Annotated in this window: 124 protein-coding genes and 1 pseudogene (1 of these 125 cut by a window edge); 46 read left to right on the top strand and 79 right to left on the bottom strand. The window is 61.4% G+C overall.

Features of this window, described 5'->3' with window-relative positions; all coding sequences use genetic code 11:
* Positions 1-366 precede the first annotated feature (366 nt).
* The 4 genes from LHU53_RS15190 to apbC form a co-directional block, all read right to left on the bottom strand.
* Positions 367-2,886, bottom strand: coding sequence for an ABC transporter permease (locus tag LHU53_RS15190; protein ID WP_227333503.1), 2,520 nt, complete (start codon positions 2,884-2,886; stop codon positions 367-369).
* Between the two features lie 85 nt (positions 2,887-2,971).
* Entirely contained in the window at positions 2,972-4,879 is a 1,908-nt protein-coding gene (locus LHU53_RS15195) for a diguanylate cyclase domain-containing protein (protein WP_227333504.1), read from the bottom strand.
* Positions 4,879-5,706 (bottom strand): ABC transporter substrate-binding protein, encoded by an 828-nt coding sequence (locus LHU53_RS15200; RefSeq protein WP_227333505.1) that lies wholly within the window; start codon positions 5,704-5,706, stop codon positions 4,879-4,881. Before LHU53_RS15200 ends, LHU53_RS15195 begins: the two co-directional genes overlap by 1 nt.
* 102 nt (positions 5,707-5,808) lie before the next feature.
* Positions 5,809-6,900: an iron-sulfur cluster carrier protein ApbC gene (gene apbC, locus LHU53_RS15205; protein WP_227333506.1), complete on the bottom strand. Its 1,092-nt coding sequence runs from the start codon at positions 6,898-6,900 to the stop codon at positions 5,809-5,811.
* 145 nt (positions 6,901-7,045) lie between these two features.
* On the opposite strand from apbC, the gene LHU53_RS15210 reads away from it, so the two are divergent.
* The 5 genes from LHU53_RS15210 (at position 7,046) to LHU53_RS15230 (ending at position 13,082) form a co-directional block, all read left to right on the top strand.
* Positions 7,046-8,362 (top strand): patatin-like phospholipase family protein, encoded by a 1,317-nt coding sequence (locus LHU53_RS15210; protein WP_227333507.1) that lies wholly within the window; start codon positions 7,046-7,048, stop codon positions 8,360-8,362.
* A 549-nt stretch (positions 8,363-8,911) separates the two neighbouring features.
* Positions 8,912-11,026, top strand: a complete 2,115-nt coding sequence (metG, locus tag LHU53_RS15215) for a methionine--tRNA ligase (RefSeq protein ID WP_227333508.1) — start codon at positions 8,912-8,914, stop codon at positions 11,024-11,026.
* A 15-nt stretch (positions 11,027-11,041) separates the two neighbouring features.
* Entirely contained in the window at positions 11,042-11,785 is a 744-nt protein-coding gene (locus tag LHU53_RS15220) for a YoaK family protein (protein ID WP_227333509.1), read from the top strand.
* Between the two features lie 167 nt (positions 11,786-11,952).
* The gene (locus tag LHU53_RS15225; RefSeq protein ID WP_227333510.1) at positions 11,953-12,408 is read left to right on the top strand and encodes a fasciclin domain-containing protein; all 456 of its coding nucleotides are present in this window, start codon (positions 11,953-11,955) and stop codon (positions 12,406-12,408) included.
* A gap of 11 nt (positions 12,409-12,419) precedes the next feature.
* Positions 12,420-13,082 carry a heme-binding protein gene (locus tag LHU53_RS15230; protein WP_227333511.1) on the top strand — a complete coding sequence of 221 codons (663 nt, stop codon included), beginning with the start codon at positions 12,420-12,422 and terminating at the stop codon, positions 13,080-13,082.
* A gap of 11 nt (positions 13,083-13,093) precedes the next feature.
* Here the strand turns inward: LHU53_RS15230 and LHU53_RS15235 are convergent, their stop codons facing one another.
* From LHU53_RS15235 to LHU53_RS15250, 4 genes are all read right to left on the bottom strand, one after another.
* Entirely contained in the window at positions 13,094-14,197 is a 1,104-nt protein-coding gene (locus tag LHU53_RS15235; protein ID WP_227333512.1) for a Tat pathway signal protein, read from the bottom strand.
* Positions 14,198-14,312: 115 nt separating this feature from the next.
* Complete coding sequence (locus LHU53_RS15240) at positions 14,313-15,020, bottom strand: DUF3800 domain-containing protein (RefSeq protein ID WP_227333513.1); 708 nt, start codon at positions 15,018-15,020, stop codon at positions 14,313-14,315.
* A gap of 7 nt (positions 15,021-15,027) precedes the next feature.
* On the bottom strand, positions 15,028-15,987 hold the full coding sequence (locus tag LHU53_RS15245) for a restriction endonuclease (protein ID WP_227333514.1): 960 nt from the start codon (positions 15,985-15,987) through the stop codon (positions 15,028-15,030).
* Positions 15,988-16,432: 445 nt separating this feature from the next.
* Positions 16,433-17,338 (bottom strand): LysR family transcriptional regulator, encoded by a 906-nt coding sequence (locus LHU53_RS15250; RefSeq protein ID WP_227333515.1) that lies wholly within the window; start codon positions 17,336-17,338, stop codon positions 16,433-16,435.
* A 122-nt stretch (positions 17,339-17,460) separates the two neighbouring features.
* On the opposite strand from LHU53_RS15250, the gene LHU53_RS15255 reads away from it, so the two are divergent.
* Positions 17,461-18,894: an MFS transporter gene (locus tag LHU53_RS15255; protein ID WP_227333516.1), complete on the top strand. Its 1,434-nt coding sequence runs from the start codon at positions 17,461-17,463 to the stop codon at positions 18,892-18,894.
* A 35-nt stretch (positions 18,895-18,929) separates the two neighbouring features.
* Here LHU53_RS15255 and LHU53_RS15260 read toward each other — a convergent pair whose 3' ends face one another.
* Genes LHU53_RS15260 through hyfB form a run of 7 tightly spaced genes read right to left on the bottom strand, consistent with a single transcriptional unit; the run spans position 18,930 to position 26,530 of the window.
* Positions 18,930-19,274 (bottom strand): nucleotide pyrophosphohydrolase, encoded by a 345-nt coding sequence (locus LHU53_RS15260; RefSeq protein WP_227333517.1) that lies wholly within the window; start codon positions 19,272-19,274, stop codon positions 18,930-18,932.
* A 47-nt stretch (positions 19,275-19,321) separates the two neighbouring features.
* On the bottom strand, positions 19,322-19,840 hold the full coding sequence (locus LHU53_RS15265) for an NADH-quinone oxidoreductase subunit B family protein (protein WP_255632056.1): 519 nt from the start codon (positions 19,838-19,840) through the stop codon (positions 19,322-19,324).
* Positions 19,841-19,850: 10 nt separating this feature from the next.
* Positions 19,851-21,437, bottom strand: coding sequence for an NADH-quinone oxidoreductase subunit C (locus LHU53_RS15270; RefSeq protein WP_227333518.1), 1,587 nt, complete (start codon positions 21,435-21,437; stop codon positions 19,851-19,853).
* 5 nt (positions 21,438-21,442) lie between these two features.
* Complete coding sequence (locus LHU53_RS15275; RefSeq protein ID WP_227333519.1) at positions 21,443-22,900, bottom strand: hydrogenase 4 subunit F; 1,458 nt, start codon at positions 22,898-22,900, stop codon at positions 21,443-21,445.
* Positions 22,901-22,902: 2 nt separating this feature from the next.
* Complete coding sequence (locus LHU53_RS15280; protein ID WP_227333520.1) at positions 22,903-23,562, bottom strand: formate hydrogenlyase; 660 nt, start codon at positions 23,560-23,562, stop codon at positions 22,903-22,905.
* Complete coding sequence (locus LHU53_RS15285) at positions 23,559-24,509, bottom strand: respiratory chain complex I subunit 1 family protein (protein ID WP_227333521.1); 951 nt, start codon at positions 24,507-24,509, stop codon at positions 23,559-23,561. Before LHU53_RS15285 ends, LHU53_RS15280 begins: the two co-directional genes overlap by 4 nt.
* Positions 24,506-26,530: a hydrogenase 4 subunit B gene (hyfB, locus tag LHU53_RS15290; RefSeq protein ID WP_227333522.1), complete on the bottom strand. Its 2,025-nt coding sequence runs from the start codon at positions 26,528-26,530 to the stop codon at positions 24,506-24,508. The genes LHU53_RS15285 and hyfB overlap by 4 nt, the downstream gene beginning before the upstream one ends.
* A gap of 129 nt (positions 26,531-26,659) precedes the next feature.
* On the opposite strand from hyfB, the gene LHU53_RS15295 reads away from it, so the two are divergent.
* The 5 genes from LHU53_RS15295 (at position 26,660) to panC (ending at position 31,331) form a co-directional block, all read left to right on the top strand.
* Positions 26,660-26,866, top strand: a complete 207-nt coding sequence (locus LHU53_RS15295; protein ID WP_227333523.1) for a DUF3460 family protein — start codon at positions 26,660-26,662, stop codon at positions 26,864-26,866.
* A gap of 74 nt (positions 26,867-26,940) precedes the next feature.
* Positions 26,941-27,789 (top strand): ScpA family protein, encoded by an 849-nt coding sequence (locus tag LHU53_RS15300; protein ID WP_370632331.1) that lies wholly within the window; start codon positions 26,941-26,943, stop codon positions 27,787-27,789.
* An 18-nt stretch (positions 27,790-27,807) separates the two neighbouring features.
* Positions 27,808-29,415, top strand: a complete 1,608-nt coding sequence (gene nadB / locus LHU53_RS15305) for an L-aspartate oxidase (protein ID WP_227333525.1) — start codon at positions 27,808-27,810, stop codon at positions 29,413-29,415.
* A 57-nt stretch (positions 29,416-29,472) separates the two neighbouring features.
* On the top strand, positions 29,473-30,372 hold the full coding sequence (gene panB, locus LHU53_RS15310; RefSeq protein WP_227333527.1) for a 3-methyl-2-oxobutanoate hydroxymethyltransferase: 900 nt from the start codon (positions 29,473-29,475) through the stop codon (positions 30,370-30,372).
* Between the two features lie 110 nt (positions 30,373-30,482).
* Positions 30,483-31,331 (top strand): pantoate--beta-alanine ligase, encoded by an 849-nt coding sequence (gene panC, locus LHU53_RS15315; RefSeq protein WP_227333528.1) that lies wholly within the window; start codon positions 30,483-30,485, stop codon positions 31,329-31,331.
* Here panC and LHU53_RS15320 read toward each other — a convergent pair whose 3' ends face one another.
* The 7 genes from LHU53_RS15320 to LHU53_RS15350 form a co-directional block, all read right to left on the bottom strand.
* Positions 31,332-31,580, bottom strand: coding sequence for a DUF3297 family protein (locus LHU53_RS15320; protein WP_227333529.1), 249 nt, complete (start codon positions 31,578-31,580; stop codon positions 31,332-31,334).
* 47 nt (positions 31,581-31,627) lie between these two features.
* Positions 31,628-32,773 (bottom strand): quinolinate synthase NadA, encoded by a 1,146-nt coding sequence (gene nadA / locus LHU53_RS15325; RefSeq protein WP_227333530.1) that lies wholly within the window; start codon positions 32,771-32,773, stop codon positions 31,628-31,630.
* A 42-nt stretch (positions 32,774-32,815) separates the two neighbouring features.
* Positions 32,816-33,694 carry a carboxylating nicotinate-nucleotide diphosphorylase gene (nadC, locus tag LHU53_RS15330; RefSeq protein ID WP_227333531.1) on the bottom strand — a complete coding sequence of 293 codons (879 nt, stop codon included), beginning with the start codon at positions 33,692-33,694 and terminating at the stop codon, positions 32,816-32,818.
* Positions 33,695-33,714: 20 nt separating this feature from the next.
* Positions 33,715-34,737: an NAD(P)H-dependent glycerol-3-phosphate dehydrogenase gene (locus tag LHU53_RS15335; RefSeq protein WP_227333533.1), complete on the bottom strand. Its 1,023-nt coding sequence runs from the start codon at positions 34,735-34,737 to the stop codon at positions 33,715-33,717.
* Positions 34,738-34,787: 50 nt separating this feature from the next.
* Positions 34,788-35,243: a protein-export chaperone SecB gene (gene secB / locus LHU53_RS15340; RefSeq protein ID WP_227333534.1), complete on the bottom strand. Its 456-nt coding sequence runs from the start codon at positions 35,241-35,243 to the stop codon at positions 34,788-34,790.
* A gap of 76 nt (positions 35,244-35,319) precedes the next feature.
* The gene (gene grxC, locus LHU53_RS15345) at positions 35,320-35,580 is read right to left on the bottom strand and encodes a glutaredoxin 3 (RefSeq protein WP_227333535.1); all 261 of its coding nucleotides are present in this window, start codon (positions 35,578-35,580) and stop codon (positions 35,320-35,322) included.
* Between the two features lie 24 nt (positions 35,581-35,604).
* Positions 35,605-36,012: a rhodanese-like domain-containing protein gene (locus tag LHU53_RS15350; RefSeq protein ID WP_227333536.1), complete on the bottom strand. Its 408-nt coding sequence runs from the start codon at positions 36,010-36,012 to the stop codon at positions 35,605-35,607.
* A gap of 267 nt (positions 36,013-36,279) precedes the next feature.
* Here LHU53_RS15350 and LHU53_RS15355 point away from each other — a divergent pair, with 267 nt between their 5' ends.
* Both LHU53_RS15355 and LHU53_RS15360 read left to right on the top strand, forming a co-directional pair.
* Complete coding sequence (locus LHU53_RS15355) at positions 36,280-37,749, top strand: S41 family peptidase (protein WP_227333537.1); 1,470 nt, start codon at positions 36,280-36,282, stop codon at positions 37,747-37,749.
* Positions 37,750-37,764: 15 nt separating this feature from the next.
* Positions 37,765-38,523: a HesA/MoeB/ThiF family protein gene (locus tag LHU53_RS15360; protein ID WP_227333538.1), complete on the top strand. Its 759-nt coding sequence runs from the start codon at positions 37,765-37,767 to the stop codon at positions 38,521-38,523.
* On the opposite strand, the gene LHU53_RS15365 is transcribed toward LHU53_RS15360, so the two are convergent.
* Positions 38,510-38,998 carry a thermonuclease family protein gene (locus LHU53_RS15365; protein ID WP_227333539.1) on the bottom strand — a complete coding sequence of 163 codons (489 nt, stop codon included), beginning with the start codon at positions 38,996-38,998 and terminating at the stop codon, positions 38,510-38,512. The two genes, LHU53_RS15360 and LHU53_RS15365, sit on opposite strands and share 14 nt — an antisense overlap.
* A gap of 199 nt (positions 38,999-39,197) precedes the next feature.
* Between LHU53_RS15365 and LHU53_RS15370 the strand changes: the two genes are divergently transcribed.
* Positions 39,198-39,989: a GGDEF domain-containing protein gene (locus LHU53_RS15370; protein WP_227333541.1), complete on the top strand. Its 792-nt coding sequence runs from the start codon at positions 39,198-39,200 to the stop codon at positions 39,987-39,989.
* 1 nt (position 39,990) lies between these two features.
* Positions 39,991-40,827 carry a MinD/ParA family protein gene (locus tag LHU53_RS15375; protein WP_227333542.1) on the top strand — a complete coding sequence of 279 codons (837 nt, stop codon included), beginning with the start codon at positions 39,991-39,993 and terminating at the stop codon, positions 40,825-40,827.
* A gap of 10 nt (positions 40,828-40,837) precedes the next feature.
* Here LHU53_RS15375 and LHU53_RS15380 read toward each other — a convergent pair whose 3' ends face one another.
* From LHU53_RS15380 to LHU53_RS15450, 15 genes are all read right to left on the bottom strand, one after another.
* Positions 40,838-41,710 (bottom strand): DUF429 domain-containing protein, encoded by an 873-nt coding sequence (locus LHU53_RS15380; protein ID WP_227333544.1) that lies wholly within the window; start codon positions 41,708-41,710, stop codon positions 40,838-40,840.
* Between the two features lie 19 nt (positions 41,711-41,729).
* A complete protein-coding gene (locus tag LHU53_RS15385) occupies positions 41,730-42,152 on the bottom strand; it encodes a BLUF domain-containing protein (RefSeq protein WP_227333546.1) in 423 nt (140 codons plus the stop codon).
* 2 nt (positions 42,153-42,154) lie between these two features.
* Complete coding sequence (gene folE / locus LHU53_RS15390) at positions 42,155-42,856, bottom strand: GTP cyclohydrolase I (RefSeq protein ID WP_227333547.1); 702 nt, start codon at positions 42,854-42,856, stop codon at positions 42,155-42,157.
* 104 nt (positions 42,857-42,960) lie between these two features.
* Positions 42,961-44,160 carry a cardiolipin synthase ClsB gene (clsB, locus tag LHU53_RS15395; protein WP_227333549.1) on the bottom strand — a complete coding sequence of 400 codons (1,200 nt, stop codon included), beginning with the start codon at positions 44,158-44,160 and terminating at the stop codon, positions 42,961-42,963.
* Positions 44,161-44,172: 12 nt separating this feature from the next.
* Positions 44,173-44,916 (bottom strand): endonuclease/exonuclease/phosphatase family protein, encoded by a 744-nt coding sequence (locus tag LHU53_RS15400; protein WP_227333550.1) that lies wholly within the window; start codon positions 44,914-44,916, stop codon positions 44,173-44,175.
* Positions 44,913-45,389: a dihydroneopterin triphosphate diphosphatase gene (gene nudB, locus LHU53_RS15405; protein ID WP_227333552.1), complete on the bottom strand. Its 477-nt coding sequence runs from the start codon at positions 45,387-45,389 to the stop codon at positions 44,913-44,915. The genes LHU53_RS15400 and nudB overlap by 4 nt, the downstream gene beginning before the upstream one ends.
* Before the next feature lie 69 nt (positions 45,390-45,458).
* Positions 45,459-47,273, bottom strand: a complete 1,815-nt coding sequence (aspS, locus tag LHU53_RS15410; protein WP_227333554.1) for an aspartate--tRNA ligase — start codon at positions 47,271-47,273, stop codon at positions 45,459-45,461.
* Between the two features lie 48 nt (positions 47,274-47,321).
* Positions 47,322-47,963 (bottom strand): DUF502 domain-containing protein, encoded by a 642-nt coding sequence (locus tag LHU53_RS15415; RefSeq protein ID WP_227333555.1) that lies wholly within the window; start codon positions 47,961-47,963, stop codon positions 47,322-47,324.
* A 19-nt stretch (positions 47,964-47,982) separates the two neighbouring features.
* A complete protein-coding gene (locus tag LHU53_RS15420) occupies positions 47,983-48,312 on the bottom strand; it encodes an FmdB family zinc ribbon protein (protein ID WP_227333557.1) in 330 nt (109 codons plus the stop codon).
* Between the two features lie 56 nt (positions 48,313-48,368).
* Positions 48,369-49,934, bottom strand: a complete 1,566-nt coding sequence (gene ubiB, locus LHU53_RS15425; RefSeq protein WP_227333558.1) for a ubiquinone biosynthesis regulatory protein kinase UbiB — start codon at positions 49,932-49,934, stop codon at positions 48,369-48,371.
* Complete coding sequence (locus LHU53_RS15430) at positions 49,931-50,482, bottom strand: hypothetical protein (protein ID WP_227333560.1); 552 nt, start codon at positions 50,480-50,482, stop codon at positions 49,931-49,933. Before LHU53_RS15430 ends, ubiB begins: the two co-directional genes overlap by 4 nt.
* A gap of 35 nt (positions 50,483-50,517) precedes the next feature.
* Positions 50,518-51,510 carry a Tim44 domain-containing protein gene (locus LHU53_RS15435; RefSeq protein WP_227333562.1) on the bottom strand — a complete coding sequence of 331 codons (993 nt, stop codon included), beginning with the start codon at positions 51,508-51,510 and terminating at the stop codon, positions 50,518-50,520.
* 40 nt (positions 51,511-51,550) lie between these two features.
* A complete protein-coding gene (gene ubiE, locus LHU53_RS15440) occupies positions 51,551-52,282 on the bottom strand; it encodes a bifunctional demethylmenaquinone methyltransferase/2-methoxy-6-polyprenyl-1,4-benzoquinol methylase UbiE (RefSeq protein ID WP_227333564.1) in 732 nt (243 codons plus the stop codon).
* 122 nt (positions 52,283-52,404) lie between these two features.
* Positions 52,405-53,148 (bottom strand): LytTR family DNA-binding domain-containing protein, encoded by a 744-nt coding sequence (locus LHU53_RS15445; RefSeq protein WP_227333565.1) that lies wholly within the window; start codon positions 53,146-53,148, stop codon positions 52,405-52,407.
* Positions 53,149-53,167: 19 nt separating this feature from the next.
* The gene (locus LHU53_RS15450; RefSeq protein WP_227333566.1) at positions 53,168-54,223 is read right to left on the bottom strand and encodes a histidine kinase; all 1,056 of its coding nucleotides are present in this window, start codon (positions 54,221-54,223) and stop codon (positions 53,168-53,170) included.
* Positions 54,224-54,319: 96 nt separating this feature from the next.
* Here LHU53_RS15450 and argH point away from each other — a divergent pair, with 96 nt between their 5' ends.
* The 4 genes from argH to LHU53_RS15470 all read left to right on the top strand — a co-directional run bounded on the left by argH (position 54,320) and on the right by LHU53_RS15470 (position 57,920).
* Positions 54,320-55,771: an argininosuccinate lyase gene (gene argH, locus LHU53_RS15455; RefSeq protein WP_227333568.1), complete on the top strand. Its 1,452-nt coding sequence runs from the start codon at positions 54,320-54,322 to the stop codon at positions 55,769-55,771.
* A gap of 115 nt (positions 55,772-55,886) precedes the next feature.
* Positions 55,887-56,411, top strand: coding sequence for an anti-sigma factor domain-containing protein (locus tag LHU53_RS15460; RefSeq protein ID WP_227333570.1), 525 nt, complete (start codon positions 55,887-55,889; stop codon positions 56,409-56,411).
* An 85-nt stretch (positions 56,412-56,496) separates the two neighbouring features.
* Positions 56,497-57,210: a YebC/PmpR family DNA-binding transcriptional regulator gene (locus tag LHU53_RS15465; RefSeq protein ID WP_227333571.1), complete on the top strand. Its 714-nt coding sequence runs from the start codon at positions 56,497-56,499 to the stop codon at positions 57,208-57,210.
* A gap of 2 nt (positions 57,211-57,212) precedes the next feature.
* Positions 57,213-57,920 carry a VOC family protein gene (locus LHU53_RS15470; protein ID WP_227333573.1) on the top strand — a complete coding sequence of 236 codons (708 nt, stop codon included), beginning with the start codon at positions 57,213-57,215 and terminating at the stop codon, positions 57,918-57,920.
* Between the two features lie 7 nt (positions 57,921-57,927).
* Here LHU53_RS15470 and LHU53_RS19895 read toward each other — a convergent pair.
* Positions 57,928-58,035 (bottom strand): annotated as a pseudogene (locus LHU53_RS19895) (IS110 family transposase); the annotation flags it as partial.
* 139 nt (positions 58,036-58,174) lie between these two features.
* Here LHU53_RS19895 and LHU53_RS15475 point away from each other — a divergent pair.
* Positions 58,175-58,960 (top strand): HNH endonuclease, encoded by a 786-nt coding sequence (locus tag LHU53_RS15475; protein WP_227333574.1) that lies wholly within the window; start codon positions 58,175-58,177, stop codon positions 58,958-58,960.
* A gap of 203 nt (positions 58,961-59,163) precedes the next feature.
* On the opposite strand, the gene LHU53_RS15480 is transcribed toward LHU53_RS15475, so the two are convergent.
* The gene (locus LHU53_RS15480; RefSeq protein WP_227333576.1) at positions 59,164-60,303 is read right to left on the bottom strand and encodes an FAD-binding oxidoreductase; all 1,140 of its coding nucleotides are present in this window, start codon (positions 60,301-60,303) and stop codon (positions 59,164-59,166) included.
* Between the two features lie 124 nt (positions 60,304-60,427).
* Here LHU53_RS15480 and LHU53_RS15485 point away from each other — a divergent pair, with 124 nt between their 5' ends.
* Complete coding sequence (locus LHU53_RS15485; RefSeq protein ID WP_227333577.1) at positions 60,428-61,582, top strand: alpha-hydroxy acid oxidase; 1,155 nt, start codon at positions 60,428-60,430, stop codon at positions 61,580-61,582.
* Between the two features lie 172 nt (positions 61,583-61,754).
* On the opposite strand, the gene glpK is transcribed toward LHU53_RS15485, so the two are convergent.
* Both glpK and LHU53_RS15495 read right to left on the bottom strand, forming a co-directional pair.
* Positions 61,755-63,242, bottom strand: coding sequence for a glycerol kinase GlpK (gene glpK / locus LHU53_RS15490; protein WP_227333579.1), 1,488 nt, complete (start codon positions 63,240-63,242; stop codon positions 61,755-61,757).
* Between the two features lie 40 nt (positions 63,243-63,282).
* Positions 63,283-64,050 carry a DeoR/GlpR family DNA-binding transcription regulator gene (locus tag LHU53_RS15495; RefSeq protein ID WP_227333580.1) on the bottom strand — a complete coding sequence of 256 codons (768 nt, stop codon included), beginning with the start codon at positions 64,048-64,050 and terminating at the stop codon, positions 63,283-63,285.
* 161 nt (positions 64,051-64,211) lie between these two features.
* Here LHU53_RS15495 and LHU53_RS15500 point away from each other — a divergent pair, with 161 nt between their 5' ends.
* The 7 genes from LHU53_RS15500 to LHU53_RS15530 all read left to right on the top strand — a co-directional run bounded on the left by LHU53_RS15500 (position 64,212) and on the right by LHU53_RS15530 (position 71,921).
* Positions 64,212-65,285, top strand: a complete 1,074-nt coding sequence (locus tag LHU53_RS15500; protein WP_227333582.1) for an ABC transporter ATP-binding protein — start codon at positions 64,212-64,214, stop codon at positions 65,283-65,285.
* 1 nt (position 65,286) lies between these two features.
* Positions 65,287-66,363 carry an ABC transporter ATP-binding protein gene (locus tag LHU53_RS15505; RefSeq protein WP_227333584.1) on the top strand — a complete coding sequence of 359 codons (1,077 nt, stop codon included), beginning with the start codon at positions 65,287-65,289 and terminating at the stop codon, positions 66,361-66,363.
* Entirely contained in the window at positions 66,360-67,253 is an 894-nt protein-coding gene (locus tag LHU53_RS15510) for a carbohydrate ABC transporter permease (protein ID WP_227333585.1), read from the top strand. Before LHU53_RS15505 ends, LHU53_RS15510 begins: the two co-directional genes overlap by 4 nt.
* Positions 67,246-68,058, top strand: a complete 813-nt coding sequence (locus LHU53_RS15515; protein WP_227333587.1) for a carbohydrate ABC transporter permease — start codon at positions 67,246-67,248, stop codon at positions 68,056-68,058. Before LHU53_RS15510 ends, LHU53_RS15515 begins: the two co-directional genes overlap by 8 nt.
* A 12-nt stretch (positions 68,059-68,070) precedes the next feature.
* On the top strand, positions 68,071-68,379 hold the full coding sequence (locus tag LHU53_RS15520; protein WP_227333588.1) for a DUF2160 domain-containing protein: 309 nt from the start codon (positions 68,071-68,073) through the stop codon (positions 68,377-68,379).
* 83 nt (positions 68,380-68,462) lie between these two features.
* Positions 68,463-70,193, top strand: a complete 1,731-nt coding sequence (locus LHU53_RS15525; RefSeq protein ID WP_227333590.1) for an ABC transporter substrate-binding protein — start codon at positions 68,463-68,465, stop codon at positions 70,191-70,193.
* 120 nt (positions 70,194-70,313) lie between these two features.
* Entirely contained in the window at positions 70,314-71,921 is a 1,608-nt protein-coding gene (locus LHU53_RS15530; protein ID WP_227333592.1) for a glycerol-3-phosphate dehydrogenase/oxidase, read from the top strand.
* A gap of 231 nt (positions 71,922-72,152) precedes the next feature.
* Here LHU53_RS15530 and LHU53_RS15535 read toward each other — a convergent pair whose 3' ends face one another.
* From LHU53_RS15535 to LHU53_RS15690, 32 genes are all read right to left on the bottom strand, one after another.
* Positions 72,153-72,644 (bottom strand): hypothetical protein, encoded by a 492-nt coding sequence (locus tag LHU53_RS15535; RefSeq protein WP_227333593.1) that lies wholly within the window; start codon positions 72,642-72,644, stop codon positions 72,153-72,155.
* Between the two features lie 3 nt (positions 72,645-72,647).
* The gene (locus LHU53_RS15540) at positions 72,648-72,872 is read right to left on the bottom strand and encodes a hypothetical protein (RefSeq protein WP_227333595.1); all 225 of its coding nucleotides are present in this window, start codon (positions 72,870-72,872) and stop codon (positions 72,648-72,650) included.
* A 9-nt stretch (positions 72,873-72,881) separates the two neighbouring features.
* Positions 72,882-74,492 carry a hypothetical protein gene (locus LHU53_RS15545; RefSeq protein ID WP_227333596.1) on the bottom strand — a complete coding sequence of 537 codons (1,611 nt, stop codon included), beginning with the start codon at positions 74,490-74,492 and terminating at the stop codon, positions 72,882-72,884.
* A gap of 10 nt (positions 74,493-74,502) precedes the next feature.
* A complete protein-coding gene (locus LHU53_RS15550) occupies positions 74,503-75,387 on the bottom strand; it encodes a hypothetical protein (RefSeq protein ID WP_227333598.1) in 885 nt (294 codons plus the stop codon).
* Complete coding sequence (locus LHU53_RS15555; RefSeq protein ID WP_227333599.1) at positions 75,384-80,222, bottom strand: tape measure protein; 4,839 nt, start codon at positions 80,220-80,222, stop codon at positions 75,384-75,386. Before LHU53_RS15555 ends, LHU53_RS15550 begins: the two co-directional genes overlap by 4 nt.
* A gap of 3 nt (positions 80,223-80,225) precedes the next feature.
* Positions 80,226-80,537 (bottom strand): DUF1799 domain-containing protein, encoded by a 312-nt coding sequence (locus LHU53_RS15560; RefSeq protein WP_227333600.1) that lies wholly within the window; start codon positions 80,535-80,537, stop codon positions 80,226-80,228.
* Positions 80,538-80,614: 77 nt separating this feature from the next.
* A complete protein-coding gene (locus tag LHU53_RS15565) occupies positions 80,615-80,950 on the bottom strand; it encodes a hypothetical protein (protein ID WP_227333602.1) in 336 nt (111 codons plus the stop codon).
* Between the two features lie 27 nt (positions 80,951-80,977).
* On the bottom strand, positions 80,978-81,943 hold the full coding sequence (locus LHU53_RS15570) for a hypothetical protein (protein WP_227333603.1): 966 nt from the start codon (positions 81,941-81,943) through the stop codon (positions 80,978-80,980).
* Between the two features lie 3 nt (positions 81,944-81,946).
* On the bottom strand, positions 81,947-82,144 hold the full coding sequence (locus LHU53_RS15575) for a hypothetical protein (protein WP_227333604.1): 198 nt from the start codon (positions 82,142-82,144) through the stop codon (positions 81,947-81,949).
* A 1-nt stretch (position 82,145) separates the two neighbouring features.
* Complete coding sequence (locus LHU53_RS15580; RefSeq protein ID WP_227333606.1) at positions 82,146-82,574, bottom strand: hypothetical protein; 429 nt, start codon at positions 82,572-82,574, stop codon at positions 82,146-82,148.
* Positions 82,574-82,993: a gp436 family protein gene (locus LHU53_RS15585; protein ID WP_227333607.1), complete on the bottom strand. Its 420-nt coding sequence runs from the start codon at positions 82,991-82,993 to the stop codon at positions 82,574-82,576. The genes LHU53_RS15580 and LHU53_RS15585 overlap by 1 nt, the downstream gene beginning before the upstream one ends.
* A gap of 21 nt (positions 82,994-83,014) precedes the next feature.
* Positions 83,015-83,395, bottom strand: a complete 381-nt coding sequence (locus LHU53_RS15590; protein WP_227333608.1) for a DUF2190 domain-containing protein — start codon at positions 83,393-83,395, stop codon at positions 83,015-83,017.
* A 22-nt stretch (positions 83,396-83,417) separates the two neighbouring features.
* Positions 83,418-83,705: a hypothetical protein gene (locus LHU53_RS15595; RefSeq protein ID WP_227333610.1), complete on the bottom strand. Its 288-nt coding sequence runs from the start codon at positions 83,703-83,705 to the stop codon at positions 83,418-83,420.
* Positions 83,706-83,774: 69 nt separating this feature from the next.
* Entirely contained in the window at positions 83,775-84,734 is a 960-nt protein-coding gene (locus LHU53_RS15600) for a hypothetical protein (RefSeq protein ID WP_227333611.1), read from the bottom strand.
* Between the two features lie 33 nt (positions 84,735-84,767).
* On the bottom strand, positions 84,768-85,757 hold the full coding sequence (locus tag LHU53_RS15605; protein ID WP_227333613.1) for a hypothetical protein: 990 nt from the start codon (positions 85,755-85,757) through the stop codon (positions 84,768-84,770).
* 53 nt (positions 85,758-85,810) lie between these two features.
* Complete coding sequence (locus tag LHU53_RS19900; RefSeq protein WP_227333614.1) at positions 85,811-86,239, bottom strand: Mor transcription activator family protein; 429 nt, start codon at positions 86,237-86,239, stop codon at positions 85,811-85,813.
* Entirely contained in the window at positions 86,236-86,706 is a 471-nt protein-coding gene (locus LHU53_RS15615) for a regulatory protein GemA (protein WP_227333616.1), read from the bottom strand. Before LHU53_RS15615 ends, LHU53_RS19900 begins: the two co-directional genes overlap by 4 nt.
* Positions 86,703-87,071 carry a hypothetical protein gene (locus LHU53_RS15620; protein ID WP_227333618.1) on the bottom strand — a complete coding sequence of 123 codons (369 nt, stop codon included), beginning with the start codon at positions 87,069-87,071 and terminating at the stop codon, positions 86,703-86,705. The genes LHU53_RS15615 and LHU53_RS15620 overlap by 4 nt, the downstream gene beginning before the upstream one ends.
* Positions 87,068-87,664, bottom strand: coding sequence for a Rha family transcriptional regulator (locus LHU53_RS15625; protein WP_227333620.1), 597 nt, complete (start codon positions 87,662-87,664; stop codon positions 87,068-87,070). The genes LHU53_RS15620 and LHU53_RS15625 overlap by 4 nt, the downstream gene beginning before the upstream one ends.
* Before the next feature lie 11 nt (positions 87,665-87,675).
* Entirely contained in the window at positions 87,676-87,933 is a 258-nt protein-coding gene (locus tag LHU53_RS15630; RefSeq protein WP_227333621.1) for a hypothetical protein, read from the bottom strand.
* 280 nt (positions 87,934-88,213) lie between these two features.
* Positions 88,214-88,852, bottom strand: a complete 639-nt coding sequence (locus LHU53_RS15635) for a DUF3164 family protein (protein ID WP_227333622.1) — start codon at positions 88,850-88,852, stop codon at positions 88,214-88,216.
* Positions 88,853-88,889: 37 nt separating this feature from the next.
* The gene (locus tag LHU53_RS15640) at positions 88,890-89,336 is read right to left on the bottom strand and encodes a hypothetical protein (RefSeq protein WP_227333624.1); all 447 of its coding nucleotides are present in this window, start codon (positions 89,334-89,336) and stop codon (positions 88,890-88,892) included.
* Complete coding sequence (locus LHU53_RS15645) at positions 89,333-89,857, bottom strand: hypothetical protein (protein WP_227333626.1); 525 nt, start codon at positions 89,855-89,857, stop codon at positions 89,333-89,335. Before LHU53_RS15645 ends, LHU53_RS15640 begins: the two co-directional genes overlap by 4 nt.
* Positions 89,854-90,186: a hypothetical protein gene (locus LHU53_RS15650; protein WP_227333627.1), complete on the bottom strand. Its 333-nt coding sequence runs from the start codon at positions 90,184-90,186 to the stop codon at positions 89,854-89,856. The genes LHU53_RS15645 and LHU53_RS15650 overlap by 4 nt, the downstream gene beginning before the upstream one ends.
* Entirely contained in the window at positions 90,183-90,329 is a 147-nt protein-coding gene (locus tag LHU53_RS15655) for a hypothetical protein (protein WP_227333629.1), read from the bottom strand. Before LHU53_RS15655 ends, LHU53_RS15650 begins: the two co-directional genes overlap by 4 nt.
* On the bottom strand, positions 90,326-90,607 hold the full coding sequence (locus LHU53_RS15660) for a hypothetical protein (protein ID WP_227333630.1): 282 nt from the start codon (positions 90,605-90,607) through the stop codon (positions 90,326-90,328). Before LHU53_RS15660 ends, LHU53_RS15655 begins: the two co-directional genes overlap by 4 nt.
* 12 nt (positions 90,608-90,619) lie before the next feature.
* Complete coding sequence (locus LHU53_RS15665; RefSeq protein ID WP_227333632.1) at positions 90,620-91,528, bottom strand: ExeA family protein; 909 nt, start codon at positions 91,526-91,528, stop codon at positions 90,620-90,622.
* Between the two features lie 380 nt (positions 91,529-91,908).
* Positions 91,909-93,705 (bottom strand): hypothetical protein, encoded by a 1,797-nt coding sequence (locus LHU53_RS15670; RefSeq protein WP_227333633.1) that lies wholly within the window; start codon positions 93,703-93,705, stop codon positions 91,909-91,911.
* Between the two features lie 11 nt (positions 93,706-93,716).
* Positions 93,717-94,751, bottom strand: a complete 1,035-nt coding sequence (locus tag LHU53_RS15675; protein WP_227333635.1) for a hypothetical protein — start codon at positions 94,749-94,751, stop codon at positions 93,717-93,719.
* A gap of 28 nt (positions 94,752-94,779) precedes the next feature.
* On the bottom strand, positions 94,780-95,091 hold the full coding sequence (locus tag LHU53_RS15680; protein ID WP_227333637.1) for an IclR family transcriptional regulator: 312 nt from the start codon (positions 95,089-95,091) through the stop codon (positions 94,780-94,782).
* Positions 95,081-95,302, bottom strand: a complete 222-nt coding sequence (locus tag LHU53_RS15685) for a hypothetical protein (protein WP_227333639.1) — start codon at positions 95,300-95,302, stop codon at positions 95,081-95,083. Before LHU53_RS15685 ends, LHU53_RS15680 begins: the two co-directional genes overlap by 11 nt.
* 2 nt (positions 95,303-95,304) lie before the next feature.
* Positions 95,305-95,778, bottom strand: coding sequence for a hypothetical protein (locus tag LHU53_RS15690; protein WP_227333640.1), 474 nt, complete (start codon positions 95,776-95,778; stop codon positions 95,305-95,307).
* Between the two features lie 120 nt (positions 95,779-95,898).
* Here LHU53_RS15690 and LHU53_RS15695 point away from each other — a divergent pair, with 120 nt between their 5' ends.
* Positions 95,899-96,147, top strand: a complete 249-nt coding sequence (locus LHU53_RS15695; protein WP_227333642.1) for a hypothetical protein — start codon at positions 95,899-95,901, stop codon at positions 96,145-96,147.
* Between the two features lie 261 nt (positions 96,148-96,408).
* Here the strand turns inward: LHU53_RS15695 and LHU53_RS15700 are convergent, their stop codons facing one another.
* Together LHU53_RS15700 and LHU53_RS15705 are read right to left on the bottom strand one after the other, a co-directional pair.
* On the bottom strand, positions 96,409-96,675 hold the full coding sequence (locus LHU53_RS15700; RefSeq protein WP_227333643.1) for a DNA-binding protein: 267 nt from the start codon (positions 96,673-96,675) through the stop codon (positions 96,409-96,411).
* Between the two features lie 27 nt (positions 96,676-96,702).
* Positions 96,703-97,302, bottom strand: coding sequence for a hypothetical protein (locus LHU53_RS15705; RefSeq protein WP_227333645.1), 600 nt, complete (start codon positions 97,300-97,302; stop codon positions 96,703-96,705).
* On the opposite strand from LHU53_RS15705, the gene LHU53_RS15710 reads away from it, so the two are divergent.
* From LHU53_RS15710 to LHU53_RS15725, 4 genes are all read left to right on the top strand, one after another.
* A complete protein-coding gene (locus tag LHU53_RS15710) occupies positions 97,297-97,716 on the top strand; it encodes a helix-turn-helix domain-containing protein (protein WP_227333646.1) in 420 nt (139 codons plus the stop codon). The genes LHU53_RS15705 and LHU53_RS15710 overlap by 6 nt on opposite strands.
* A gap of 24 nt (positions 97,717-97,740) precedes the next feature.
* Complete coding sequence (locus tag LHU53_RS15715; RefSeq protein ID WP_227333647.1) at positions 97,741-98,208, top strand: hypothetical protein; 468 nt, start codon at positions 97,741-97,743, stop codon at positions 98,206-98,208.
* Between the two features lie 35 nt (positions 98,209-98,243).
* The gene (locus LHU53_RS15720) at positions 98,244-98,876 is read left to right on the top strand and encodes a hypothetical protein (protein WP_227333649.1); all 633 of its coding nucleotides are present in this window, start codon (positions 98,244-98,246) and stop codon (positions 98,874-98,876) included.
* Between the two features lie 121 nt (positions 98,877-98,997).
* On the top strand, positions 98,998-99,369 hold the full coding sequence (locus LHU53_RS15725) for a hypothetical protein (RefSeq protein WP_227333650.1): 372 nt from the start codon (positions 98,998-99,000) through the stop codon (positions 99,367-99,369).
* A gap of 20 nt (positions 99,370-99,389) precedes the next feature.
* Here the strand turns inward: LHU53_RS15725 and LHU53_RS15730 are convergent, their stop codons facing one another.
* From LHU53_RS15730 to LHU53_RS15740, 3 genes are read right to left on the bottom strand one after another with little or no spacing between them, the layout of a single operon-like run.
* Positions 99,390-99,776 (bottom strand): hypothetical protein, encoded by a 387-nt coding sequence (locus LHU53_RS15730; RefSeq protein ID WP_227333652.1) that lies wholly within the window; start codon positions 99,774-99,776, stop codon positions 99,390-99,392.
* Positions 99,777-99,783: 7 nt separating this feature from the next.
* Complete coding sequence (locus LHU53_RS15735; protein ID WP_227333654.1) at positions 99,784-100,161, bottom strand: hypothetical protein; 378 nt, start codon at positions 100,159-100,161, stop codon at positions 99,784-99,786.
* A 1-nt stretch (position 100,162) separates the two neighbouring features.
* Positions 100,163-100,429, bottom strand: coding sequence for a Gp49 family protein (locus tag LHU53_RS15740; RefSeq protein WP_227333655.1), 267 nt, complete (start codon positions 100,427-100,429; stop codon positions 100,163-100,165).
* Positions 100,430-100,537: 108 nt separating this feature from the next.
* Between LHU53_RS15740 and LHU53_RS15745 the strand changes: the two genes are divergently transcribed.
* The 13 genes from LHU53_RS15745 to LHU53_RS15805 all read left to right on the top strand — a co-directional run.
* Positions 100,538-101,086 (top strand): lysozyme, encoded by a 549-nt coding sequence (locus LHU53_RS15745; RefSeq protein WP_227333657.1) that lies wholly within the window; start codon positions 100,538-100,540, stop codon positions 101,084-101,086.
* Positions 101,083-101,598 carry a hypothetical protein gene (locus LHU53_RS15750; RefSeq protein WP_227333659.1) on the top strand — a complete coding sequence of 172 codons (516 nt, stop codon included), beginning with the start codon at positions 101,083-101,085 and terminating at the stop codon, positions 101,596-101,598. The genes LHU53_RS15745 and LHU53_RS15750 overlap by 4 nt, the downstream gene beginning before the upstream one ends.
* Positions 101,595-101,927 carry a hypothetical protein gene (locus LHU53_RS15755; RefSeq protein WP_227333661.1) on the top strand — a complete coding sequence of 111 codons (333 nt, stop codon included), beginning with the start codon at positions 101,595-101,597 and terminating at the stop codon, positions 101,925-101,927. Before LHU53_RS15750 ends, LHU53_RS15755 begins: the two co-directional genes overlap by 4 nt.
* A gap of 8 nt (positions 101,928-101,935) precedes the next feature.
* Complete coding sequence (locus LHU53_RS15760) at positions 101,936-102,235, top strand: ArsR family transcriptional regulator (RefSeq protein WP_227333663.1); 300 nt, start codon at positions 101,936-101,938, stop codon at positions 102,233-102,235.
* A 5-nt stretch (positions 102,236-102,240) separates the two neighbouring features.
* Positions 102,241-102,798 (top strand): phage protein Gp27 family protein, encoded by a 558-nt coding sequence (locus LHU53_RS15765; RefSeq protein WP_227333664.1) that lies wholly within the window; start codon positions 102,241-102,243, stop codon positions 102,796-102,798.
* A complete protein-coding gene (locus tag LHU53_RS15770; RefSeq protein WP_227333666.1) occupies positions 102,798-104,204 on the top strand; it encodes a terminase large subunit domain-containing protein in 1,407 nt (468 codons plus the stop codon). Before LHU53_RS15765 ends, LHU53_RS15770 begins: the two co-directional genes overlap by 1 nt.
* Positions 104,204-106,129, top strand: a complete 1,926-nt coding sequence (locus LHU53_RS15775; protein ID WP_227333667.1) for a DUF935 domain-containing protein — start codon at positions 104,204-104,206, stop codon at positions 106,127-106,129. Before LHU53_RS15770 ends, LHU53_RS15775 begins: the two co-directional genes overlap by 1 nt.
* 6 nt (positions 106,130-106,135) lie before the next feature.
* Positions 106,136-106,552 carry a hypothetical protein gene (locus LHU53_RS15780; RefSeq protein ID WP_227333669.1) on the top strand — a complete coding sequence of 139 codons (417 nt, stop codon included), beginning with the start codon at positions 106,136-106,138 and terminating at the stop codon, positions 106,550-106,552.
* Between the two features lie 3 nt (positions 106,553-106,555).
* Positions 106,556-107,743, top strand: a complete 1,188-nt coding sequence (locus LHU53_RS15785; RefSeq protein WP_227333670.1) for a hypothetical protein — start codon at positions 106,556-106,558, stop codon at positions 107,741-107,743.
* A 2-nt stretch (positions 107,744-107,745) separates the two neighbouring features.
* Positions 107,746-107,913 (top strand): hypothetical protein, encoded by a 168-nt coding sequence (locus LHU53_RS15790; RefSeq protein ID WP_227333671.1) that lies wholly within the window; start codon positions 107,746-107,748, stop codon positions 107,911-107,913.
* Positions 107,914-107,916: 3 nt separating this feature from the next.
* Positions 107,917-109,065 carry a hypothetical protein gene (locus tag LHU53_RS15795; RefSeq protein ID WP_227333673.1) on the top strand — a complete coding sequence of 383 codons (1,149 nt, stop codon included), beginning with the start codon at positions 107,917-107,919 and terminating at the stop codon, positions 109,063-109,065.
* Between the two features lie 223 nt (positions 109,066-109,288).
* A complete protein-coding gene (locus tag LHU53_RS15800) occupies positions 109,289-109,510 on the top strand; it encodes a hypothetical protein (RefSeq protein ID WP_227333674.1) in 222 nt (73 codons plus the stop codon).
* Positions 109,507-110,275 carry the 5' portion of a phage minor head protein gene (locus LHU53_RS15805; RefSeq protein WP_227333676.1) on the top strand. Its footprint extends 437 nt past the window's final position, so 769 of the gene's 1,206 nt are visible here — the first part of the coding sequence; its start codon is at positions 109,507-109,509; the stop codon falls past the right edge of the window. Before LHU53_RS15800 ends, LHU53_RS15805 begins: the two co-directional genes overlap by 4 nt.

The following is a 110,275-nucleotide window of genomic DNA, read 5'->3' on the forward strand; positions in this document are numbered from 1 at the left end:
CACGGAACGACCGCATTTATCGCTGAAAATGCAAACGCCCGATGTGGTGCATCGGGCGTCTATCGCCGGTTAACCCCGGCACTTTTCAACCGTTCTGAGTGTCAACGCAATTCAGGACGGGTCAGTCAGCAGACCCTGATCAGCCTGCCATGGCGTACGGAATCAGCGGCAGCAACATGGCCGCGGTCACGGTCGAATAAAGCACGCGGTCCCAGATCTCCAGCTTCGACTCTTTCATGGCATTACCCTCCGGTTGGTTTGGTGACTAAGGAGTCTTTATTTTGACCGGAATGATTTTTTTGATATCGGTACGTCTGCTACTGACCACAAACGCATTGTGGAAACTGCGCTAGACACGGCCCGGTGTCACTGCGCCGCTTGCCGCAGCGTTTGCACCACCGGGCGGCGCAACACGTCACGCAAGCCCCACCAGCCAGCCGCCAACGCCAGCGCCGCACCGGCCAGGGAACCCAGCAACGGCACCCACAGCGACACCGTCCAGGCAAAACCAAACACGTATTTGGCCAGTGCCCAGCCCACCGCACTGGCCACCACCGAGGCCAGGAACCCCGCCAGCGCACCTACGCCTGCCAATTCGATACGCTGCACCTGGCGCAGCAGCTTCTGGCCCGCCCCCACCGCGCGCATGATGGCGAATTCACGCGCCCGCTCCTCGCGCGTGGCGGTGACGGCTGCAAACAACACCACCAGCCCGGCCGCCAGCGTGAAGGCAAACAAAAACTCCACCGCGGCGCTCACCTGGTCCAGCACCCGCTGGATCTGCGCGATGGTGGCAGCCGTGTTGATGCTGGTGATGTTGGGGAACTGGCGCACCAGCGCGTTGTCAAACCCCGGCTGCGCGGGCGCCCGGAACGCGCTCAGGTAGGTGGCGGGCACGTTGTCGAGCTGCGCCACCGGGTACATGGCGAAGAAATTGGCCCGCATCGAGCCCCATTCCACCTTGCGCAGCGAGGTGATTTTGGAGGTGATTTGTAGCCCCCCGATGTCAAACGTCAGCGTGTCGCCCAGCGACAGGCCCAGCGTCTTGGCAATGCCTTCCTCGATGCTGATGGCGCCGGCCTCATCGGGCTGCCAGCGTCCGGCCACGGTCTCGTTCTGCTGCGGCAGTTGGGCGCTGTGCGACAGGTTGAACTCGCGGTCCACCAGGCGGCGGGCGCGGTCCTCGCTGTAGTCGTCAGGCCCCACCTCACGCTCGTTGATGGCCACCAGCCGCCCGCGGATCATGGGAAAGAAGTCAAAGCTCGTCACGCCGGCGTCTTTCAGCACCTGGGTGAACACCGGGCCCTGCTCGGGCGTGATGTTGATGACAAAACGGTTCGGCGCGTCTTGCGGTGAGGCTTGCCGCCAGCTGGCAATCAGGTCAGTGCGCAGCAGCACCAAGAGCACCAGCGCCAGCAAGCCCACCGCCAGGCTGCTGACCTGCACCACCGCAAAAGCGGGCCGTGCCGAGATTTGCCGCGTGGCCAACACCAGCGCGGTGGGGGCGGTGGCGTCATTGACACTGACGCGCAGCAGCTTGACGGCCGCCCAGCTCAAGCTGGCAAACAGCACCGTGGCACCGGCAAAACCACCCACCGCGATCAGCCCCAGCTTGAGGTCGCTGCTGGCGGCCATCAACAGCGCGGCAAACCCCACCATGCCCAGCCCCAGCACGCTGGCCGAGGCGGGTTTGAGCCCACCCACATCGCGCCGGATCACCCGCAGCGGCGGCACCTGCGCCAGTTGCAGCACCGGCGGCAGCCCAAAGGCGATGAGCAAGGTCAGGCCCATACCCAGGCCAAACAGCACCGGCCAGATCGACGGTGCCGGCAAGCTGGTGGTGACCAGCCCGGCCAGCAACGCCACAAAGCCCAGGTGCACCGCGTAACCCAGCAGCACCCCCAGCGCGCTGGCCAACAGGCCCACCAGCAAAAACTCCACGCTGTAGGCCGCAGCTATTCTGCGCTGGGGCAGGCCCAGCACCCGCAGCATGGCGCAATCGTCCAGGTGGCTGGCGGCAAACCCGCGCGCCGCCAGCGCCACCGCCACCGCACTCAGTAAGGCAGCCAGCAGCGCCACCAGGTTCAGAAACTTCTCGGCCCGCTCCAGCGTGGTGCCCAGTTCCGGGCGCCCGCCCTCCAGCGCATCCACCCGCAGGCCGCGCACACTGCGCTGCAGCACCTGGGTTTGCGCCCAGTCCACAAACACCTCCACCGCCGGGTCAGGCCCGGCCACCAGCAGCCGGTAGGTCAGGCGGCTGGCCGGCTGCACCAGACCGGTGGCCGCCAGATCGGCCTGATGGATCATGACGCGCGGTGAAAAACTCATGAAACCCGAGCCCCGGTCCGGCTCGGTGACGATGATGCGTGTCGCGCGCAAAGCGCTGTCACCCAGCAGCAGCGTGTCACCCATCTGCAGGCCCAGGCTCTCCATCAAGCCGGGGTCGACCCAGGCCTCACCGGGGGCGGGGATGTCGCGGGTCAGGGCGTCCGGCGCGTTGGGGCCGGTGCTGACGCGCAGGCTGCCGCGCAGCGGGTAACCGGCTTCCACCGCTTTCAGGGCCACCAGCTTGGTCTGCCCGCCCTGCGCCTCAGGCGCGCGGGCCATGGTGGGAAAACTCAGGGTTTGGGTGCGTTGCAGGCCCAGCGCTTGCACCTGTGCCAGAAACGCGGCGGGAATCGGGTTGTCGCTGACCACCGCAGCGTCACCGCCCAGCAACTGGCGCGCATCGCGCTGCAGGCCGCCCTTGAGCCGGTCGGCGAAAAAGCCGACCGCCGTGAGTGCTGCCACCGCCAGCGCCACCGCCACAATCAACAAACGCAGTTCACCGGCGCGTAGGTCACGCGCCAGCGAACGCCAGCCCAGAGTCAGGAAAGAAATCGTCATGGCTGGAAGATACCGCAGTCGGCGCCTGCCCCCGGCCCGGCGCCTGGGTTGTCCCCTGAGCGTCTGATGGCAAAAGAGCAGCGATTCAAGCCACCAGCGCGGGCAAAACAGCCACCGTCGTGACGGCTTGCGGGGTGGCATCAGACCACAGCTGAATCCGATTTTTGCCCGCCGCCTTGGCCTGGTACATCGCCAGGTCAGCCTGGTGCTGCAGTTCGTCTGCCGTGCGTTTGCCCGGTTGCGGAAAAAAGCTCACGCCGATGCTGGCCGAGACCTGCACCGAGTGGCCCAGCGCGTCCATCGGCTGGGCGGCGACCTCCAGCAGGCGATGGAGCGTGGGCAGGGCATCCCCCTGGGTGGGAAGGTCAGCCAGCAGGGCCACAAATTCGTCACCGCCCAGGCGCGCCAGGGTGTCGCTGTCGCGCAAGACGGCGCGCAGGCGGCATGAGAGGGTGATCAGCACCTGGTCACCGGCCTCGTGACCCAAGCTGTCATTGATGGCCTTGAAACCGTCCAGGTCGATGAACACCACCGCCAGCAACTGCCGGCGGCGCTGGGCCTGGTTCATGGCCTGGCGCAGCCGGTCATCCAGCAGCAAGCGGTTGGGCAAATCGGTCAGGGGGTCAAAGCGGGCAATGTGCTCGAGCTCGCTCTGGTAAGCCTTAATGTCGGTGATGTTGTTGAAAATCGCCACGTATTGCTGCACCTGACCACGCGAATCGGGCACGGCACTGATGGTCAGCATCTCGGCAAACGCCTCGCCGTCCTTGCGGCGGTTCCAGATTTCGCCACGCCAGTGGCCAGTGCCTAACAACTCGCGCCACATGGCCTCATAAAACGCCTTGTCCTGCCGGCCCGAGCTCAGGAACCGCGGGTTTTGGCCCAGCACCTCGTCACGGCTGTACCCAGTGATGCGCACAAAGGCGTCGTTCACGTCGGTGATGGTGGCGTCAGCCTGGGTGATCAAAATACCTTCGCGGATATTGGTGAACACACAGGCGGCATTGATGCGCTGCAGACGCTCGGACTCCAGCCGCTGTGCCTCCAGCGCCATCTGCCGCCGGTGAAAACCAACCGCCAGCACACTCAATGCCACCAGCACCGGCATCAGCACACCCAGCACGGTGGTGACCACCGACATCCAGCGCTGCAAGGCCACATCCCGGCGCAGGTGGGTCACCACGGCGAACGGGTACAGCGGCGACACCCGAAATGCCGTCAGTGCCGGCTGGCCCAGCGCCCCGTCGCTCTCCAGCTGGCCAAACTCCAGCTCCGAAAACTGCCGTGCCAACGCCTGGTTATCCGAGGCCCCGCCCAGCCTGTGGTCCGGGTCGGTGGACAACAGCCGGGTACCGTCCAGACGCAGCACCTCGGCCAACCCGGTCTGCCCATTCAACTGCTGCGACATCAGGTTGACCAGATAGTCGGGGTTCAGCGCCACCAGCAGGCGCATCTGCCCGGTGTCGTCTTGCAGCGGCAAGGTGGCCGCAATCAGGGTGCTGGCGGCACTTTGCGCGGTGCCAGGGCGCAGCGCCTGGCCATCGGCAAAATCACGCCCAACCCAAGGTTCGCCCAGGCGCAACACGGTTTGTTGCCCCTGAATCACGGGCAGATAGTCGCCCGTGGGCACCTGCCGACCCACATTGGCGGGGTTGCTGCTGGCCACGATGCGGTCATCGGCATTGATCAGCGACAGGGAGCGCAGATGCGGTGCGCCACGCAGCATGCGCTTGAAATCCGCTTCCACCTCACGCCGGTCCGTGGCTTTGTCGGCCCCGGCCAGCACCTGCGTGGCAGCCTGGGTGGTGGCGTTGAGGCTCTGGGTGAGGTGGTGCTCGAAACTGCGCGCCATCAGCGCCGAGACCTGAAAACTGCCCGCCAGCATCTCACTGCGCAGCGCCCACAGGGCCGACAGCGCGATTCCCAGCACCCCGATCACGCAGGCGGCCAGCACCACGAGAAAATTGCGCCAGGAGGGCTTGCGCGGCAGCATCAGCGTGTCACGATGGGGTCGAGCTTGTAGCGCTGGGCCGCGGCCAGCAGTCGCCCGTCGCGCTTGATGTCCGTCACAAAGGTGTCCAGCCGGGCGTGCCAGGCGTCGTCACCCGGCGCCAAGGCGTAGCCATACGGTGTGACGTGGTAGCGCCTGTCAGGCGCGACCAGCCGCGCCCAGTCGGCGTTGGCCAGAAAGCGCTGGCTGTAGGGGTAGTCGGTCATGAACACATCGGCCCGGCCGGCCTGCACCTCCTGCTCGCGGGCAAACGGGGTGTTGAGCACCAGCAGCTGCGCGTTGGCCAGCTTGGCTTTCATCACCGGTTCATGCAGCGTGCCCTGCGCAACAGCCACCACCGAACCTGGCTGGTCAATGTCAGCCCAGCTGCGAATACGCCGGTTGGTCTTGGAGGTGACGGCAAAGATGTCACTGGCCAGATGCGGCTGGGTGAAGCGCAGGCGCTGTTGCCGCTCGGGGGTGATGCCCACCGCAAACATGGCCACATCACAGCGGTCTTGCAGCAGGTCGTCGGCAAGCCTGGCAAATGAGCTGTCGACAAACGTCACCGGCACGCCCAGGTCCTTGCCCAACTCGTGCGCCAAATCAATGTCGATGCCGGAGAGCTGCTGGGTCTTGGGGTTGCGGTAGGTGATGCTGTAGTAGTCGGGCCAGATGCACACCCGCACGCTGTGGGCCGATTGCACCCGGCTCAGACGGCTGACACCGCCGTCCAACGCTGCCGCCGGGGCCGCAGCCGTTTGTGCCATCGACAGCGAGGCGGCGGCCAGCAGGCTCGCCAATGCCCAGGGGATTGCCAAAGTTCGCATGAAGCTGCTCTTGGTGGGTAGGGTGTCAACAATGGTTGACAGTCGCCCATTTTGCCACGACCGGTTGGGCGCCCGACCCCCGACGCAGCCGGCGGCAGCAGATCAGGTTTCTTTGGAGATCTTGATCGACGGGAACTTGCTGGAGAAGTCCTTGTTTTTGGCGGCAATCGCCAGCGCCACCTTGCGTGCCACCGCCTTGTACAGGCCCGCCACCTCGCTGTCGGGGTCTGAGGCCACGGTGGGGTGGCCGCTGTCGGCCTGGATGCGGATCTGCATCGCCAGCGGCAGCGCGCCCAGGTAGTCCATCTGGTACTCGGCGGCCATCTTCTTGCCACCCTCGGCGCCAAAGATGTGCTCCACATGGCCGCAGTTGCTGCACACGTGCACCGCCATGTTTTCCACAATGCCCAGAATCGGCACACCCACCTTCTCGAACATGCGGATGCCTTTTTTGGCGTCCAGCAAGGCGATGTCCTGCGGTGTGGTCACCACCACGGCGCCGGTCAGCGGCACTTTTTGCGACAGGGTGAGCTGGATGTCGCCGGTGCCCGGAGGCATGTCCACAATCAGGTAATCCAGGTCTTTCCAGTTGGTCTGGCGCAGCAGCTGCTCCAGCGCGCCGGTGGCCATCGGGCCGCGCCAGATCATGGCTTCGTCCTGCGGCACCAAGAGGCCAATCGACATCACCTGGATACCGTAGTTTTCCAGCGGCTCCATGGTCTGGCCATCCACGCTCTCGGGTTTGCCGCTGATGCCCATCATCATCGGGATGCTGGGGCCGTAGATGTCGGCGTCCAGCAGGCCGACGCGCGCACCTTCCGCTGCCAGCGCCAGCGCCAGGTTCACGGCGGTCGTGCTTTTACCGACACCGCCCTTGCCGGAGGCCACGGCCACAATATTTTTCACGCCGGGCAGCAGTTGCACCCCGCGCTGCACCGCGTGCGCGGTGATTTTGGTGGTGACGTTGACCGACACATTGGCCGCTGGCGCCACCGTCTTGACGGCGGCGATCAGGTCTTTGCGAAAACCAGCGACCTGGCTTTTGGCGGGGTAGCCCAGCTCCACGTCAAAAGCGACATCGCCCGCGCTGACCGACAGGTTTTTGATGGCTTTGGTGCTGACAAAATCGCGGCCGGTGTTGGGATCGATCACGCTTTTCAGCGCGTCCAGGAGGGTTGGTTCAGTCACGGTCATGGGTTTCTCCGAAAACGCCGAGTCTAGCCAAGAGGCAAAAGCCTTTTGGGGGGGCGCCTTCCTTGCATCAGGGTTTTCCCGCGCGGTGTGGCGGCGCACACGATTTCTTGCCAGGGGCTCTGGCGCAGCTGTCGATAATCCAGCGATGCCGCTTTACCCCGCAACCCCCCACCCTGCACCGCCCGCGGCTGAAACCGCCGCCGCCCTGATGCTCTCCGGGGGTGGCGCGCGCGCGGCCTACCAGGTGGGTGTGCTGGAAGCCATCTCGGAACTGCGCCAGCTGTGTGGCGCGCAAAACCAGCCCAATCCGTTTCCGATCATCAGCGGCACCTCGGCCGGGGCCATCAACGCCGCCTCGCTGGCCTGCGGCGCCGACCAGTTTGATGCCGCGGTACGACGCATTGGCAATGTCTGGCGCAACTTCCACGCCGAGCAGGTGTACCGGGCCGACTCGGTGAGCATGCTGCGCTCCGGCGCAACATGGATGACGCTGCTGTCCATGGGCTGGCTGATTGCTAAGTGGCGGCGCGTCAAGCCCAAGTCGCTGCTGGACAACAGCCCGCTGGCGGAACTGCTGAAAAAGATGGTACCGCTGGAGCGCATCCCGACGCTGATCCGCGACGGGCACCTGCAGGCGCTGGCCGTCACCGCCTCCAGCTACACCTCGGGTGAACACTTCACGTTTTACGAAGGCGACAAACGCCTGCTGCCGTGGACGCGGTCGCAGCGGCGTGGCCTGCGCGACAAGATTACGCACGAGCACCTGCTGGCGTCCAGCGCGATTCCGTTCGTGTTTCCAGCCATTCCCTTGCATGTGGAGGGTGAAACCGCTTATTTTGGCGACGGCTCCATGCGCCAGTCGGCCCCGGTGGCGCCCGCCATCCACCTGGGAGCACAGCGCATTTGCGTGATTGGCGCCGGGCGCGCGCATCAGGCCAAGATGCCCGGCACCGTTGGCAACGCGGGCAGTTACCCCAGCCTGGCGCAAATTGCCGGCCATGCGCTGGCCAATATCTTTCTGGATGCGCTGTCGGTCGACATCGAGCGCATCCGTCGCATCAACCAGACGCTGAGCCTGGTGCCACCCGACATGCGCGCGGCCAGCAACCTGCGCCCGGTGGACCTGCTGCTGATTTCGCCCTCGGAGCAACTCGACGAAATCGCCGCCCGGCATGTGCATGAGTTGCCCGCGGCCGTGCGCAGCGTGCTCGGCAGTCTGGGCGTGTCATCACAGACCTCGGACGAGCGTGGCGCGCCACTGGCCAGCTACCTGTTGTTCGAGACCGGCTACACCGGCGAGCTGATGGCGCTGGGCCACAAAGACGCCATGCGCCAGCGCGCCCAGATCTGCGCCTTTTTTGACTGGACCGATCCCGAGGCCGCGCCCCAGGCGCAACCAAGCCACGCGCTGCCAGCGCCCCACTACCCAGAACGCCGCCGCGACCCATTGCGCCTGCGCTGATGGCCGGGCTTGGCTTGGGGTGCGGTTCACACTGTCGTGGCGTCTCTCGTGCCCAACGCTTCATGTCAAACCCGGCCCGGCGACTGGGTAATGCGCATGCGGTTTTGGGGTGAAATCACGCGCGAAACCCGGTGATCAGTACGCCAGCGACTATTGACGCGCGCCTTTCACCCCAAAGCCCGGTCGCATCACCCAATCACCCTGCCTGGCGCTTTTGGGTTACACCGTTCTTGCCACACGACTTCATTTCTCTGTCTGACCAAGCAGACCGGGCTGTCCATGACTTTCCCCCTGCCAGCGCACCAAAACCGCTCGCAAAATCAGTCGGGTGATGCGATTTGCGGAGGTCAAGGAGGAGGCCGAAGGCCGGGGGACACGTAGCAAAGCGCATCGCCCGGCTGATTCGGCCAACAGTACCAACCCACCTCGGACCCAAAATCCATCTCATTGAAACCACACACTCAGCCAGATTCCCGCCCGCCAACTGTTGGCCCGCCAAGCAAGGTTGCCCGACTAAAATGGTGGGCTGTTTCAGAAAGACCCCGCCCCATGACCCGACAACTTTTCGTCACCACCGCCCTGCCCTACGCCAATGGCAACTTCCACATTGGTCACATCATGGAATACATCCAGGCCGACATCTGGGTACGCTTTCAGCGCATGATGGGCAACGCGGTCGATTTTGTCGGTGCCGACGACACCCACGGCGCGCCCATCATGATCGCCGCTGAAAAGGCAGGCGTGACGCCACAGCAGTTTGTGGCCAACATCGCTGCCGGGCGCAAGCAGTACCTGGACGGCTTTCACATCAGTTTTGACAACTGGCACAGCACCGACGCCCCGGAAAACCACGAACTGGCCCAGGCCATCTACCGGGGTCTGCGTGACAACCCGGATGGCTCGCTGATCGAAACCCGCACCATCGAGCAGTTTTTCGACCCCGAGAAAAATATGTTCCTGCCGGACCGCTTCATCAAGGGTGAATGCCCCAAGTGCCACGCGAAAGACCAATACGGCGACAACTGCGAAAACTGCGGCGCCGTGTACGCCCCCACCGATTTGATCAACCCGTTCTCGGCCCTGTCCGGCGCCAAACCGCAGCTGAAGAACTCGGTCCATTTCTTTTTCAAACTGTCAGACCCGCGCTGCGTGGCGTTTCTGGAGCAATGGACGCAAGACGGCAAACTGCAGCCCGAGGTGGCCAACAAAATCAAGGAATGGTTCACCGTCCGCACCAACCCGGACGGCACCCAGAGCGAAGGCCTGGGCGACTGGGACATCAGCCGCGACGCGCCTTACTTCGGCATCGAGATCCCTGACGCGCCGGGCAAGTACTTTTACGTGTGGCTGGATGCGCCCATCGGTTACCTGGCCTCGTTGAAAAACCTGCTCGACAAACGTGGTCTGGACTACGACGAATACATGGCCAACCCCGAGCTGGAGCAGTACCACTTCATCGGCAAGGACATCGTCACCTTCCACACCCTGTTCTGGCCCGCCACGCTCCACTTCAGTGGCCGCAAAACGCCCGACAACATCTTTGTGCACGGCTTTTTGACGGTGAACAACGGCGAAAAAATGAGCAAAAGCCGTGGCACCGGGCTGGACCCGCTCAAGTACCTGAACTTGGGGATGAACCCCGAGTGGCTGCGTTATTACCTGGCCGCCAAGTTGTCTGCCCGCAACGAAGACATCGACTTCAACGCCGACGACTTCATGGCCCGCGTCAACAGCGACCTGATCGGCAAGTTTGTCAACATTGCGTCACGCGCCGCAGGCTTCTTGAGCAAACGTTTTGACGGCAAACTGGGCGACGTGCATGAAGACGGTGCGGCGCTGCTGCACCAGTTGCGCATCGAGCGCGGCAGCATCGAACGCATGTATGACGAGCGCGAATACGCCAAGGCGCTCAAAGAAACCATGCTGCTGGCCGACCGCGTGAACGCTTATGTGGACGCCAACAAACCCTGGGATCTGGCCAAAAAACCGGACCAGGAAGCGCGCCTGCAAGGCGTGTGCACGGTGTGTATCAAGGCCTTCCGCATCCTCACCTGCTACCTGAAACCGGTGCTGCCGGAACTGGCCAAACAGGTGGAAACCTTCCTGAATATCGAACCGCTGACCTTTGCCAACATCGGCGAACCGCTGCAGACCGGCCACGTGATCGGCACCTACCAGCACCTGATGCAGCGCGTGGATATCAAACAACTGGAAGCCCTGTTTGAGCCCCCAGCCCAGGCTGATCAAGGGTCAGAAGCGGCTGAAACGGCTGCTGGCAAGTTGCCAGGCGGTGAAGCCATTGCGCCCACGATTCAAATTGACGACTTTGCCAAGGTTGACCTGCGTATCGCCAAAATCGTTGCGTGCCAGGCGGTGGCCGGGTCAAGCAAGCTACTGCAACTCACACTCGACGTGGGTGAAGTGGATGACGCGGGCCAGCCGAGAACCCGCAACGTTTTCAGCGGCATTGCCAGTTGCTACCAACCCGAACAACTCACCGGCAAACTCACCGTGCTGGTGGCCAACCTGGCGCCACGCAAGATGAAGTTTGGCGTGAGTGAAGGCATGGTGCTGGCCGCCAGCCACGCCGACGAGAAAGCGCAACCGGGCATTTACGTGTTGGAGCCTTTCCCCGGCGCGCAGCCAGGCATGCGCATCCACTGAGCCCGCGAGGGCCGCATGATTCCCGTGTTGCGCGGCTGGACGGCGGTTCAGCGCACCGCCAAAAACAACCTGCATCTGGGTATCACGCTGTGTTTTGTGGCCGGTGCCACCAACGCCGGTGGCTTTTTGGCGGTGGGGCAATACACCTCACACATGACCGGTGTGGTGTCGTCCGTGGCGGACAACCTGGTCACCGGCAACACCTACCTGGCGCTGGCCGCCCTGTCTTCCTTGCTGGCGTTTCTGGGCGGCGCCATGACCAGCGCCTGGATGGTCAATTGGGGACTGCGCCGCCAACTGCAAAGCGCTTACGGACGGCCTTTGCTGCTGGAAGCTGCGCTGCTGCTGGTGTTTGGTCTGTTTGGCTCGGGCATCAACCATTTCGGCGTGTTGTTTGTGCCGATGACGGTGCTGGTGTTGTGCTTCATCATGGGTTTGCAAAACGCCGTGATCACCAAAATATCCCGCGCTGAAATCCGCACCACCCACGTCACCGGCCTGGTCACCGACCTGGGCATTGAATTGGGCAAACTGTTCTACATCAACCGGCTGACCCGTGACACCCTGGTGCGGGCCAATCGCCAAAAACTGGCGCTGCTGGCCAAGCTGATTGGCAGCTTCTTCATTGGCGGACTGATTGGCGCTGTCGGTTTCAAGGCCATCGGTTACATCACCACGGTACCGCTGGCGATCTTGTTGATCCTGCTGGTTTGGCACCCGGTGCTCAACGACGCCAAACACTGGATCGACCTGGACTGAGCCTGAGCTCGGGCCACACGGTGCCGTCACAACGGCCATCCACCCCAAAATACCATATAGGCTGGAGATAGACCGTTCAGTTCATATGGATACGCATTGGTATCGCATACTCCACCTGCCACATTTTTGGCGGTTCAGGTCCATCCTGATTTTGTTCGGAGTTACTGATGAAAAAGACATTGATCGCTTCTGTTCTGGCCCTCGGCGCGGCTTTCTCTGTGCAGGCCAAAGACATTGTTGACACGGCCGTGGGCGCTGGCAACTTCAAAACCCTGGCCACGGCACTCACGGCCGCGGGCCTGGTTGACACGCTCAAGGGCAAGGGCCCGTTCACCGTGTTTGCCCCCACAGACGCAGCTTTTGCGAAGATCCCCAAGGCCGACCTGGACGCCTTGCTCAAAGACAAGGCCAAGCTGACCTCGGTGCTCACCTACCACGTGGTCGCGGGCAAAGTGATGGCGGCTGACGTGAAAGCGGGCAAAGTCAAGACCGTGCAAGGCTCTGAGTTGACTGTGTCCACTATGGGCGGTGTGATGGTAGACAGCGCCAAAGTCACCGCCACCGACATCGTGGCCGACAACGGCGTGATCCATGTGATCGACAGCGTGATCATGCCCAAATAAGGTGGCCAACGATGCGAAAGCTGTTTTGCTTTTTGGCGGTGTGGATGCTCGGGGGTGCTGCCATGGCGGTTGAAGAACCCAAGTTTGAAGTTCTGGCTCAGGACGGCAGGTTCGAGGTGCGCCGGTACGCGCCCTTGATCGTGGCCGAAACCTGGGTGGACGGCGACATGGACGCCGCCTCCAGCAAGGGTTTCCGGGCCATTGCGGACTACATTTTTGGCAACAACACCGCACCCCAAACGCAGCAAAGCAGCAAGATCGCGATGACCGCACCCGTGACCCTGGAGCCGCATGGCCAGCCCACCCAGCTGGCCATGACGGCCCCGGTCACGGTGCAGCCCGCGCCTGACGCGCCGGGCTGGGTGGCGGCGCAGCGCTGGCGGGTGCAGTTTGTCATGCCCAGCCAGTACACGCTGGCAACCCTGCCGCGGCCCAACAACAACACGGTGACCTTGCGCGAAGTGCCAGGCAAAACGGTGGCCGTGGCCACCTACTCCGGCTTCAACACTGACAACCGGATCCAGACAGAAACCCAGGCACTGCTTGGCTGGATGCAGTCCCGCCAGCTGCGGGCAGCGGGCCCGGCGCAACTGGCGCGCTACGACCCGCCGTGGACGCTACCGATTTGGCGCCGCAACGAGATCCAGATCGGTGTCAAAGCGGCCGGCACCTGAACCCAGGCCCGTCAGACCATCACCGCATCCACCGTGCGGCGCAAAGACCTGGGCAGGGTCGGCCCCCGCCCGAAACGCACCACCAGATCAGGTCGCTGTCCCCCCAGACCCAGGGTACTTGCCAGCTGCGGGCGCAATGCCGCCACCTCCACCGGCTGGTTCAGCATCGCGTTGCGGATGCCCAATGCGGTGGCCTGCAGCGCAAAACGCTCATAACAGCGCCCCACCTCCACCCAGTGCGCCTTGTTGTTGGCCTGGCCCACAAACACCGCGATCCCTGCCGAGCTGCGCACCTGCCGCGCCAGCTTGTCGTTCTCACTTTTTGGGGTGACCACCCACTCAAATAACCTGTCACCCAACCAGGCCGGCACACTCGGGTTGCCCGACGCCGCGCTGTACAAACCATCACGCGTGCGCGCTGCGTCCGCGCCGTTAAAACGCAGCCAGGTCTTGAGTTCGGTGACAAAGGCCGGGTCAGCCAGCTGAGTCGTGTTGCCCTGCAGAATGAGATCCAGCACCTGCGTCATCGCTGCGGGCTCGGTCAACAACAGCAGCTGCACGCTGTTTGAGCTGCCCGCACGCTGCAGCAGCGCCAGCTCGGCCACGCTGAGCGGCTGAGCGTCATAGTCGCCACGGGTGCATTGGCGCAGCGGGATGGCTTTGAACAGATCGGTGGCCTGCGCCGCCGTGGGGCTGAGTCCCACGCGCAGCGTGTCGGTGGCGGGATCAAACACCCCCTCGCCCTGGAGCCCATGGGCCAGCGCGGCCTGGGCCAGGTTTTCGGCCGCGCAACCCAGCGACACAAACACATGGTGCAAGTCCGGGTCCACCACAGGACACAAGCGCGTCCGGTCAGGCAGGATGCTGATGGCCTGGCCACTGCCATCAATTACAAACTTCCAGCACTGCGTGTTGTGACTAGACGGCGCCAGCGTGGCGTAACGCACCAGCTCACGACTGAGTGCGGCGCCATTGAACCCGGTCAACGCCCCCAGCCGCCAGGTCTGGTCAGACACCGACTCATAACTGTTTTCTGCGGGTTCTGATGAGCAGCCCGATAGCAGCGTGGCGCTGCCCAATAGTGCCGAGGTGGTGAAGTTTCTGCGTGTAAACATGGTCTCAATCCCTTGCCCCACACCGGCCGTTGAAAAGGGGTCGGTGTGATGGCAGGATTGTGCGCTTGGTCGGTTTCAGGGCACTGGGTGACATCAGGCCAGCGGTGTGGTTCGCCTACCTCGGCCACTCCTTGTACTTCGTTGGGCCAAGATCGGTATCTTGAGCGTTGAGGATGTCGAACAGAGCTTGGTGCCGCAGGTTCTCGGAGCCCTTGTTTCGATGACGGAACTGCTTCAGCCACGTGTACACGTCGGCAAGCTGCAAGAAGCGGCTTAAGTGCGAGTGAGTAAAGTGCACCGAATCGACGAGGTTGGTGATCCTTTGTCCGTACTGGAACTCGGTGCCATTGACTCGGTAAGACGACAAGCTAATCGCGCACTTAGCCGCTGATGAATCAGTGTCGCGATCACCGATAAGCATGCCCATCTTCCTCCGCGCTTGCATCAGTTGGTTCGAGCGCTCACACAAGAACATGAAAGCAATGTCGGAAGCGGACTGACATGCATGCAGCTTTGCGCTGTTTATCTGGATGTCGATCAGGCCGACCTGCTTCAGCGACAAAATTTCGACAAACTCCTTCAATAGATCAAGTCGCGCACCGAAGTCTTCCCAGGATTTGAAGTGGGCTTTGCGATGGAATATCTCAGCGGCATGAAACTCCGTGCCGCGGTCGAGCACTGCATTGCCGAAGGACTTTTCGGCCAATAGAGTGATGCGCGCTTCAACGTCTGCAAGGTCTGCTTCATCGATGCACACACCACCAATGTGATAAACCGGATAGTCCTTGTCATCCTTCGCCTCGTCAAAGAAGATAAGTTGCACCGCAGAGTCACCTCAAAATTTCGTGGAATGGCTTCTTGTCAAGAATTGCAGCCCGCACCTTGCTCCGCAGCAACGCTATTAGGTCGCGTTCGTCTAAAAGCAGCATGACGATCTCGCGGAGAGTGCACAACGCCATCGTCTTGTTGTTTGAGTGGGTAACGCACTCAGCGATGGCAGAGGCCGTGAAGTCAGAATTCGAAATGAAGAGGCCGCGTACACCCTCGCGCGCGAACAATCGCATCATGTGCGAGCCCAAATCCGAAACTCCCACTGGCGTGCTGATCCACTTCATCTCAACAAGGTAGATGTGCCCCTCGAACTCGACTACACCATCGATCTGCTCGACGATGAGGCTACCCGCCGGGGCCTGCCGCTTGAAGTCCTCGCGCACCAGAATGCCATATGCGCGGAATAGGTCATTGAGCACACCTTCCAGTTGCTTGCCGCGCTTCTGTGGCTCGGCATCCATGCCGAAAAGCGCGTTCAGGCGGTCGCGCACATCCAGAATCTTTCGGCTTTTCTCTGCGGCCACTTCCCGCTCAGCACGCGCCTTTGCGGCGACCTCAGCCTGCGCTGCCTCGCGCTGTTGGTTCATGCGCGTAAACGAATCACGGTGGTTAACAATGCGAGCGAGATCACCGACGTTTGCCTTAGCCTTGTGCACATCGTTTTCCCAGCACATCGAAAAATGTTCGAACTCGACCACGCGCTTGATAATTTCACGGCGTGGCCCTAAGCCAGCATCGCCACGCTTGTTCAATTTTTCCAGTACGTCACGCACTATTGCAAACTTGCTTATCGATTTGCGGTCAGCGCGCACCTTGACCTGCATCTCAGCAACATCTTCGTTGGGCACGCCGGCACCACGCAGGAACAACAGCACGTCTTCCTTGCCCTTGCATAGCAGAGGGATCGTGTCTACGAGCAGGTTAAAAACGTCAGGCGGATAGTGAAAACGGTCGTCCATGATGGAATTGTGCCTTGGTCTCGAACCAGGGCATTTCGATACTAGGATGTTTGCATCGTAATGCGGCGACAGCTACACCATGACTGCCGGAATTGCTATCGCCGTTCCTTCTGGCTCCGAGTCAAAGTCCACAACCCAGAACAATCCCCCACTACTCCTGCTCGCGCGGAGTTGGTCGCCGCGAAGTGGATGCCTATGTGCTCCCAGTGATTATTTCAGTTTGCTATCATTTTTGGATGGAGGTGCCACATAGCTGACTATCGCGACCGGCAGGTGCTAAGCAGCTCCCGACAGTGGAGCAGAACCCTGAGTCACGGTTCTTTTGACGGCAAACAAAAGCCGCTCGCCAGCAGGGGATGGGTTGGGGTGGCGGCCAATTTCTGCGCATTTGGCAGTATGAGGCCGCCGCCCCAACCCATCCCCTGCCACCCACAATCGCCGAGTCTTAAAGCTCTTGGCCTGACTCCCCACACACTTCCAACACACACCCCCGCAACCAGCGGTGCGCGGCATCACCATCCATACGCGGGTGCCAAAGCATGGACACGGTGATCTCTGGTGCGGGCAGCGGCAGGGCAAAGCTGAACAGGCCAGCGCGCAACTTGCCGGTGTGGCGCTCGGGCACTGTGGTGATCAGGTCGGTGGCGCGTGTGATGGCCAGTGCGGCTGAAAAACCGCCAACATAGGCGCCAATCACCCGCTCCAGCCCCAGCGCGGACAAGGCCTCGTCCATCACACCTTTTTCCAGACCACGGCGCGACACCAGCACATGTTGGCCTGCCGCATAACGGACAGGTGTGATCTCACCCTTGCACAACACATGACCATGTCGCACCACACCCACAAATCTGTCATGGAACAACACACGGGTGCGGACCTCGGGGCCAGTGTCGTCGCCCACCACACCGGTTTCCAGATCGACACTGCCGTCGCGCAAGGCGGTGCTGTGTTTGTCGAGCTTGGGCACAAAACGCAGCCGCACGCCAGGTGCTTGCTGGTTAACGCGCCTGATCAGGTCCGGGCCAAAGTTCTCGGTGAAGCCGTCGCTGACCCGCAGGGTGAAGGTGCGCACCAGCTGTGACAGGTCGAGCAACTCGGCGGGGCGCAACACCGCCTGGGCTTCCTGCACCAGTTGACTCACCTGCGCACGCAGCTGCAGCGCGCGGGGGGTAGGCACCAGGCCGCGCCCGGCCCTAACCAGCAGCGGGTCGCCCAGAGTCTCACGCAGGCGCGCCAGGGCGCGGCTCATGGCAGACGGGCTCAGGTGCAGCCGCTGCGCCGCACGCGTCACATTGCCTTCGGCAAGCAACACGTCCAGCGTGACAAGTTGGTTCAGATCAGGGGTAGACATGGGGTGGGCTGGGCGCTGAGAACTGGCGTCAGACGCAATCACACAGTGCAAATGTAGCGCCTTCCGCTCTGGCACTGCCGTCCCTACGATCCAGACATCAACCCTTCAGGACAGAGCCCAACATGATTTCCAACCCCCCGACACAGACCGATAGCGCAGTGCAGATAAAACCTGCAGCAACGTGGGTGCTGCTGAGCCTGTCGATGGCCATGTTGTTGTCCTCACTGGGCACCAGCATCACCAACGTGGCGCTGCCGACTTTGGCGCAGGTGTTTGGTGTGTCCTTTCAGGCGGTGCAGTGGGTGGTGCTGGCCTACTTGCTGGCCATCACCAGCCTGATTGTGGGTGCCGGACGGCTGGGTGACATGCTGGGTCGCAGGCGGCTGTTGCTGGCTGGCATCGGGCTGTTCACTGTGGCCTCAAGCTTGTGCGCTGCCGCGCCCACACTCTGGCTGCTGATCGCCGCCCGCGCTGTGCAGGGCCTGGGAGCGGCGATTCTGATGGCGCTGACCATGGCGCTGGTGGGTGAAGCCGTGCCCAAAGACAAAACCGGCAGCGCCATGGGTTTGCTGGGCACGATGTCGGCGGTGGGCACCGCGCTGGGGCCCACGCTGGGTGGTGTGTTGATTGGCAGCGTGGGTTGGCAAGCCATTTTTTGGGTCAACGTGCCGCTGGGTGTGCTGACCTTTTTTCTGGCGCGGCGTTATCTGCCCGTGGATCGCCCGGGGCCAACGAAGGCCTGGACCAGTTTTGATGGATTGGGCACGCTGGTGCTGGCGCTGACACTGGTGGCTTATGCGTTGGCCATGACGCTGGGGCGCGGCAGTTTTAGCTGGCTCAACGCGGTGCTGTTGCTTGCTACGGCAACCGGGGCGGTTGTGTTTGTGTGGGTGGAGAAGCGGGCGGCCGCCCCCTTGATCCGATGGGCCATGTTCAGCAACCCGGCATTGAGCGCGGGCTTTGCCATGAGTGCCCTGGTGACCACTGTGGTGATGGCGACGCTGGTGGTGGGGCCGTTTTACCTGTCTGGCGCGCTGCAGCTTGATGCCGCCCGTGTGGGCCTGGTGATGTCGGCCGGGCCGGTGGTGGCGGCGCTGGCGGGTGTTCCCGCCGGGCGTCTTGTGGACCGGCTGGGTGCAGACCGCGTGAGCAACGGTGGGCTTTTCGCCATGGTGGCGGGCTGTGCCGCGCTGGCGCTGCTGCCAACCCGGTTCAGTGTGCCGGGCTACGTTTTGCCGCTGGTGGTTGTCACCGCAGGTTATGCGCTGTTTCAGGCGGCCAACAACACCGCAGTGATGCGTGATGTGCCAGCCGACAAGCGGGGTGTGGTGTCTGGCCTGCTGGGCCTGTCACGCAACCTGGGGCTGATCACCGGCGCCTCGCTGATGGGGGCGGTGTTTGTGGCCGGGTCAGCCGCCACCGGGATGGGGGCAACTGACCCGGAGTCCGCGGCGGCGGGTATGCGCGCCACCTTGGCTGTGGCAGCAAGTCTGGTTGCCGTCGCGCTGGTTATTGCGGCTGGCAGCCGGGCCAGTGCGAAGGCGCAGCAGCTGTGACAACACCTTGGCCGCGAACGCGGGCTGGCAGAAGGCTAAAGCTCGGTGTATTTTTTGTTGGAACCGCGCGCCTTGTCGACGGGGTACTTTTTGGCATTGGCCTGGATTTTTGACGCCACGGCGGCATTGAGGTCAATGCCCAAATCGTGCGTCAGGTAAGTCATCAGGATGGCGATATCGGCCAATTCGTCGGCCATCTCGCCACGCCGCGCTTGGACAATCTCACGCGCCTGGCCTTCCGAGGCCCAGCGAAACGGCTCCAGCAGTTCCGCCGCTTCCACCATGAGTGCCGTGGCCAGGTTGCGCGGGTTGTGAAACTGCTCCCAGTCCCGCACCCGGCGGAATTCAAGAAGCTCCTGGCGTAAGTGGTCATTCAGCACGGGCGTTCTCCTCAGAAACCGTTCAAGCTTGCGTTTGACGACGTCACCTACGTCACCCGCCGCCGCACCGCTTGGAGTATGCCGCGCAAAATGTCCACCGGCTCCGGCGGGCAACCCGGCACGGTGACATCCACCGGGATGACGTTGGCCACCCGGCCGCAGGTGGCGTAACTTTCACCAAAGATGCCGCCGTCACAGGCGCAGTCACCCACCGCCACCACCAGTTTGGGCTCGGGCGTGGCGTCATAAGTGCGTTTTAAGGCCATTTCCATGTTGCGCGACACCGGGCCGGTCACCAGCAGCAGGTCGGCGTGGCGCGGGCTGGCGACAAACTTGATGCCCAAACCTTCGATGTTGTAGTACGGGTTGCCCAGCGCGTTGATTTCCATCTCGCAGCCGTTGCAGGAACCCGCGTCCACCTCACGGATGCACAGCGCCTGCCCCAAAATGGATAACAACTCGGCCTGAATGCGCGAGGCCTCGGCCTGTGCGGCTTCACCAATGTCGGGGGCCGCTTCGGTGCGGATGCCGACCCGGGCAATTTGTTGGACCACTTTCCAGATCATGCTGCGGTCCTCATAAGTCTTGCCCCGAATAACTCAGGTTGAACGATTTGTTGATCAGCGGAAAGTCAGCCACGATGTCGTTCATCACAGCATGCTCCAGCACCGGCCAGTTTTGCCACGACGGGTCGTGCAGATGGCAGCGCTGGATGCGGTGGCCCTGGTCGGCGCCGGTCAGTTCCAGTGCCACCACAATCTCGCCGCGCCAGCCTTCCACCCAACCCGCCCCGCGCGAGGGCTGATCCGGCAGCTTGACCGGGCTGTGCACCTCGCCGTCAGGCAGCTCGTTGAGGATACGCTCGATCAGCCGGACCGACTCCAACACCTCCTGAAACCGCACTGATGCGCGCGCGCCCACATCACCGCGCGAATGGCTGGCCATCACCACCCGCAGCTTGTCGTAAGGCACAAACGGGTGGTCACAACGCACATCCCAGCTCTGGGCGCTGGCCCGCCCGGCCAGGCCGGTCATGCCCAGCTGCGCGGCCAGCGCGGGCACCACCCGGCCGGTGGTGATGAAACGGTCTTGCAACCCGGCATGGTCTTCAAAAATGTCGGCCAGCTTGCGCACGTCGGGCACCAGCGCCTGGCAAGTCGCCCGCAACTGGGTGATGCCAGCGGCCTGAAGGTCGGCCCGGACGCCGCCAGGCACGATGCCGTCCATCATCAGGCGGTGGCCAAAGGCGCCCTTGCAGGTGCGCAACCAGTCTTCACGCAGCCGCGAAAACTGCGCCAGCGCAAAGGCAAACGCCACATCGTTGCCCAACGCGCCCAGATCACCCAGGTGGTTGGCGACCCGCTCACACTCCAGCATCAACGCACGCAGCCAGGCGGCGCGCTGCGTGATGGTCGTCTGGCACGCGGATTCCAGCGCCATGTTGTAGGCCCAGGCGTAGGCCACGGTGGAGTCGCCCGACACCCGTCCGGCCAGCCGGTAAGCGTCGAGCGCGGGCAGCTGCGTCATGCGCTGCTCGATACCTTTGTGGGTGTAGCCCAGGCGCTGCTCCAGGCGAAGCACTTTTTCGCCAACGATGGAGAAGCGGAAGTGCCCGGGTTCGATCACGCCGGCATGCACCGGGCCCACCGGAATTTCATGCACGCCGTCGCCCTCGACCCGCACAAACGGGTAGTCGGTCAAAGCGCCGGGCGACGGCGTCGGCAAGGCCAGCGGGTCTTGCAGCAGCGGGTGGTGGTCCGCCGCCCAGGCACCGTGGTTCAACCACGGGCGCTGGTCATGCGCACCGAGTGCCTGAACGCCTGAGAGCTCGGCCGCGGCCCGCTGCATGCGGCTGGCACATGGGAACACGGCTGACAAATCGGGGTAAGTGGCCGGGCCGTCTTGCGCGGCCAGCGGCAGCGCAAGCCAGAACAGGCCTTCCAGCGTGACATAGGCCGCACAGATGGCGCCAGCGCTGAAAGGTGCTTGAGCAACAGCTTCGGCAGGCACCGCACCGCCCGCCCACACAGCCACCAACCGGCCACCTGCGTCACGCACCGCCACGGCAGCGGCTTGCCACTGCGCTGGCGTCACCTGTGCCCAAAACATCGGCACGGGGGCAGGCAGCTCGGCAAACGCCAGATCCAGACCGGGTATCTTCATCAACGTCAGCCTCCCAACATGCTGGCCGCCGCCACGTACCAGCCGTTCAGGTACGCCGGGATGTACAGGCCCAGTACCAAGCCCAGCGCCAGGTGCACAAACACCGGTATCAGCGCCGGGGGGTGCGCCAGCGGCTTGAGCTTGGTTTCTTCGCCAAACACCATCGGCAACACCCGGATCAGCATCGACGCAAACGCCACACCCAGCGCCAGGAACAAAAACGGTGTGGCCCACGGTTGTTCTCGCATGGCGGTGGTCAGAATCAAAAACTCGCTGGCAAACACGCCAAACGGCGGCATGCCCAGGATGGCCATCACACCCAGCATCAAGCCCCAACCCACCGTGGGATTGACCTTGATCAGTCCGCGGATCTCGCTCATGACCTGCGTGCCGGCCTTTTGCGTGGCATGACCCACGGTGAAAAAGATGGCGGACTTCACCAGCGAATGCACCGTCATGTGCAACAGTCCGGCAAAGTTGGCCACCGGCCCGCCCATGCCAAAGGCAAAGGTGATCAGCCCCATGTGTTCGATGCTGGAGTACGAAAACATGCGCTTGACGTCTTTTTGCCGCGAGATAAAAAACGCCGCCACCACCACCGAGAGCAGGCCAAACCCCATCATCAGCTGGCCCGCCATTTGCGTCCCCAGCGCGCCATCGGTCAGCACCTTGCAGCGCAGCACCGCGTACATGGCCACATTCAGCAGCAGGCCCGAGAGCACCGCCGACACGGGCGTGGGGCCTTCGGCGTGGGCATCGGGCAACCAGCTGTGCAAGGGCACCAGGCCAATCTTGGTGCCGTAACCAATCAGCAGAAACACAAAGGCCAGCGACATGATGGTCGGATCCAACTGGCCCTTGATGTCTGACAGGCTGCTCCACAGCAGCGTCGCGTGTTCGGCGCCCAGCACCTTGTCAGCCGCCATGTAGACCAGGATCGTGCCAAACAGCGCCTGGGCAATGCCGACACCGCACAAGATGAAGTATTTCCAGGCCGCCTCCAGGCTGGCTGGCGTGCGGTAGACGCTGACCAGCAGCACCGTGGTGAGCGTGGCGGCTTCCATCGCCACCCAGATGATGCCCAGATTGTTGGTGGTGAAACCCAGCAGCATGGTGAAGGAAAACAGCTGGTACATGCTGTGGTACAGGCGCATGCGCGGGGGCGTCATCTTGCCGTGGTCTTGCTCAATGCGCATGTACGGACGCGAAAAAATGGCGGTGGTCAGGCCCACAAAAGCGGTGAGCGTGACCAGAAACACATTGAGCGGGTCGATGTAGAACTGCTTGGCCCAGACAAACTGCGGCCCGCCGTCAATCACCTCGACGGTCATCACACAGGCTGCCAAAAAGGTCAGCAGGCTGAACACCACATTGATGTCACGCGCACGCGGTTGGTGCCCCACCAGCGCCAGCACCAGCCCGCCCAGCAGTGGAACCCCAAGAACAAGGTACAACGCGCTCATGCTCAGTCGTCCTTGAGCGATTCGAGGTGGCGGATGTCCAGGCTGTCGAACTTCTCGCGAATCTGGAACATGAACACCCCCAGAATCAGCACACCCACCAGCACGTCCAGCGCAATGCCAAATTCCACAATCATCGGCATGCCGTTGGTGACCGTCGTGGCGGCAAACAGCAAGCCGTTTTCCATGGACAGGAAACCGATCACCTGCGGCACCGCCTTGGAGCGGGTGATCATCATCATGAAAGACAGCATCACACACGCCAGCGCAATACCCAGGGCGCCACCGGCCACCGCGTCCGACAGGCGCGAAATCGGCAGCGCCAGGCTGAAGGCAAAAATCACCAGTGCGATACCCACCAGCATGGTGGTGGGAATGTTCAACAGCGTCTCGACATCCCAGCGCACATTGAGCTTGCGGATCATGCGGTGCAGCATCCAGGGGATCAGCACCACCTTGAGCAGCAGCGTCAGCGCGCCCGACACATACAGGTCCGGGTGCCCGGTGACATACCCCAGCAAAAAAGACGCGGCTGCCAGCGCCGCACCCTGAATCATGAACAGGTTGATCAGCGACACAATGCGCCGCTGCGCCAGCATGGCAAACGACAGCAACAGGATCAGCGTGGCAAACAGGTTGATCAGCTGAGGGACAAAGTGGCTCATTGGCCCCCCAGCAACACGTTCACCAGCAGGCCGATCACCGCCAGCAGGAAAGCGGTGCCCAGAAATTCGGGCACGCGGAAAATTCGCATCTTGGCACTCGCCGTCTCAATCATCGCCATCAGCATGCCACCAATGGCCAGTTTGAAAATGAGCACCGGCAAGGCCAGCAGCAAGGCCAGCGGCGCGTTGGCCTCGGCCACCCCCCAGGGGAAAAACAGCGCCAGACCCACACACGAGTAAGCAAACAGTTTCAGGCTGGCGGCCCACTCCATCAAAGCCAGGTGGCGCGCGGAATACTCCAGAATCATCGCCTCGTGGATCATGGTGAGTTCCAGATGGGTGTCGGGGTTGTCCACCGGCACCCGGGCGTTTTCGGCCAGCGACACCATGGTGAACGCCACCCCGGCCAGCAGCAGGCTGGGGTAGATGGCCAACTCGCGGTGCGCCAGGGTTTCCACAATCACCGTCAGCGACGTGGAGCCGGTGATCATGGACGCGCCAAACATCACCATCAGCAAGGCCGGCTCGGCCAGAAAACCCACCAACATTTCCCGCCGCGCCCCCAGCGTGCCAAACGAGGTACCCACATCCATCGCCGCCAGCGAGATGAACACCCGCGCCAGCGCAAACAGGCCCACCAGCGCAATCGCGTCGGCCGCGGGAGACAGCGGCAGGTCGGTGGAGAGCGTTGGAATGATCGCGCTGGCCAGCAACATGCAGCCAAACACCACATAGGGCGTGAACCGGTACAGCGGCGAGGCATGTTCGGCCATCAGCAATTCTTTGTTGAACAGCTTGTGCAGCGTCAGGTAGGGCTGCAGCAGGCTCGGCGCCGACTTGTTTTGCAGCCAATGCCGCCATTGGTTGATCCAGCCGGTCAGCAGCGGCGCCAGCAGCAGCGCGGTGACCAGGGCCATCAGTTGCGAAAAAACGCCCAGCGCACTCATCGTTTCACCACCAGCAACACCACGATCAGCGTGACAAAGCTGTACATCAGGTACACCGCAATGCGCCCCTGCTGCAACAGCCCGACCAGCCTAGACAGCCGCTCCACCAACCGCGCCACCGGCAGATACAGCCCATACCACAACGGGTCTTCCAGCTTGACGCCGTACACCGGCTTGTCGTCAAAGGCGCTGGGCACCTGCTTGGTGATGCGGAAAAACGGATCGAATATCTGCCGGATGGGTTGGCCGAACCCTTCGGCCGTGTCCTGCATGCGGGCGGTTTGCCAGGGGTGGCCGCAGTCCCACGGCGGCACCCGGCGCAGCCGCCCGTGGTAGAGGCGGCGCACCAGCACAAAGGCCAGCCCAAAGGTCAGCACCACCCCCAGCAAGAAAATGGTGGGGGCGTAACTGGCCCGCTCCACACTCACCGGCACCAGCAGCCAGCCGTTGTCGGCCACGGTCTGCGCCAGCCCGGCACCCACCAAGTGGTGTGTCACCGGGTCCATCAGGGCGATCACCTGATTTGGAAACAGGCCCAGCATCACACAGCCCAGCACCAGCCACATCATGCCCAGCCGCTCCCAGCGCCCGGCGTCGTGCGCCTGGGCCAGTTTTTCCTCACGTGGCTGGCCTAGAAAAATCACCCCGAAGTACTTCACCATGGTGTAGCCCGACAGCGCAGCAATCAGCGCAATCAACGCCGCCATCACCGGCACCAGCATGTCCAGCGACGAACTCGGCAGCCCGGTGGTGAACAGAAAGCTTTGCAGCAGCAGCCATTCGGCCACAAACCCGCCAAACGGCGGCAGGCCGGCGCAGGCCAGCACGCCCACCAGCGTGGGCCAGGCCACCCAGGGCATGTAACGGATCAAACCGCCGAGTTTGCCCAGGCTGCGCTGGCCGGTGGCGTGCAGCACCGCACCGGTGCTGCAAAACAGCAAGCTCTTGAACAGCGCGTGGCTGAGCATGTGGTACAGCGCGGCGGTCAGCGCCAGGGCCGACAGCGCCTGCATACCGTAGCTGGAAAACAGCAGCGACAGGCCCACGCCAGCACACATCAGGCCAATGTTTTCGATGGACGAGTACGCCAGCAGGCGTTTCATCTCCACCTGCACGGTGGAGAACACCACGCCAAACAGTGCGGTGGTCAAACCCAAGCCCATCAGCAGCACACCCCACCACCACAGGCGCGTCTGCAGCAAGTCAAACGACACACGCAGAATGCCGTAGAGGGCAATCTTGAGCATGACACCACTCATCAGCGCCGACACCGGCGAAGGCGCCGCCGGGTGCGCATCGGGCAACCAGGCGTGCAGTGGCAACAAGCCAGCCTTGGCGCCAAAGCCGAACACCGCCAGCACAAACGCCACCGACGCCCAGAACGGGGTCAGCGTCTGCGCGCGCATGTTGGCAAAGGTGTAGTCGCCCGTGTTGGCCTGCAACACGCCAAAACACAGCAAGATGCCCAGCGCGCCAATGTGCGCCACCAGCATGTACAGGTAACCGGCATGGCGGATTTCGGGCAGGCGGTGGTTGGCCAGCACCAGAAAAAACGACGACAAGGCCATGGTTTCCCACATCACCATGAACACGTAGGCGTCATCGGCCAGCACCACCATCGCCATGCTGGCCAGAAACACGTGGTAGGCCAGGCACAACAAGCCTGGCGGCGTGCCCTCACCCTTGCGGAAATACCCGGCCGCAAAGGTGGACACGCCGGCCGACACGGCGCCAATCAGCAGCAGAAAAAAACTCGACAGACTATCGAGCCGCAAGTGAAATGGCAACTGCGGCAAGCCCAGCGGCAGCACCGCCACCTCCGGGCTGGCGAAGGCCGCGCTCAACGCCACCGCCATCAAACCCACCGACAACATCGCCCCCAGCGGAAACAGCACCACGGCCACAAACCGAAAGCGCCGCAGCGCTGCGATGCCTGCGGCGCCGATCAACAACCACCCCAACACAATGGCCAACACCCCATCCAGATGGATCCAGGTGTTGACGTGTGTAAAACTGTTCATGAAGCGGTAACAACGGTGCGGCGGGGGGTGCGTCCAATATTACACCCAGCCCTTTCAGGCTTGCCCCTGAAACACCGCGCCACCGGCTTGGGGCGTGGCGGGCTAAAATAATCCAAACAGGTCCACCACATGAACATTTTCTACCGCCCCCAGTATGTTTCTGAAATCACCCAGTTCATCAATGAACTGAAGGCCAAAAATCCGGCCATGGAAGAAGGTCAGCGCCTCGGTCGCAGCCTGTTATGGGACAAAGCGGTCGACCGGGATGCCTCCGATGAATTCCGTGCCGCCCGGGTGGCGCAAAAGCCGTACGTCTACCAGAACCTGCTTGACTGATCAGCTTGTCTGGCCTGCGGTCTCCTTGCAGCATATGCCTTTAGCTATTTGACCTATAGCAACAAAACCTGGCAATGGTGGCATCGGCTGCGCTGGACAATTCAGAGGGGGTCACGACGGCAGAGATGCCCACCGTGGTCGATCAGGTCGCGGTGGCACGGCTGTATGGTGAGCCGCTGTTCACCTTGCCCAATGATTTGTACATCCCGCCCGACGCGCTGGAAGTCTTTCTGGAGGCTTTTGAGGGCCCGCTGGACCTGCTGCTGTACCTGATCCGGCGGCAAAACTTCAACATTCTCGACATTCCCATGGCCGGCCTGACCCGCCAGTACATGAGTTATGTCGACGAGATCCGCCAGCGTAACCTGGAGCTGGCCGCCGAGTACCTGCTGATGGCGGCCATGCTGATCGAGATCAAATCACGCATGCTGCTGCCGCCCAAACACGTGGCGCAAGGCCAAGAGGCCGAAGACCCACGCGCCGAGTTGGTGCGCCGCCTGCTGGAGTACGAGCAGATCAAGCTGGCAGCCGCCCGGCTCAACGCCCTGCCGCAGTTTGGGCGTGACTTTCTGGTGGCGCAGGCCTACATCGAGCAGTCGCTACAACCCCGCTTTGTCGATGTCAATGTGAGTGAATTGCAGGAGGCCTGGGCTGCCATCCTCCAGCGCGCCAAACTGGTGCAGCACCACAAGATCTCCCGCGAAGAGCTGTCGGTGCGTGAGCACATGAGCCAGGTTCTCAAGCGCCTGCAAGGCCACCGTTTTGTCGAATTTGAAGACCTGTTCAACCCGGCCAAAGGCGCGCCGGTGCTGGTGGTGACCTTCATCGCCCTGCTCGAACTGGCCAAGGAAACCCTCATCGAAATCACCCAAGCCGAAGCCTTTGCACCCATTTACGTGCGCCTGGCCTACGCCCCCTCTTGAACCTACACTGCACACACCATGAACCCACGCCCCGCCCACCTCCCTGCCCGCCCCCCACTGGTCTTTGATGTTTTGATCGTGGGCAGCGGCCTGGCGGGCCTGAGCGCCGCGCTGCTGCTGTCGACCGACAAAAAAGTGGCGGTGATCACCAAACGCGCGGTCATGGAAGGCTCCAGCGGCTGGGCGCAAGGCGGTATCGCGGCAGTCTGGAACAAGGACGACAGTTTTGAGGCCCACATCCAGGACACCCAGATTGCCGGTGCTGGCCTGTGCGACCTGGACGCGACCCGCTTTGTGGTGGAAAACGCGCCCAAGGCGATTGCCTGGTTGCAAACCATGGGTGTGCCGTTTTCACAGGAAGACGGTCACCTGCACCTGACCCGCGAAGGCGGCCACAGCGCCCGGCGCATCGTGCACGTGACCGATGCCACCGGCGCGGCGGTCCAGAGCACGCTGATTGACGCCGCCAAAAAAACACCCAACATCACCCTGTTCGAGCAGCACACCCTGGTGGACCTGATCACCACCGACAAGCTCGGGCAGGCCGACAAACGCTGCGTGGGCCTGTACGCGCTGGACAGCGGCACGGGCGAAGTCATCACCTTCCAGGCACCGCAGACCATTTTGGCCACCGGCGGTGCGGGTAAGGTGTACCTGTACACCACCAACCCCGACACCGCCACCGGCGACGGCATTGCCGCGGCCTGGCGTGCGGGTTGCCGGGTGCAGAACATGGAGTTCATCCAATTCCACCCGACCTGCCTGTACCACCCGCATGCCAAATCGTTTTTGATCAGCGAAGCGGTGCGGGGTGAAGGTGGCCGCCTGCTGCTGCCCGACGGCACCCGCTTCATGCCCAATCACGACCCGCGCCTGGAGTTGGCCCCGCGCGACGTGGTGGCCCGCGCGATTGACTTCGAGATGAAAAAAGGCGGCTTTGACTGCGTCTACCTCGACATCTCGCACCAGCCCAAGAACTTTTTGCTGGAACACTTCCCCAACATTTACGCGCGCTGCCTGGAGCTGGGCATCGACATCGCCAAACAACCCATTCCGGTGGTGCCCGCTGCGCACTACACCTGTGGCGGCGTGTTGGCTGACCTGCACGGGCGCACCGACATCCCTGGCCTGTACGCCATTGGCGAGACGGCGTGCAGCGGCCTGCACGGTGCCAACCGGCTGGCCAGCAACTCGCTGGTGGAATGCATGGTGTTTGCCCAGGCGACCACCACCGACATCGCCCAAGCTGCCGCCCAGCCTGCCGTGACGCTACCCGCCTGGGACGAAAGCCGTGTCATTGATGCGGACGAAACCGTGGTCATCTCGCACAACTGGGACGAGTTGCGCCGCTTCATGTGGGACTACGTGGGCATCGTGCGCACCAACAAACGGCTGGAGCGCGCCGCCCACCGCATCGCCCTGTTGCAGGGCGAGATTCACGAGTTTTATTCACACTTTCACGTCACCCGCGACCTGCTGGAACTGCGCAACCTGGTGCTGGTGGCGGACCTGATCGTGAAAAGCGCGCAGGCCCGCCACGAAAGCCGGGGCCTGCACTTCAGCCGCGACTACCCCGACCTGCTGCCCGAGGCGCTGCCGACGGTTTTGAGCCCGCCGAACCATTGAGCCTGGCCTGATCGGCGTGGGTTAGACTCGCGCCACTTTTTTTGGGGAGATGCCCGCATGACACAACCTGCCATCCAGAACGCCACCCCTTACGGCACGCTGCCGCCCGCCAGCAGCCCGGCCACGCGCAAGCCGCTGAGCCTGCCCCGCCTGCTGGAAATGCACGCCCGCGGCGAAAAGATCGTCATGCTCACCGCCTACGACGCCACCTTTGCGGCTGTAGCCGATGCCGCCGGGGTCGAATGTATTTTGGTGGGCGACTCGCTGGGCATGGTCTGCCAGGGCCTGACCAGCACCGTGGGCGTGTCGCTGGAGACCATGCGCTACCACGTGGAATGTGTCACCCGCGGCGTGCGCCGGGTCCAAGGCACGGCCTGGATCATTGGCGACCTGCCGTTTGGCACCTACCACGAGTCCAAAGAGCAGGCACTGCGCAGCGCCACCGTGCTGATGCAGGCCGGCGCCCACATGGTCAAGCTGGAAGGCGGTGGCTGGACCGCTGACACCGTGCGTTTTTTGGTGGACCGCGGTATCCCGGTCTGCGCCCACCTGGGTCTCACCCCCCAAACCGTGCACGCGCTGGGTGGCTACCGGGTACAGGGCAAAACGGTCGAATCGGCCACCGTCATGAAACGCCATGCGCTTGAATTGCAGGACGCCGGGGCCGCGCTGCTGGTACTGGAGATGGTGCCCGCCGCCTTGTCGGCAGAACTCACCGCAGAGTTACCACACTGCCCCACCATTGGCATTGGCGCGGGCAACGGCACCGCCGGGCAAGTGCTGGTGTTGCACGACATGCTGGGCCTGAACCTGGGCAAAAACCCCAAGTTCGTGCGCAACTTCATGGCCGAGCTGCCCGGCATCCCGGGCCAGCATGGCATCAAGGAAGCCATCACCGCTTATGTGGAAGCCGTCAAAAACGGCAGTTTCCCCGACAACACCCAACACGCCTGGTAACCCCCGCAAAGCGCATTGACCTCGAAAACGATGCGCCTCTAGCACTTGGTTCGCCTCAACATCGTTTGAAAAACAGGGTTCTGGCCTTTATTGAACCGCCATCCGTCATCATGAAAATCATCCACACCATCTCCGAGTTGCGGGACCATTTGTCGGCCTACCGGCACCCCACCTTTGTGCCCACCATGGGCAATTTGCACGCCGGGCACCTGGCCCTGGTGCGCCAGGCCAAGCCGTTGGGCGACGTGATGGTGACCAGCATTTTTGTCAACCGCCTGCAGTTTTTGCCCCACGAAGACTTTGACACCTACCCGCGCACGCTGGAGGCCGACTGCCAGGCGCTGGCCACGGCGGGCTGCGACGTGTTGTTTGCCCCCAGCGAAAAAGAGCTGTACCCCGAGCCGCAGGGTTTTACCGTGCAGCCCCCCACCGAGTTGGCCAACATGCTCGAAGGCCACTTCCGGCCCGGCTTTTTTGGCGGCGTCTGCACGGTGGTGATGAAACTGTTTGCCATCGTGGGGCCCCGCGTGGCGCTGTTTGGCAAAAAAGACTACCAGCAGCTGATGGTCATCAAACGTATGGTCGAGCAGTTTGCCCTGCCCATTGAGGTGATGGGCGGCCAGACGCTGCGTGCCGACGACGGTCTGGCACTGTCCTCTCGCAACAACTACCTGAGCCCGACCGAGCGCCAGGAGGCGGTGCAACTGTCGTTGGCCTTGAAAGCCATGGCCGACGCCTTACGCGCTGGGCAAACCGATGTGGCTGCGCTGGAAGCCCAGGCCATGCATGCGCTGAAGGCACGAGGCTGGAAGCCGGACTATCTGACGGTGCGCCAGCGCCACAACCTGCAGACCCCCGACTCAGCCGCCGTGGCCTCCCTGACGGCCAACGCCGGCCTGGTGCTGCTGGGCGCAGCGCGGGTGGGCAACACCCGGCTGATCGACAACCTGGAAGTCTGATTACTTATAGAAGGCTTCCACCTTGCCCTTGACCTTGATCAGCAGCGGCTTGCCGTGGCGGTCGCGGGTTTTGCCGGCGGGCACTTTGACCCAGCCTTCACTCAGGCAGTATTCCTCGACGTCGGTGCGTTCCTTGTCATTGAGACGAATGCCGATGTCGTGCGCAAACACGGCGGCGTTGTAAAAAGGGCTGCGTGCGTCGATGGACAGGTGGTCAGGCAGTTCGGGACGAGGGGTGGTTTCGGTCATGGTCAGGGCCGCTCTGAGGCGGCAATCAGTTTCAATTCAATAACAACTCAGGCCGCACCAATCTGGGCGACCAGGCGTCCGGGCACGGGGCCCTGTTTGAGCGCGGCGGTAAACGCCAGCATCCGGTCAATCGGCAATCTGGCACGTTGACCCAGCGCCGGGTCGACGTGGATTTCATTGGCGCCGGTTTCCAGTACCCGTGCTACGTCAGCCAGGCCGTTCATGGCCATCCACGGGCAATGGGCGCAGCTCTTGCAGGTGGCGCTGTTGCCAGCGGTGGGGGCCTCTAAAAAGGTTTTGCCGGGGTTGAGCGTGCGCAGCTTGTGCATCATGCCGTTGTCGGTGGCGACGATGAATTCTTTCGCGTCCATCTCGCGCGCCGCTTTCAGGATGCCGGAGGTGGAGCCCACCGCGTCAGCCAGCGCCACCACGGCAGCGGGTGACTCGGGGTGGACCAGCACTTTGGCGCCGGGATGCTCGCGCAACAATTCTTCCAGCTCAAAGGCCTTGAATTCGTCGTGCACGATGCAGGAGCCGCCCCACATCACCATGTCGGCCCCGGTTTCGCGCTGGATGTAGCCACCCAGGTGCCGGTCTGGCGCCCACAGGATTTTTTTGCCCTGCTCTTTCAGCGCTTTGACGATGTCCAGCGCACAACTGGAGGTGACCAGCCAGTCCGAGCGCGCCTTGACGGCCGCGCTGGTGTTGGCGTAGACCACCACCGTGCGGTCCGGATGCGCGTCGCAAAACGCACTGAATTCGTCCACCGGGCAGCCCAGGTCGAGCGAGCAGGTGGCGTCCAGATCGGGCATCAGCACACGTTTTTCAGGCGACAAAATCTTGGAGGTTTCACCCATGAAACGCACGCCCGACACCACCAGCGTGGTGGCGGCGTGGTCACGGCCAAAACGCGCCATCTCCAGTGAGTCGCTCACGATCCCGCCAGTTTCTTCGGCCAGATCCTGCAGGTCGGGGTGCACATAGTAGTGCGACACCATCACCGCATTCTTTTCTTTGAGCAGGCGTCGGATCTTGTCTTTCAGCGCCGCGCGCTCAGCCGGGCCGGGCTCCACCGGCACGCGTGCCCAGGCGTGTTTGGTGGCGCACACCGAGCCAGCGGATGAGTCGCCCTGCCCCTCATTTTGCGGCTGCTCGTAGTCCACTTCCTTGATCGTCTGTTGCGCGTCGGTCATGTTGTCAGCTCCGTTTCAGATGAAATAGCCAGCTGTTGAGCTTCAGAGCGGGTCATTGGCAAAACGCATCGAAAAATCGACCGCCTTCACGTTTTTGGTGAGGGCACCGATCGAGATGCGGTCCACCCCGGTGGAGGCGATGGCGCACACGCTGGACAGGTTCACGCCACCCGACACCTCCAGCTGGGCCCGCCCGGCGTTGATGCGCACCGCTTCGTGCAACTGCATGAGGCCCATGTTGTCCAGCAGGATCATGGTGGCCCCCGCGTCCAGGGCTTCGCGCAACTGGCCCAGGGTTTCGACTTCGATCTCGACAAAACGGGCTTGCGGCGCCACTTCGGCCGCGCGACGCAACACGGCCGTGACACCACCGGCGGCGGCAATGTGGTTTTCCTTGATCAGCACGGCGTCATACAGCCCCAGCCGGTGGTTGAGACCACCGCCGACGTGCACCGCATATTTTTGCGCCAGCCGCAAGCCAGGCAGGGTTTTGCGGGTGTCCACAATGCGGGCACGCACGTTGGGCACCTCGCGGATGGCCTGCACAAACAGACTGGTTTTGGTGGCCACCGCACTCATCAGCTGCAGAAAATTGAGCGCCGTGCGCTCGGCTGTCAGCATCGCCCGGGCCTGGCCATGCACTTCCAACACAGGCTGATCCGCCTCGCAGCGGTGGCCTTCGGGAACGCGCCAGATGACCTCGGCGCTCGGATCGAGCTGCTGGAAGGCCAGCTGCGCCCAGGGTGCGCCACAAATCACCGCCGCCTCGCGTGCCACCACCGTGGCGTGGGCACGCCGGTCCGGGTCGACCAGACCGGCGGTCAGGTCCGCCTCGCCCACATCTTCCAGCAAGGCACGGGTCACATCGGCTTGCGCCAAGGCGGCCACCGACTTCACGGAAAAATCAAAATACGCTGTCATTTTTTTCTCCCCTGTTGATCTCAGGCCACAACGGCCAATTCGGCGGTGGGCTCGCGCCCCATCAGGCGGGCCACCGCCTGTGGCGGGGTCATCCTGCCGTCCAGCAGATCCACCACCGCCTGCGCGATCGGCATGTCCACCCCCAGCTGCTGCGCCCGCTGCACCACCGTGCGGGCACTGTAAACCCCCTCTGCCACGTGCCCCAGCGCGTCAGTGGCCTGCTGCAGGGTCTGGCCCTGTGCCAGCGCCAGGCCCACCTGGCGGTTGCGTGACAGATCGCCCGTGGCGGTGAGCACCAGGTCACCCAGGCCGCTCAGGCCCATGAAGGTCTCCGCGCGTGCGCCCAGGGCGACACCCAGGCGGGTCATCTCGGCCAGGCCGCGGGTGATCAGCGCAGCACGCGCGTTGAGCCCCAGGTCCAGCCCGTCGCACAGGCCGGTGGCAATGGCCAACACGTTTTTAACGGCGCCGCCCACCTCCACCCCCACGATGTCTTCGTTGGCATAGACGCGCAACGTCGGGCTGTGAAAGGCCGCCACCAGCGCTTGGCGCACGGACTCGTGCACGCTGGCGGCCACCAGCGCGGTGGGCTGGCCCCGCGCCACCTCCAGCGCAAAACTCGGGCCGCTCAGCACCCCGGCCAGCATGTCAGGTGCGACCTGACCCTGAATTTCATGCGCCAGCAGGCCCAAAGTGTGAGTCACTGGCGCCTCAAAACCTTTGCACAACCAGGCCACCGGGGCGCGGCAGTCGCGCAACGCCGTCAACATGTCGCGCAAGGCGGCCATGGGCGTGGCCACCACCACCAGGTCCGCATCGGCCACCCGCGCTGGCAACTCGGCCATGCTGGCACCACAAAACGCCAGTTGTGGCGGCAAGGTCACCCCCGGCAAATAACGCGGGTTTTGCTGGCCCTGCTGCATGGCCCGGACCTGCTCCAGACGCCGCGCCCACAGCGTGACGTGATGGGGCCGGTCTGGCGCCGCAGCACTGGCGGCCAGTGCCGTGCCCCAGGCGCCTGCACCAAGAACCATGATTTTCATAGCGACTCGGGCAGGTGGGTCGGTGGCAAACGTCTCAGGCAACGGATAACTTACTGAACAGCGGCGGGCGCCTCAGCGCTTTGGGCCGCTTGTTGCTGCTCGTACATGGCCTGGAAGTTGATCTCTGACAGGTGCACCGGCGGGAAGCCGCCGCGCTGGATCAGGTCGGCCACGTTGCCACGCAAGTAGGGGTAAACGATTTGCGGGCAGGCAATGCCCATGATCGGCCCCATCTGCTCAGGCGGCAGGTTACGGATCTCGAAGATGCCGGCTTGCGACGCTTCCACCAAAAACACGGTGCGGTCCTTGATCTTGGTTTGCACGGTGGCAGTCACCACCACTTCATACATGCCGTCGGCCACCGTCGAGGCGTTCACACCCAGCTGGATATCGACCGTGGGCTGCTCTTGCTCCAGCAGGATAGCGGGCGAATTGGGCTGCTCAAGCGATGATTCCTTGAGGTACACGCGTTGGATCTGGAAAACGGGGTTGTTGGTGTCGGACATGGGAGGTTCTCTCGGTTGATAAAAGGGGGAGCCAAGGCGGGCGCCGCTGGCGCCCAGCCGCTGTGGGGGAGTTGCCTCAGGCTTGTTGCAGCAGCGGCATCAGGCCACCGCGACTGTCCAGCGCGATCAGGTCGTCGCAGCCACCGACATGGGTGCTGCCGATGAAAATCTGCGGCACGGTGCGCCGCCCGGTGCTGCTCATCATCTGGTCGCGCTCTTGCGGGTGCAAATCGATGCGGATTTCTTCGATCTGCGCCACGCCACGGGCTTTCAGGAGCTGCTTGGCGCGGATGCAATAGGGACACACGGCCGTGGTGTACATCTTGACGGGTTGCATGGGATCTTTCCGAAGTGGGGGGGGTTAAGCTTTTTCGACCGGCAGGTTGGCCGAGCGCCAGGCGCCCATGCCACCCGAGAGCGACTGCGCCTTCTCAAAGCCAAGCTTTTTGGCAATCGCCACCGCCCGGGCACTGCGCGCACCCGATTTGCACACCAGAATCAGCGGGACCGTTTTATTTTTGACCGCCCCATCGAGCTTGCCCTCGAGCTCGCCCAAAGGAATATTCTTGGCGCCGACGACATGGCCAGCAGCAAACTCTTCGGACTCACACACATCCACAACCACGGCTTTTTCGCGGTTGATGAGCTGCACCGCACCTTCTGCGGTCAGGGCGCCAGGCCCACCGCCGTTGATGACGGGCCACAGCAGCATGCCGCCGGAGGCCAGCGCCACGGTGATCATCATCCAGTTGTCGATAATAAATTTCACTTGCGTATCCTTATGTAGAGATGACCTGAGCCACACATTTTAGAATGCACACGGAACCCCTACCGACTGCTGATTGGAAACATGCACAAGCCCGTTCTTATCCGCCACGATGATTGGCCTGTTGGCCAGTCCCGCGTCGAAGCCAACGCAGGCGGGGTCGCGCCATCTGATGCCTGATAAAAATCGTTGTGGTGGTTCGGAACCCGCCGCACCGCTCAGGATCAAAATGCTTCTGTCTACTTCGCCATCTCACGTTCAGGAATCAAAATGGGTCAAAAACTGAAAATTGCGGGGTTGTTATCCGCGGGGATTCTGACCGGTGCGCTGGCCAGCATCTCGCTGCAATCCATGGCGCGGGCCTCCTTGGCGCCGTTGCCGCTGGAAGAACTGCAGCAATTGGCAGCCGTGTTTAGCATGGTCAAAAGCAACTATGTGGAGCCGGTCGACGAGAAAAAACTCATCACCGATGCCATCGCGGGCATGGTGGCCGGACTGGACCCGCACTCGGTCTACATGGACAAGAAGACGCTGAAAGATTTCAACGAAGGCACCACCGGCAAGTTTGTGGGTGTTGGGATCGAAATCACCCAGGAAGACGGGCTGATCAAGGTGGTGTCGCCCATTGAAGACTCACCGGCATTTCGCGCCGGGCTCAAACCCAACGACCTGATCGTCAAGATTGACGACACCCCGGTCAAAGGCCTGACCCTCAACGAAGGCGTCAAACGCATGCGTGGCGAGCCCGACACCAAGGTTCTGCTCAGCGTGTTCCGCAAGGATGAAAACCGCACCTTCCAGGTCACCATCACCCGCGAAGTGATCAAGACACAAAGTGTCAAAGCCCGACTGATCGAGCCCGGTTACGGCTGGGTTCGCTTGAGTCAGTTCCAGGAACGCACGGTGGCCGACTTTGCCCGCAAGGTCGAAGACCTCTACAAACAGGAACCCAACATGAAGGGCCTGGTGCTGGACCTGCGCAATGACCCGGGTGGTTATCTGGACGCCGCGGTGGCGATCTCTGCCGCGTTCCTGCCCGAAAACGTGGTGGTGGTCTCGGCCAACGGCCAGCTGGCCGAGAGCAAGTTCACCTACAAGGCCTCGCCCACCTACTATGCCCGCCGCGGTGATGACCCGTTGCGGCATCTGGAGGAAGTCACCAAAGGCGCGCTCAAAAAAGTGCCGCTGGTGGTGCTGGTCAATGAGGGCTCGGCCTCTGCCAGCGAGATTGTGGCCGGCGCCCTGCAAGACCATCAACGCGCCAAGCTGCTGGGCAGCCAGACGTTTGGCAAGGGGTCGGTGCAAACCGCCGTGTGCCTCGATGCAGCTTTCCGCATGGACAACTGCCCCACCGCCGCCCTCAAGCTCACCACCAGCCGCTACTACACGCCCAGCGGCAAGTCGATCCAGGCCAAAGGCATCGTGCCGGATGTGATGATTGACGAAACCGCAGAAGGCAACCTGTTTGCCGCCCTGCGCACCCGCGAGGCGGATCTTGAAAAGCACCTCGCCAGCGGCCAGGGTGACGAGGTGAAAGACGCCGCGCGCGAAAAGGAGCGTGAAGAAGCGCGCAAATTGCTCGAAGAAGAGCTTAAAAAACCCGCGGCTGAGCGCAAGATGCCCGAATACGGCTCGGACAAAGACTTTCAGCTGCAGCAAGCCATTCTGCAGCTCAAGGGCCTGCCGGTGCTGGTCAGCAAAACCCAGGTGGAGCGCACTGAAGAGAAAACCGACAACTGACCGGTCAACCAGCAGATGGATGACAACGACCTGCTGCGCTACTCGCGCCATATTCTGCTCAACGAAATAGGCGTCGAAGGCCAGGCGCTGTTGGGTCAGGCCCGCGCGCTGATCATTGGCGCGGGCGGCCTGGGCTCACCGGTGGCGCTGTACCTGAGCTCGGCCGGCGTCGGGCACATCACGGTGGTGGACCACGACACGGTGGACATCACCAACCTGCAACGCCAGATTGCCCACACCGAAGCTCGCGTCGGCCAGCCCAAAGTGGACTCCCTGAAGACCGCGATGGGTCAGATCAACAGCCAGGTGCAGGTGCACACCCTCCAGGCCCGGGCGGACGCGGCGCTGCTGGACACACTGGTGGCCGAGGCGGACGTGGTGTTGGACTGTTGTGACAACTTTGTCACCCGCCACGCCATCAACGCCGCGTGTGTGGCGCATCAGACGCCGCTGGTGTCCGGTGCAGCCATTCGTTTTGACGGCCAACTCTGTGTCTACGACGCACGTGATGTCAGCTCACCGTGTTACGCCTGCGTGTTCCCGCCAGACGACACGCTGGAAGAAACCCGCTGCGCCACCATGGGCGTGTTTGCACCACTGGTGGGCATCATCGGCACGATGCAGGCGGCCGAAGCGCTCAAATTGATCGGCCACATCGGCCAGACCCTCACCGGGCGCCTGCTGATGCTCGACGGTCGCAGCATGAGCTTTTCCGAGGTGCGCATTGGCCGCAACCCGGCTTGCCCGGTGTGCGGCGCCGCTACTTCAGCTTGAACCCGCCCTGACCATCGGGCAGGTAGCAGCTGCCGTTGCGTCGGCGGAAATCTGCCGGTGGCTCCGGTGCGGGTGCGGCAAACAAACCCGCCTTGGCCTGTCGGGCCCGGGCTTCCTGGCGGGCATACGGGCCCGGACTGCGACGCCAGCGGTATGACCAGGCCTGCCCGGCAAGCACCATCTTCTCGGCGACATCCTGGCCATCCACCTCAATCTGTGCCAGACCACGCCCATAGTCATCCTGAAACTTGACCCGCACCCTCAGTGTGCGCTGGTCCACCAGGGCACGCAAGGCCTCGCGCGCAGCCATACCGCCGCTTTGGCAGATTTCCGGCGCGTCCACACCATGCAAACGCAGCTTGCGCGGCGCGCCGCCCAGAATCGGTTGAACCCACAGCGTATCGCCATCGGAAACTCTTGTAACCTTTGCGCTGTATGACTCTGAAGCTGCCAAACATGTAGCACCAAAGAACATCAGACCAAGCGCCAGCAGACCCGAATACCTGGACAGGCAAGGACCAACACGCCATGTGGAACTTTCGTTCACAGCGGGAGCGCCGGTGGCGAAGGCTGACCCAAAATCAGGAACAAGGACACGAATCCACCCCTTGTTGAGAGACTGCCACGCATAGCCAACCTGTTAGACTCAAAACCTTCAAACGAGAGTGCATTTCTTGAGTTCATTGTCTGCATCATCCTTGGTCAATTTGCGCCAATTGCGGCTTGACGACGCGCGTGCACTGCTGGAGCATAGCGGACAAATCCTGCCCGACGACCAGGCCGACGGCACAGCCTATCTGCAGGCCCTGATTGACAAGCTCAGCGAGTTGTCCCTGAAAGACCCGCTGACCGGGTTGTCCAACCGCCGTTATTTCCAGAGCGTTTTATTGCGCGAGATCGAAATTGTGGCCCGCTCCGGCGAAACAGCCCTGTTGTTGATGCTCGACATCGACCATTTCAAAAGTGTCAATGACCAGCATGGGCACCCGGCAGGTGATACCGTGCTGCAGGCGGTCGCCAAAACCCTGGCGGGTTGTGTGCGCCCGATGGACACTGTGACGCGTTATGGCGGCGAAGAGTTTGCCATCATCCTGCCCAGCTGCCAAGGCCAGTACGGGCAGCAGGTGGCCGAGCGGATTCGCGAGGCCGTCAGCACGCTGCGAATCCCCTTGCAATCCGGGGTGACCTTGCGGGTCACCATCAGCGTAGGTGGTGCGTATGCACCGCGCTGGGTGCGCTCGACGTCGGACCTGTGGATTGACCGGGCCGACATTGAACTCTATCGCGCCAAATCCGAAGGCCGCAACCGCGTGTGTATTGAGTCACAACCGGTGTTGGCGGTCAGTGCCGAAGAAAAAAACCTGCTCTTTGGTCCGCTGTCGCTGGGTGACCCAGCCTGGATCGAGAGCATTGCCAATGATGGTTCTACCGGTTCATCGGGTAGTGTTATGAACAGATTGAACTGACATGAACGACGCAACACAACCCACCTCTGACAACAAAGTGGTCAAGCCCGGGCAGGTCAAGCCACTGGGCAAGGTGCTGGCTGTCACCAGCGGCAAAGGCGGCGTTGGCAAAACCTTCGTGTCAGCGAACCTCGCGGCCGCCTTGGCCAAGCGCGGGCAAAAAGTGCTGGTGCTGGATGCCGACCTGGGTCTGGCCAATCTGGACGTGGTGCTGAACCTGTACCCCAAGATCACCTTGCACGATGTTTTTACCGGCAAAGCCAGGCTGGAAGAAGCCATTGTGAAGGCACCGGGCGGTTTCTCGGTGCTGCTGGCGGGCTCGGGCATGGTGGAGTATTCCCGCCTGACACCCAATGTGCGGGAAGACTTCATGCGCATCATGGCCGGTCTGCTGCCGCACTACGACATCGTGCTGCTCGACACCGGCGCTGGCATTTCAGACGTGGTGCTGTTTGCCGTGTCGCTGGCCTCCGAGGTGCTGGTGGTGGCCACACCGGAGCCGACATCGCTGACCGATGCCTACGCCACCATCAAGGTGCTGGTGGGTGAACAACAGCGCCGCATCATCCGCATGGTGATCAACCAGACCGCACGCATGGGCGACGGTCGCGCCATCACCAACCAGTTGCAGCAGGTGCTGGACCGCTTTGTGGTCGCCAAACCAGGTGAGAAGGTGCGCCTGATCCACATGGGTGACATTCCGGCCGACCCTGCGGTGCGCCAGGCGGTGATGCGTCGGCAGCTGATGATTTCGGTGATGCCGGGTTGCCCCGCCGCGCTGGCGGTCTCGCAACTGGCCGGCAAGATCGAAGACACACTGATCAACAAACCCCTGTAGGGTGCGGCGCTCAAGCGGTCACGATCCAGCCTTCCAGCGGGTCCATCGTGTCAGGCAATCCGTAACGGGCATCCCCCGCCTCGAACCGCGTTTGCGCCCACGCCGCCTGCAGCAGGCACAACACGGCGTCCAATGCATCACCGCGTGCATCGTCTGCCAACGCATCGCGCTGCGCATGGGTGAGTTTCAGGCGCACACCCAGCCGGGTCTGGCCTTGTTCCAGGGCGGTGATCAGGTCTTTGCGGGCAATCAGCCTCTCAGGCGTCTGGCGTGCCTTGTCGTCACTTTTGTAAGAGCGCTGGCCCAGCACCTCACGCGCCAGCAGGCCCGGGTAAGCTTCCAGTGCCACCCGCTGCGACAGGTCCGTAGCGGCTGCGCCACTGCCTGAACCGGGCGTCAGCCCCGGCAAGTGCACACCGGCTTGCAGTAACAAAGGCACCCCGGCATGTAACATGAAGGCCACCGGCGGGTTCACCCATTTCATGCTGGGGCTGGAACCAGCCGGGCCATCGGTGGCGCGGTGGGCAAACTTGCCACCCACCGGGCGGGCGTCGCAAAACGCGGCGAAGGCGGCACGGATCTGCTCGCGGCTGAGTCCGCTGTAATGCGCCATGCAGGCAGGCCAATCGGTCGGCCAGCCCAAGGTTTCAACCAATTCGCGCGGCAAGCCAAACGGCAAGTCAAAAGCGCCCAACCAAGGCCCAGGCTGCTGCAACCAGTCGGCAAACGCCTGCAGCGAGGTGAGGTGCACCAATCTCGACAACACCACCCGCCCCTTTGACTGGGCGCCCAAGGCGATCACGATGGGTTTTTGACGGCTGGGTGCGCTAGAAAAATCACAGCCCAGCAAGGCCGGGCTCAGGCCCGCCGCTTTGACCGACACAACCGGGCAAGTGGGAAGTTCAGGCCCGGCCGATCACCGAGGCGGTTGCCATCAACTCTTCCAGCAACGCCATCGACACCGATCCGGACACCGAATACGGGTCCAGCTCGGGTTTTTCAGCGTACTTGAGCAAGATGGAGACATTGATGCGGGTCATGTTGACCTCGCCCATGGTCCAGCCGGCAAAACGGCGCTCGGCAATTTCTTCGTACTGCAGCAGCACCACATCCTTGTGGCGGGCATCGCGCTGGATCTGGTTGTAGAGCTGGCTGATGGCCATGCGGCCGCCTTCAATCACTTGCAGAAAAATGCCGCCGCCATAACACAACACACCGGTGATGCCGCTGTTGGGGTTGCGGCTGCGGCATTCATGCAAGATGGCGTCAATGGTCTCGGGGCCGGGGTCGACCGCCCGGCTGGCGTAAAGCAAACGTACCAACATGGTTAACCTTTCTGGGGAATCAAGGACAAAAACTCGCGGCGCAGGTTGGCGTCCTTGAGAAAACTGCCACGCATGACCGAGTTGATCATCTTGCTGTCCACGTCTTTGACACCGCGCCAGCTCATGCAGAAATGGCTGGCTTCCATCACGATGGCCAGGCCATCGGGCTGGGTTTTGAGCTGGATCAGGTCAGCCAGTTGCACCACCGCTTCTTCCTGGATCTGCGGGCGGCCCATCACCCATTCGGCCAGCCGCGCATACTTGGACAGGCCAATCACATTGGTGTGTTCATTGGGCAGCACACCGATCCAGATCTTGCCCATGATCGGGCAAAAGTGGTGGCTGCAGGCGCTGCGCACGGTGATGGGGCCGACGATCATCAACTCGTTGAGGTGTTCGGCGTTGGGGAACTCGGTGATGGGCGGCGCTGGCACATAGCGCCCCTGAAACACCTCTTTCAGGTACATCTTCGCCACGCGCCGGGCGGTGTTGTCGGTGTTGTGGTCGTGCTCGGTGTCAATCACCAGGCTGCCCAGCACACCCTTCATTTTCTCTTCCACCTCGTCAAGCAACAACTCCAGTTCACCCGGCCGGATGAAGTCGGCAATGTTGTCATTGGCATGAAAACGCTTGCGCGCGGCCTGGATGCGCTCGCGGATCTTAACGGATACCGGCGTGCCTTCGTCTGGGTCAACAGGGTTCATGTGGTGCATCGAAGTGAATTATTTGACTTGAGATGGTAGCAGTCTTTGCTTGCAAGTGTTATTGCCGTCAAGCCCCTGTCCCTCATGGGTGTATTGCTATATTTTTAATACCGCTTGCCAGTCAGTAACAGCAGCGCACGCATGACCAGCAACGCTACCCGGTCCATCAGCTTCTGGCCAAACGAGCGTCTGGCGTGCTGATGCATGTCCAGCCGGGTGGCGTGGTGTTGCAATGCCTGCTCCAGCTCGTCGCTCAGGGCTTTGGCAAACGCCGCGTCGGCCACCACCACATTGGCCTCACGGGCCAGCAGCAGGCTCAAGGGGTCGATGTTGGACGAGCCCACCGTGGCCCAGCGCTCATCCACCACCGCCACCTTGGCATGCAGGAAGCTGCTTTGGTACTCGTAGATCTCTACGCCACCTGCCAGCAGGTCGCCATACAAGGCCCGTGTGCCGTGGTAGGACATGAAGTAGTCGTACCGCCCCTGCAGCAGCAGCCGTACCCGCACACCGCGTTGGGCGGCATGCACCAGGCTACGGCGAATCTTGCGGCTGGGCAAAAAGTAGGCGTTGGCCAGAATGATGCTCTGCTTGGCTTCGCCCAGGGCCAGACTGTAGGCGCGTTCGATGCGCGAACGAAAGCGGACGTTGTCGCGCAAAACCAGCTGCGCCAGCGCGCCGGTGCCACGTGTAGCGCGCTGGTCGGGCGTCAGTTTCTCCTGGGCTGCCAGTTGCAAGGCCTGCCACGTCCCGAGCCAATCCACCTGCTGCGCACTGCGAACCGCCCGCAAACGCCACCAGAACTGGGCCATGGCGGCATGCACCTCCCGCACCAGCGGGCCGGTGATGCGGACCATGAAGTCAAAACGCGGCGCCTCCAATGTGCCGTAGATAGGGTCCCACCAGTCATCGAGCAGGTTGACCCCGCCACAATACGCGACCTTGCCATCGATCACACACAGCTTGCGGTGCAGCCGTCGCCAGCGGCTGGGAATCAGCAAGCCCAACCAGTCCAGCGGCGAAAAGATCAGCCAGCGCACCCCCGCCTCAGTGAACTTCTGCGGCCAGGGTGCGGGGAGTTGGGGTGTACCGAAGCCGTCCATCACAAAAAAGACGTTCACACCGCGTGCAGCGGCGTCGGCCAGCGCCTGCGCCACCCGCGCGCCTGAGCCGTACACGTTAAAGATGTAGGTTTCCACCCGAACCTCGTGGGCGCTGGCGTCAATGTCGGCCACCAGGGCGTCAAAAAATTCCTGCGCTCCCTTCAAGAGCTCAAGATGGTGACCGGCAGCGTACTCAGGCATGACCAGGCATCATCACAACATCACAAATTCGGCAATCAGCGGCAAATGGTCGGACATCCGCCACCATGGGCGACCTTGCGGCGCTGACAGGCTGACAGGCTGCAGACCGCGGGCAAACACATGGTCAAGCTGCGCCAAGGGCAAACGTGCAGGAAAGGTGGGCTGCGGCATGCCTGACCAGGCCCGCAGGTCCATCGCCTCCAGAGCCTGGCGCAAACGCGAGCCGACCTCGTTGAAATCGCCAGCCAGCAGCAACGGGGCGCCCGGCGGGACTTCACGCTCGATGAAGCGCTTGAGCTGCTCAACCTGACGAACCCGGCTGGCACGCACCAACCCCAAATGCACCACCACCACATGCAGCTCGCGCCCGAACGCTGACAAGGCCACATGCAGCAGCCCGCGCTGCTCAAAACGGTGGTCGCTCATGTCCTCATGCTGGTGCGACAGCACCGGCCAGCGTGACAACAGGGCATTGCCGTGCTCGCCGTGGCGGGTAACCGCGTTGGTGCGGTAGACCGAGCCATAACCCAGCGGCGCCAGAAAATCGGCCTGCCCGACCTGCGGCCAGTGTTTGAAGCGCTTTTCCTCGCGACGGTTGAGCTGGCGCACCTCCTGCAGGCAGACCACATCGGCGTCCAGACCCTCCACGGCTTGTGCCAGGTTGTGAATCTCCAACCGGCGCGTCGGGCCGATCCCCTGCACACCCTTGTGGATGTTGTAGGTGACGACACGGATCAATTGGTCAGGGTGCTTCATTGCACAGCGGATCTGACAGCAAAATGGGGCAACATCAGGCAAGCCTCGGCATTGGAAGGTGAAAAGCACTGGTCAGCCGCCTGCGCGTAGGGCAACCACTGGTAGTGGGTGTGCTCACGCGGGCTCAAACGCACCGGGGTGCCAGCGGGCACTTCCAGACCAAAGAGATGCTCGGTGTTGAAAAACACGCCCGGCGCGTAGCGGTGGCGCCAGTGCGGGTAAATCTCGTAGATGTTCTCCAGGCCCCAATCGTGCAAATGGGGGTGCAGCGCCGAGCCGGGTGCGCAATCGATGCCGGTTTCCTCCCCCACCTCGCGGCAGGCTGTGAGCACAAACGCTTCGTCCGTCGCGTCCTTGCTGCCCGTGACGGACTGCCAGTACCCAGCCACATCGGCACGTTGGATCAACAACACATCCAGCGCCGGGGTGTAGATCACCACCAGCACGGATTCGGGGATTTTGAAAACAGTCATGAAGCCTCAAGAAAAAGGGCGCTACCAGAGCGCCCTTTGATTCTGCCTGAAGCGGCAAAAGACCCGGACTCAGGCCGGTTTGACCAGATCGGCGTTGCGCAGGCGGATGTGCAATTCGCGCAGCTGCTTTTCGTCCACCAGCGATGGAGCCTGTGTGAGCAAACACTGGGCACGCTGGGTTTTCGGGAAAGCGATCACGTCGCGGATCGACTCGGCGCCGGTCATCATGGTGACGATGCGGTCCAGACCGAAGGCCAGACCACCGTGCGGCGGGGCGCCGTATTGCAGCGCATCGAGCAGGAAGCCAAACTTGAGCTGGGCCTCTTCGGGGCTGATCTTGAGCGCATCAAACACTTTTTGCTGCACATCGGCACGGTGAATCCGCACCGAGCCGCCGCCCATTTCCCAGCCATTGAGCACCATGTCGTAGCCCTTGGAGATGCACTTGCCCGGGTCGGTGACCATCAAATCTTCGTGCCCGTCCTTCGGCGCGGTGAAGGGGTGGTGCACCGCCATCCAGCGGTCGGACTCGTCGTCGTACTCAAACATCGGGAAGTCCACCACCCACAAGGGTGCCCAGCGGTCTTCGAACAGGCCGTTGTTCTTGCCAAACGCGCTGTGGCCAATCTTGATGCGCAAGGCACCGATGGCGTCGTTGACGATTTTTTCCTTGTCGGCGCCAAAAAACAGCAAGTCGCCGTTCTGGGCACCGGTGCGTGCCAGCACTTCGGCCAGCGCCTTATCATGCAAGTTCTTGACGATGGGGCTTTGCAAACCGTCGCGGCCTTTGGTGATGTCGTTGACACGGATATAAGCCAGGCCCTTGGCGCCGTAGATCTTGACGAACTCGGTGTAAGCGTCGATCTCCCCACGGCTGATGCCGCCAACTTCCTTGGAGCCACCCGGCACCCGCAGCGCCACCACACGGCCACCCTTCATGTTCGCGGCCCCCGAGAACACCTTGAAGTCCACATCCCCCATGACGTCGGTGAGTTCGGTGAATTCGAGCTTGACACGCAAATCCGGCTTGTCGGAGCCGAAGCGCAGCGCCGCTTCCTGGTAACTCATCACTGGGAAGTCGCCCAGGTCCACGCCCAGGGTGTTCTGGAAAACGTTCTTGATCATGCCCTGGAACAGGTCGCGGATGTCTTCCTCTTCCATGAACGAGGTTTCGATATCGATCTGGGTGAACTCGGGCTGGCGGTCCGCGCGCAGGTCTTCGTCACGGAAACACTTGGTGATCTGGTAATAACGATCGAACCCCGCCACCATCAACAACTGTTTGAACAGTTGCGGGCTTTGCGGCAGGGCAAAAAAGTGGCCGTCGTGCACCCGGCTGGGCACCAGGTAGTCGCGCGCACCTTCGGGCGTGCTCTTGGTCAACATCGGGGTTTCGATATCGACAAAACCGTTGGCATCGAGGAACTTGCGCACTTCCATCGCCACGCGGTAACGCAGCATCAGGTTGTTTTGCATGTAGGGGCGACGCAGGTCCAGCACACGGTGCGTCAGACGGGTGGTCTCACTGAGGTTTTCCTCGTCGAGCTGGAACGGCGGTGTGACAGAGGGGTTGAGCACCTTCAGCTCATGGCACAGCACCTCGATCTTGCCGCTTTTCAGGTTTTCATTGACGGTGCCGTCCGGGCGCGCACGCACCAAGCCCTTGACCTGGATGCAGAACTCGTTGCGCAAGTCTTCGGCCACCTTGAACATCTCGGCGCGATCCGGGTCACACACCACCTGCACATAACCTTCGCGGTCACGCACATCGACAAAAATCACGCCACCGTGGTCACGGCGACGGTTGACCCAGCCGCACAAAGTCACGGATTCACCCAACAGGGCCTCGGTCACCAGACCACAATAATGAGAACGCATTGCCATAAACTGCTTTCAGAGTTCGCCACCATGGGCGAAAAGTTATCAAAAAATTTATTTGGGGGGTGCGATGCCGGCACCTGCAGGCGCCACAGAACCCATCGAGATCACGTAGGTCAACGCCTCGTCCACACTCATCTTGAGTTCAATCACATCCGCGCGCGGCAACATCAGGAAAAATCCGCTGGTGGGATTCGGGGTGGTCGGCACGTACACACTGACAAAATCGTTGCCCAGATGCTTGGCAACCTCACCGGTGGGCGAACCCGTCTGAAACGCAATCGTCCACGACCCGGCACGCGGGTATTGCACCAGCAAGGCCGTGCGAAACGCGTTGCCGTTGCTGGAAAACAAGGTGTCAGAAACCTTCTTGACACTGTTGTAGATGGACTTGAAAACCGGAATCTTGGCCAGCAGCCGGTGCCAGTGACCCAGCCACCAGCGGCCCGCCACATTCGAGACCAGCGCGCCAGTGATCAACAAACCACCAAACACCAGCACCACACCGAGCCCGGGAATGTGCTTGAGCTGCTCCCAAAATGCCGTCATCGAGTCCGACGTGACCGCTTGCAGCGCGGTCACCAGACCCAAGAAAATCCCGTCCAGCAAACCCATCAGCCACAGCAGTACCCAGATGGTGATGGCCAGGGGCAACCAGACCAACAGACCGGTCAGCAGGTATTTTTTAAACGACACGGGCACTTTCAGTCAGTGATCAGGGGTGGCAGGCACAAGCCGCACCGCAGCCGCCCGATGCCGCCGGTGCTTCAGCGGGTTTGGCGGGTGCTGCTGGTGCGGTGGTGGTCGATGCACCGCCGTCAGCGGCGGGCGGCGCAACCGCGGCAGCCGCAGCGCCGGCATTTGCGCCTTTGAAATCCGTGGCATACCAACCCGAGCCTTTGAGCTGGAAGCCGGCAGCAGTCAGCTGTTTGGCAAACGTGGATTGACCGCAACTGGGGCATTCCGACAACAAAGGGTCGGAGATTTTTTGCAACACGTCCTTGGAAAACCCGCAGGACTCGCATTTATAGGCATAAATTGGCATGGTGTTTATATCTCTGGGGAAAGAGTCGCAAAGCCTGCGATTATAAAGTGGACCGACTAAAACAGCCGTATCCGCACCAGGATCTGCAACAGCACCAGACCGAGCACAAACCCCACGCCGCCATACACAATCGCCGACAGCAGGCGGTTGGTTCTCTTTTGCTCCAGCAACAGCGCCTGGACATCGTCCTGGCGACCACGGCTATTGGTTTGCAGGAACTCCACCAGCAGGCGCGGCAACTCGGGCAACAGCTTGGCGTAGCGCGGACCTTCGTTGCGCAACTGGTCAAACAGCTTTTTGGGACCGACCTGATCCAGCATCCACTTCTCCAGAAATGGTTTGGCCGTGTTCCACAGATCCAGGTCCGGATCGAGCTGGCGCCCGAGACCCTCAATGTTGAGCAACGTCTTTTGCAACAGCACCAGTTGCGGCTGGATCTCGACCTGAAAGCGCCGCGAGGTCTGGAACAGGCGCATCAACAGAAAACCCAGGGATATCTCTTTGAGCGGCCGGTCAAAGTAGGGCTCACACACCGAGCGGATGGCCGATTCGAGCTCGTCCACCCTCGTCGATTCCGGCACCCAGCCGGACTCAATGTGCAACTCGGCCACACGCTTGTAATCGCGCCTGAAAAACGCCGTGAAGTTCTGTGCCAGGTACTCCTTGTCGATCTCGGTGAGGGTACCCACGATGCCGAAATCGAGCGAGATGTAACGCCCAAATGTGGCGGGCTCCAAACTGACCTGGATGTTGCCCGGATGCATGTCGGCGTGAAAGAAACCGTCGCGAAACACCTGGGTGAAAAAGATGGTGACCCCGTCGCGCGCCAGCTTGGGGATGTCGACCCCGGCGTCGCGCAGGCGCTCGACCTGGTTGATCGGCACACCGCGCATGCGCTCCATCACCATCACGTCGGGCATGCAGAAGTCCCAGAATATCTCCGGGATCAGCACCAGATCGAGATCGGCCATGTTGCGGCGCAGTTGCGCAGCGCTGGAGGCCTCACGGATCAGGTCCAGCTCGTCGTGCAGGTACTTGTCAAACTCGGCCACCACCTCTTTGGGTTTGAGCCGCTTGCCATCGTCTGACAGGGTATCGACCCAACCCGCCATCATGCGCATCAGGTCCAGGTCCTTGTCGATCACCGTCAGCATGCCGGGGCGCAACACCTTGACCGCCACATCGCGAAGGTGGCCGTCCCTGTCTTTGATGACCGCAAAGTGCACTTGTGCGATGGACGCACTCGCCACCGGCTCATGCTCGAACGACACAAAAATATCTTCCAGCTTGCGCTTGAAGGCCTTTTCGATGATGCCAACCGCCACCTCGCTGGGAAAGGGCGGCACCCGGTCCTGCAACCGGGCCAACTCATCCGCAATGTCAACGGGCATCAGGTCACGCCGGGTGGACAACACCTGGCCGAACTTGACAAAAATGGGCCCCAGGCTTTCCAGCGCTTCCCGAATACGCTGCCCGCGCGGTGCGCTTAAGTCGCGGCCCCAGGACAGAGTGTGCGCCAACCGCTTGAGCCACGGCGCCTTCTGGCTGGACAGCACCAGTTCATCCAACCCATGGCGCAACAACACCCAGAGGATGAAGGCACTGCGAATAACCCGCCTCATCTGGCGGCTTGACCGGGAACGAAGGTCGATGCCTTGCCGGCAAATTGGCGCACTGCCATGACCATGTTCAGGGTCCACTGGCACATCACACGCGCGGGCACATCACCCAGGATGCGGGCCAGGTCTTCCTCAATGTCCCAACGCACATGTTCGGTGAGCCAGTTGATGTCAGCGGCCAGTTGCACGTCGCCTTCAATGCGCACGGCTGGCTTATCACCCCGCAAGGCGGCCTGCGCCAGGGCCAGGGGAGATTCTTCGATGGCGGTCAGAACCAGGTCGGCCTGCGCCCCGGGCGCTGCCAGGTCGAGCAGGCCTGCAGGCGTGGCCTGCAGCTTGAAGGAAAAGGCCCGCCACTGCACCAGTACCACCCGGCCACTCTGTCGCGCCAGGCGCACCGTGGCCTCGGTTTCCTGCATGAGCACGTGGTTGAGCAGCAGAACGATGCGGTGCTGCGCCTCGGACACCGCCCAGTCAGGCGGAGCGAGTTTGGGAAGGGGAAGTTGCTGGAGGAGACCCTCCAGAAATGAAAAAGGGGACTGTGTTGCCATAGTCCCCGATTATTCCTGAATTTTGAAGCAGAACCTTATTGCAAGGCTTGAACCCCTGCAACCAACCAGCCGCTTTGACCGCTCTTGGTTTTGGTCATGTTCCACACTTCGCGGAACGGTGCCGGGCCGGATGACGGCTCTTCACGGATCATGCCGGAGAACTCGACGCTGGCCATGTAGTCGGTGCCCAGGTCTTCGATGCCCAACAAATGCGCCTCGATCATCACCACCTCGGTCAGGTTGACCGGGCCACCGGTGTGCACCTCACGCTCGGCCAGCTGGGCCTGGATTTCTTTCAGCATGGTGTCGGTCATCATGACACGCAACGCCGGAATGTCAGACTTGTCCCAAGCCGCCTGCAGCGACACAAAATTCGCCTTGGCCGACTTCAGAAAACCTTCCGTGTCAAAACCAGCCGGAATGCCCCAGCTCTGCGACCCGGACAGGCCGGAACCAATCATGGACCCGGTCGCTGACCCGGCGCCAGCCATGCCTGCGCTATCAAACGCGGTGTTGGTGCGCTCCCAAGGGCGCGCCGACGCATCGTTGCCGACGTTTTCCGGCCGGTAGCTCGCAGGTGTGGGGGCCTGACCCGCTGCGCCTGCGCCCTGGAAAGCGAACGGTGACGCCGGGCGGGCGTTGCCCTGGTTTTTGCGGGACCGCATGAACCAGCCAACCGCCATCATGATGACCAGGGCCAGCAACGCAAACATCATGAACTGCGCCATTTCTTCACCAAAACCCAGCGAACTGGCCAACCAGGCCAGGCCCAGGCCAGCGGCGAGGCCACCCAACATAGCCCCCCATGGTTTCTTCGGTGCAGCCGCTGCCGCACCCGCTGCCGGGCTCTTGACTGCGGTGTTGGCGGCGCCTGGTGCAGGGGCTGCCGGGGGAGGTGTTGCCTGGCGCTGCGTCACATTGCTGGACTGTTGCCCAAACGACTTGCCACCACCCATACGTTTGGCGGCTTCAGCCTGACCGGCGAACAGTGCCACGCTCATTGTCAAAACCCAAAGCCACCTTTTCATAACGTCTCCTGTTTTTTCAAAAAAATTTCATTGATGCGGGTCAACATTTGATCCCGACATGCAAGGCTACCAGACCCCCGGTCAGGTTGTGGTAATCGACATGGCCAAAGCCACTAGACTTCATCAGGGTTTTGAGCTCTTCCTGGCTGGGGTGCATGCGGATCGATTCGGCCAGGTACTGGTAGCTGGCCGAATCGCCCGCCACCCACTCGCCCAGTTTGGGCAAGATGTTGAAGGAATACCAGTCGTAGGCTTTCTCCAGCGGCTTGGCCACTTTGGAAAACTCCAGCACCAGCAGTTTGCCGGCCGGCTTGAGCACCCGGTTCATCTCCTTGAGCGCCACATCCTTGTGCGTCATGTTGCGCAGGCCAAACGCCACGCTGACCAGGTTGAAGTGGTTATCGGGGAACGGCAGCTTTTCGGCATCACACACCAGCGTGGGCAAAAACACCCCCAGGTCCACCAGCCGGTCACGCCCCGTGCTGAGCATGGCTTCGTTGATGTCGGTGTGCACCACGCAGCCTGACTTGCCCACTTTTTTCGAAAAAGCCAGCGACAGGTCACCCGTGCCGCCTGCAATGTCCAGCACATGGTCACCCTCCTTGAGGTTGGCCACCATCACGGTGTAGGCCTTCCAGGCCCGGTGCAGGCCCATCGACATCAGGTCGTTCATCAAGTCGTATTTGGGCGCCACCGAGTCAAACACGCCTTTGACATGGCTGGCTTTTTCGGTCTCGTCGACGTTCTTGAATCCAAAATGGGTAGTGCTCATGGTGTTGATGGGGTCGGAGGTGAGGGTTTCGGGGGTAGATAAAGACAGATGGCTCGATTATCCCTGTCTGCGTCCGCGCGCATCGGCAGGCGGCCAGACTTGGTGGCCACACCGGCCAAGACTCAAGGCGCTTCGATCAGCGCCTTGACAGCAGCGAGTTGTCGGCGCGAAACAAACAGCGGCTCGCTGACCCGGTCCAGCCGCACCGCCCAGCCGTCACCCTCGTTGGGGTCGCGGTATTTTTCCAGCGAGCGCACCGCGTGGCGCGCAACCAGCGCGTTGCGGTGGATGCGCAGGAAGCGGTTGGCGTGACGAGTTTCCAGGTCATTCAACGAGCCTTCCAGGATGTAGCTGTGGCTGGCGGTGCGCACGGTGAGGTATTTCAGCTCCGCCTTCAGGTACAGCACTTCTGAGAGCGGCAGCCGCTCGGTCCGGCCACGCTCCTGGATCACCAGCACGTCATCAGCGACAGCCGTCTCGGCCCCCCTGTTTTTGGCGGTTAAACGCTCTGCTTTTTGCAGTGAGGCCTGCAGCCGCTCCAGCCGCACCGGCTTGGTCAGGTAATCCAGCGCCTCCAATTCGAAGGCCTGCAAGGCGTGTTCGGTGTGCGCGGTGACAAACACCACCGCTGGCGGCTGGGGCAGCGCGCGCAGGTTTTGCGCCAGCATCAACCCGTCACCGCCGGGCATGTGGATGTCGGCCAGTACCACATCCACCGCCTGGTGCGCCAGGCACTGCATGGCCTGGGCGACGTTGGCCGCCTCACCCACCACCAGCGCACCCGGCGCGGTGCAGTCGGCCAGCAGGCTTTTCAGGCGCGAACGCGCCAGCGCTTCGTCATCCACGATCAACACGCGCAAGGCCATCAGACCACCTCCCCTTGTCTCATACCGGAACCTCGACCCTGACCTGAAACACGCCGTCTTTCATGCCATAGTGAAACCGCCCCTGCACGTCGTGCAGCAGGCTCAGGCGCTCGCGCACATTGTTCAAGGCCAGGCCGTGGCCCTTAGAGAGGTTCTGTGGCTCCGGCCCCACCGTGTTGCTGACCTTGATCACCACCGTCGAACCACGCCGTTGGGTACTGACCCGGATGCGTGCGCCCTGGGCACTGGGCTCGACCCCGTGTTTCACCGCGTTCTCCACCAGCGGTTGCAGCAACAAGGGCGGCAGGCGGGCGCTGGCGGCCTTGTCGTCGATGGACCATTCCACCTGGATGCGGTCACCAAACCGCACCTGCTCGATGGCCAGGTAGCGCCGCGCCAGCGCTATTTCATCGGCCAGGGTCACACTTTGGTCTTGCTCGGCCAAGGCGTAGCGAAACAGATCGCTCAGGTCTTCCAGCAAACGCTCGGCCTGGCGCGGCTCGGCACGCACCAGCGCAATGGCGCTGTTCAAGGTGTTGAACAGAAAATGCGGCCGGATGCGCGCCTGCAATTCGGCCAGCCGGGCGGCGGTGGCAGCAGGCGTTGTGCCCTTGGCACGCAACACCAACGCCGCCACCAGCACGGCCGACAACAGCGCCCCGCTGAAGGCACTGGCCCACCAGGGCGCCACCTCCAGCAAGCCCATGAACCACAACACACCACAACCATACACACCCGCCAGCGCGCCCAACACCACGCCAGCCACCTGCTGAAAGACCGGCGTCAGGCGTGCCAGGACTTTTTTCAAACTGCACGCGGCAATCAGCCACACCAGGGTGGCGGGCAAAGCGGCACCGGTGATCAGCGACAAGCGGGTCAGCCACTGCAACGCATCCGCCGCGCCAAACATGGCCACCACCCCCACGACACTTTCGACAAACAGCACCGCACGCAGCACCACCCCCACATGGCAGGCATCAAACACCAGCGAGTCCGTTGCAGCGGGCAAAGGCTCGCTGCCAAGTGGCTGCGAAGTCGTTTCCTGGAAGACCGATAAAATTTGCGAATCTTTCATTGACCAGAGGATGGCGGGGGCTTTGGATGTTCCGCCGCCCATTATTGATGATTCCCGGTCAACCACCCTCTACAAACGCCACGGCGCTGCTACCTCATGAGTCATAACCAATTCGACAAAAAATCCCAGGCCTGGTCGGCACTTTTTTCAGAACCCATGAGCGATCTGGTCAAGCGCTACACCTCCAGCGTGTTTTTTGACAAGCGGCTGTGGCAGGCGGACATCGCCGGCAGCCTCGCGCATGCCGAGATGCTGGCGGCCCAGGGCATCATCGGCGCGCAGGACCGCGCCGAGATTGAACGCGGCATGGCGCAGATCACGTCAGAGATCGAATCAGGGCAGTTCGAGTGGAAGCTGGACCTGGAAGACGTGCACCTGAACATCGAAGCCCGCCTGACGCAGCTGGTGGGCGACGCCGGCAAACGCCTGCACACGGGTCGTAGCCGCAACGACCAGGTGGCGACCGACGTGCGCCTGTGGCTGCGCGGGGAGATTGACCTGATCACTGGCCTGCTGACTGATCTGCAGAAGTCCCTGCTGGAAGTGGCCGAGAAACACGTCGACGTGATCCTGCCCGGCTTCACCCACCTGCAAGTCGCCCAGCCCATCAGTTTTGGCCACCACATGCTGGCTTACGTGGAGATGTTTGCCCGCGACGCTGAACGTATGGCAGACGTGCGCCGCCGCGTCAACCGCTTGCCGCTGGGCGCTGCCGCGCTGGCGGGCACCAGCTACCCGCTGGACCGCGAACGTGTCGCCAAAACGCTTGGCATGGTCAACGACCAAGGCCAGCCCCAGGTTTGCCAGAACAGCCTGGACGCGGTGAGTGACCGTGATTTTGCGATTGAATTCACCGCCGCCGCGTCGCTGTGCATGGTGCACATCAGCCGCTTGAGCGAAGAGCTGATCATCTGGATGAGCCAGAACTTCGGCTTCATCCACATTGCCGACCGCTTCACCACCGGCAGCTCGATCATGCCGCAGAAGAAAAACCCCGACGTGCCCGAGTTGGCGCGCGGCAAGACCGGCCGCGTGGTGGGCCACCTGATGGGCCTGATCACCCTGATGAAGGGCCAACCGCTGGCCTACAACAAAGACAACCAGGAAGACAAGGAGCCGCTGTTTGACACGGTGGACACCTTGAAGGACACGTTGCGCATCTTTTCCGAGATGGTGGGCGGCCAGGTCAACCCTGAAACCGGCCAAAAAGAAGGCGGCATCACGGTCAACGCCGAGGCGATGGAGCGCTCCGCCCTCAAAGGTTACGCCACCGCCACCGATCTGGCTGACTACCTGGTCAAAAAAGGCCTGCCGTTTCGCGATGCCCACGAAACCGTGGCGCATGCCGTGAAAGCCGCCATCTCACACCAGGTAGACCTATCAGACCTGCCACTGGCAGTGTTGCAGGGTTTCAACCCGCGGATTGAGAAAGACGTGTTTGACGTGCTCAGCCTGCGCGGCTCATTACACGCACGCGACGTGCTGGGTGGCACCGCACCCCGGCAGGTGCGCCTGCAAATCGCCCGCCACCAGCAGCGGCTGGCCTGATGGTCCGACCGCCACTTGACCGCGATCCCATCGGCAAAACCCGTCTGCGGTCTAATGCGCCCGCACAGACCGCGGCCTTCGCGGCGCCTTCCCTTGACCTTTTCTTCTGCACACCATGACCGACGCCCCTGACGACCACACGCCCCCGCCCTACAACTGGCAGCTGCAGCGTTGGCGCCTGGGCGCCATCTTCAGCCTGATTTTGCTGTCCATCGCCGTGGCCACCCTCTTCAGCATGCAAGAGCAGTTCAAGGCGCAAATGACCCACATGCAGACCAAGCTGAAGTCGGTGCCGCAAATCAAATACATCGCGGTGCTGATGGATGACCAGCACCTGCCAGCGCAGCTGATCACTTTTGATCCGCAGGATGGCCGCCTGCAGATCCAGCGCCTCAACGACACCATGGAAGGGCGCGACGACAGCATGCAACTGTGGGCGCTGGATGACAGCGGTCGCCCGTTGTCGCTGGGCGTGCTCACGCCCAAGCTAAAAACCGCGCAGTTGCCGGTATCGGACAGGATCCTCTCCCAGGCCGTCGGGCTGGCCATCAGCGTGGAAGCGCGCGGCGGTGTGGAAAACGGCCAACCACCGCGCCTGCCTTACCTGTACACCGGCACGCTGATCCAGAAAGCGCTGTAACGCAGCCACGGGCGGGGCGTTTCCCTCATTTCTCTCTCAATCTCGAACCGCGCCGTTGGGCGCAACCAACCAAGGAAAATCAGTCATGGGCGCGCAGTGGAAAGCAAAAGGCAAAGAATTGGCAGCCAATGCCAAGGGGCGGGTATTTGGCAAATTGTCCAAGGACATCATGCTCGCCGCCCGTAGCGGGGCCGACCCAGCCGCCAACTCGCGCCTGCGCCTGCTGGTGGAGCAGGCCCGCAAAGCCTCCATGCCCAAGGACACGCTCGACCGCGCCATCAAAAAAGGTGCGGGCCTGACTGGCGAGGCGGTCAACTTTGAACACGTGATTTACGAAGGCTTTGCCCCGCACCGCGTGGCGCTGATGGTGGAGTGCCTCACCGACAACGTCAACCGCACAGCGCCCGAGATGCGGGTGTTGTTCCGCAAGGGCCAGTTGGGCACCTCCGGTTCGGTGGCCTGGGACTTTGACCACCTCGGCATGATCGAGGCCGAACCGGCCGTACCCGGCGCAGATGCAGAGGTAGCCGCTATTGAAGCCGGAGCGCAAGACCTGGAACCCGGTGACGAAGAGGGCACCACCCTGTTCCTGACCGACCCGACCGACCTGGACCTGGTCAGCCGCGCCCTGCCCGCCCAAGGCTTCACCGTGTTGTCGGCCAAACTCGGCTACAAACCCAAAAACCCGGTCGACCCGGCCAGTCTGAGCGCCGAACAGCTTGAAGAGGTGGAAGCCTTTCTGGCCGCCATCGACGCCAATGATGACGTGCAAAACGTCTACGTTGGTTTGGCAGGTTAAGGATGAAAAGCCAAATTGACCATCTGGTGATTCTTGCCCAGACCCTGGACCAGGGTGTGGCCTGGTGTGAAGCCACGCTGGGCGTCACGCCCGGCCCGGGCGGTGACCACCCGCAGTTTGGCACCCACAACCGCCTGATCAAGATCGCCACGCCCAAGTTCCCCTTGGCCTACCTTGAGATCATCGCTATCAATCCAGAAGCTAAAAGCCAAGGTGAAACAAGGGCTAAACGCTGGTTTGACATGGATGAAACGGCCCTGCAGGCCGCCGTGGCCGTGGCGCCGCAGTTGGTGCATTTTGTCGCCCAGACCGACGAGTTACAGGCCGGGCGCACTGCGCTCAAAGCCCTGGGCATCGACCGTGGCCCGGCGCTACAGACCAGCCGCCATTCGCGCAAAGGCCTGCTGCAATGGCAGATCACCGTGCGCGACGACGGCCAGCGCCTGTTTGACGGCGCGCTACCCAGCCTGATCCAGTGGGGCAAACCGGACGCCGCCGAGCCGCTGCGCCTGCACCCACGCAACAGCCTGCCACGCTCCGGCGTCGCGCTGCAAAGTGTGGCGGTGACCCACCCGACCGCCGCCAAACTGCAAGCGGCGTATGAGGCCATCGGGCTGACAGGTGTCACGGTAGCCGATGGCCCGGCCAATATCACCGTCACCCTGAACACGCCCAAAGGTCCGGTGACGCTGCAGAGCTTGGGTGTTTAACCCGCTTGGCGCGTAACACGCTGGGCCGCAGTCGCACAGGCCTGCCTGTTGCGTCGACACCATGAACGGCAAAAACCTTCTTTGCCGGGGTGGATGCACCCGTTACGATGGTCAGAACTTCCCTTCTTGGACAAGTGGATGACCAGTTTGACCGGCCTATCGTGGCACTTGGTTGCCGTTAGCCGCAACCTTCACGGGGCGTGGCTTGCTTGGGGCGAGGAAGTAAATTTCATTCGTTAGGTGCCACTAGTAATATGCGCTGCCTCTTTTGCAAGCAAGACTCCAGCGGGTCAAAAAGCGTGGAGCACGTTGTTCCAGAGAGCCTGTGGAACACGCAGCATATTCTTCCGAGGGGAGTCGTCTGTGATTCTTGCAATAACTACTTCGCACGAAAAGTCGAAAAGCCGTTCCTTGATTCGCCAGCAATTTCTCGCCTGCGGTTCACTCAGGTAATCCCCAATAAAAGAGGGCGTGTGCCCCCAAGTGAAGCCCTCCTCTTGCCAGGATTCCCTGTCGTCGCGTATCGCGAGGCTTCAACCCCATACATCCTTTCACTTCAGACATCACCTGAGGCTCTCAACCATATTGCAAACAACAAGAGGAGCACCCTTCTCCTTCCAGTCACTGCAAAACCACCTGAAAACCGAACCGTTTCCCGCTTCTTGGCCAAAATGGCTATCGAGGCAATGGCTCTACGCCTACTTGAACAGCCAGATGGCATTTCGTATCTCATAGATGAGCCTCAACTGGATCCGCTTCGCAACTTTGTCCGCCGTGGTCAGCCTCAAGAATGGCCACATCACGCTCGACGCATCTATGACACCGATCGAGAACTGCTGGACTTGGACGGCCATTCATACCAGACGGTGCACGAGTTCGACTACCTCGTAACGAAAAAGCAAGAGTGGTACTTCATCTTTGCCCTGTTTGGGCTGGAACTTGCTATCAACATTGGGGGACCAGAAGTCGACGGCTATTTGGAATGGCTCCGAGAAAACAAGGAAAGAAGCCCGCTCTACTCTGGGAAGAACGCGCCGTGACGCCTAAGTGGGCACTCAAGCGTTGAGGCTGTCAGAAAAGGGCTTCTGCCACGACGTTTTCCATGAATCCAATAAAGGAGATCGCAAACACGGCCCGCTACCAACGCCACGCCCACAACAGCCCGCTGCTTACAGAGAATCAAACTTCATAGCTACTAGCCCTTATAAATCCAAGGCTAGAGGCCAATTTTCCTTATAAACCCTCAGGCTGTTGCACCCAAACCTGGACGAAGCGGCGACACATCCTCGGCCCGCACACCCAGCGCCGCCAAGGCCGCTGGCACCGGCAGCCTCTGCACCAGCGCGGTCGCCAGCTCACCCATGGCGGGTGCGGTCTGGATGCCGTAGCCGCCCTGCCCGGCCAGCCAGAAAAAGCCCGGGGCATCCGGGGCAAAACCCACCACCGGCGTTTTATCGGCCACAAAGGAACGTAAACCGGCCCACGAGCGTTTGATCTTGCGGATCTGCAGCGTGGTCACGGTCTCGACCCGGTCTACCGCGATCGCCACGTCCAGTTCTTCAGGCTGCACGTCCTGCGGATTTACCGGGTCTTCGTTGGCGGGTGAGACCAGCAGCAGCCCGGCATCGGGCTTGAGATAGTAGGTTTCCTGCAGATCAATCACCATCGGCCAGGCGCTGGAGTCCATGCCCGCTGGCGTTTCGCAGGTGAAGGCGGTGCGCCGTTTGGGCTGCAGCCCCACCGTGGCCACACCGGCCCGTTGGGCCAATTCGTCACACCAGGCGCCCGCCGCGTTGACCAGCACCGGCGCCCAGAAGGCGCCCGCAGGCGTATCCACACGCCAGCCACCCGCCTCGCGCGTGACCGCCTGCACCTGGGCATCACACACCAGCTTGGCACCCGCCGCTTTGGCACCGCGCAAAAAACCCTGATGAATGCCGTGCACGTCCATGTCCATGGCGTCGGGCTCATAGATGCCAAATGCGGCAAACTCAGGCCGGAGCACCGGCACCCGCTGCAGCATCTCGGCCTGCGACCACCACTGCACATTGGGCACCAGCGCCTGCATGGCCAAAAACCGGGCGCGCAGCACCTCCTCGTCCTCTGGCGTGCCCACAATCAGTGAACCACGCGGCGTCACCAGCGGATACGGCGAAAAACCCGCGGGCGGCTGCCAATAAAATGCCTTGGCCGCCGTGGTGATGGCGCGCACGGTGGCATTGCCGTAGGTTTCCGAATACAAGGCGGCCGAGCGGCCGGTGGCATGGTAACCAGGCTGAGACTCCCGCTCCAGCACCGTCACCTGCCGATGCGGCGCCAGAAAATACGCCGCGGAGGCCCCCGCCATACCGGCACCCACCATAAGAACGTCTGTTTTTTGCATTGCTTCACCTTTGTTAAGACACCCAACGCGTGCCTGACATTTTTTCACGCCCGCAGCCCTACATTTCAAGCCCACCCAACCGGCGCCACCGTAACATGCTCAGCCATTCAAGGAGCCCACTCTCATGCCCGTGATTACCCACATTGAAGACCTGCGCATTTTGGCCAAAGCACGCGTACCGCGCATGTTTTACGACTACGCCGACTCTGGCTCATGGACCGAGAGCACCTACCGTGCCAACTCGGCGGATTTTCAGGCCATCAAGCTGCGCCAGCGTGTGGCCATCAACATGGAAAACCGCAGCACCGCCAGCACCATGATCGGCCAGAAAGTGGCCATGCCGGTGGCGATCGCGCCCACCGGCCTGACCGGCATGCAGTGTGCCGACGGCGAGATCAAGGCCGCCAACGCGGCCAAAAAGTTTGGCATCCCGTTCACGCTGTCGACCATGAGCATCTGCTCGATTGAAGACGTGGCCAAAGAAACCGGTGGCCACCCGTTCTGGTTTCAGCTGTATGTGATGAAAGACCGCGACTTCATCGAGCGCCTGATCGACCGCGCCAAAGCCGCCCACTGCTCGGCGCTGGTGATCACGCTGGACCTGCAAATCCTCGGCCAGCGCCACAAAGACCTCAAAAACGGCCTGTCGGCCCCGCCCAAACTCACCGTGCCGAACCTCATCAACATGGCAACCAAAGTGCGCTGGGGCCTGGGGATGCTGGGAACCAAGCGCCACGGCTTTGGCAACATCATCGGCCACGTCAAAGGCGTGGAAAACATGGGCAGTTTGAGCGAGTGGACCGCCAAACAGTTTGACCCGGCCCTGAGCTGGGACGACGTGGAATGGATCAAGAAGCGCTGGGGCGGCAAACTGATCATCAAAGGTATCCAGGATGTGGAAGACGCGCGGCTGGCGGTCAACTCGGGCGCTGACGCCATGATCGTCAGCAACCACGGCGGGCGCCAGCTGGACGGCGCGCCTAGCTCCATCAGCGCCCTGCCCGCCATCGTCGACGCCGTGGGCAAGGACATCGAGGTGCACATGGACGGCGGCATCCGCAGTGGCCAGGACGTGCTCAAGGCGCGTGCCCTGGGCGCCCGCGGCACCTACATCGGCCGCGCCTTTTTGTACGGCCTGGGCGCGATGGGCGAAGCAGGCGTGACCAAAGCGCTGGAAATCATTCACAAAGAACTCGACCTGACCATGGCTTTTTGCGGCCACACCCACATCGACAACGTGGACAAAGGGATTTTGCTGCCGGGGACTTACCCGACCTGAGTATGTATAAAAATCAAGCTCTAACCCTTATTCAGTAAGCGCTAGTAGCTATTGCCAATATAGCATCCTGACCCGACTGTCAAAGGGCATCTGGAAACCGCGTAGTGATTCTGCTATTGAGTCAGGCGCGTGGACTTCATCACGGCCCAACAGTGATCGCGTACGACTTGCATCAGAGCACGGTTTGCTTCACAGCGTGGTCCCAATGTGCCATCAACTCGCTTGCACGTTCGCGCGACATGGTGGGCTCAAAGCGGCGCTCAGATCGCCACAAGCTGCTGAGTTCCGCTGTACTGCGATAGACCCCGGTGGTCAGGCCCGCCAAATAGGCGGCTCCCAAGGCGGTTGTTTCCGTGACGGCCGGTCGCACCACAGGGATACCCAGCAGGTCGGCCTGGAACTGCATGAGCAGGTTATTGACACACGCACCGCCGTCCACGCGCAATTCAGACACGGCCGTGCCGGCACTGGCAGCATCCCGTGCCATGGCCTGCAACAACGCAGCGCTTTGGTAGGCAATGCTTTCCAGTGAGGCACGGGCAATGTGCGCCAGCGAGGTGCCGCGCGTCAGGCCGGTAATCGAGCCCCGCGCGTCTGGTTTCCAGTAAGGTGCGCCCAGTCCGGTGAACGCGGGCACCACCATCACGCCGCCAGAGTCTGGCACGCTTTCGGCCAGTGCTTGCACTTGGGTACTGCTTTGAATGGCTTGTAGCCCATCGCGCAGCCACTGCACCACCGCCCCACCCACAAACACGCTACCTTCCAGCGCAAACTCGGGCCGAGACGTGGTTTGTGCGGCACTGGTGGTGATCAGCCCGTTGCCCGAGGTCTGGAAAACAGGCCCCGTATGCATCAGCATGAAGCAGCCTGTGCCGTAGGTGTTTTTGGCCATGCCGGCGCTGAAACAGGCCTGCCCAAACAGGGCGCTTTGCTGGTCACCCGCGACCCCGCCAATGGGAAGGGCGTGGCCCAGCAACGCGGGTGTGACCTCTCCAAAGTGCGAGGCACTGGCTTGGACCACCGGCATCAGGCTGTCAGGTATGTCCAGCGCAGCCAGCAACTCGGTATCCCACTGGTTACGGTGAACATTGAACAACATGGTGCGCGCGGCATTGCTGACGTCGGTGGCATGTACCCGGCCTTCGGTGAGCTGCCAGATCAACCAACTGTCGATGGTGCCAAAGGCCAGTTCGCCATTGGCAGCCTGCGCGCGCGCGCCGGGTACGTGGTCCAGAATCCATTTCAACTTGGTGCCAGAAAAATAGGCATCCACAAGCAAGCCAGTCTTGTTGCGAATGGTCTCCGTCATTCCGCGCGCGCGCAAGTCGGCGCAGGCGGGCTCTGCGCGCCGGTCTTGCCAGACGATGGCGTTGTGGATGGGTTGGCCGGTCAAGCGGTTCCAGACCAGTGTGGTTTCGCGCTGGTTGGTAATACCCACAGCCTTGACCTGCTTGGCTGCAATGCCGGCTGTGGCCAGCACCTCGCGCACCGTGGCCAGTTGCAGTTGCCAGATTTCGAGTGCGTCGTGTTCCACCCAACCGGGTTGGGGATAAATTTGCGGCAACTCCTTTTGGGCGATGGCCGCAATCTGTCCGCTGGGGTCGAACACGATGCTACGGCAACTGGATGTGCCCTGGTCCAGGGCGAGCAGGTAGGTCATGGGGTTGTGGGTGTCAAAAGGGTGGAGAAGTCGCCAAAAGCTAAGCTACGGCCACGGTTAGCCGCACCTGCGCCTCGGCCAGCAGGGCGGGGAAAGGCTCAGGCGCAGGCGCATCGGTGAACAGCCGGTCGATCTGTGACAGCCTGGCCACTTCCACCATCGCCGGTCGCCTGAATTTGCTGACGTCGGCGGCCAGCCAGACCTCACGCGCGTGAGAGATGATGGACTGCGAGACCTTGACCTCGCGGTAGTCATAGTCGCGCAGGCTGCCGTCCTCTTCAATGCCCGAGATGCCAATCAGGGCGATATCCACCTTGAACTGGCGTATGAAATCCACCGCCGCCTCGCCCACGATGCCCTGGTCGCGCCCACGCACCACGCCACCCACCACGATCACCTCACAGGCCTGATTGGTGCTTAGTGTGCTGGCCACGTTCAGGTTATTGGTGATCACGCGCAGCCCGGTATGGCGCAGCAGGGCGCGGGCAATGGCCTCGGTGGTGGTGCCAAGATTCAGCATCAACGAGCAGTCGTTCGGTACCGCCGCAGCCACGCTCAGGGCAATGCGTGACTTGCCGTCGGCGTGGAGACTTTTGCGTTGCTGGTGGGCGATGTTTTCTGTGGTGGAGTTTGGCAGCCGAACGCCGCCGTGAAAGCGAGCCAGCAGGCCTTCTTCGGCCAGGCGCTGCACATCCCTGCGCACGGTTTGCAGGGTCACGCCCAAGGTGTCGGCCAACTGCTCCACGGTGACGGAGCCCTGGGTTTGCACAACGGATAGCAAGGTCAGTTGTCTGGGATTGGTAATCATGGCGTATTGTCAGTCCGCACAAATGCGAAGCAACTGAACTTTAAAACGAACCAAAAGGAATACTCACAGGGTAAACACTGAGTCGAAACGAAAAGAAACGAACAATAATTATTTGAGTAAAAAGTTTTTCGAGATCTTTTTCAATATGCAAAGGGCGAGTGATGCAGTTGACGCTTGAGGGCATCAGTAAAAAGGTGGGGCCACAGACCTGGTTGTACGACTTGGATTTGGCGCCGCGCAGCGGTGCGGTGACCATCTTGCTGGGGGCCACGCAGTCAGGCAAAACCAGTCTGATGCGCATCATGGCAGGGCTGGACGCACCCTCTGCCGGTCAGGTGCGGGTGGATGGCAAAAGCGTAGTGGGTGTGCCGGTGCGTGAGCGCAATGTGTCGATGGTTTATCAGCAATTCATCAATTACCCCTCGCTCAAGGTGCGCGACAACATTGCCTCGCCGCTGAAGCTGCGGGGTGAGCGCCACATCGAACAGCGGGTGCGCGAGTTGGCCGAGAAACTGCACATCGAGATGTTTCTGGACCGGTATCCAGCAGAGCTTTCGGGTGGTCAGCAGCAGCGCGTGGCATTGGCACGGGCGTTGGCCAAGGGCGCGCCCCTGATGCTGTTGGATGAACCTCTGGTGAACCTCGACTACAAACTGCGCGAAGAACTGCGCGATGAACTGACGGCCTTGTTTGCAGCCGGAGATTCCACGGTGATTTATGCCACCACTGAACCCGGCGAAGCGCTTTTGCTGGGCGGCTACACCGCAGTGCTGGACGCCGGGGAATTGCTGCAGTACGGCCCCACGGCTGAAGTCTTTCACGCGCCGGCTTCGATCCGAGTGGCGCGCGCCTTTAGCGACCCGCCCATGAACCTGCTGGCGGCCAGCGTGGCTCCGGGCGGTGTGCAACTCAGGAAGGGGCCCTTGCTCAATCTGCCCCTGCCGTCTACCGCCACGGAGGTATTGACCATGGGCATGCGTGCCAGCGCACTGCGTGCCACCGAGCAGGCGGGTGATGTTGCCCTGCCGGGCAAGGTGGAACTGGCCGAAATCTCTGGCACCGACACCTTTGTGCACTTTGCCACTGCCTTGGGCGAATTGGTGGCGCAGCTTACCGGTGTGAACCACTTTGATTTGGGGCAGTCCGTCACCTTTTATTTCAATCCTGCGGCGGTCTATGTCTTTGATGCGCAGGGGATGTTGCTGCTGGCCCCTGTGCGCGGGCAAGGACACTGATATGGCACGTATTGAACTTGATCTGGCCCATGCCTACCGAGTCAACCCGCAGCAGGACAGCGACTACGCTTTGCTGCCGCTGAAGATGACGTTTGACGACGGCGGTGCTTATGCGCTGCTGGGTCCGTCGGGCTGTGGCAAGACCACCTTGCTCAACATCATGTCAGGCCTGGTGGCGCCCTCTCAGGGAAACGTCCGTTTTGACGGCAAGGACGTGACGCGTCTCACGCCGCAACAGCGCAATATTGCCCAGGTGTTTCAGTTCCCGGTGATCTACGACACCATGACGGTCGCCGAAAACCTGGCGTTTCCCCTGCGCAACCGCAAGATGCCGGCGCAGCAGATCAAAATGCGCGTGGGGGTAATTGCCGAAATGCTGGAGATGAGCGGCCAACTCAATCAGCGCGCATCGGGCCTGGCGGCAGATGCCAAACAGAAGATCTCACTGGGGCGCGGCCTGGTGCGCCCTGACGTCTCGGCAGTGTTGTTTGATGAACCGTTGACGGTGATTGACCCGCACCTCAAATGGCAATTGCGCCGCAAGCTCAAGCAAATCCACCATGAGCTCAAATTGACCCTGATCTACGTGACCCACGATCAGGTCGAAGCGCTGACCTTTGCCGAGCAGGTGGTGGTCATGACGCGCGGACGTGCTGTGCAAGTGGGCTCGGCTGCGGACCTTTTCGAGCGGCCACGCCACACTTTTGTGGGTCATTTCATCGGCTCACCTGGCATGAATTTCTTGCCCGGAAGAATGTCAGCGGCAGGTTTTCACACCGCTGGGACGATCCTGACGCCGCCAGCAGGGCGTGGGTTGGCGGACGGCGAATTCAAGCTCGGCGTACGCCCGGAGTACGTCAGCATAGCCAGCGCCAGCGACGCAGGCGCTTTGCCCATGACCGTGACGCAGGTGCAGGACGTGGGCACGCACGTGATCGTCAGCGCCACGCGGGAGGGGCACACACTCAAGGCCCGGCTGGCTGCCAACACACAACAGCTCGGCGTCGGCGATCACGTCTGCCTGAAGGTCATGGGCGAGCACACCTGCTTTTACCAAAACGAGGAGATCGTGCCATGAGCACCACCACCAAACCCGTGAACCAGAAGGCCTGGTTCCTGATTCTGCCGGTTTTGATCTGTGTGGCTTTCTCAGCCATCGTGCCGCTGATGGTGGTGGTCAATTACTCGGTGCAAGACATCATCTCGCCCGAGCGCCGGGTGTTTGTGGGCACTGAATGGTTTGCCGCCATCATGCGTGACGAGGAGCTGCATGGCGCGCTGCTGCGGCAAATCACGTATTCCTTTGCCGTGCTGGCCGTCGAACTGCCTTTGGGCATTTTGCTGGCACTGTCGATGCCGGCGCACGGTTGGAAGTCGTCTGCCGTACTGGTCATCGTGTCGCTGTCCTTGCTGATCCCCTGGAACGTGGTGGGCACCATCTGGCAGATCTTCGGGCGCACCGACATCGGCCTGATGGGCGCGGCGCTGCAGGGCATGGGCATTGAATACAGCTACACCGGCAACGCCCTGCACGCCTGGCTGACCGTGCTGTTGATGGACGTGTGGCACTGGACCCCCCTGGTGGCGCTGTTGGGCTATGCCGGGCTGCGCTCCATTCCCGACGCCTACTACCAGGCCGCCAGCATTGATGGCGCCAGCAAGCTCGATGTGTTTCGTTATGTGCAACTCCCCAAGATGCGTGGCGTGCTGGTGATTGCGGTGCTGCTGCGCTTTATGGACAGCTTCATGATTTACACCGAACCCTTTGTGCTGACGGGCGGTGGGCCAGGTAATTCCACCACGTTCTTGTCCCAATTTCTGACGCAAAAGGCAGTGGGCCAGTTTGATCTGGGGCCAGCGGCAGCGTTCTCGCTGATCTACTTCCTGATCATTTTGCTGATGTGTTTCATCTTGTACAACTGGATGCAACGCGTAGGCACTCAAGCCAAGGAGAGCGGGCATGAATAAGCCGAAATTTCAGAAGCGCTCGCTCTTCATGCTGGCCTACATCGTGTTCGCCTTGTTGCCCATCTACTGGATGGTCAATATGTCATTCAAAACGAATAACGAGATTCTTGCGGGCTTCACGTTGTTTCCGGACCAGTTCACCTGGAACAACTACAAAACCATCTTGACCGATCCGGCCTGGTACTCAGGCTATATCAACAGCCTGATTTACGTGGCCATGAACACGGTGATCTCGCTGACGGTGGCGCTACCGGCGGCCTATGCTTTTTCGCGCTACAGCTTTCTGGGCGACAAGCATGTGTTTTTCTGGCTATTGACCAACCGCATGACGCCGCCTGCGGTGTTTCTGCTGCCCTTTTTTCAGCTCTACACATCGGTCGGGCTGATGGACACACACATCGCCGTGGCACTGGTGCACCTGTTGTTCAATGTGCCACTGGCGGTCTGGATTCTGGAAGGTTTCATGAGTGGCATACCGCGTGAAATTGATGAGACGGCGTACATTGATGGCTACTCTTTTCCGCGCTTTTTCATCCGCATCTACATCCCGTTGATCAAAGCGGGCGTGGGGGTGGCGGCGTTCTTTTGCTTCATGTTCAGCTGGGTGGAACTGTTGCTGGCCCGCACGCTCACCAGCGTCAACGCCAAGCCCATTGCTGCCACCATGACCCGGACTGTCTCCGCGTCGGGCATGGACTGGGCCACGCTGGCGGCCGCTGGGGTGCTGACCATCGTGCCAGGGGCCATCGTCATCTGGTTTGTTCGCAATTACATCGCCAAGGGTTTCGCGATGGGCCGTGTTTGAGAGGACTGCACGATGTTTGATTGGATGGCCTGGACCACACCGGTGGCCGTATTTTTTGCCTGCATTGCGCTGATGCTGGCCGGCATGACCGTGTGGGAGATCAAATCTCCGACCATTCTGCGTAAAGGCTTTTTGCCTATGGAAACCACGCGTGGTGACCGACTCTTTATCGGGCTGCTGAGTGCCGCCTATGTGAATCTGGCTTTTGTCGGTGTCAGCGGCCGCCTGGCCGAGTGGCTGAGCCTGGAGTCCGAGCCCTCCATTTGGATCAGCTTTGTACTGTCCATGGCGCTTCTGGGGCTGATCATGCGCAAAGGGTGAAGGTGTTTTCACGCAACGGTTTGAATCCCCCTGGAGCCGCTGCATTTTCCACACAGGGGATTAACAAAACGAGGAGATTGACAATGAAACTGAAGTATTGCGTCTTGGCCGTTGCTCTCGCATGCGCAGCAAGCGGGCCGTCCTGGGCTGACGAGGCTGCGGCAAAAAAATGGATCGACAACGAGTTCCAACCCTCCACGTTGAGCAAAGCTCAGCAAGCTGCTGAAATGCAGTGGTTCATCGACGCGGCCAAGAAGCTTCAGGCGAAGGGGGTGAAAGAGGTTTCCGTGGTGTCAGAAACCATTGCGACCCATGAATATGAATCCAAAACCCTGGCCAAAGCGTTTGAGGAAATCACCGGCATCAAGGTCAAGCACGACTTGATTGGCGAGGGTGATGTGGTTGAAAAGCTGCAAACATCCATGCAATCGGGCAAGTCGATTTACGACGGCTGGATCACCGACTCTGACCTGATCGGGACCCACTACCGTTACGGCAAGGTCATGAATCTGACCGACTACATGGCGGGTGCTGGCAAAGAGTGGACCAACCCTGGTATCGACATCAAGGACTTTATCGGCACCAGTTTCACCAGCGCCCCCGACGGCAAGCTCTACCAGTTGCCCGACCAACAGTTTGCCAACCTGTACTGGTTCCGCGCCGACCTGTTTGAGAAGCCGGAGCTCAAGGCCAAGTTCAAGGCCAAGTACGGCTACGACCTGGGCGTGCCGCTGAACTGGAGCGCCTATGAAGATATTGCCGCCTTCTTCAGTGAAGACGTCAAGACCATCGACGGCAAACCAATTTATGGTCACATGGATTACGGCAAAAAAGACCCATCGCTGGGCTGGCGCTTTACCGATGCCTGGCTGTCCATGGCCGGTACGGCCGACATTGGCATTCCCAACGGCAAGCCAGTCGACGAATGGGGCATTCGCGCTTCGGCTGACGGTTGCACCCCCCAAGGCGCCTCTGTGTCTCGCGGCGGTGCGACCAATTCGCCAGCGGCCGTTTATGCGTTGACCAAGTACATCGACTGGATGAAAAAGTATTCGCCCAAAGAGGCGATAGGCATGACCTTCGGCGAAGCCGGCCCGGTGCCTGCCCAGGGCCAGATTGCGCAGCAGATCTTCTGGTACACCGCCTTTACCGCCGACATGATCAAGCCCGGACTCCCGGTGGTGAACGCCGACGGCACGCCCAAATGGCGCATGGCACCCGGCCCCAATGGCCCGTACTGGAAGCAAGGCATGCAAAACGGCTATCAGGATGTAGGTTCATGGACTTTCTTTAAAGATCATGACGCCAACAAGCTGGCTGCAGCCTGGCTTTATTCTCAGTTTGTGACAGCCAAGACAACCTCACTGAAGAAGACCATTGTTGGCTTGACGCCGATTCGTGAGTCCGACATTCAGTCCAAGGCCATGACGGACATGGCCCCCAAACTGGGTGGCTTGGTCGAGTTCTACCGCAGCCCGGCGCGGGTGGCCTGGACCCCAACTGGCACCAATGTGCCTGACTACCCCAAACTGGCCCAACTGTGGTGGAAAAACGTGGCGGTAGCCGTTACCGGTGAAAAAACACCGCAGGCAGCCATGGACAACCTGGCCGAAGAGATGGACCAGGTGATGGGGCGTCTGGAGCGCTCCGGCATGGCTGTGTGCCCGCCCAAGCTCAACGCCAAGAGCAGTCCTGACAAGTGGTTGAGCGACAAGAGTGCGCCTTGGAAGAAACTGGCCAACGAGAAGCCCAAGGGTGAAACCATCGCCTACGACACCCTGCTGAACGCCTGGAAAAACGGCAAGGTTCGTTAAACCAAACGGCTCTGGCAGCCACGGGAGCGACGGTAGCGGGTGTTTGCTGCCGTCGCCCTGCGCGGGGCGGGCTGGTTCAGCCGCTCGTCTATTTTTCTAATGACTGAATGTGAATGCGCTATGGCCTCTGTCCCTGAACCGCTACAAACCACGCGCAAGGATTTATTGGCACGCCTGGCTGAAGACCGGGTCTATGACTTGGCCGTGGTTGGCGGTGGTGCCACCGGGTTGGGCGTGGCGCTGGACGCCGCGGCGCGCGGATTTAGCGTGGTGCTGCTGGAGTCGCATGACTTTGCCAAGGGCACCTCGTCACGCTCAACCAAACTCGTTCATGGTGGTGTGCGCTATCTGGCACAGGGCGATATTTCCTTGGTGCGTGAAGCGCTGCATGAACGCACCACGTTGCTGCGCAACGCGCCGCACTTGGCGCAGCCTTTGGCCTTTGTGGTGCCCTCTTACCACTGGTGGGAGGCGCCGTTTTATGGCATTGGGCTCACTTTGTACGACATCCTGGCCGGCAAAGCCGGGCTGGGTAAAACGCGCTTTCTTGGGCCTCAAGGTACGGTGCAGGCCTTGCCAACCGTTCGCACAGAGGGCCTCAAAGGGAGCGTTCTGTACTGGGACGGCCAGTTCAATGATGCCCGCATGGCGCTGGCACTGGCCCGAACGGCAGCCAGCCGGGGGGCTCTGCTGGTGAACTACTGTGGGGTTTCAGAACTTTTGCATGAAGGCGGAAAAATTGGCGGCCTGGTAGCGCTAGATTCCCTCAGCGGACAGCAATTCAAGGTGCGTGCCCGCTGTGTTGTCAATGCCACGGGCGTCTGGGTCGACGCCTTGCGTGACATGGACAGCGAGGCTCACCGGGCGGGTGGCGGCAAATCAGTGCAGCCCATGGTTGCCCCTAGCCAAGGGGTGCACATGGTGGTGGATCGTGAATTTTTGAACTCGGACACGGCGCTGATGGTGCCCAAAACTTCCGATGGGCGGGTGCTCTTTGCGGTTCCCTGGTTGGGTAAGGTGATCCTGGGCACCACCGACACACCACGCAACGATTTGGTGCGTGAGCCCCAGGCCTTTAGCGATGAGGTGGCGTTTATTTTGAGAGAGTCGGCGCGCTACCTGCGCAAGGCCCCCACACGCGCTGATGTCAAGAGCATCTGGGTCGGCTTGCGCCCCCTGGTGAAGCCGCAAGTTGACGACGGTGAGAGCACCAAAGCGCTGAGCCGTGAGCACACTGTCGTGGTCAGTCGCAGCGGTCTGGTAACCGTCACCGGTGGCAAGTGGACCACCTACCGCGCCATGGCGGAGGACGTATTGCAGCGATGTGCCGACAAAGGCTTGCTGGCGCAACGCCCCGCCGGACAAACCGTGAATTTGCACTTGGTAGGCGCTGACGCCGCTGGCGAATCTGCGCCGGTGTCACTAAGTCAAGCTGAAGGCGAACATTCCTATGGCAGTGAAAAGGTCTATGTAGAGGCCATGCCAGGTGCTGACCAAATGCTTGCAGCCGGTCTGACCGAGGCCATGGTGCGCTTTGCCGCCCGACACGAGTATGCGTTGACTGTAGAGGACATGCTGGCGCGTCGCTGCAGAATGCTGTTTTTGGATGCCCGTTTGGCGGCCCAGTTGGCACCACGGGTCGGCGCCATTCTGCAAGAAGAAACCGGGCTGGATCCCAAAATAGACGAATTTGTTCTTCTCACTTTCCAATATCTGCAGACCCCCTAAGCCGGACGAGCCCGAACCAAACAAGTATGAAGCGCGGCGAGATATTTGAGGCTGATTCTGCGCGATATTTAAGGCTTGTTTCTATTTCGCTGTATGCAACGAAATTGCCCAACAGGAAACGCCAGAAGCACACGCCGCGCTACCGGTTCAAAGGATGTTCAGAGATCTATGGTCAGTACGCGGCTCACGCGCAAGGGCACCAGCCGCTGGTGTCTGGATCTTCGTCTGGGTTCACAACGTGTCAGCCTCAATAAACAGCGCATCAATCTGCGCATCGGTCAGTCCCAAGGCGTCCTTCAGGACGGCCAGCGTTGGCCAGGCGCGGTCAATGGACGTGGCGCGCTCCCAATCGATCTGCACATAGCGTGGCGCCGCAGCAATGGCTGCCTCCACATCTGCCAGCAGTCCAGCCGCTTCCAGCGCCCGGCAGCCCTGGCGCATCGTGACTGACTGCGGCACCACCACCACGGGTGGGTCAAGGTCCGCAGTGGCCAGTGCTGCCTCAAACTCCGCTTGGCTGGCAAAGGTGTAGAAGTGCGTCGGGTGCCCACCAAACACGCGCCGCGGCGTGGTTGGCGTCACCTTGAAACTCTCCCAGCCAGCGACCACTGCGGAGGCGTTGACGTGGTAGCCCGGCAGCGGCACGGGTGCTGAGAGCGCGTTGCCCTGCTCGTCGTCTGTGCCTGGGGTGTAGAGCGTGCCGATGATGTCGAGGTCGATCATGTTTTAAGCCAGGGTCAGGGTTGTGGATCGCACCACGCCATCAGAGCCCTTGACTTTGATGACCAGTGACGTGTTTGACGTGAGCTGATACACCAAGTCGCCAATGGCTGCTGGGGTGGCGCTGGCAGGCGGCTTGAGCGTGACAGATTCGGGGCTTTGGAAGGCCATGCCGCCCAGCATTTGATTGGTGGGGACTTGGTTGGGGGCAGTACCGATGAGATTGGGCATGGTGTGTCCTTAGGCAGAGAGGGCTTGCAACTGGGCGTTGCTCACGCGCTTCGGGTAGCCGCGGATGCGGGCGTTGGACCCGATGACGAGTTGTGTCGGCGTGGGCAGGCTTGCGCCGCTGGCGGTGACGGGCGTGGCGCCATTGACCGATGCAGCGATGTCGTTGTCTTTCCAAGTAGCGGCGACGGTGTAGGCGGCTCCGTTGGTCACCGTGCCCAGTGCCAGCGTGGCCTGCAAGACGCCACCTGTTGTCACCGTCAGCACGAGCGCACCCGCGACAGATTCGAGCTTGATTTGCTCGTCTGTCGTGGCATTGTTGAACACCCCCAAGGTCTGGGTGCCAGATGACTCCCCCTTGAATTTAAACAATGCTGAAAACTCAGATTTCCGATACCAGCTACTGAAATTCGCCCCGGTCATGACAGCAACATCGGCAGCGCGGGTGACTGCGGTTGCAACGGTCGGGATGTAGCTGGTGGGGAATGCGCCTGCTTCTAGTTGTGCGCCCCAGATGTAGATGCCTGAGGTGCCGTCGCCTGTGTATATCGAGCTGTTCACACTGTCAATTTGCGGTGCAATGATCATGCCCGCACTTCCCGACACCTCTAAAGTGCCAAAAATTGTGCACCTATACCAGCCATCGCCCACAGCCTCCATGGTGGGGGCCTTGTCGCCAGATGCGGTTGTGATTCCGCCAGAAAGTAGGTTAAACCGTGCGTTTGGGAAGGTCACCCAAGCACCTGCTGACCGCCCTGCCATCCGCAAGATTTGTCTCTCTCCCGCTTTGGCATAAACCGACAGGGCGTAGGACACGCCCAGCAACAGGGTTATGGCTTGTGAAATTTCTTGGTTGAGCAGGCCTGATGCTTCAACCAACTTGTATGCGGTCAGCGTCCCATCAGGGGCGGCAGCGGCATTGGCTGAGATAGTCGCATTGGCTTTACCCCATGAGGCATTATCGAAAGTTTGTGACTGGAGCGCCAAATTCGTCCGCGCCACCTCGGTCAGCAGCCCCTTGCACTCACCCGTCACCGGGTCATAGTCGATGCGCGGCACACCGGATGGCACCACCTCGATCAAGCCTTTTGAATTCACCCTGGTCGCAGTGGATACGCGGGTAAATGTGATGCGGGGATCAACCATCTGACTGTTGGCAAAGTCGAGGATCAGGGTGGGTCGGACAAGCGGGTGCCCTGTGTCAATTTCCAGCGTCAGGATGGACCAGTTGGTCGGGTCAAGGCTTGGGTCGGTGGTGCCCGAGCCTGCGACAGTGCGACGGTAGGTGCGGCTGTTGGCGGGGGACCAGACGACGACACCCACGGCGTAGGTGGTGCCGCTGACCCATTTGGCAGCACCGGTGGCCGATGCTGCCAAGTTGGCTGACACCAGTGCAGATGCCTGCGAGGCTGCGGCGTTGCCCTCTGAAACGGCTGCAGCGGCCGCACTGGCGGCAATGGCCAAAGCATTGGCCTCAATCCAGGCCAAAAACTCGGGGTCTTCTGTGCTGCGTTTTTTCTGCCAGGCCAGCCATGCCTGCATGTCGGCATCAAACGCTGTAGGGTCGCCACCGTAGATGTTGGGGGTGGTCGCGGGGGCCGGGGAGAGTGTGGGAAGGGTCATGGCAGGGGTCCTATCGGTAACCGGATATTTCGAGGTTGGTGGTGACTTGACTGCGGTTCTCGATCACCACGTTTGAGCGGATATAGCGGCCAAACACATTGGCGCCGACAAAATCGCTGATGCCCGGCGTGGCCACCCACAGCATGGGAACGCCGATGTGGGCGGCCAAAAAGCTCATCAGCCGGTTGTAGGCGAGACGCTCACTCACCAAGGTGCCGCTGATGTTTTTGCTGTAACCGCGCTCCAAGTTCACCGGGTTGTCAGAGATGTCCAGGTAGTGGCGGCCGCGGTCTTCAATGGGGCTTGCAAACCCATACTTCGCCTCCCCTGCAAAAAACTGCTTGCCAATCACGCACAAGCCACACGCAGCCTCAGCCGCGGGCGCCGCGTCAATGCTGATGGTGACGGTGCAAGCGGGGCTGCTGGGCAGGCCGCTGAAGGTAGTGGCGTCGGTTTGATAGGGGGCATCAAAGCAAAAGCTGTAGTACGTGCCCTCACTGGACAGCAGCGACCTTGTCTCGGTGCCAATGAGCGTGGCTCCTTCCTGAATGGTGATGGCCACACTTTTGCCGATCAAGCCCATAAGCCCAATGGCCGTAAAGCGGCCCACGGCCAATGTCCAGCTCAAGCCGCCCGTGCGGGTGGTGGCAGTCTGCACGCTGGTGTCAAACATGGCCAAGCTGTTGACCGGGCCATCGTCGAGCCACCACAGCGGATCCGTGCCTGGTGTGTGGCCGATGTTGCCAGCCTGCACACTGAGCCAGTTGCGGCCAGCGTGGCTGATTTGTGCATCGAGGGCGTAGGTCATGATTGCGGACCAGGCAGCGGCGTCTGTCGCGTTGGTGGCGATCAGCACACCAGGGGCGGTGCAGTCAATGGGTGGTATGACAATCATGCGGCCACCTTGGTGTCAATTGGTGAGCCAGGGTCGGTAAAAACAAGCACGCCGTTGCGGTCCATGCGCCGAATGCTGTCGGCGGTGGCGGCGGCATGCACCGTGATGGCGCGCATCTCGGCGCGCAGCTCGGCGTTTTCTTGGCGCAGGGCGCGCAACTCGGCTACCACCTCAGTGTTATCGCCGCGCTGTGCGCCAAAAGGCCTTGATCTTGTTTGAGACGAATTGAAGATCAGGCTCGGGCCAGTCACTTCCCATTCGGGGCCGTTTTCACCGACCTTGCGCAGCCCGCCGGCGTGGTAGCCGCCCGAAGCGAATTTGGGCACACCGCCGAGCTGTGTGACCACATTGCGCAACCCGGCAGCCGTCAGATCGGCGCCCGCCGCCACAGCCGCGCTGATGATGCCAGCCGCCGTATTTGTGCCAGCCTCCAAGCCCGCCAGTGTGGCGTCAATGCTGGCCAAAGCGGCCAAGCTCTCAGACTGGTAATCGACCGCAGCGGCCGCATCGAGCTGGCCTGCGACTGTGTTGCTTTGCGCTGCCAGGCGGGCCGTGGCCAGTGTCCAGTCACGCACGGTGCTGGTGCTCTTGATGGCATCGCTCAGGGCAGGCAGTGCGGCGGCCATCTTGTCGGCATAGGCAGCCTTGTTCGCGCCCGTGGTGGCTAGCGCCAGGCTGTAATACTGGGCAAACTCCCGCTGCTTTTGTGCCGTGGCAGCCGCTGGATCGAGCTGGCTAGTGCTGATGCTGGCCACCGCAGCGCGCAGGTTGGTCGCGCTGGTGGTCATCAGACTGGCCAGCGCGGCCTGCGCCTCGTAATACTTGACGGTTTCCTCGCGCAGCTTGCCCAGCTTGGTGGTAGCTTTTTCCGCGTCACCAGCATAGGCCGCCATGGCTTTGGCGTAGTCGGTGGCGGCAGCTTTGGCAGCAGCTTCCGCAGCCGTCAGCTTGGTGGACGCGGCTGCCACCTCATCGGTCAGCCAGACTCTTTGGCCGCGTGCCAGGTCGTACTCACGCTGCGCTGCGGCCACTGCCCCATCGATCGCTGGGCCCGCGGCTGCTTGGGTGGCAATGGCGGCTTTGTACTCGGCGGCCTGCTGGGCAAACGACGCTCCGCTGTCTTTGCCGTTGGCCAAATTTAGGCCCGAAAGCGTTTTGGCAAATGCCAGGATGTCTTGCAGCGGCTTGGCCGCCAGCTTGGCCTCCATGTTGGCTTGCGAGTCATTCCACACGGCCATGCCCGACAGACTGTCTGGTGCGGCAACACGCGTGGCGTTGAGGTTGCCAAACCGCAAGTAGGTAGCCACCAGATCAATCGCTTCGGACGTGACGCTTTTTTGCGCGGCTGATGCCGCTACGGCAGCCTGCTTTGCCGCGAAAGCGCTGTCTACCCGCGTGTTAGCGGTGGCGAGCTGCGTTGTGCGCAGGTCATATTTGGCGTCCGCTGCAGTCAGCGTGGCATTGGCCGCCATCACACCTGCGTTGCTGGGCAGGCTCACACTGGAGGCTGCAATGGCCCGCTGTATCTGCGCCATGGTCATGTTGGTCGGGTTGATCCCGGCAACAGAATCAGCCACAGCAGCACGCTGATCGGCAATGTTGCCCAGCAAATCAGTCAGCGATTTGCCAATATCAGAGAGCATGTCCACGAACGACTTGTTGATGTCATTCGTGGCCAGGGCCACCGCGTCCGCCACAGCAGCAAATTCCGGCGCCACGGCCATCATCACGGTGTAGGCTGTGCGCCCAGCTTCCGTGGACAAGTTCAGGCCATCCACCAAGGCGCGGAATTCGTCTTTGGTGGTGGGCATGGTCACATTCACTTGCGCCAGAGCTTTGGCGATGTTGGCTGTGCTTTGGTCAAGCCGCTCGGATTCCGAATAGAACAGCGAGTAGTACGTGCCCAGGCGGGCGCTGAAGTTCTCCAGCCCGCCAGAGACTTCGATCAAGCCCTTGGCAGCGTCAAAGCTCAGGTTTTTCAGGCTCTCGAATGGCATCGAAGCCAGCGCTTTGTTGAAGTCATGCACCACGGCCACGTTGCTCATGGCTGTGGACATTTCGGCCACGGTGTTGCCAATGCCGCTCAGGTAGGTTTTGTACTGCTGTGGCAGGTCGCTGGCCTTGAGCGCGGCGAAAAGGATCCGCGTGGTCTCCTCATTCAGTGCGGCTTGCAGTTCTTCGGGGCTGCGGCCCACGTTTTCATAGCCGCCGCCACGGCCGGCGCGGCTGTAAATGTTTTGTCCGTTGACGGTGCCTGATGTGGCGAGCTGCGTCTTCGCGGTGCCAGCACTGTCCACGCTGACAAACGCACCGACTTTCAGGGCGGTGGAGATTTCAAGCTGCTTGGCCAGCGCCTCCCAGGCGCTTTCAACGCCGAGCGCAAACGACCCCGCCAGGCCGCTGGAGCTGGTGTTGCCACGCCCGGCACTGGGGCCGTAGCTGGACTCGGTCTTGGGCCCGCCCCCGCCGCCAAACATGCTGTCCACAGCGCTGCCAATGAAGGAACCCACAATGGTGCCGATGCCGGGCATGATGTAGGTGCCGATGGCCTGGCCTGCGGCCTTGCCGTACTCGCCGTTGGCAAGGGAGTTGAAGGCGCTGGCATAGCCAAGAACGCTGCCCGCGCCATTGATGATGTCAGCGTTTTTCGCCATCACCTCGGCAAAGTCATAGGCGGCGTTTCCGGCTGTCTCAAACCCGGCCTGTAGCAGGCTATCCGCCACGTTGGCGGTGCTATCCAACAGAAAGTTGGTGAGATTGCCGCCGCTGCTGGTGATGGCGTTCCAGGCTGATTTGCCCTGCATGAGCAGGTTGCCCAGGCCCCCCAAGTCTCCCAGTGACCCGCCCACACCTTGTGCAGACGCCGCCCCCGCTGCCCCAATGCCCAGCGAGCCCATGACGCCCTGAACGGTGACTTTCAGCACCTGGGTCTTGAGGGTGTTTTTGATGGTTGACCACAAGCTCTCGAAAAAGCCCTTGCCGCTCTCAAACGCGCGCATCAAGGCGTCTTCCCAGTATTTTTCTGAGGCCTCGGCGGCGCGTTTGTTGGCCTTTTGCAGGTCATCCACGGCATCAAGGGCTTCACCAGAGCGGTAAATGCCGGCCAGCGCTTTTTGCGCGTTGATCTGACGCACCAGGCTGTCATAGGCCTCGGTGCCAGCGGTCTTGGTGGCCAGCTGCTCTTGTAGCCGGGCTGCGGTGGTGTCGGCAATGGCAGACTTGAGCATGCCACGCTGGTCCAGCTCCAGTTGCGCGGCGCGCACAGAGGCGTCGGCGGCGTTGCCTGCCTCGATGGCGGACAGCGTCTGCGCAGCCATGTACTTCTCGATGTCGTCGTATTCCTTGTTGCGCGCATCGCCAAGCGCCTGGGCCTGGGCGGTGTAGGACTTGCGCAGGTCTTCGGCGGCTTTGAGTTGTGCTTGAGTCGCCGCAGTCACGGCTTTTTTGGTCGGCACCGATGCCGATTCGGCGGCGGTCACACTCTTGACAGTGGTTTCGTACTGGATCAGCTCAACAATGTTTTGGTCGATCAGGTCGATTTCTGCCGCGTGTTCTTTTGACAGACGGGCTTTGGCAGCGGCAAACGACTCGGTGCCTGGTAGCAGCGACTTGAGCGCGGCGCCGGCCAGCTGCGCGCCGTATTTGAGGTGCTCCCAGCCCGACATCATGGCCCCGATAAAAGCCAAACCAGCCACACGGACCTCCACAAACTGGTCGCGCAGATAAGTGCCGAATTGCCACCCGGCAAAGGCGGCAAACAAAGCGCTGCCGGCCAGTGCCATTTTTGACAATGACCCGGCGGCCAATTGGGCTGCCACCGATGTGCCGTATAAAGAGGTATTGAGCCCGATGGTGGCCGCCTGGCCGGTGATCATGTTGTAAGCGTGCAGCGCGGTGGCATGGATCAGCGACGTCATTGCCGCTGTGGCCATGGTGTAAATGGCCGGGGCAGCAACGAAGATGGCAAAGTAAGCAGTCGCAACCTTGGTGGCTGGAATGATGGCCTCGGCAACCGACTTCACAGCGCCTTCTGCCGACTTGATGGCCTCAGAGGCAACCGTGACACTGTCAAAAATCAGGCCGCCAACGGCGCCAGAGCTCACCGTCCGGTAGAGCGCGTCCCAGTTGTCGGCCAGATTGCTGATGGCCCCGTCCAGTGTGGCAGCGCGGGTGGCCATGGCCCCGGCAAACTCATTGTTGCCAATGGCCTGCAAGTAGCCGGTGATTTCGCCCGCGCTGTTGCCGATGGTTTTGGTCACACCTTGGAATGTCAGGCTGACCTGGTCGCCCTGCTTGCTGGCCTTGATGCCGAATTCTTTTAGGCGCTCAAACTCGCCGGTGGCGGCATCGGCCACGGCTTCGATCATCTGGTTCAGGTCTTTACCCATGGCGCTGGCGGTGTTGCCGTAGCTGCCCAGGGCTTTGGCGCTGGCGTCCAGGCCCAGCGCTTTCATCTTGACGAACGCGCCGGTCACCTCGTTGAGCTGGTAGGGCGTGGTGGCGGCAAACTGCTTGATCCAGCCAAACTCACGCGCAGCAGCCGCACTGCTGCCGGTCACGGTGATCAGGCTGCTGTTGAGCACGTCAAACTCGCGCTGCACAGAGATCAACTTGCCAATGGTCTGGCTGGCTGCAAAGCCCGCAAACACCCCAGCTGCCGCCTTTGCTGCTGTGGTTGCAGCGAGTGTCAGGTCTGCGAGCGACCTGCTCGCCTTGCTCCCGGCCGACACTGCCGAGGTGCCAACGCCGTCGAGTTTGGCGGCCACACCATCCAGCGTGACGCCAACAACTTGCCCGCCGTCAATGGCCAACTTCAGCTTGACTTCGTTTGCCACCCGTTAACCCTCAGTTTGTTGTCGTTGCTTGTCCCATTCATCCAGCGCCGCCAGTTCCATGGCCTGGATACACATAAATTTATGTGCGAAAGTGCGCGCCGCCACGCGCTCTACGTCGCGCAAGTAGGCTGTGACAGCCGCGTAATCCAGCCCAGAGCGCCCGTTGAAGCCCACGCGCCACTGCGTTTGGATCCGGTTCCAAATGCGCCAGGTGTCCCGGTTCTCGGGCCATATGTGGTAGACCGCTGGACTGGTATCGGCCTGCTCTTCATCGCAGTCTTCAAACAGCCCGAAGGCAGCAAGCGCCGCATCCACTTGTCGATCGGCAGCGGCGTCGTCATCATCTGATGCGTCAGAGAGCTGCCCAGTGGCCTGCAGGCGTGCTGCCTGCGCTAGTTTTTTTCCTTGCTGGCGCAGTCTCGTTGGTACGAAAGCCAGACAACATTGAGCACGCCGGGCTGCGCCAACATCACCTCAAAGGCCTCACGCGAGAAGGCGGCGGGTTCATTGTTCTCCAGCACCACCAGGCGCTGTCCGCTCCAATCAGTGACGTTGTCAAGCAAAAAGTCTTTCACCGTCAGGTCACGCATCTGTTCAATTTCTTCCTGCGTTTTTCGGTTGGCAGTGAGGGTGAACTTGAACTGCCTGTCGGCAGCACCGTCGCGGATCACCATCTTGACGTTGACCTGGACAACATTGCCAACGGCAACTTTATAAACTTGGCTCATGGGTTTTCTCTCTCAAAAATGGCGGGGTTACAGGGAAATAATGCGCAGCTCATCGTTGCCGTTGACTGGGTCGAGTTCAAGGTCTAGCGCAACCATGCGTTTGCCCTTGCTCTCGTCTTTTTTGTGGCCAATCAGCCGCATCGCAGGTGCGTGAAGCATCAGCTTGTTGCCGCTGACCGTGCCCAGCACGAAGCCAAAGCTTTGGATGGAGCCCGCCTTGATGGCGGCGATGGCTGCTTCTTCTTCTGCGGCGCTCATTTGGGCGCTGAAATTGACTTTGATCTTGCGGTCGCTCATGCCCACTTCCTCAGTGGTCAGAAGCGGATCAAACTCGACCTGGTGGCCCCAGTCCAGCGTGAGGCCGCTGGTGTTGTAAGGCGTGCCACCGGTCAAGGCCCCAGCAGCATAGGTGCAGCCAAGCAAGATGTCAGTGACATTGGCCTTGACGATGGCCACCGGGTTTTTCCAGGCAGTCAGGGTCGGCACGGCATTGGACACCACCACCGGTGGCAGATGCAGGCCTGTGAACTCAAAGGTGAGCTTGGCAACTTCGCCCGCTTTTGCCGACAGCTTGGGTGCACCCATGGCGCCCACCATCTTGTGCAGCAAGCCATCGTCATGCCAGTAGATCGTCATGGTCTTGAGGCTGTCGCTGGCGGGCAAGTATTCAACCCGCGCCGGTGTTGTGAGGCCAGTGGACTCAGAGTGAGCGCTGCCAACCAGCAACGAACCCCACGCTGGCGCGGTAGCCGCAACACCCGAGCCTGCAAACGCCACAGAAAAGGTGCACTTTGAAAAATAGGTACCAGGCAACGACACGCTGGCTCCGAAATGGGCCGACAGAAACGGCAAGTTGATTGACGACATTTCCAGCGGGGTGATGGACATGTCAAACGCCTTGATGGCGTTGGCCGCACCGGTAGGCACGGCGTCGGTGCCGGCAGTGGTCTCTAATTTGGCCAGGATGACTGTCTTTTTGATGTAGCGGGGCATGGCTCAAACTCCTTCAGTGGGGGTGGCGGCAGGGTCAGCAGCGGGGATGGGCTGGTCTGCCTCGTCGATCTCGACCCAATGCGGGGCGGTGTCGCTCCATTTGTATCGGCCAGCCCCGGGAACTGGGGTGTTCTCGGGGGTGTTCTCGGGGCTGGGCTTGGGCTCAACGGCTTGGGCTTGGGGGGTGTTTTTTGTGGCCATGTCAGGCGCTCCGGTAGTAAGTTTTGATGCGAAATTCATCCATCCACCACAGACGGCTTTCTTTGTCCAGGCTCTGCAGGCGCCCACCCGCAAACGTCATGGGCTCACCCGTGGTGGCATCGGGCACCCAGCCAACCAGCGTGTCGCGAACAGCTTTGCGCAAGTCCTCCAGGTCATCCAGAGCAGCCTCACCTTGAGAGTCACGCCGGTTTGCCAAACAAAGCACCACGCCAATGGTCTTGACAATCTGTTGGTCCGTGCCGCCGATGGGCTCGTCATCGGGCCCAGCGTCATCGCCCAGGTTCAGCAAAAATGCGCCAGGCATCACCACAGCGCCTTTTTGCGCAGCCTCCAGGTCAGCGGCACCACCAACGGTGCGCAGGCCAATGCTGGCGGCCTTCAGGCGGGCTTTGACCAGGCTCAGCTTCATCAGGCAAACCCCCGCATGGTCTCGTCGGTGACTTGGCGGGGACTGAAGCTGTAGTAAGACAGCGAATCTGCCGCCGTTGGTGCCTCGGCCTGACCAACAAGCTGCACGTCGCCACTGGCAAACTTCTTGAGCAAGCTCACCGCGTCTTCGTAGCGCTGGCGCACCGTATCAGGCACACCGTCGTCAAACAGCCGGTACCGCGTGATGTCGCACGCCAGGCGGTTGATCACCGGCGGCGTGGTGGTCAGTGGCACCGAGTAGCGGCGTGCCAGGTAGCTGTTGATCTCGGCATCGGCATCGGCCAGCGCACGGTCCAGCACCACCTGGTCAATGGTCAAACCATCCACCCGGTTGGTGCGCCCGGCCACTTCGGCCTCGCCGAAGCGCTCCACCATGTCTGACTGCGATGCGTAGCTCATGTGCTGGCTCCTGGTGGCTTATCAGGCGTGCACGTGTTTGACGATCTGCATCTCAAACAGCTGCCCAGCCCCAGCGGCTGCACCCAGTGCCCGGCCGCAATGGTCGGTAAGCGTGCCCACGGCAGCTCGGCCGCTGCCATCAGTGGCGGGCTTGATGTAGTCGCCAAAGGTAATGGCCGCGCTGGCCTCCACCGGGTAGCTGTAGTCGGTGACCACGCTAATCGCGTCGCCCACCTCACCACCGGTTTCAGACACGCCTTGCGCATCTTTGACGCCACCTGCCGAGGTGGCATAAGTACCGTCGTAAGCCAAGATGCGGTTGGCCGCAGCGATGGCCATCAGCACCATGGTGATGGCGTTGCGCTTTTGGTATTGCAAACCAGAGTTGTTTTGGGAAGCCATGAATCAATCTCCTGTGAGTGGGTTAAGAAGGCTGGTCAACGGCAGCAGAGGCTGCGGCCGCAGCGGCAGCGGCCTGGCGCTCTTGCTCGCGTTTCTTTTCTGCCTTGAACGCGGCGCCCGCTTGAGTGGCGGCTTTGGTGTCGGCCTTTTCAGCGGCGGCCTCTTCGTCAGAGTCCTTCAGCGAGCCGCTGAGCTTGAGTTCGTCCACCTCAATTTGAGGCAGGCCAACCACTTCTTCGCCGGGCTCGATGACGACACGTTTGCCTTCAGCGAACGCGTGAATGGCCACCAATGCAATCAGTTTTGGCATGTTGTTTCCTTGTGATCCTGTAGCAAGTGCCCCAGGGCCAATGCCCTGGGGGTCAGCTTCACGGGCGGGTTATTTCGGGTTTTGGAACAGGAAGGCGGCGGTGTTGTAGGCCACGTTGGGGCGGCGCTCGTAGGTAGCACCGTAGATCCAGCTCTTGGAGCTGTTCTCGTAGTAAGGCGTCTCAGCGAATGGGTGGCCTTCAATCACGTTGGTGAAACCGAAGGCGGGCTCAGCCAGGCTGATTTCGCTGCCATTGCCGCCGATCTTGGGCACATAGGCCAAGACGGCGTTGTTGCCCCAGACGTCCTGCCCCACATTGGAGTTGTCGATCCAAACGGCATCGCCAACGACAACCTCGTCAACTTCAAAAATCTTGGCCAGCTGATCCAACGTGGCTACACCCATTTGAGTGCTGGGCAGGTAGCTCTTGACTTCCAGGTTGGTTTCAACAGCCAGCTTGGCGTCGGGCGACAAGGTCAAGCGGTTGGGCTTTTTGCCGATCTTCTTGCGGATCACATTGGCTGCAGCGCGGATGTCAGTCACCGGCGTGCCAGTGCTGGCGCTCCACTTGGTACCAGAGGCCAAGGCCGTCACGTGCCCAGACGCATAGGTGCCTGCTGTAGTAGCAACCGTGGCCACATCAATTTCGTAGGCCAGACCCAGAATGTCATTGGCTGTCGCCATCGCAATCTTGCTGACATCAAGATACCCACCAACGTTGAGCTTGCGGCTTTCATCGGCTTCGCGCAGCAATTCACGAGGGATAGGGATTTCAATCGAATCCTGGTCGACTGTGTAGACCTTGCCGTCGTACTTGATATCCACGCGCTTGGTGGGCGTTCCAGGAGCGCGCCGAACGTTGAAGCGCTTGAGCCGCTCGCTGCCAAGTTGGGCCAGACCAATGGAACTGAGTGCTGATGGCAAGCGTGGGAACAGCTTCTCAGCCACCATGGTGCCTTGGCCGAGGCCCAGCAACAGACTGGTGAGGATGGGGTTTTGTTTGAGGCGGATCTCGGAAAGAGTCATCATGATGGGTAGGTCCTGTTAAATGAGAGGGAGTGATCAGGCGGCGCCAGTGAAAGAACACACGGCAGACAGCGCCTCGGCGTAGCTCACCTTGTGTTGCAGTGCATGGGCCTTGGCCTTGGCGTCAATCTCGGCGTCTGACAGGCCCGCGGCCGAGCTGGCACCGGCACCACCAGCGGCTTGTTCGCTAAAGCTGACGGCGGGCTTGGCACGCTCAATCAGGCTCTTGACAAAGTCCACCACCGGCACAGTGCGCACCGCACCGCCTTCGGAGAAGCTCACGGCCTTGGCGTCTGCAGCCAGGTTCAGCAGGTCGACCACGGCGGCTTTTTCAGAAGGCTTCACGATCGCGGCTTTGACCTGGGCCTCGGCATAGTTGGTGAAGCTGGCGGTACGCTCAGCGCGGGCTGCCTCGGCAAACTGGGCCAGTTGGGCCTGGGCGGCGGCCGCATCGGCCTTGGCTTTGTCAGCGGCAGCTTGCAGCTCGGCATTTTTCTGCTGCTCAGCGGCCAGCTTGGCTTCAAGTTCTTTGTCCATTTGGATTTGCTCCTGGGTGGGTTGAGGTGGTTGGGTGGCTTCGGAAAAGTTGACGGTGCCTGCAGCTTCTTCTGCAAACGAGATGTCTCTGAGACCAGCGATCGCAGGCGGCTGCGCGCCCAGAAAAGCCACATGGCGCAGATACCAGTGGCCAGGCTTGGGGTTGTTTGGGTGCTGTGGCGGGTAGAAACTGGCGCTGCGCTTGGGGAACCTGCGGGCCTGCACCATCTCGGCAAACTGCGGATGCACATCGCGCGTGTCCATGGCCAGGCGGCCATCGGCATTGACGGCCACGCCTTTGACCCAGCCATAAGCAGGCAGGTTGTCAGCCGGGTGGCCAACAGTCAGAGGGGCTTCGCGCAGCGCCGGGTCATACGACGACGCCATGCCAGCCACATCAGCCGGGCTGAATTCGTGCACCGCACCCGAGTCATCAGTGTGACGACCGGCGCGGAAAATCTCGATTTGGGGGGGAAGTCCGTGAGGCATACCCGGTACTGTGCCGGGGTGCCTCTCTAAGCGACAGTAAAGCGCTTTAGTATTTAGTCGAGGCCAGGTAGGCCTTGCTGACGTTCCAGGTAGACCGCACGCTGCCAGGCGTCAACGATCTGGCGGCAGCGCATTTCGGTGATGCCGTATTTACGGCCAAGCAGCTTGTATTCTCCACGGAATTCGCTGCACATCTTGCGGTCGCGGGCGCTCAGGTGCACAGCGATGCCTTTGGCCAGGTAGATGGCCACGCCGCCCTTTTGGGTGGTCAGATACTGCAACTGCATCAGCGCCTGCTGGGCCCAGGCAAACAGTTGGGCCAGCCAGGGCTGGTCTGGCGCGGCCTGGCCACAGCGTTCATCAGCCATGACAAGCGGCTCAAACAGGCACTGCGCCACGTCGCGCATGTCCGGCGTGAGGCCTGGGGGCAGCAAAGCCTCAAGGACGGCCAGCTCGGCTGCGGAAACGTGGCGATCGGTCACGGCTGCACCTCCACCCCACAGCGCACACACCACTGTTTGAGCATCTCAATCACCTGATTGACCTGGTAGCTGTTGAGAAAGCGCCAGGCGTCAACCTTTATCTTGCCTTTGACATACGCCGTCAACGCCGCATCGGTATCCACCCGCACCACACCGGCGCCTGCCAGGGCGTGCCACAGGGCGCGGGCCTTTTGCCAGCGCTCGTCGTCGGCATCGTCCAGGCTGCGGTGGCGTGGGTCGCGCTTGGGGGTGTAGGCCGGTTTCTCACCCCGGGCCAGGGCAGCACGCTCCTGCAGGCCCGCCAGGTGCGCCAGGTACTGCTTGCGCTGCAGGGCGGTCATGGTGGCGCTGCTGGCCTGGCCAGTGACATGCAGCTTCAAGGCGCTGGCGTCTTCTGCAGACAGGCCCAGCGCCTTTTGCGCCATGTGGATGGCGGCCAGGTGGTTTTGACGCGGGGCGGGTTTCATGGGGTTTGTTCAATCAGCACCGCACCGTTTTCGGCTTCGGGAATAGGTGTGTGCACAAACGTCCACTCAAACTTGTCGGCCATGTCTAGCAGCGTCATGGCCCCCACGAAGGCAATGAGTTCATTGACAAGGCGGCGTGCATCCTGTTTCCGATAATGGTTCTCCGGCTCATCCAAATGACTTTGGATGCGATTGCAAACCCATTCGGGGTTGGTGTACCCCAGCCTTTTAGCTTCACGCAACAGGCTGTTTCCCAGAGCCATGGCCCGCTTGTTGTGCTGGTCGGACATGTCTTGGGCAGCCTGTGTCGCTTGGACAAATAGCGTGAACAGGGCCTCGCGGGCATTGGGCAGATTGCGGTTCATGCTGCGCTTCCGGTTTTGACGGGCTGAAATTTCAGCTCGTCAACGCTCTTGGTTTTGATGACCACGGTCTTGGTACGCAGACCCAGAGCCCGCATCTTCTTGCGGTTGGCGGTGATGGAGCCCAGGCACTTGTGGCCGGTGCGCTGGGCAATGTCGGCTCGGCTCAGGCCCTGCGCGTCGCCCTCTTCAATAACGATGTAGTTGGGCTTGAGCAGCTTGAGCGCATTGGCGCGCCGATCTGCCTCGGCATGAATATAGGTATCCATGTTTTCAAACGCGGTGTGGTATTGATCCTGCCAAACCAACGCCTTCATCCCGGTAAAGGTGGACACCAGCATGCAGAAAGCCTTGCGGTCCATGATGTACATCTTGAACACTTTGCCGCGCGTGTTTTTGTATTCTGACGGCCCAAAGTTGGGCCGTGAGATTCCAGCTTCGGTGCACTTCTTGAGCAACTCTTCGATATCACGTAGTACATGTTTGTGCGCCTTGTGAAAGTGCTTTGCCACTTTGAGTGAATCGGTTTGGGTGTGGCCGTTGGCAACGGTCACCAACAGGGTTTCAGGGAACAGATCAGCGTGCATGATTTTCATGATGTGTCCTTTCAGTAGCTCATTTGGTGTGCCAGCTCGGCGGCTGCGCGGGCAGCGGCGATCTGGTTGCGCATGCTGGTGTTGAGCATGGTCAGCAGAAAGCCCAGCGCGGGGCGATCTACGTGGGCCAGGTCTTCGGTGCAATTGGCCTTTTGCGGGGCGATCAGTTGCTCGACGGCCTCAAAGGCGAGAAAGTGTTCTGACAGACTGTCGATTGCGTCAACAACGTCAGTGATGGCGTTTGCCGGGGTGGTGGAAGTGCGTGCCATAGATGGCCTCCAAGGGGTGTGGTTTACAAAAACCACCGCACCCATCGCCAAATGGGGGCGGTGACTCGACGGGTTGGCGAACCGGACACCCCTTGCGGGAACCGGCAGGCCCTTGCGGGCCTCCCATCGAGCCACCATAAATGGAGGCACAAACGAAGAAGCCGCAGAGTCTGCTGAAGACCTACGGCTTGCGTCGTAGGGGTGTATTAGGTCGCCAAACCTGGCTGCACCATTACGTGCAGTTGGGCGAACTTTACCAGAAGACAAAGCGGCAGTCACTTCAAGCCCCCGCCACATCAAGGTTGATCGGCAGGTATTCCTGGGTGGTGTCGTCGCGCTTGTAGAAGCGGATGTAGGGCTTGGTGCTGGCGGTCTGCATGCTGTCGGCGATCGCAGTCATGGCGGCTTGCCACTTCTCGTCCTTGATGTCCAGGCGGCGCAGGCCCAGCACGCGCCCGGTGTTGATCTTGCCTTCCTTGTCGGTCTGGAAGGCATGGTTCACCAGCGCCTTGATGTTGTCATTGGCACCCTGCGCCCAGATGTGCACGCACTCGTCGATCAGCGACTTGGCGGCCATCAGCTGCTCGCCAAAGGTGATCTTGTCTTGCATCTGGCGCACGATCTTGTATTTGCCGTCATAGCTGCACAGGGTGACATTGCCCTTGGTGCCGCCAGTCAGCACGCCATAGTTTTCCAGGCTCATGGCCACAAAGGCGCTCATCTCGGCCATGGCGCTCAGCTTGAAGGTGCGCAGCGCCAGGGATTCGACCTCGGCCATGCGGCACAGGTCATAGACCATCTGGTTGCGCACCTGGTCGATCTGCTTCACTTTTGACTCAGGCACCAGGTTGCCATTGGCGTCTTGCCAGTAGCCGGGCGTGGTGCTCTGGCTGTAGCTGGGTTGGGTTGTTTCGGTCATGGAAAAGTCCTTGCGTGGTGGGAAAACAGGGGGTGGATCAGCAGGCGAAGCCACGGCTGGCCACGCTCTTAAAGTCAAGTGCACCGGGGCGCAACGCAGGGCTGCGGGTGGGCAGCACGGTCACCGTCAGGCGCGAGGGTGACAGGGCAAAAGCGGGGGCATCACGCGCGTCGGCGGCGGTGCGCTCTGGCGCTGCCTTTGGCGCATGGGGTCGCGTGTTCCACCGGGTGGCCGCGCTAGATTTGCCTGCCTGTGCCCCCAGGCTGAACACCCGGTCATGCCCACGGCCACGGCTGCAAAGCTGCTGGGTAAAGCACAGGTACTCCATCTTTTTGGAAAAGCGGGCATGCGCCTTGACCTCGCTGGTCTGCAGGTCGGCAAAGGCGGCAAACAGCTCGGCGTAGCTGGCCTGACTTCTTTCAGCCACGTAGTTCAGGATCGCCACGTTGACCGGGTTTTGGGCGTGGTGGGTTTTTTCGATCATGCTTTGACTCCAGGTGTTTTGAGGGCGGCCAGGGCGGCGCGGGCAAAGTCGGGGACCGGGGCGGCGCGCTCTGCGCCCTGCCCCACTACGGGGTGATGGCGCTTGGCGGCCTCGGCCTGCACCTCAGCCACCGCCTCTACCTTGTCGGCCAGGCCGGTCAGGATGGCGTAGAGGTAGCCGTGGCCTTTCATGGGCAGGTCCAGCTTGCCTGCGTCGCGGGCTTGCAGCATCTGGTCGATACCGCGCGCCCAGGTGGTCAGGGGCACCTGCCAGTCGCGCCCGCGGTGGGTGATGGCGGCGCGCTTCAGGTCGGGCAGCAGCTGCAGCAGGATGCGCACCTGCTTGCGCTGGGTGAGCGTGGTCTTTGGCGGGGTAAACAGCCGGGTGTACTGCAGCAGCAGCGCCCCGATGGGCATGGCCACTGAGATCAGCTGCGCCACGGCGGCGCGGCTGTCAGCATCCACAAACAGGTGGTCCAGCGTGAGCGCGGCACCACACACGGGGCAGCTCAGCTCGCTCATGCCAGCCACCTCACCAAAGCTGTGCCCGCCAGGGCAGCCAGTGCCACCAGTGCCACCACCGCCACCAGCTCGCGCTGCCAGCTGGCGCACCAATAGCCATCGTCTTCCAGGGTGATGGACAAGGGCGTGTCACGCGGGCCCTGGATCACGCCGGGGGCGAATGGGAAGGTGGGCTGGGGGGCGCGGTCGGTGGCGCGGCGGCCGGGCTGGGGGTGCAGCTCTTCCACCAGCACGTTGCACTCCCACGAGTCACAGTCGGGGCATTGGTCGGCGCCCAAGCCTTGGCACACGCCAAGTTCATGGCAGCGGTTGTTTTTGATGGGTTTCATGGCAGTCTCCGGGCGCTGATGCGCTTGGCTTGGGGGAAGTCGTCCATCACGGCCACAATGGCCGCGCAGGCGCTGGCGAAGATGCCCAGGGCGCGGCCTTGGCTGCCGTCGGGCATGGTGATGGTGATGCGGTAGGTTTTCATTGAAAAACGACCTCCACCCACACCCCAGGCTGAAGAACTGGAATGATCTTTTCGGCATAGAACTTGGCCGAGTTTTTTGGCAAGTTGCATCCGATCGGATGACGGTCATGCGTCAGCAGCTTGAAGTAAGTGCGCTCAGTACCGCCATTGGCGCATGGCGTGTAATCAGTAAACGTCAGCACCCGAACCTTGCGGCCAATGGCATTCCGCAGGAAGATCTGATAGCAACGCCGTCCGACTTGCGAGCGGAAACTGCGAATGGTTTGATTGGTTTTCATGGCTGCAGCCCTTCAGACCAACGCGATCACGTCACGGTCGATGCGCGGTGCGCCCAGCCCAGCGGCGGCGTTCAGCGCGGCGATCATCCAGTTGTTGACGTTGAGGGGGTACATCAGCATGACCTTGCCGCCCTGGTCTCCACCGGCAACGGTCAGGCGGGTTTTGAGCGCATCAATGCCGTCCTGAGTGATGAACTCGTCAAGCTTGCGCCCGATGGTCTCGGCACGAAACCGCAAGTAGCCGGACAAGTCCTCACCCAAGTGTGGCAAGCGCACCGGCTCACAGCGCTGCATGACCTCACGCACGTCAAACCGGTTGAGTTTTTGCTCCAGCTCAGGGTGGCCCAGAAGCAACACGCCCAGCATGCTTTTGTAGTACTTGTCGCCATCGCTTTCCATGCGGGACTTTTCCCACAGGCGTTTGAGGTGCTTGAGTGTGGGGATGGGCAGCGAATGCGCCTCCTCGATCACCAACAAGTGGCTGCGCCCCTGGCTGGTGGAGTCTTGCAACATGCGCTTGACCTGGCGGGTGCGCTTCTCATCTGAGCGTGCCACCCCTTCCATGGCATCCAGCGTCATGACAATGGCTGTCTGGATGGCGGCACTTTTGAGCGTTTTGCCTTTGGTGTCGCTGTCTTCCATGCCCAGTACGGACGGCTCAATGAAGACCACCGGCTTGCGTTCCTTGCGCACCTGGTACTTGAGGGCGTCCAGAATGGTGGTTTTGCCGGCACCCGACTCGCCGATGATGGCCACAAAGCGCCCACCGATGGCAGCCTGCCAGGCAGCCTCACGCACAAAACGGATCTCACCGTTGACGAACATCTCGGCGTCGCAAGTGACTTCACCCTCGAACGGGTTGACGAACAGCCCGAAGCGCTTGCGTGCATCGGTACTCATGGTTTGCTTGGGTAGTAACATGGGCACTTCCTTTTCAGTTTCAATTTGTGTTGGGGTTGAGGGAACGGCCTCGGGGTGTTGCAAGCACTCTGGGGCCAACTTTTTGGCGGGTCTGGAAACTGGAGCCGTGGCGGGCTTTGAGGCCTTGGGCAGGGCCACCGCAGCGGCCTGAGTCTTTCGCGGGTTTTTGGCGGGTTTTAAGCGGCCCTCTTGGCCCTTTTCCTTGCCGAAGGTCTGATGCCATGCGAGCAAACTGGCCTTGTCCAGCGCATATTTCCCGGAACGCACGGCCCTGAGGGTGCTGACACCCAAGCCCAGATCAGCGGATATCTGCGCATTGGTGGCGTTGCCGCTCATCTTGAACAAGGCTCGAACGAGCGCTGGCGTGACTTTGGTTGGCCTCATACACCACCTCCTACAGCACGCAAGCCACCTTGCGGCACAGCAACAGCTGCCTGGCGGCGTTGCGCTATCAGTGACTGCACCACGTCTTCAGGCACACCAGCGCTGCCATAACGCTCGGTCAACCAGGCATAGGTGCCAATGTCATAGTCATCACCCAGGGCCAGCTTGATGCGCTGGCAGGCTGTGGCCACACTCAGGCGAGTGACTTCAATGCTGGGGGCCGTGGCTTCGTGCACTGAGCCTTTGCGCGGCAAGTAGGCGGGCACCTTGGCGGCTTTGAGGTCGGCCAGTGGGTCAAACTGCCCAACGTATGGGGCTTGTTTGCGTTTGATGGCCTCGTCAGACTGCGCCACAGTGGCTGGGCCTGCCGGGGTGGCGTAGGCTTGGGCTGCGATGGCTTTGCGGTGGGTGTCAGACGGGGTGTCTGGCATGGCGGCGTAGCTTTGGCCCAGCTTGGGTGCGTCTACAGCAAAGCCAAATCGGTCCACCTCGACTGGCTGCACCTGGTGCCAAACGATCTCACCTGTTTCGCGATCTGTCACACCGACGCGCACGCTGGGCAGTGCGAGTGGGTTGACCGTGACATACACCTGCGAGCCAGGTGAGATGCCGGGCACGTAGCGCACGTCGTAATCCCTGCTGCCTTGGTCCTTGTACGCAAAGCTGACCTGCATGTTGGTGGTGACCTTGCGTGTCTTAGCCAAAGTGGCGGGTAGAGACTGCATGACCTCCAGCGGCGGTGCAATGATGAGCTGGTCTTCGGTGATCAGGCTCCAGCATGCGTAGCGAGCCATGCCGTGGCGGCTGTGCTTGCGGGTGCTGTTGAACCAGTGCATCCACAGCTCGGCCAGCGCTTGCAGGCGCTCCATGGTGATGCTGTTGGGGTCCAGGAAGCGTAGGCGGCTTTCCATGCCACGCTCAACCAGGTTTTGCGCGTTTTCCACAGCCCCGGTGGCACGGCTGTTTTTGGGCTTGTGGTGGTAGAGCTTGATGCCCATCACGCTGCAGAAGTTTTTAAACTCTGCGGACTTGAAGGCGCTGCCCTGGTCGGTGTACAGCTCACGCGGCACACCGTAGAACGGCATGGGCTGGCCCTGGGCATCAAAGCGTTGGGTCATCATCCACATGAGAAAGTCAAGCGCATTGAGGGCCGTTTCACCGCCAAGGTAAAACCGCGTTGCAACACAGCCGCTGGTGTGGTCTACGCCCACGTAGCGCACCAACAGGTCGTTCATGACACGGGTGTAGTTGTGCAGCTTGTTCTTGTAGTGCACGCCATCTTCTTCCAGCAGCAACAGCTCGCCCTTTGGCGTGCGGTACAGCACGCACACCGATGCGTCTATCAGCGCCACCGAATTGGGGTGTTCGGTGCGCATGCGCACGCTGGGACTGGGCTGGGCCAACTGGGTGGGGTGCATGCCACGGGTGCGCAGCACTTGCATAGTGCGCCCTGGGCTCAGGCGGGCGCTGAGTTTCCCGGCGGCAAACAGCATGTCAATGGCGGCTTCGCAGCTCAGCTCCCACTTGCCAGCGCGCCTGGCGCTCATCATGGTGCCGCTGATGAGCATCAGGTCGGCATCGGTGTAGACCATCTCACCGGCATCGCAGCGGCGCTTACGCGGCTTAGCCAACAACAGGTTGCGGCTGGCTTGGCTGACCAGGGCGTGGGTGCGGGGCACTGACAAACCCAATGTACGCGCTGCACGCTCAATGATCTGGCCCTGCTGCCCATGCGGTGCCGCAAAGCGGTCGCGCGCGGCCTGGTGAATGATTTCCATGCGAATGGCATCCATGGTGTTTGGCCTTAGTTGGCAGCGCCTTGCACCGACTTGAGTTTGGTTTTGGCGGGTGCTGCTGGCTGGCTGGCAGCGGCGGCGCTCCTGGCCTCCATGGCGGCGAGCATGTCGTCAGTCATCCAGGCGGGCTTGAGACGGCTTTCAAGATCAACCGCAATGTCAAACTCGGCGCTGATATCCACCAGCTGCTGGCACAGGTATTCAACCGCCTGGCGGGCGGCCAGTTCAATGGCTTCGCGGGCAGTGCCATCCAGCGCAGCATCAGCGGCCTGGAACACGCGGCGGATTTCAAACTGGGCGGCGGCGGTGGCTTCCTGGATCTCGGTGATGAGCTTTTGCTCGGCTTCCGTTTTGGCAATGCTGTCTGGCCGGGGCGTGAAGCGGCGGTCAATCTCTTCAGACAACTTGTCGATGTGCTCATTTTTTTGAGCAATCAGGCGGTCTTTGGATTCGAGCTTTTCTTCGGCCTGCTGCAGGTTGGCGGCAATGGCCTCTTTTTCTTTGGCGTGCTTGACAATGATCTCTTCGGCCAGCTCGACAAAACTGTCTTTGTCACCCGTTTTGGCAACTTCGATCAGAGCGAGCTTTTGGTCTTCGGGCAGCTTGCGGTATTGGCGCAGTTCGCGGTAGCCGATGCCCATGGCGGACATGGATTCAAGGGCGGCTTCACCGAACGTTTGCAGGTTGGCTATGTCTTCATTTACCTTTGAAGCGGATTTGCCAAGAAGCTTGCAGAAATCCTCCCAAGTGCCTGCCAAACCGGGACCGTCCCGGTCTTTCATTCCACTAAGTGCTTGATATAGCTTGTGTTCTTTGACAAAGGCCATCTTTGAAACCGCGACCGTCCCGGTCAACTTTGCGATGGCGTCAGCCATTTGCGCCTGGCCCAGCAGCTGATTCACCAGGTCGCGGCCTTCGGAGTAATCAGCCCGCAGCTCAATCAGTTGGTCGGCAGCTGCCAGGTCTTCAGCAACGGCTGTCATGTTCAGGGTGCCGGGCACGGCGGGTGCGGCGGGCATGGGTTTGCGTCCTTGGGTAGCCATGGTGGTTTCAGTCCTTCAAAAAATGGGGTTAACGCAGGCCGTAGCGGCGCGTGACGTCGTTGAACTCTTGGCGCGAGGCGGTGAGCGCCTCGCCATGGCGCACGCTGAGCTGGATCACATGCGGGGTGAGCCGCCAGAGTTCTTTGGGGGTCTGCTCGGCCCAGCCTGCGGTGCGCAGGTTGTCCAGATCGCGGGTGACAACGCTGGGGGCGCAGTCCAGGTCGCGAGCGATCTGGCTGGGCGCCAGGCCAGTGAGCTCATTGCCGGCGAGCAGGTTCACCAGCTGCAGCAGGCGCTGCTGTGCGGCGTTGGTGTAGTCGGTTTTGCGCTCAGAGGACATGGCCAGCCTCCTGCCGCTTGGCATGCTGGGCGCGCTTGATGGTGGCCAGCAGCTCGCACTGCAAGGCACGGGTCACAGCGCGGGCAATGGTGTCGGCCACGCGCCCGGGTGGGACGTAGAAGGCACCACGGCTGGTGCTGATGCTGAAGCCACGCGCCATGTCGGGCGCATGCGTGGCCAGGGCGAAAGAGATGTCGTCTTCGGTCATCATGATCAAAACTCCAGTTCAGGTGTGGCATAGCTGGCCACATTGCGGTAGTGGTAGGCCACCTGCTCGATGTGGGTGCGCAGCGCGGCCAGAGTCGCTTCGAGGTCGGTGGACTCAGGGGCGGCGTAAAAGGAGGCGAGCAGGGTCAGTGCGGCGGCGCAGCTGGTGTTGACTTCCATCACATCGGCGGTGCTGGCCTTGCGACCCTTGGGCATGTCAATCACGATCTTGTTGCCCGAGCTTGTCAGCAGCCAGACGCTGGCAAAGTTGCAGCCACAGGCCAACTCGTATGAGGGCAACCTGATGATTGGCAGTGTGCCCAAGGCCAGCCATTTGTAGAGGCTGTCATGGGTGGCGCCCATTAGGTCGGCAATGCGTTCGATGGACAGGTTCTTTTTCTCCTGCGCAAATTCTTTGCACAGGCGCAGCGCCTCGACCATGCTGGCTGGTTGGACGTTTTTCCAATTGCGGCGGGTCATTGGAAGGCCCTCTCTGGCAGCGCCGGATTGGCTTCCAAACAAATCGCTGTGCTGGAAACGCTGATTTGCCGGAATTGGCGGCAAAGTTCAGCCATCGCAACCTTCCAACTGGAGCAAACCATGGACGAAAAACTATTTGATGAACTGGCCGGGCGCATTGATGGCATTGGCCAGGCGCTGCTGCGGGTGACTGCCGCACTGGAGATGCAGGGTGTCATTGATGGCCCCCTGGTGGCTGAGGGGTGGCGCATGGCAGCACTGCCCCACACTGCGGGCAGTGTGATGCACCGCAGTGCTTACCAGATGCTTCAGCAGTTGGCTGACGCGCTTGAAGCTGCGCGTAGCTCGCGCCAAGCTTCGGCGCAGTGACGTCAAAGCCAAAGCGGTCACGATCAGTGCTTAGACCGTTACCTCCGGCTTGCAGGTCATGCTTGGCCTGCTCGTAACCATACAGAAAGCCCGCGCGGTGAGCGTCGTCTTGCGCCGTGCCGCTGGCCCAGGAGCTCTTGGGCGGCACAAGCCCATAGGCTTTGAAGCAGCCAGCGGTGGCGCCAGCCTTCCACTCAGGGCTGCGCGGGCAGGGGTCGATGTTGCGCTGGCACCAGGCGCGCGCTTGGTTGAGGTCGGCGCTCATGCTTGTGCCCCTGCAGCCTGGGCGGCGCTGCTGTTGCGCGGGGCACCGGCCACGCGGGCCGGGCGGGTGGTGACCACGCCGCGCTTCATGCCCAGCAGCACGGCAATGTTGTGGCTCATGCCGCGCAGGCACCGTTTGCGGCCGTTCAAGATTTCGTACACCAGACTGGTGGGCAGCCCGTGCATGCGGCAGAACTCGGCAGCGCTGATGCCCTGGTATGCCAGCCACTCTTTTGCCTCGTCAGGAGTGCGGATTTTGTTCATAGAATGGTGTAAGTTAGTGTTGACAACTCAGGGGGCCAGCTTGGGCTGGTTAAAGAAAAAGATGGACATGCAGAGCTGGCTGAAGGTGATGGCGCTGATCGCCGCATTGGTGTATTCGGTGCTATCAGCGATCAAGAGGGCCATTGAGATAAACAAGCTGCTGGCTGCCAAAAACATCAATGCGGCACCTAAAAGCAGTTTTTGGCGGCGTAACTGGCCCATGTTGCTGGTAGCGCTGGTGGGTATGGCGGGCATGCTGTCGATCGCGCTGGGGCCGGTGACGCCCTCATCAGTGCTGTTTTGCGTGATTGGCGGCGTGGTAACCGCTTTTGCCGGCGCGGGCATCTTGGCTTTTGAAGCCGCACTGCTGGTGTCTGAGCGGGTGATGACGATGATGACTTTGCAAGCCGATGGCCAAAGTCGAATCGTGAGGGTGTTGGAGGCCATGACCGGTGCCGCCCAGCGCACCACGGAAAAGCCGGATTGACGGATGAATTGCTTGGCTTTTTCGGGTGTCATTTTTTTTGTCCTTGGTTGGTGGTTGTAGGAGCGGTTAGCGTTTGCTTGGTGTGAATTATGTATAGTTTTTTGTGCAATTTCAATCGGTTTGAATAATTTTTTATGCAAATTTCTGAGCGCATCAAATCCGAGCGAAAAAGACTTGGGTATAGCCAGACGGATATGGCTGAAATTGCTGAAGCATCTAGAGGCACAGTCGCAAACTGGGAGAACGGCATTGGCGGCCCAGATGCGAACGCTTTGAGTGCGATGGCTCGCGTCGGTGTGGATGTTCTCTATGTCATCACGGGGGATCGGAGTTTTGAACCGCCGCGCAAGCTGACTTCAGAAGAAGAAACGATGCTTGGCTATTTCAAGGAAGCCAGCCCAGCCGCCCGGCGCGCTGCTGTGCGTGAGCTGCTGTCAGCCACGCCAGGTGAGGCGCCCAAGCCCAAGGATGGCAACAACCAGGTCAACAACGCGCCAGGCTCAATACAGGTCAGAGGCTCTGGCAACAAGGTGATGTCACGCACCAGAAAGTAATTCAACCAAGGGGGGTTTTAGTCGATGAGGGATGAGCAAAAACAAAAGAACTCGGGCCACGCGGCAATTCAGATCAACGGTAACCACAACACCATCCACAACCACGCGCACAACCACGCGCACAACCAGCACACGCACCACCACCAGCATCAGCACGATCACGTGCACAACGTGCGGGCCAGCGGCCCGGTGGTCATCCACCACGCCACGGTGGTGCAGCAGCCCCCTTCCTTCGCGCTGGTAGCGCCTCCCGCGCCTCCAGCGCGCAGCAGGGGCAGCCTCGCCAACGCTCGCCCCGAAGTCACCCCCGCCCAGCGCGCCGTGCTGGCCCTGATGCGCCCCCTGCCCAAGCCCCTGCGCATTGCCGTGCTGGACTGGATGCGCTGCGAGTTCGGCACCGCCCTGGTGATGGATCTGGACCCGCGCGAGCTGCTGCGCCTGCGCACGCACCTGGTGGAGGTTCGCCGGACTAACGGGATGGTGGGCGGGTGATGTAACGACGGTTTTAAATCTGAAAGGGGAGCGTCATGTGGTTGTTAATCTCGGTGCTGATAGCGGCAGGCCTTGTGTGGTGGTACAAAAAAGATACAAAACGTGGCCCAAAGTTGGCGCCATCGCAACCAACACGCACGTCCGGCAGCACCAGCCAGCGCAACAAAACAAATTCAGAAGCCCGACTTGCTGTCACAGCGACTGACGAAAGCGGCAATCCGGTCGGTGATCGTGATCCACGGGTTATTGAGGTTACAGAGCACCCGGTGTTTGTTGAGCTCTCTCCGATGCTTGCGGCTGGTGATTGGGGCGGCGCGAGACGGTTTTTGCAGAAGATTGCCTATGGCATCAATACTGCGCCACCAAATGATCAGCGCATCTTCAAGAAGATCATGACGATCTTTGCAGAGGCCGACCCGCTGTACCAGCAGTGCATGCGCGGCATCAAGCCCTTCATTGAAGAGAATCCTGGCATCAAGCAAACGGCGCTGTACCCGCACATGGCGGCGGCACCAGACACTGAGCATTGCCGATACGTTTTGTACTTTGCGGATGAACTGGGTGACATTGTTCGCCGCAAAAAGGGCAACAGTTACGAGGTGTTCCTGCCAGGGCAGGCAATACCTGAAGCACCGGTCAAATCCAAACGTGGCCAGAGTGGGGGTTGACATGAGTGACACCGGTTCTTTTGTGCTGCAGCACTTTTTCAGCCTGCACCTGGCTGATGGCTGGCAAGACCAGCCAGTTATGTATCTGGACGGCTGGCAGACCGTTGAGGCACTGTGGCCCATGATTGAAGTGTTCCGGCCCCACTTTGCGCAGATCCGCAGCCTGCCCTATCTGCAGGCGAACGAGAACGAGGCCGACCAGGCGCTATGGGTGTTGGCCAACGGTGGGAAATGGACCGCCACTGAACCAAGCCCCGGTGCCTGGCGGGTTTTGTTTGAGCGGCTCACGCAGTCCATCACTGTGGCTGCAGCCAACCATGCGGCAGGCAACGCTAAGCTGTTGCCACTTCCGGCTGGGCTGCCCTCAAAGCATCACACGATTGCTGCAGTGCTATTTTTGCAGTGGTCCATGGTGTTGCTGTTGCCACCAAAGAACGAACCAATGTTTCCATGGCCTGAAGGTGCGCAGCCGGCAAGCTTGCTGCAACACTGAAGGCGCGGGTGCGGGCCGTGTCAATGATTTGTTTCATGGTGTGCGCTATGGCGAATGCTTAAAAATAACATTGTTCGAACTGCCAATGCGATGGCGCTAAAAATCCATCCGTACCAAAGCAGCAAAGCCAGCGCAGCCAGATCAAATGACAAGCCGAGCGAGGCAGGAATGGGTGATGGACCCTCTGCGCGCACACGCCTTACAAAGGCATCAGACAGGCTAACCCAACTGATGGCAAACGTAAACCAAATGATGAACTGGGCAATGTTGGCGGCACCCTGCACGCCTTCAACTACGCCGAAATACAGCGCCACGCCAAACAGCGCGTTGGGGATGGCCCATTGCAGAACACGCTTGGCCGTCTTGCGTTGGGGTTGAGCCCTTTCCTCGATAGATGAGTCGTGCATGGTGACCTCACTGGCGAATTTCGATGTCTGGCACGATGGCCAGCGGCTTGAAGACGACGCGGTATTGGTACGGGCTGGCCGGGGCCGCGTCCACTTGCTCCACAAAAAACGTGACGTTGTCAGACAGCCCCAGAAAGTGCTTTTTGTAGGCACTGGGGCCGGTCTTGCAGGTCACAGAAATCTCGCGCGCCTTGTCGGCATTGCCCAGCGAGCACAGGCCCTGGATGGTCAGCATGTAGTCGCCGGTGATGCCGTTGTAGAAGACGATGCGCCGGGCAACCTCGAATTGGTCAGCCGCTTTTGACAGGTTGTGTGACGCGACATCGGCATCGCTGCAGGCGGCGACGGCCATCACAGCGGCCATGATTGCAAGTAGTTTTTTCATGTCATTGCCCTTTCGCGGCTAATTGGTTGCGCAGCACGTAGCCTTCGAGTTCCCAGACCTTTTCAATGGCCATGGCCCGGGCTTCAAAGCGGCCGGTTGCCCAGTCCTGGCGGGCCACGTCGATGGCGCCGTAGTTGTAGCCCACCACCTTGGCGCCATTTTTCAGAGTCAGTAGACAGACGGTAACGGTCGTGCCGGGAAACACATAAAAGTCTGTGGCCTGGATGGCGGCTTCGACTTGCTCTTCAGTCACTTTTGTATCAGTCATTGCAGGGCTCGGTGGTGGTGAGGCATCCAGTTTCACTGTGCGCACGCCCGCGCAATAACTAAAGCGCTTTACTTACTGCACTTGCCACGCGCGCGCGACAGTAGGTGCATGGAAATAAACCGCACCGCTATAGCCGCCTTGGTACTGTCAGCCACGGGCTTGGCTTACATCGCCCAGCGCGAGGACTACAGCGAGCGCGCCTACCCTGACCCTGTACATGGCGCACGGGTGGCCACCATTGGGTTTGGCACCACTCAAGGCGTGAAGATGGGTGACAAAACCACACCCGTGCGGGCGCTGATACGCCTGCGCACCGATGCCAGTGATGCCGAGCGGGCGCTGAAGCGTTGCATCAGTGCCCCAATGTTCCAGCACGAATGGGATGCCTTTGTGGCGCTGGGCCACAACACGGGCACCACGGCGGTGTGCAAAAACGACGCCCGCACCGGCCCCAGCACCATCGTGCGCCGCTTGCAGGTGGGCGACTACCAAGGCGCGTGTGATGCCATCTTGCTTTACGACCGCGCCGGTGCGGTGACCAAGCCGCAAGACCGGTGCAGCCACCCAGACAACCGCACCTGCCGTGGCGTGTGGGCAGACCGCCAGGCGCTTCGGGCGATGTGCTTGGGCCAGAACGCACCAGGAGCGGCCCAATGAAGATGCTGACCCGCCCGCTGTTCTGGATCCCGCTGTTGTTGCTGGTGTGGGCCAGCTGCAGCTTTTACGCGGGCGACCGTTACCGCAACGCCGCCTGGCTGAAAAAGCAGTCGGTTCAGCAAGACGCCGCGATCAAGCAGCTGCAGGCCGAGCAGGCCCGCGGCGACGCCCTGACCACCGGGCTACTCACCCAGCAGGCGCAGATTGATCAACTCACCCAGGAGGCGCACCGTGCCATCTCTACCCATACGACTGGCCGGACTTGCCTTGACAGCGCTGCTTTGCGCGTGCTCAAGCGTGCCCCCGGCATCACCCTTGTGCCCGCGCCCACCAGCGGCACTGCTGCAGCGTATGGGCCCGCTACCGGCGTTGCAGACGACAGCAGCGCGGCCATCACCGCCGACGTTTTCGCCACAGACACCCAAGTCGCAGACTGGGGCATCGACGCCGGTGCCCAGTACGAAGTCTGCCGAACCCGGCTCGACAAACTGATTGATTGGCACGCACCATGATTTTTGAATTCACCATGACCAATTTGCTTTTTCTGGTTTTTGCGCTGGTCGGCGGCTACTGGGCGCTGACAAAGGTCATCGTCAAACAGTACGAGCGGTCCCTGGATGCACGCTTCAAAGCTCTGTCTACAACCATCGAAAACGCGCAAAAGACTACTTTGGATCTGGAGCGAGATTTCCTGAGGTTCCAGTCAGAAATACCCCGCACGTACATGCGGCGCGATGACTACATGCGCGAGGCGCAGATCCTGCGCGATTCGATCAGCGCTGAGATTGCACCCATACGCACCAGCGTGAACCGCATCGAAGATTTTTTGATTCAGAAGTGAGTTGCCCCATGCACAAAACCGACTTTGCCACGCACCTGATCCATGACCGGCGGCTGGTGATCTTGAGGCTGCTGACTGAGCTGCCCATGTACCGCGCCAACAGCAGTGTGCTGACGATGGCGCTGGAACGCTTTGGCCACGCCATCACGCGCGACCAGGTGAAAACCGAACTGAGCTGGCTGCAGGAACAAGCGCTGGTCAAGCTGGAAGACCTGGGCCCGGTGTTGGTGGCCTCGGCTACCGAGCGCGGCATGGATGTGGCCATCGGTCGGGCCACTGTGCCGGGTGTTGCCCGGCCCGGAGCCTGATCGCCATGGGCCGCAAAAGCACCATCAGCCGCCTGGCGCCAGGCGTGCGCAAGTATGTTGAAAAGCTGCTGCGTGAAGACCGGTTGACGTTGGACGAAATGATTGCCGACCTGCAGGCCAAATACCCTGAGCTAGCACGCAGTGGCGAGCTGCCCAGCAAGTATTCGATGCAGCGCTACGGCGCCGGGTTTGCGGAGTTCACCGCCCGCCAGCGCGAGTTCAGGACCATGGCCAACACCTTTGTGAGCGAGTTTGGTGAAGACATGGGTGACAAAACGGGCGAATTGCTGGCACAAATGGTGACGACGGTTTGCACCAATGCAGCCATGGGTGCCCAGGAGCGCGATGACTTGACGATCAAGGAGGTGGGCGACTTGTCGCGGGCGGCGCGTGCCGCCATGGAAACCCGCACCTTGAGCCAGCGTGAGCGGCTGGCAGCTGAAGAGGCTGGCCGCCAGAAGCTGCTGGAAGAACAGCGCGCCAAGCTGGACGCCATGGGCAGCAAAGGCGGCGTGACAGAAGACACCAAGCGCGCCATCCGTGAGGCGCTGGGGATCGTCTGATGGCAAAGATCAAAGGCTGCGCCAAGATCATCCCGGCCGACCGGGACGCCATCTTTTTGCCTTTCCAGGCGAAATGGATCAAGGACCAGTCACGCCTGAAGCTGATGGAGAAGTCGCGCCAGATCGGTATCAGTTGGTCGACGGCCTACGGTACTGATGAGCGCGCAGCGGCCCAAGGCGCTCGGTTTGATGAATGGGTGAGCAGCCGTGATGACATCCAGGCGCGGCTGTTCATTGAAGATTGCAAGCTGTGGGCTGGCATCATGAACCTGGCCGCCAAAGACCTGGGCGAGGTGGTGATTGACGCCAAGGACAAGCTCACCGCCTATGTGCTGCAGTTTGCCAGCGGCCGACGCATCCACAGCATGAGCAGCAACCCCGACGCCCAGGCAGGCAAGCGCGGTAGCCGGGTGCTTGATGAGTTTGCGCTGCATGGTGACCAGCGCAAGCTCTGGGCCATTGCCTACCCCGGCATCACCTGGGGCGGCAACATGGAGGTGATCAGCACCCACCGGGGGTCATACAGCTTTTTCAACGGCCTGATTCGTGAGGCCCGCGAGAAGGGCAACCCCAAGAAAATCAGCCTGCACCGGGTCACCCTGCAGGATGCGCTTGACCAAGGCTTCTTGTTCAAACTGCAGCAGGCGCTGCCCTTTGATGCTGAGCAGCAGGGCATGGATGAGGCAGCCTATTTCGACTTTTTCAAAAGCGGGTGTGCTGACCTTGAATCCTTCGACCAGGAGTACATGTGCATCCCGGCTGATGACGATGCCAAGTTCCTGGAATACCAGCTGCTGATGGCCTGTGAATACCCGGCGGGCACCTACTGGGAGCGCAGCCTGGAAGATGTGTTCACCGGGCGGCTTTATTGCGGTGTGGACATTGGCCGCAAAAAGGATCTGACCGTGCTGTGGGTGGTGGAACAGCTGGGTGATGTGTTCTACACCCGTGTGGTGATCTCAATGGAGAAGATGCGCAAAAGCGCCCAGGAAGCCATCCTGTACCCATGGTTTGCGATCTGCTATCGGATCTGCATTGACGCCAGTGGCCTGGGTATTGGCTGGGCCGATGACGCGCAGGACCAATTTGGTGAGCAGCGGGTGGAAGCCGTCACATTCACCGGCCCGGTCAAAGAAGCCTTGGCCTACCCGGTGCGCGGCGCCATGGAAGACCGCAAGGTCCGTATCCCTGATGACCCGGTGATCCGCGCCGACTTGCGCAAGGTGCAGAAGGTGGTCACAGCTGCAGGAAACATCCGCTTTGTGGCCGAGAGCACGCCCGATGGCCACGCTGACCGTTTCTGGGCCCTTGCGCTGGCCCTGCACGCCGCATCTGACCCATCCGCCCCCATCGAATACATGAGCAGCGGTCAACCCCGTGGCGCTGACGCACAAGGATTTATGTAATGGCCACCTCCAAAAAAGCCAAACCCCCCGAGCTGGATACCGAAGTTGCCAACCGGCTGCGCGACCCGTTTGAGACCAATTACATGGGTGTGGTGCGCACCAACGACCCGCTGTTGCTGGAGCGTGGTGGCGCACAGGCTTGGGAGTTGTACCGCGACCTCAAGCGCGATGGCAAAGTGTTCAGCGGCCTGCAAAAACGCAAGTTGGCCCTGATCAGCCGCCCCTGGCAGGTGGACCCGGTTGAAGAGGGAGAAGCTGGCAAGCGTGACGCTGAGGTGGTCACAGCCATGCTGAAAAGCGCGTTGTTTGACAAACTGTGCAGTGAGCTGCTTGACGCACTGCTGGCCGGTTTTGTGCCTGCCGAGATCGTCTGGACTTACCGTGATGGCCGCATCACTCCCAGGCGCATCAAAAAGCGGTCTCAGAGGCGCTTTGTCTACGTGCAAACCGACCCGAACGCCGAGCCAGAACTGCGCTTGCTGACTGCGGCCAACATGCTGACCGGTGAGGCGCTTGAAGACAAGAAGTTCATCGTCCACCGTGTGAACCCCGAGGATGACAACCCCTACGGCACCGGGCTGGGTCTGCAGCTGTATTGGCCGGTGTTTTTCAAGCGCAAGGGCATCCTGGCCTGGAACAAGCTCAATGACCGGTTTGGCTCACCCACGCCCTGGGGCAAGTATCCCAATGGCGCCAGCGCCAAGGAAAAAGGCACCCTGTTTGATGCGCTGAAAGCGATGAGCAATGACGGTGTCATCATGACCCCGGCAGGGATGGAGATTGCGCTGCTGGAGAGCAAGCTCACCGGCTCCATCAGCTCACAAGAGCAGCTTTGCCATTACATGGACGGCTGGATCAGCGAGGTGATCCTCAGCCAGGAGCCCACCCAGGCCACGGGCGCCACCGGTGCGGCCAGCAATGAGCGCGAGGATGTGCGGCTTGACCTGGTGCAGGCCGACTCTGATCTGCTGAGCGATACGCTCAACAGCACGCTGATCGCCTGGTTCTGCGAGCTCAATGGCTTGGCGCCTTGCCTGGTCAGCCGGGTGATCAAAAAGCCCGAAGACCTCAAGGCCGCCAGCGAGACCGACAAGAACGTGGCCAGCATGGGGTTCAAGCTGTCTTTGGACGCCGTGCGCGAGAAATACGGCCCAGGCTGGGAGGCAGCGCCGCCACCACCACCGCCACCTGTGGCGCTACCCACGGGCGCAGCGGCGGCAGGCGCAGATCCCAACGCAGCCAAGCCCGCCAGCTTTGCTGAGCCCACACCTGGGTCAACTGTCTACGCGAACAAAATTGACCAGCTGGTTGCACGGCGCACCGACCCGCTGCAGTCTGAAACCGACTCGCTCACCAGCGCCAGCGCCCCGATGTGGAGCACTCTGGTAAACCAACTGCAGCAGTTGGTGGACAGCGCCAGCTCGCTGGCTGCGCTGCAAAACAGCATGGTGCAGGCGTTTGGCGATCTGGACACGGCCGAGCTGGTGAAGCTGATGGCCGCTGGCCTGGCGCTGGCCGAGTTAAAGGGTATTGACAGTGCCCGCCAAGAAATCAGCCCGACAGCCAGGCCAGCGGCGTTTGCCGAGCTTGCGCCTACCTTACTTGAGTCCACACCCGACCCGCGCCTGGACCAGATTAGCGCCAGCGTGGCGGCGTTGCAAAGCAGTGTGGATTTGCTTCACGCGAAAGAAGCTGTGGTGGTGCACAACCACATCCAGCCCAGCGCGGTGCCAATCACCAATACGGTGAACGTGCCCGAACAACCGGCCACGGTGGTGAATCTGGCGGCCCCGGCCATCACCGTGCAGCCCGCCCCGGTCACCGTCAACAACACCCACCCGGCGAAAGCCGTGCAAACCGTGGAGCGCGATGCCAACGATGAGATTGTGCGCACGGTCACCACTTATCAAACCCACCAGGAGTAACCCGCCATGGCCAACGCCCTCTACCCGAAGTTCAAACAGGAAGCCCTCAAGGCCAACGCGGCCAGCTCGCTCAACGGCGCGGGTGCCACCGGTGTTTATGCTGCGCTGATTGACACCGATGTGGCCAGCTACAACGCCGGGCACCAGTTTTTCAACAGCATTGCGGCCGGGCAGGTCGGCACCGAGCAGGAGATTGGCAGCAAGACCTTTGTGGATGGTCTGTTTGATGGCGCCGACCTGTCGTTTCCGGCTGTGACCGGCAACAATGTTGAGGCGATCGTCCTCTTTGTCAAAACGGCGGGGGCCAACACGACCTGGCCGCTGGTGGGTTGGTTTGATACCGGCGTGGGTGGGTTGCCAGTGCTGCCCAATGGTGGCGCGATCAGCATCACCTGGAATGCATTGGGCATTTTTCAGCTGTAAGCCATGTTGTTACTCACCTCCGCCAGCGACCTGCTGCGCATCGTCACCGGCACCGCCACTGACGCCATCGAAGTCCACGCCAGCTACGTGGATCTGTCCGGCGCCACCGTGACGCCGCTGCGCACCAACACCCGCATCACCACGGCCGATACCGTCACCGTGGTGGACAGCCCGGCCGCCAGCACCCAGCGCAACGTCAAAGGGCTGTACATCACCAACACCAGCGCGGGCACCAACTGCCGGGTGGAAGTGCTGCACACCGACGGCGCCAACAGCATCGAACTCATGGGCTTCACCTTGTTGCCCGGTGAGAACATGACTTTCAGCGAAGAAGGCCGCTGGACCCACCGCGACAAGTCGGGTGCCGAGTACCCGCCTGCGGGCCTGGGGGCCTACAACGGGCGCACCATCCCGTTCATGAAGACTGGTACCGCTGCTGATACGGTGGGCTACTGGTACTGCACCGCCAAAGACGGCGGCTTTCCGGGAGCTTGGGCGCCGGGGACACCCGGCATCAATGGCCGCGTCACCGACGGCACGCAGGCGGCGGACTTCGGCTGTGTGCCCATCTCCAACCCGGGCACCGGCGCCAACTTCATCACCGAGCTGGTGCTGGCGTCCAACATCAACCACTCGCACCTGTTCTTTGATTGCCTGTGGGTCAACAGCGGCATTGTCGTCACCACCACCACGCTGCAGGCCATCAGCAGCCCCACGCTGCCCGCGCGGGATGTCAACGGCTCATCTGCGGGTGAGGGCTGCATGATTGCCATGCTGACCACCACGGCCAACACCAACTCTGCGGCCATCGCCAATGCCACGGTGACCTACACCAACAGCCAGGGCGTGTCGGGCCGCACGGCGCGGCTGCTGGGCATTGCCGGGTCGCAGATCACCATCTCGCCGGTGATTGGCACCATCACCTGGTTCAACCTGGACGCGGGCGACACCGGGGTGCAGTCCATCGAAGGCATCACGCTGGGCACTTCGCTGGTGGCGGGTGCGGTCAGCCTGATGATTTGCCGCGACGTGGCCACCATTGGCACTGCCGTGGCCAACGTCACTGCCCAGAAGATTCTGGGCACACCAGGCGTGCGGCTGTACAACGGCACCTGCCTGCTGCACTGCTATCTGGCCAGCAGCACCACGGCGAGCTTCATCAACGGCGAGCTGTCCATCATGGAGCGATAAGCATGATCTACGTCATCATCAACGCACAGGGGGTGGTGCAGGAATGCATCTCCGTTGACGCCATCGAGCAGCTGGTCGACATCTACACCGAGCACCTGATTCTGGAGCGGGTGGGTGACGAGACGGTGGGCTGGACGTTTGACGGCACCACCTTCACACCGCCGGGCTAAAGAATGGCATTTCTGAGCTGGTTTGATGGCGAGCTGCGCCCCGATGCTTGGTTGGATGCCGAGCTGCAGCCCGCTGCCTGGTGGGATGCCGAGCTGGTTCTGACTTCACTTGGGGACGCTAACCAAACGCTCAGCCCAGGGCTGCTGGTCAATGTTGCGGCGTTTTTCGCGCCGACGGTGACACCCGGCGCGGCAGCGCTTACTCCGGCGTTGCTGGCACACACCAACACGCTGCTGCCCCCCATGGTGACGCCCCAGGCGGTGGCCCTGACTGCACCACTGCTGACCAATGTCAGCACCCTGTCTGCGCCAGTTGTGGGGGTCGGATCGGTCAGTCTGCTGCCGACGCTGCTAAGCAGCAGCGCCGTCTTGTTTGTGCCTGGCGTGAGCCCGGGCGCGGTTGATCTGGCACCGGTTCTGCTGGTCAATGTACCTGCCTTGTATGCGCCGGACGTGGCGCTGGTGGGCGGCGGTGCGCAGGCCCTGACACCGGGGGTGGTGCACACCAATTCACAGACCTTCTTTGCGCCGACGGTGGCCACAGGTGCGGTGGCGTTGTCACCGCCTTGTCTGATCAACACGTCCGTGGTCTATGCGGCCACTGTGACGCCCCAGGCGGTGACGCTGGCACCACTGAAGCTGGACAACACCAATGCCCTGTATGTGCCCGATATCAGCACCCGCTGGGAGTTGACTGCCGCCTTCTTGAACAATGACAACAGCTTGTGGCCGCCCTCGGTGCAGACCGGGGTGGTGGATCTGCAGGCCCCGCTGTTGGTCAATGGGCAGCAGTGGTTTGCGCCTGAGGTGGACAACAGGGTGTATCTGCTGACGTCTGCACAAGCGCAGCGGCTGTACCAGGTGGTTTTGCTGCATGGCCTGCAGGTGGGTGCGCCGCTGAGCATCAGCCAGACGCAGCGCCTTGCCGGTGGGCTGGAACAAGCCATCACCGAGGGCGACGGCGCGGTAACGATTACCACCCTGGCCACGCCGCACGCCACCGGGCTGGAGGTGGGCGCGCTGGTGGACGATCTGGCCGCCTGGTACGGGCTGGGCAGCCCGGTCACGCTCACCTCCACGTCGCACGTGGGTGGACCGATCAGCCAGACCCTGGCCAGCGCGTCCGGTGTGACCACGGTGGTGCGGCAATGAGCCTGGATACACGCGCTGTCGCCTTGCGTGGTATCGGATACGGCCCGCTGGCCAGGGCGATGCTGGGCCTGATTGATGTCGCGGTGACGCCGCCGCCGTGGCCCGGATCCGATGGCGGCGGCGGCTGGCCAATGATGTATCCATCGTCGCACCGGTTTTCTCAATCCAGGCCAAACCGCACCCGCCGCGCGCGTGAGGCTGATCTTTTACTGCTGCACCGCCTATGACCACCTCCACCCCCCAGACCCCAGACGCGCCCGCCGCGCGGCTGACGTCGCGCAAGTTCCTGCTGGCCCTGGCGGTGTTGCTGGTGGCGTCGCTGTTTTTGGCGCTCAAGCTCATTGAGCCGCTGCTGTGGCGCGATGTCGTCATCACCTTGATGGGCGGTTACTTCACCTCCAACGTGGCGCAAAAGGTCATGGCCAGCAAGGCGGGCACGCCATGAGCACGGCCGTTGCAGATCAAGCGTTTGGCTTTGGCACACCGTTCCAGGCGCAAATTGATTACCTGGTGCAAAAGCTGCGCCTGCCCACCGATCGCTGGGACGACATCATGCGCAGTGCGCACGATCGGGCCTTCATCGTGGCCGGTGCGGCCAAGGCAGACTTGCTGGCTGACTTGCACCAGGCGGTGGTCAAAAGCGCCGCTGACGGCGCAGGTCTGCAGGCGTTTCGCAAAGATTTCAAAGCCATCGTGGCCAAGCACGGCTGGACCGGCTGGACGGGTGAAGGCACCCGTGAGGGTGAGGCCTGGCGCACGCGCATCATTTACCAGACCAATATGGCCACCAGTTACAGCGCTGGCCGGTACCAGCAGATGACAGACCCAGAGGTGCTGAAGCTGCACCCGTATTGGCGCTACATCCACAGCGACGGTGTGTTGAACCCGCGCCAGCAGCATCTGGCCTGGCATGGTCTGACGCTGCGCCACGATCACCCGTTCTGGAAGTCGCATTGGGCGCCGAATGGCTTTGGGTGCCACTGCCGTATCACCAGCGTGACGCGCCGTGAGGGTGAAGCCAGCGCCCGCGCGGGCTTGGGTGAGCCGCCCGCAGGCTGGGATGCCATCGACCCGGCCACGGGTGAGCCGGTGGGCATCGGCAAGGGGTTTGGGTATGCGCCTGGGGCGAATGTGAATGTGCCGCTGCGCCAGATGGTGCAGGACAAGCTGATCTCGTACCCGCCAGCCATCGCCAAGGCAATGGCCGCCG

The sequence above is a fragment of the Rhodoferax sp. U2-2l genome, assembly GCF_020594515.1.
Classification (GTDB): Bacteria; Pseudomonadota; Gammaproteobacteria; order Burkholderiales; family Burkholderiaceae_C; genus Rhodoferax.

Excerpts from the sequence above, each read along its gene's own strand:
- LHU53_RS15190 (WP_227333503.1), bottom strand. The coding sequence starts at position 2,886 with ATGACGATTTCTTTCCTGACTCTGGGCTGGCGTTCGCTGGCGCGTGAC.
- LHU53_RS15195 (WP_227333504.1), bottom strand. The coding sequence starts at position 4,879 with ATGCTGCCGCGCAAGCCCTCCTGGCGCAATTTTCTCGTGGTGCTGGCC.
- LHU53_RS15200 (WP_227333505.1), bottom strand. The coding sequence starts at position 5,706 with ATGCGAACTTTGGCAATCCCCTGGGCATTGGCGAGCCTGCTGGCCGCC.
- apbC (WP_227333506.1), bottom strand. The coding sequence starts at position 6,900 with ATGACCGTGACTGAACCAACCCTCCTGGACGCGCTGAAAAGCGTGATC.
- LHU53_RS15210 (WP_227333507.1), top strand. The coding sequence starts at position 7,046 with ATGCCGCTTTACCCCGCAACCCCCCACCCTGCACCGCCCGCGGCTGAA.
- metG (WP_227333508.1), top strand. The coding sequence starts at position 8,912 with ATGACCCGACAACTTTTCGTCACCACCGCCCTGCCCTACGCCAATGGC.
- LHU53_RS15220 (WP_227333509.1), top strand. The coding sequence starts at position 11,042 with ATGATTCCCGTGTTGCGCGGCTGGACGGCGGTTCAGCGCACCGCCAAA.
- LHU53_RS15225 (WP_227333510.1), top strand. The coding sequence starts at position 11,953 with ATGAAAAAGACATTGATCGCTTCTGTTCTGGCCCTCGGCGCGGCTTTC.
- LHU53_RS15230 (WP_227333511.1), top strand. The coding sequence starts at position 12,420 with ATGCGAAAGCTGTTTTGCTTTTTGGCGGTGTGGATGCTCGGGGGTGCT.
- LHU53_RS15235 (WP_227333512.1), bottom strand. The coding sequence starts at position 14,197 with ATGTTTACACGCAGAAACTTCACCACCTCGGCACTATTGGGCAGCGCC.
- LHU53_RS15245 (WP_227333514.1), bottom strand. The coding sequence starts at position 15,987 with ATGGACGACCGTTTTCACTATCCGCCTGACGTTTTTAACCTGCTCGTA.
- LHU53_RS15250 (WP_227333515.1), bottom strand. The coding sequence starts at position 17,338 with ATGTCTACCCCTGATCTGAACCAACTTGTCACGCTGGACGTGTTGCTT.
- LHU53_RS15255 (WP_227333516.1), top strand. The coding sequence starts at position 17,461 with ATGATTTCCAACCCCCCGACACAGACCGATAGCGCAGTGCAGATAAAA.
- LHU53_RS15265 (WP_255632056.1), bottom strand. The coding sequence starts at position 19,840 with ATGATCTGGAAAGTGGTCCAACAAATTGCCCGGGTCGGCATCCGCACC.
- LHU53_RS15270 (WP_227333518.1), bottom strand. The coding sequence starts at position 21,437 with ATGAAGATACCCGGTCTGGATCTGGCGTTTGCCGAGCTGCCTGCCCCC.
- LHU53_RS15275 (WP_227333519.1), bottom strand. The coding sequence starts at position 22,900 with ATGAGCGCGTTGTACCTTGTTCTTGGGGTTCCACTGCTGGGCGGGCTG.
- LHU53_RS15280 (WP_227333520.1), bottom strand. The coding sequence starts at position 23,562 with ATGAGCCACTTTGTCCCTCAGCTGATCAACCTGTTTGCCACGCTGATC.
- LHU53_RS15285 (WP_227333521.1), bottom strand. The coding sequence starts at position 24,509 with ATGAGTGCGCTGGGCGTTTTTTCGCAACTGATGGCCCTGGTCACCGCG.
- hyfB (WP_227333522.1), bottom strand. The coding sequence starts at position 26,530 with ATGAACAGTTTTACACACGTCAACACCTGGATCCATCTGGATGGGGTG.
- LHU53_RS15295 (WP_227333523.1), top strand. The coding sequence starts at position 26,660 with ATGAACATTTTCTACCGCCCCCAGTATGTTTCTGAAATCACCCAGTTC.
- LHU53_RS15300 (WP_370632331.1), top strand. The coding sequence starts at position 26,941 with ATGGTGGCATCGGCTGCGCTGGACAATTCAGAGGGGGTCACGACGGCA.
- nadB (WP_227333525.1), top strand. The coding sequence starts at position 27,808 with ATGAACCCACGCCCCGCCCACCTCCCTGCCCGCCCCCCACTGGTCTTT.
- panB (WP_227333527.1), top strand. The coding sequence starts at position 29,473 with ATGACACAACCTGCCATCCAGAACGCCACCCCTTACGGCACGCTGCCG.
- panC (WP_227333528.1), top strand. The coding sequence starts at position 30,483 with ATGAAAATCATCCACACCATCTCCGAGTTGCGGGACCATTTGTCGGCC.
- LHU53_RS15320 (WP_227333529.1), bottom strand. The coding sequence starts at position 31,580 with ATGACCGAAACCACCCCTCGTCCCGAACTGCCTGACCACCTGTCCATC.
- nadA (WP_227333530.1), bottom strand. The coding sequence starts at position 32,773 with ATGACCGACGCGCAACAGACGATCAAGGAAGTGGACTACGAGCAGCCG.
- nadC (WP_227333531.1), bottom strand. The coding sequence starts at position 33,694 with ATGACAGCGTATTTTGATTTTTCCGTGAAGTCGGTGGCCGCCTTGGCG.
- LHU53_RS15335 (WP_227333533.1), bottom strand. The coding sequence starts at position 34,737 with ATGAAAATCATGGTTCTTGGTGCAGGCGCCTGGGGCACGGCACTGGCC.
- secB (WP_227333534.1), bottom strand. The coding sequence starts at position 35,243 with ATGTCCGACACCAACAACCCCGTTTTCCAGATCCAACGCGTGTACCTC.
- grxC (WP_227333535.1), bottom strand. The coding sequence starts at position 35,580 with ATGCAACCCGTCAAGATGTACACCACGGCCGTGTGTCCCTATTGCATC.
- LHU53_RS15355 (WP_227333537.1), top strand. The coding sequence starts at position 36,280 with ATGGGTCAAAAACTGAAAATTGCGGGGTTGTTATCCGCGGGGATTCTG.
- LHU53_RS15360 (WP_227333538.1), top strand. The coding sequence starts at position 37,765 with ATGGATGACAACGACCTGCTGCGCTACTCGCGCCATATTCTGCTCAAC.
- LHU53_RS15365 (WP_227333539.1), bottom strand. The coding sequence starts at position 38,998 with ATGTTCTTTGGTGCTACATGTTTGGCAGCTTCAGAGTCATACAGCGCA.
- LHU53_RS15375 (WP_227333542.1), top strand. The coding sequence starts at position 39,991 with ATGAACGACGCAACACAACCCACCTCTGACAACAAAGTGGTCAAGCCC.
- LHU53_RS15385 (WP_227333546.1), bottom strand. The coding sequence starts at position 42,152 with ATGTTGGTACGTTTGCTTTACGCCAGCCGGGCGGTCGACCCCGGCCCC.
- folE (WP_227333547.1), bottom strand. The coding sequence starts at position 42,856 with ATGAACCCTGTTGACCCAGACGAAGGCACGCCGGTATCCGTTAAGATC.
- clsB (WP_227333549.1), bottom strand. The coding sequence starts at position 44,160 with ATGCCTGAGTACGCTGCCGGTCACCATCTTGAGCTCTTGAAGGGAGCG.
- LHU53_RS15400 (WP_227333550.1), bottom strand. The coding sequence starts at position 44,916 with ATGAAGCACCCTGACCAATTGATCCGTGTCGTCACCTACAACATCCAC.
- nudB (WP_227333552.1), bottom strand. The coding sequence starts at position 45,389 with ATGACTGTTTTCAAAATCCCCGAATCCGTGCTGGTGGTGATCTACACC.
- aspS (WP_227333554.1), bottom strand. The coding sequence starts at position 47,273 with ATGGCAATGCGTTCTCATTATTGTGGTCTGGTGACCGAGGCCCTGTTG.
- LHU53_RS15420 (WP_227333557.1), bottom strand. The coding sequence starts at position 48,312 with ATGCCAATTTATGCCTATAAATGCGAGTCCTGCGGGTTTTCCAAGGAC.
- ubiB (WP_227333558.1), bottom strand. The coding sequence starts at position 49,934 with ATGAGGCGGGTTATTCGCAGTGCCTTCATCCTCTGGGTGTTGTTGCGC.
- LHU53_RS15430 (WP_227333560.1), bottom strand. The coding sequence starts at position 50,482 with ATGGCAACACAGTCCCCTTTTTCATTTCTGGAGGGTCTCCTCCAGCAA.
- LHU53_RS15435 (WP_227333562.1), bottom strand. The coding sequence starts at position 51,510 with ATGAAAAGGTGGCTTTGGGTTTTGACAATGAGCGTGGCACTGTTCGCC.
- ubiE (WP_227333564.1), bottom strand. The coding sequence starts at position 52,282 with ATGAGCACTACCCATTTTGGATTCAAGAACGTCGACGAGACCGAAAAA.
- LHU53_RS15445 (WP_227333565.1), bottom strand. The coding sequence starts at position 53,148 with ATGGCCTTGCGCGTGTTGATCGTGGATGACGAAGCGCTGGCGCGTTCG.
- LHU53_RS15450 (WP_227333566.1), bottom strand. The coding sequence starts at position 54,223 with ATGAAAGATTCGCAAATTTTATCGGTCTTCCAGGAAACGACTTCGCAG.
- argH (WP_227333568.1), top strand. The coding sequence starts at position 54,320 with ATGAGTCATAACCAATTCGACAAAAAATCCCAGGCCTGGTCGGCACTT.
- LHU53_RS15460 (WP_227333570.1), top strand. The coding sequence starts at position 55,887 with ATGACCGACGCCCCTGACGACCACACGCCCCCGCCCTACAACTGGCAG.
- LHU53_RS15465 (WP_227333571.1), top strand. The coding sequence starts at position 56,497 with ATGGGCGCGCAGTGGAAAGCAAAAGGCAAAGAATTGGCAGCCAATGCC.
- LHU53_RS15470 (WP_227333573.1), top strand. The coding sequence starts at position 57,213 with ATGAAAAGCCAAATTGACCATCTGGTGATTCTTGCCCAGACCCTGGAC.
- LHU53_RS15475 (WP_227333574.1), top strand. The coding sequence starts at position 58,175 with ATGCGCTGCCTCTTTTGCAAGCAAGACTCCAGCGGGTCAAAAAGCGTG.
- LHU53_RS15480 (WP_227333576.1), bottom strand. The coding sequence starts at position 60,303 with ATGCAAAAAACAGACGTTCTTATGGTGGGTGCCGGTATGGCGGGGGCC.
- LHU53_RS15485 (WP_227333577.1), top strand. The coding sequence starts at position 60,428 with ATGCCCGTGATTACCCACATTGAAGACCTGCGCATTTTGGCCAAAGCA.
- glpK (WP_227333579.1), bottom strand. The coding sequence starts at position 63,242 with ATGACCTACCTGCTCGCCCTGGACCAGGGCACATCCAGTTGCCGTAGC.
- LHU53_RS15495 (WP_227333580.1), bottom strand. The coding sequence starts at position 64,050 with ATGATTACCAATCCCAGACAACTGACCTTGCTATCCGTTGTGCAAACC.
- LHU53_RS15500 (WP_227333582.1), top strand. The coding sequence starts at position 64,212 with ATGCAGTTGACGCTTGAGGGCATCAGTAAAAAGGTGGGGCCACAGACC.
- LHU53_RS15505 (WP_227333584.1), top strand. The coding sequence starts at position 65,287 with ATGGCACGTATTGAACTTGATCTGGCCCATGCCTACCGAGTCAACCCG.
- LHU53_RS15510 (WP_227333585.1), top strand. The coding sequence starts at position 66,360 with ATGAGCACCACCACCAAACCCGTGAACCAGAAGGCCTGGTTCCTGATT.
- LHU53_RS15515 (WP_227333587.1), top strand. The coding sequence starts at position 67,246 with ATGAATAAGCCGAAATTTCAGAAGCGCTCGCTCTTCATGCTGGCCTAC.
- LHU53_RS15520 (WP_227333588.1), top strand. The coding sequence starts at position 68,071 with ATGTTTGATTGGATGGCCTGGACCACACCGGTGGCCGTATTTTTTGCC.
- LHU53_RS15525 (WP_227333590.1), top strand. The coding sequence starts at position 68,463 with ATGAAACTGAAGTATTGCGTCTTGGCCGTTGCTCTCGCATGCGCAGCA.
- LHU53_RS15530 (WP_227333592.1), top strand. The coding sequence starts at position 70,314 with ATGGCCTCTGTCCCTGAACCGCTACAAACCACGCGCAAGGATTTATTG.
- LHU53_RS15535 (WP_227333593.1), bottom strand. The coding sequence starts at position 72,644 with ATGATCGACCTCGACATCATCGGCACGCTCTACACCCCAGGCACAGAC.
- LHU53_RS15540 (WP_227333595.1), bottom strand. The coding sequence starts at position 72,872 with ATGCCCAATCTCATCGGTACTGCCCCCAACCAAGTCCCCACCAATCAA.
- LHU53_RS15545 (WP_227333596.1), bottom strand. The coding sequence starts at position 74,492 with ATGACCCTTCCCACACTCTCCCCGGCCCCCGCGACCACCCCCAACATC.
- LHU53_RS15550 (WP_227333598.1), bottom strand. The coding sequence starts at position 75,387 with ATGATTGTCATACCACCCATTGACTGCACCGCCCCTGGTGTGCTGATC.
- LHU53_RS15565 (WP_227333602.1), bottom strand. The coding sequence starts at position 80,950 with ATGAGCCAAGTTTATAAAGTTGCCGTTGGCAATGTTGTCCAGGTCAAC.
- LHU53_RS15570 (WP_227333603.1), bottom strand. The coding sequence starts at position 81,943 with ATGCCCCGCTACATCAAAAAGACAGTCATCCTGGCCAAATTAGAGACC.
- LHU53_RS15575 (WP_227333604.1), bottom strand. The coding sequence starts at position 82,144 with ATGGCCACAAAAAACACCCCCCAAGCCCAAGCCGTTGAGCCCAAGCCC.
- LHU53_RS15580 (WP_227333606.1), bottom strand. The coding sequence starts at position 82,574 with ATGAAGCTGAGCCTGGTCAAAGCCCGCCTGAAGGCCGCCAGCATTGGC.
- LHU53_RS15585 (WP_227333607.1), bottom strand. The coding sequence starts at position 82,993 with ATGAGCTACGCATCGCAGTCAGACATGGTGGAGCGCTTCGGCGAGGCC.
- LHU53_RS15590 (WP_227333608.1), bottom strand. The coding sequence starts at position 83,395 with ATGGCTTCCCAAAACAACTCTGGTTTGCAATACCAAAAGCGCAACGCC.
- LHU53_RS15595 (WP_227333610.1), bottom strand. The coding sequence starts at position 83,705 with ATGCCAAAACTGATTGCATTGGTGGCCATTCACGCGTTCGCTGAAGGC.
- LHU53_RS15600 (WP_227333611.1), bottom strand. The coding sequence starts at position 84,734 with ATGATGACTCTTTCCGAGATCCGCCTCAAACAAAACCCCATCCTCACC.
- LHU53_RS15605 (WP_227333613.1), bottom strand. The coding sequence starts at position 85,757 with ATGCCTCACGGACTTCCCCCCCAAATCGAGATTTTCCGCGCCGGTCGT.
- LHU53_RS15615 (WP_227333616.1), bottom strand. The coding sequence starts at position 86,706 with ATGAAACCCGCCCCGCGTCAAAACCACCTGGCCGCCATCCACATGGCG.
- LHU53_RS15620 (WP_227333618.1), bottom strand. The coding sequence starts at position 87,071 with ATGAACCGCAATCTGCCCAATGCCCGCGAGGCCCTGTTCACGCTATTT.
- LHU53_RS15625 (WP_227333620.1), bottom strand. The coding sequence starts at position 87,664 with ATGAAAATCATGCACGCTGATCTGTTCCCTGAAACCCTGTTGGTGACC.
- LHU53_RS15630 (WP_227333621.1), bottom strand. The coding sequence starts at position 87,933 with ATGGCACGCACTTCCACCACCCCGGCAAACGCCATCACTGACGTTGTT.
- LHU53_RS15635 (WP_227333622.1), bottom strand. The coding sequence starts at position 88,852 with ATGACCGAAACAACCCAACCCAGCTACAGCCAGAGCACCACGCCCGGC.
- LHU53_RS15640 (WP_227333624.1), bottom strand. The coding sequence starts at position 89,336 with ATGATCGAAAAAACCCACCACGCCCAAAACCCGGTCAACGTGGCGATC.
- LHU53_RS15645 (WP_227333626.1), bottom strand. The coding sequence starts at position 89,857 with ATGAGCGAGCTGAGCTGCCCCGTGTGTGGTGCCGCGCTCACGCTGGAC.
- LHU53_RS15650 (WP_227333627.1), bottom strand. The coding sequence starts at position 90,186 with ATGAAACCCATCAAAAACAACCGCTGCCATGAACTTGGCGTGTGCCAA.
- LHU53_RS15655 (WP_227333629.1), bottom strand. The coding sequence starts at position 90,329 with ATGAAAACCTACCGCATCACCATCACCATGCCCGACGGCAGCCAAGGC.
- LHU53_RS15660 (WP_227333630.1), bottom strand. The coding sequence starts at position 90,607 with ATGAAAACCAATCAAACCATTCGCAGTTTCCGCTCGCAAGTCGGACGG.
- LHU53_RS15665 (WP_227333632.1), bottom strand. The coding sequence starts at position 91,528 with ATGTTACTACCCAAGCAAACCATGAGTACCGATGCACGCAAGCGCTTC.
- LHU53_RS15670 (WP_227333633.1), bottom strand. The coding sequence starts at position 93,705 with ATGGATGCCATTCGCATGGAAATCATTCACCAGGCCGCGCGCGACCGC.
- LHU53_RS15675 (WP_227333635.1), bottom strand. The coding sequence starts at position 94,751 with ATGGCTACCCAAGGACGCAAACCCATGCCCGCCGCACCCGCCGTGCCC.
- LHU53_RS15680 (WP_227333637.1), bottom strand. The coding sequence starts at position 95,091 with ATGTCCTCTGAGCGCAAAACCGACTACACCAACGCCGCACAGCAGCGC.
- LHU53_RS15685 (WP_227333639.1), bottom strand. The coding sequence starts at position 95,302 with ATGATGACCGAAGACGACATCTCTTTCGCCCTGGCCACGCATGCGCCC.
- LHU53_RS15690 (WP_227333640.1), bottom strand. The coding sequence starts at position 95,778 with ATGACCCGCCGCAATTGGAAAAACGTCCAACCAGCCAGCATGGTCGAG.
- LHU53_RS15695 (WP_227333642.1), top strand. The coding sequence starts at position 95,899 with ATGGACGAAAAACTATTTGATGAACTGGCCGGGCGCATTGATGGCATT.
- LHU53_RS15700 (WP_227333643.1), bottom strand. The coding sequence starts at position 96,675 with ATGAACAAAATCCGCACTCCTGACGAGGCAAAAGAGTGGCTGGCATAC.
- LHU53_RS15710 (WP_227333646.1), top strand. The coding sequence starts at position 97,297 with ATGCAAATTTCTGAGCGCATCAAATCCGAGCGAAAAAGACTTGGGTAT.
- LHU53_RS15715 (WP_227333647.1), top strand. The coding sequence starts at position 97,741 with ATGAGGGATGAGCAAAAACAAAAGAACTCGGGCCACGCGGCAATTCAG.
- LHU53_RS15720 (WP_227333649.1), top strand. The coding sequence starts at position 98,244 with ATGTGGTTGTTAATCTCGGTGCTGATAGCGGCAGGCCTTGTGTGGTGG.
- LHU53_RS15725 (WP_227333650.1), top strand. The coding sequence starts at position 98,998 with ATGATTGAAGTGTTCCGGCCCCACTTTGCGCAGATCCGCAGCCTGCCC.
- LHU53_RS15730 (WP_227333652.1), bottom strand. The coding sequence starts at position 99,776 with ATGCACGACTCATCTATCGAGGAAAGGGCTCAACCCCAACGCAAGACG.
- LHU53_RS15735 (WP_227333654.1), bottom strand. The coding sequence starts at position 100,161 with ATGAAAAAACTACTTGCAATCATGGCCGCTGTGATGGCCGTCGCCGCC.
- LHU53_RS15740 (WP_227333655.1), bottom strand. The coding sequence starts at position 100,429 with ATGACTGATACAAAAGTGACTGAAGAGCAAGTCGAAGCCGCCATCCAG.
- LHU53_RS15745 (WP_227333657.1), top strand. The coding sequence starts at position 100,538 with ATGGAAATAAACCGCACCGCTATAGCCGCCTTGGTACTGTCAGCCACG.
- LHU53_RS15750 (WP_227333659.1), top strand. The coding sequence starts at position 101,083 with ATGAAGATGCTGACCCGCCCGCTGTTCTGGATCCCGCTGTTGTTGCTG.
- LHU53_RS15755 (WP_227333661.1), top strand. The coding sequence starts at position 101,595 with ATGATTTTTGAATTCACCATGACCAATTTGCTTTTTCTGGTTTTTGCG.
- LHU53_RS15760 (WP_227333663.1), top strand. The coding sequence starts at position 101,936 with ATGCACAAAACCGACTTTGCCACGCACCTGATCCATGACCGGCGGCTG.
- LHU53_RS15765 (WP_227333664.1), top strand. The coding sequence starts at position 102,241 with ATGGGCCGCAAAAGCACCATCAGCCGCCTGGCGCCAGGCGTGCGCAAG.
- LHU53_RS15770 (WP_227333666.1), top strand. The coding sequence starts at position 102,798 with ATGGCAAAGATCAAAGGCTGCGCCAAGATCATCCCGGCCGACCGGGAC.
- LHU53_RS15775 (WP_227333667.1), top strand. The coding sequence starts at position 104,204 with ATGGCCACCTCCAAAAAAGCCAAACCCCCCGAGCTGGATACCGAAGTT.
- LHU53_RS15780 (WP_227333669.1), top strand. The coding sequence starts at position 106,136 with ATGGCCAACGCCCTCTACCCGAAGTTCAAACAGGAAGCCCTCAAGGCC.
- LHU53_RS15785 (WP_227333670.1), top strand. The coding sequence starts at position 106,556 with ATGTTGTTACTCACCTCCGCCAGCGACCTGCTGCGCATCGTCACCGGC.
- LHU53_RS15790 (WP_227333671.1), top strand. The coding sequence starts at position 107,746 with ATGATCTACGTCATCATCAACGCACAGGGGGTGGTGCAGGAATGCATC.
- LHU53_RS15795 (WP_227333673.1), top strand. The coding sequence starts at position 107,917 with ATGGCATTTCTGAGCTGGTTTGATGGCGAGCTGCGCCCCGATGCTTGG.
- LHU53_RS15800 (WP_227333674.1), top strand. The coding sequence starts at position 109,289 with ATGACCACCTCCACCCCCCAGACCCCAGACGCGCCCGCCGCGCGGCTG.